Source organism: Marisediminicola senii, from assembly GCF_011057645.1.
GTDB classification, from domain to species: domain Bacteria; phylum Actinomycetota; class Actinomycetes; order Actinomycetales; family Microbacteriaceae; genus Marisediminicola; species Marisediminicola senii.
In genome coordinates, this window is the sequence record NZ_JAALGE010000003.1 from 1 (window position 1) to 115,343 (window position 115,343).

A 115,343-nucleotide genomic window follows, 5' to 3' on the forward strand; every position below is an offset into this window, starting at 1 on the left:
GGGCCCGGGGGGGCGGGTCGTGGGCGTCCCGCCAAGGCCCGGGGAGACGGAGTGCCCCGGGGGGCCGTGGTCGGGGCCGTCCGGCTCGGCGACGACGGTGGCCGACGCCGCCGCGCTGCCCCCCGCCACGCTGCCCGCGACGACGAGGCCCGCCAGCATCGCGGCGGCGACCGTGCGGGTCGCCCGCTCCCGCAGCGTGCGGTGACCGCCCGCGGCGGGTGCAGCTGAACGGGGCCAGTGGGTCGTCGTCGACATGATTCGTCCTTCGGGGGTGCCGGGCCAGCGGGGATGCGGAGGGTGCACGGTCGTTGTGCGGAAATCTCGTATCCGTTCCGGGTCACACCCTAGCGCGCCCCGTTGGTTCAGGGGCCGCCCCGCCAGTGGTCGATGCGGTGGTGGTCGGGGGCGAAGCCGTGGTCGAGGCCCCACAGCACCGCCTGGGTGCGGCTCGAGACCTCGATCTTGCGGTAGACGCTGCGGATGTACGACTTGACGGTGTTCGGGCTGAGGTAGGTGAGCGTGGCGACGTCGGCGTTGCTCTTGCCCTGCGTGATGAGCGCGAGGATCTCCGACTCCCGGTCGGTGATGCCCTCGTTGCGGCCCGGCCAGTCCAGCCCGCTGTTCGAGCTCGCCCGCTTGGGCGGCGTGCTCACCACCGTCTCCCCCGCGTGCACCGCCTCGAGGGCCGCGACGAGGTCGCGAGCCGCGAGCGTCTTCGACAGGTAGCCGGTCACGCCCTGCGCGAGCGCGTTCTCGATCAGTTCGGGCTGGAAGTTCCAGGTGTAGACAACGACCTTCTCGGCAAGCGGGTTCTCGACGAGCGCCTGGATCTCGTCGTGGTCGGATTCCGGCTGGGCGAACGAGTCGTACATGACGATGTCGATGTCGTCCTGCAGGTCGGCGTTGGCGTTGATCTCGGAGACCACGATGCGGTCGCGATAGCGATCGAACATGTGGGCGAGACCGATCAGCACCACGTCGTAGTCGTCGACGAGGGTAACGGTGATGGGCTTGCCGGGGATGGCCATGGGAGGGACCCTACACCCCCTGGGGCAACGGTAGATGCACCCAAGGAGGTGTCATCACACCCCCAGGGGTGTACTGCCCGTGCCGAGGGGGTGCTTGAGTAGTACTCGCCGCGAATCCGCGGATCCATCGCATGTCCTCACCATGCACCAAACGAAGGACACCCCCATGCTCGGTCTCATCATCAGCATCATCGTCGTCGGAATCATCGCCGGCGCCGTCGCTCGCCTGCTCGTTCCCGGACGCCAGAACCTCTCGATCGGCATGACGCTGCTGCTCGGCATCATCGGATCGTTCGTGGGTGGCTTCCTCGCGTTCCTCATCTTCGGTGCCGATGCCCAGGACGGCTTCTTCCAGCCCGCCGGCATCATCGGCTCCATCATCGGCGCGGTCATCGTGCTGCTGCTCTGGCTCCGCTTCGGCAGCAAGAACCGCAGCGCCAGCCGCCGCTGATCACGCGGGCAGTGGTCGCCTCGTGTGATCGCAGCCCACATGACGAAACGCCCGCTCCGCGGCATCCATCAGGTGGATGCTGCGGGCGGGCGTTTCTCGTGTCGTCGGGGCTAGCCCCAGCGCTTGAGCAGGTACTTCTCGAGCAGCCCGATGAGGGCGTCGGTGGTCTTGCCCAGCACGGCGAGCACGATGATGGCCACGAAGATGCGATCGATGCGCCCGTTGTTCTGCGACTCGACGAGCAGGAAGCCCAGGCCCATCGACGACGCGATGAGCTCCGCCGCGACCAGGAACAACCAGGCCTGCGCGAGCGCGAGGCGGAGCCCGGAGACGACGGTCGGGATGACTGCGGGCAGCTGCACCCTGGTGAGCAGTTCGACCCTCGTCATGCCGTAGGCGCGCCCCACCTCGACGAGGTGCGGGTCGACGTGCCGGAGGGCGCCCGCCACCGTCGTGTAGACGGGGAAGAGCGCGCCGATCGCGATGAGCGTGATCTTGGAGTCCTCGTTGATGCCGAGGTAGAGCACGAGGAGCGGAACCCACGCCAGCGACGGTACGGCCCGGAATCCGCCGATGGTGGGGGCGGCGAGACGCGACGCCCAGCGCGAGAGTCCGACCAGCGACCCGAGCACGAGGCCGACTACCGACCCGATGACGAACCCGATCAGCACCCGCTGGGTCGAGATGGCGATGTCCTGCCCGAGCCTGCCCTCCGCCGCGAGGGCGACACCGGTGTTCCAGACATCCGGCGGCGAAGGCAGCCGGTAGGCGGGCACGATGCCGGAAGCGGAGATGGCCCACCACGCGGCGAGGAGCGCGATCGGCAATATCGCGCCCGCGAGCACCGCAGACACTCCGCGGCCGCGTCCGCCTCGCGGGCGATCGCCCCGGCGCTCCTGCCCCAGCGCACTGCCCGCGGTGGAGTACCCGTAGCCCGACGAGTACTGGTTCAGGCTCGCCGAAGGCGCGGTGCTGCCACCGGCCGCGTCGGTACCGTCGTGCGCTCGCTCGGTCACCGTCATCCGATGGCGTCCGGATCTGCGTTCTCGGCGTACTCCGGCTCGAACAGCGAGTCGAGCGCGGTATCGATCAGTTCCTGGCTGGCGACGTCACCGGATTCGACGAAGATCGGCCCGACGACCTCGAGCACGTCGCGCTGCGCATCTCCCGGAACCGGGTCGAGGTCGAGCACGGTGCGGTCGACCAGCGTGGTGGTGGCGATCTCCACGTCGATACCGGCGACCTCGGCGAGGATCGCCGCAGTCTCGTCGGGGTTGTCAATGGCCCACTGGCGGGCCTTCTCGTAGGCGTCGACGACGAGCTGCGCGAGGTCGGGACTGGCGTCGAGGAAGCCCTCGGTGGCGTTGAGGAACCCGTAGCTGTTGAAGTCGATGTTGTCGTAGATGATCTCGGAGCCCGCGTCGGCGACACTCGTCGACAGCAGCGGGTCGAGGCCCGACCACGCGTCGACCGCGCCGGATTCGAGGGCGCTCTTGCCGTCGGCGTGCTGCAGGTTCTGGATGTCGACGTCATCGATGCTGAGGCCGGCCTCCTCGAGCGACTGCAGCAGGAAGAAGTACGGGTCGGTGCCGAGGGTAGCGGCGACGGACTTGCCGGCGAGCTGACTGACATCGGTGATGTCGGAGCCCGCAGGCACCAGCAGGGCCGACCAGTTGGGCTGCGAGTAGATGCCGATCGCCTTGATCGGCGAGCCGTTGGACCGCGCGAGCAGGGCAGCGGAGCCCGCGGTGGATCCGACATCGATGGCCCCGGCGCGCAGGGCTTCGTTGGCCTTGTTCGACCCGGCGGACTGCACCCAGTTGACCTCGACCTCGTCACCCAGTTCGGCTTCGAGCCAGCCCTGGTCCCTGACGATGAGGCTGAGCGGGTTGTAAGTGGCGAAGTCGAGGGTGAGTGTGTCTGCGGAGTAGCCCTCCACGGTCTCGGCGGCGGGCTGGTCGGTCGCGGAGCCCTCGCCGGCGACGCAGCCGGTGAGCACGAGGGCGGCGGCCGCCACGGTTGCTGCCGTGGTGGCGAAAGACGATCGGGATCTCATCGGGGGTCCTTTGTTGTGGATGCTGCGCCGTCGGGTGCGGCGACAGTGCGTGTTCGGGGGCTGGTGGAGTCGGAATCGCCGCTGCTCGTGGGGTCGCCGTTCGCGGCATCTCCGCCGTGCGGGCTGCTCGCGTGCGGGCTGCCGGAATGCGGGCTGCTGGCGTGCGGGGTGCTGGCGTGGTAGCTGTGCACGCCGAGGCCCTCGAGCAGGTCGGCGCGGAGGCCGGCGAGGGTGGCGTCACCGCGGTCGCGCGGCCGCGTGCCGGGAACGGTGAGGATGCGGCGGATGGTCGACCCCTCTGCACCGTCGACCTGGCCGAGCAGCACGATGCGGTCGGCGAGGTAGAGCGCCTCGTCGACGTCGTGGGTGACCAGCACGATGGTGGCGGGCTCCGCGGCGTGGATGTCGAGGAGGAGGTCCTGCATGCGCAGGCGGGTCAGGGCGTCGAGCGCGCCGAACGGTTCGTCGAGTACGAGCACGCCCGGGCCGCGGGCGAGCGCCCTGGCGAGGGAGGCCCGCTGCGCCATTCCGCCGGATACCTGTCGCGGGCGCAGCTGCTTGGAGCCCTCGAGGCCGACCAGGTCGATCAGTTCGGTGACGCGCTCGGCGCCCGCCGCGGAATCGGTTCCCCTCGGCAGCCCGACGGCGACGTTCCTCTCGATGGAGCGCCACGGCAGCAGCCGCGGCTCCTGGAAGGCGACCGCGCAGCGGAGGTCGATGCCGGTGACCGCGGTGTCGGCGATGGCGATGGATCCCTCGGTGGGGGCATCGAGTCCGCTGATCTGGCGCAGCAACGTGGACTTTCCGCAGCCGGATGGGCCGATCATGGCGATGATCTCGCCCGGCTCGATCTCGAGGTCGATACCGCGCAGCACCCTGCGGGCGGCCTGCCCGTTGCTGCCCGCGAAGGTGCGGCCGACGCCGCGCACCGACACGGGCAGCGCGGGCACCGCTGTGCGTTCGGAAACCGTGGTGATCGACATGGCCCCACGGTACCGAGGGGCCGGGTCGCTCCGACAATCGCGCGTAACGTGACGCAATCTTGCCGGGGCGCCGTGCCTGGCGACTGCCGTCCGGCCCGGCCGAATGGCGTCAGGCCCCGCCGAGTACCGACGGCGTCGGGCTCAGGCGACCGAGGTGGCGACGCTGGCGAGCAGCCCGTTGACGAACTTGCCGGAGTCCTCGGTGCTCAGCGACCGTGCCTGGTCGACGGCTTCCGAGATCGCGACGGCGGCGGGCACCGCGTCGTTGAACAGCAGCTCCCAGATGCCGATGCGCAGGATGGCGCGATCGACGGCGGGCATGCGGGCGATGGTCCAGCCCTGCGAGTAGGTCTCGATCAGTTCGTCGATCTCGTCGCCGTGCCCGACGACGCCGAGCACGATCTCGCGGGCGTAGTTCCACGAGGCCTCGCGCTGCTGCGGCTCGATGAGGGCGCGCGAAGTGGCGTCGCTCAGCGAGTCGTTGATGCTGATGCCGCGCACGTCGGCGACGTAGAGGATGTCGAGTGCGCGCTTGCGCGCCTTGGAGCGAGCGCTCACTAGTCGTTCACGCGACCCAGGTAGCTGCCGTCCCTGGTGTCGACCTTGACCCTGGTGCCCTGTTCGAGGAAGAGCGGAACCTGGATCTGGTGGCCGGTCTCGACGGTCGCGGGCTTGGTGCCGCCGGTGGAGCGGTCGCCCTGCAGGCCGGGCTCGGTGTAGGTGATCTCGAGCACGACGGACGCTGGCAGCTCGACGTAGAGCGGGTTGCCGTTGTGCAGCGCGACGGTCGCGTTCTGGTTCTCGAGCAGGTAGTTGGCCGCGTCGCCGACGACCGTGGTCGAGAGGGTGATCTGGTCGTAGTCGGAGACGTCCATGAAGACGAACCCGTCGCCGTCGCGGTACAGGTACTGGAAGTCGCGGCGGTCGACGGTCTCGGTCTCGATCTTCGCGCCGGCGTTGAACGTGCGGTCGACGGTCTTGCCCGTCATGACGTTCTTGACCTTCGTGCGCACGAAGGCGCCGCCCTTGCCCGGCTTGACGTGCTGGAACTCGATCACGGTCCACAGTTGGCCGTCCATGTTGAGAACGACGCCGTTCCGGATGTCAGCGGTTGAAGCCATGCGAGGGGTATTCCATTCGAGTGGGGTGCGGGAAGGCGCTCGTGAGCGCAGAAGCATGCAGTTTACCGCCTGTGGGCCGCCGCCGCGGCATCCATGCGCCCCGCCGGAGGCGAATCGGTCGCTACACGCCGACTTCCTGGTAGGCGGCGAAGAGCAGGCTCTGGTCGGGGCCGGTGAGCACGGTGGGCTTCGCGATGTCGTCGAGCACGATGAAGCGCAGCATGCTGCCGCGGGCCTTTTTGTCGCGCTGCATGGCGGCGAGCAGGGTGTTCCAGCGGCCGAGGGGGTAGTCGGTGGGCAGTTGCAGCGAGGTCAGGATGCTGCGGTGCCGGTCGACCACGGAGTCCTGCAGCCGGCCGGTGAGCCTGGCCAGCTCCGCAGCGTAGACCATGCCGATCGCGACCGCGGCGCCGTGCCGCCACTGGAAGCGCTCGGCGTATTCGACGGCGTGGCCGAGGGTGTGCCCGTAGTTGAGGAACTCGCGAACGCCGCGGTCGGTGAAGTCCTCGCTGACGACGCGGGCCTTGATGCCGATCGAGAGTTCGACGACCCGGCGGAATTCGGCGGAGGTCGAGTCGGTGGCGGTGTCGACGCCCGCCTCGATCACGTCGAGGATCTCGGGCTCGGCGATGAAGCCGCACTTCACGACCTCGCCGAAGCCCGCGAGGATCTCCATCTGGCTGAGCCCGTGCAGGGTGTCGAGGTCGGCGACCACGAGCGACGGGGCGTAGAACGAACCGACCAGGTTCTTGCCCTCCGCGGTGTTGATGCCGGTCTTGCCGCCGATGGAGGCGTCGACCATGCCGAGCAGCGTGGTGGGCACCTGGATGAGGGTGACCCCACGCAGCCAGGTGGCGGCGACGAACCCGGCGACGTCAGTGGTCGCGCCCCCGCCGAAGCCGATCACGACGTCGGAGCGGGTGAAGTCGGACTGCCCCATCACCTGCCAGCAGAAGGCGGCGACCTCGATGCGCTTGCCCGCTTCGGCGTCGGGAATCTCGGCGAGCACGACTTCGTAGCGGTCGAGCAGGCTCTCGCGGAGTGCCGCGGCGCGGGCACCGAGGGTCGATGGGTGCACGATGAGGATCTTGGCGACGCTGCGGTCGAGGCTCTCGCCGATCAGGTTCAGGATGTCGCGGCCGACGAGCACGTCGTATGGCGATGCTCCCCCGACGGGAATGGTCGTGGTGGGTGTCGTCATGGTGCGGTCTCTTTCGCGCAGTCGGCGGTGACCCAGTCGGCGATCTCCCGCGCGATGGTGTCGATGGGTCGGGTGGAGGTGTCCCAGCTTCTGGATGCGAGTCGCTCGTAGATGTCGCGGCGCGCGGCGACGAGTCCCTCCCACGCGGCGACTCCGCCGCGCTGCAGCAGGGGACGGCTCTGGCCGAGCCGCATGGCGACGGCCTCGGCGCTCACGGTCATGAGGGCGACGCGCTTGTCGGCGAGGTCGGCCTGTGTGGCTGGGTCGAGCACCGCTCCCCCGCCGAGCGAGACCACGGCCCGCTCGGTGAGTGCCTTGGCGACCTCGACGCGCTCGATGCGCCGAAAGTGGTCTTCTCCCCTGCCGCTGAAGATCTGGGCGATGGGTCCGTGGCGCATCACGATGCGCCGGTCGGTGTCGACGAACGGTACCCGCAGCATCTTGGCGACCTTCTTGCCGATGCGCGTCTTGCCGGCCCCCGGGGCGCCGATCACGACGAGGTAGGGGCGGGTGGAGTCGTCGGGCGCGGCAGTGCCAGCGTCGCCCGGGGTGTCGGGGGCGTCAGGCATCCACCCCGCCCGTCGGTGCGAGGCCGTTCACTGAATCGGACGCGGTGTCGGACGCGGGGTCCGCTGCAGGGTCACTGCTCGATGCGGTGATCAGGGCGTCGGGGATGGCGTCGAGGTAGGCGCGCAGGTTGCGGCGGGTCTCCCCCACCGAGTCGCCGCCGAACTTCTCGAGCACCGAGTTCGCGAGCACGAGGGCGACCATGGCCTCGGCGACGACCCCGGATGCCGGCACCGCGCACACGTCGGACCGCTGGTGGTGCGCTTCCGCTGCGGTGCCGGTCGCGACGTCGACGGTGCGCAGCGCGTGCGGGATCGTGGCGATCGGCTTCATGCCGGCGCTGACCCGCAGCACGGTTCCGGTGCTCATGCCGCCCTCGGTGCCGCCAGCGCGGTCGGTGAGGCGGGTGATGCCGTCGGCTCCCTGCACGAGTTCGTCGTGCGCGACCGAGCCACGGCGAGTGGTGGTGAGGAATCCGTCGCCGACCTCGACGCCCTTGATGGCCTGGATGCCCATGAGGGCTGCGGCGAGCTGCGAGTCGAGCCGGCGATCCCAGTGCGTGTACGACCCGAGGCCGGGCGGTACGCCGTAGGCGAGGACCTCGACGACTCCGCCGAGGGTGTCACCGTCGTCGTGCGCGCGGTCGACTTCGGCGACCATCAGGGTGGATGTCGCGGGGTCGAAGCAGCGCAGCGGATCGGCGTCGAGCGCGCCGACATCGGCGGGGGCGGGTAGCGGCGAACCGTCGGGCACCCGCACCGGGCCGATCGCGAGGGTGTGGCTGACCAGGGTGATGCCGAGCTCGGCGAGGAATGCCCTGGCCACGGCGCCGAGGGCGACGCGCGCGGCGGTCTCGCGGGCGCTGGCCCGCTCGAGCACGTTGCGGGCCTCGGCGAAGTCGTACTTCTGCATGCCGACCAGGTCGGCGTGGCCGGGGCGCGGGCGGGTGAGGGCGGCGCCCCGCCCTTTCGGCAGGGTCTCGGGGTCGACGGGCGACGCGCTCATCACGTCGACCCAGCGCGGCCACTCGGTGTTGCCGATGCGCAGCGCGACCGGGCTGCCCATGCTGAGGCCGAAGCGGATGCCGCCCGAGATGTCGAGCTGGTCCTCCTCGAACTTCATGCGGGCGCCTCGGCCGTAGCCGAGCTTGCGGCGGGCCAGGTCGGCGCGGATCCCCTCCGCCGAAACCGGCACTCCGGCGGGGAGCCCCTCGAGGATCGCCACCAGTTCGGGGCCGTGCGATTCTCCTGCGGTCAACCAACGAAGCATGGGTAAATCCTCCCACAGCCCTAGATGGGTGAACGTCGCCCGGGCCCGTCACACGACGCGGGCGGCCTCCGGGTCGAGGCCGATGCTCGCGCGCATGGCCCGCAGCACCGCCGGTTCGTCGGCGAGCGGCATCCACGGGTCGCCGAATGTGAACGCGCGCACCTGGCCGAGCGCCTGGTTCACAAGCATCTCGAGACCGCCGATCACGCGCCCGCCACCGGCGAGCCAGTAGGCGGCCACCGCAGTCGGCCACGGTGAATACGCGACGTCGAGCAGCGGGGTGCTCGCCGGGTTCGCGGTCGACGGGGCCGCAGGCATGTCGGCACCTCCTGGCAGGGTGCTCACCACGAGATCGGCGGCGAATCCGGCCTCCCCCGGTTCGCGGGGCGCCAGCACCGTGACGGTCATACCGAGTCGGCGTGCGAGCTCGACGACCGGCCGCGCCCTCCCGGCGTCGCGGGCGCGCAGCAGCAGCCCGGTGGCGCCGAGCGCGTGAACGGCGGCGAGCACGGATGCCGCGGTGGCGCCCGCCCCGAGGATCTCGACGCTCCGCAGGCCGTCGATGCCCGCCTCGCGCAGCGCGGCGGTGACGCCGTACACATCGGTGTTGAACCCGCGCAGCCGCCCGTCGTCGAGCAGCACGGTGTTCGCCCCGCCGGTCAGCCCGGTCGGTTCATCACGGGTATCGAGCATCGGCAGGATGTCGCGCTTGAGCGGCATGGTCAGCGAGAGCCCGCGCCACGCCGGGTCGACCGCGACCGACCTCACGAATGCGCCCAGATCGGGCTGCCGCACCTCGATGGCCTCGTAGGTCCACGGCAGGCCGAGCACGCCATAGGCGGCGGCATGCAGGGCGGGCGACTGGGAGTGCGCGATCGGCGACCCGAGAACGGCCAGCCGGGTGCCGCCCCCGTCGTCAGCTGGGGTCATCGAAGCCCGGGTGCTCCCGCAGCCACTGCTGCCACACCAGGACCTGTTCCTGGTGGTCGGCGAAGGTGTCGGTGAACGCGGTCTCGCCGGTCTCGCCGTTGATGAGCACGAAGTACATCCAGCTGCCCTCGGCGGGGTTCAGGGTCGCCTCGATGGCGTCCTCGCCCGGGTTCGAGATCGGTCCGACCGGGAGGCCGGGGTTGGCATAGGTGTTGTACGGGTTGCTCGCGTCTGCGCGTTCCTCGTCGGAGGTCGAGATGGTGGTTCCGCCGGAGCCGTAGCTCACCGTGGCGTCCGACTGCAGGGGCATCCCCTCGGCGATGCGGTTCTCCCAGACCCGGGCGATCTTGAAGAAGTCGTTCGAGTTGCCGCCCTCCTTCTGGGTGAGGGCGGCGAGGGTGAGCACGCGGTGGCGGTCTTCGGCCGGCACGCCGAGCGCGTCGAGTCTGGTGAACATCTCGGTGACCATCATCTGCAGCATGGCCTTGGCGTCGAGACCGGGGTCGAGGCTGTAGGTGGCGGGAAACAGGTACCCCTCGAGGCTCGGCGCCTCGGCGGGGAGCCCGAACCCGGCGAGGTCGGTCGATGCGGCATCGAGTTGCTCACGGGTGACCCCGGTGGAGTCGCTGACGCTGGCGAGTCGCTCGAGCACCCCGGGCAGGGTGGTGCCCTCGGGGATGGCGACGCGGGTGGATACCTTGTTCGCGGGGTCGGTGAGGGCGTCGAGGGCGGCCTGCGCGCTCATCTCGGAGCGCAACGCGAAGCTACCGGGCTGGAACGCCACCGCGGGGTTCTCGAGGAGCAGCCCGTAGAACGCCTCGTACGACTTGACGACTCCCGCGTCGACCAGGGTCGTCGCGACGTCGCTGCCGACCTGTCCGTTGGTGATCGTGACGACCACTTCTCCCGAGCCTTCGCCGTCGAAGTCGTTAGATTCCTCCCAGCCCATGACGCCGCGGATCTGGTCTTCGAACGAGAAGAACACGGCGGCGGCTCCGGCACCCAGCACGAGAACGGCGGTGACGAGGATGGCAAGTAGGCCCAGCAGGTGGCGCCGCACCGACATGCCCTTCTCCTCAGGGTCGCGCGAGCCGCGCTTGCGGCGCGTGCGCTCCGACGCCGGGCGGTGCTCGGCGGGGGCGGCCTGCTCGCGCGAGAAGCCGACGGGGCGGGACGCCGGTTCGCCGTGGGGCCCGGCAGAGACCCCGTCGGGTCCGACGGAGTCGGCTGCCGACTGCGGGTCTGAGGATGTGGGGCCCGAGGTGAATATCTCGTCCCAGCTCGGTTCTTTGGCCACGTTAGGTTCTTTCGTCCGGGACTACTGCGGTGCCCGGCGGATTCCCGCTCGAGCGCTCGACGTCGAGGGCATGTTGCAGAATTATAACGGCGGCCACCTGATCGACGACTCCGCGCGAGTTGCGCGCGGTGCGTCCTGAGGCGCGCAGCGCCTGCGTGGCCGACACCGTCGACAGGCGCTCGTCGACGAGCCGCACGGGCGTCGGGGCCACGCCGACGGCGATGCGCATGGCGAACTGGCGGGCATCCTCGGTCGACGCGGTGTCTGCCCCGCTCATGCCGATGGGCAGCCCGACCACGATCTCCGCCGCGTCGTACTCCGCCGCGTGCGCGAGGATCGCGGCGACGTCTCCGTCGCCCCGGCGCACGGTCTCGACGGGCAGCGCCATCATGCCGTGCAGGTCGCTGCGCGACACCCCGATGCGCGCCTTGCCGACATCGATGCCGAGGCGTACGCCCGTGCGCACGCTCTACCTCGCGAGCTCGCCGGTGACGGCGTCGAGCGCCGCCGGAATGGCGGCCACATCGGTTCCGCCGCCCTGGGCGAGGTCGTCCTTCCCGCCCCCGCCGCCGCCGAGGATGGATGCCGCGGCGCGCGCCAGCACGCCGGCCTTCGCCCCGCGCTGGCGGGCGGCGTCATTCGTCGCCACGATGATGGCGGGCTTGCCCTTCACCTCAGCGGCGATGGCGACCACCGCGGCGTCGCTGCCGAGCCGGGTGCGCACGCCCTGTGCGAGCGCGCGCAGGTCGTCGGCCGACGCCAGTTCACCGACGGACGCGCTGACCACCGAGAGTTCGCCGATACGCGTCGCGGTGTCGGCGAGGGCGGGCACGCGCTGCGAGAGCGCGGCCGACTCGAACTCGGCGATCTTCTTCTCGGCCGCCTTCAGGCTCGCCATCAGTTCGCCGATGCGGTCTGGCAGCTGCTCGCGGGGCGTCTTCAGGGTGGAGGTGAGCTGGCCGACGATGGCTCGCTCGGTGGCGAGGTCGCGGAACGCGTCGATGCCGACGAGCGACTCGATGCGCCGGTTGCTCGATCCGATCGACGCCTCGCTGACGAGGTTGATCAGGCCGACCTCGGAGCTGCGCCCCACGTGCGTGCCCGCGCACAGTTCGCGTGACCATGGGCCGCCGATATCGACGACGCGCACGGTCTCGCTGTACTTCTCTCCGAACAGCGCCATGGCGCCGAGCGCCTTCGCCTCGGCCAGCGGCATCACGCGAGTCTCGACCTCGAGATTCTGCCGGATGGCATTGTTCGAGATCTCCTCTATCTCGCTGCGGGTCGCGGGCGAGAGCGGCTGTGTCCAGTTGAAGTCGAGGCGCATGTACCCGGCACGATTGTACGAGCCGGCCTGGTGGGCCTCGTCGCCGAGGGTCTGCCGCAGGGCCGCGTGAATGAGGTGGGTCGCGGAATGCGCCTGGGTGGCCCCGCGGCGCCATTCCCGGTCGACGACGCTGGTGGCGGCATCCCCCACCCCCACCTCGCCGGAGCGCACCTGCACCTTGTGGCTGACCAGCCCCTTGACCGGGCGCTGCACGTCGAGCACCTCGAGGTCGAACCCGGTGCCGATGATGCTGCCGGCGTCGGCCTCCTGGCCACCCGACTCGGGGTAGAGCGAGGTCTCCGCGAGGATGACCTCCGCGATGTCGCCAGACGAGGCGCTCGTCACCGAGGCGCCGTCGACGATGAGGCCGAGGATGGTGGAGTCGGTGTCGAGGTAGTCGTAGCCGGTGAACACCGTCTCGCCCGCGGCGCGGAATGCGCTGTAGACCGACAGGTCGGCCAGCAGGGTCTTCTTCGACTTGGCGTCGGCCTTGGCCATGGTGCGCTGCTCGAGCATGAGCGCGTCGAACGCGCTGCGGTCGACGCTGAGGCCGGCCTCCTCCGCCATCTCGAGCGTCAGGTCGATGGGGAACCCGAAGGTGTCGTGCAGCAGAAAGGCGGTGTCGCCCGGCAGCTCGCCGGTGCCTGCACCCTTGGTCTTGGTGACGGCGAGGTCGAGGATGCTGGTGCCGCTCGCGAGGGTGCGAAGGAAGGTCTCCTCCTCGGCGTACGCGAGCCGACCGATGCGGTCGTACGACGTCTCGACCTCGGGGTAGGCGTCCTTCATGGCGTCGCGCGACGCCGGGAACAGCTCGCCGAAAGTCGCGGTGTCGACGCCCAGCAGGCGCATCGAGCGCACGCTGCGGCGCAGCAGGCGACGCAGGATGTAGCCGCGGCCCTCGTTCGACGGGGTGACGCCGTCGCTCATCAGCATGAGGGCGGAGCGCACGTGGTCGGCGACGACACGCATGCGCACGTCATCCTCCGGGTCGGCGCCGTAGCGGCGGCCGGAGAGCGCGGCTGCCATGTCGAGCACCGGGCGCACCTGGTCGATCTCGTAGATGTTCTCGACGCCCTGCTTGAGGAACGCCACCCGCTCGAGGCCCATGCCGGTGTCGATGTTCTTGCTCGGCAGCTCGCCGAGGATCTCGAAGTCGTGGGCGCCGATCGATGCGCCGCGCAGCCACTGCATGAAGACGAGGTTCCAGATCTCGATGTAGCGGTTGTCGTCGGCGGCGGGGCCGCCCTCCCTGCCGTACTCAGGCCCGCGGTCGAAGAACACCTCGGAGTCGGGGCCGGCGGGGCCGGGGGTACCCATCGACCAGTAGTTGTCTGCCTTGCCCATGCGCTGGATGCGGTGCTCGGGAAGACCCGCGATGGTGCGCCAGTGCCTCGCGGCGTCGTCGTCGTCCTCGTAGACGGTGACCCAGAGGTCCTTGGGGTCGAAGCCGAGGCCGCCGTCAGCCTCCGAGGTGGTGAGCAGCTCCCAGGCGTAGGCGATGGCCTGCTCCTTGAAGTAGTCGCCGAACGAGAAGTTGCCGTTCATCTGGAAGAACGTGCCGTGCCGGGTGGTCTTGCCGACCTCCTCGATGTCGAGGGTGCGGATGCACTTCTGCACGCTCGTCGCACGGTCGTAGGGTGCGGGAACGAGGCCGGTGAGGTATGGCACGAACGGCACCATGCCGGCGACGGTGAAGAGCAGCGTCGGGTCGTCGCTGACCAGTGATGCGGATGGCACGACGGTGTGTCCACGGTCGGAGAAGTAGGTGAGCCAGCGGCGGCGAATGTCAGCGGTCTGCATGATGTCCTGAGGTTGCGTGGACCGGCGGCCTTCGCCGGTCGGTGGGAATGGTGGAGAACGGGGGTGGGTGTCGGTCAGCCCTCGGGGGCTGCGGCGCGCAGTTCGGATTCGCGCTGCCGGTAGCCGGAGACGACGGCGCCGAGGAACCGGCGCACGTAGTCGTCGATGTCGTCGAGCAGTGCCCTGCCGCCGGGGGTCGCCCTGACCCGGCCTGCGGTGACGAAGCCAGCCAGCAGTCCGGCGCAGACCAGCGCGACGCTCTTCACGGATTCTCCAATGGATACGGGGGCGCGCAGACGGTCCGGGCGCACGGACTCCAGCTTACGTCGTGCCGTGTTGGCCCTTAAATGCCGAAAGCGGGACACCGCAGTGCCCCGCTTTCGTGCGATCCGAGCTATCGGGCCGCGTAGTACTCGACGACGAGCTGTACTTCACAGGTCACGGGCACTTCGGCGCGCTTCGGGCGACGCACGAGGCGTGCCTGTAGCTTGTCGATCTCCACCTCGAGGTAGGCGGGAACCTTGGGGAGCAGGTCGGCGTGTGCGCCGGCTGCTGCCACCTGGAACGGCTCGAGGCCTTCGCTCTTGGCGTGCACGTGGATCTGCTGTCCCGGCTTGACGCGGAACGACGGGCGGTCGACGCGCAGTCCGTCGACCAGGATGTGGCGGTGCACGATCAGCTGGCGGGCCTGCGCGGTGGTGCGGGCGATGCCGGCGCGAACGACGAGCGCGTCGAGACGCATCTCGAGCAGCTCGACCAGGTTCTCACCGGTCAGTCCGGCGGCGCGACGGGCCTCCTGGAACACGATCTTGAGCTGCGCCTCGCGGATGCCGTACTGGGCACGCAGGCGCTGCTTCTCGCGAAGGCGCACCGCATAGTCGGAGTCGGTCTTGCGCTTGGTACGTCCGTGCTCACCGGGAGCGTACGGGCGCTTTTCGAGGTACTTGGCCGCCTTCGGCGTCAGGGGGATCCCCAGCGCACGGGAGAGGCGGGTCTTGCTACGAGTACGTGACTTAGTAGACACGGTTTCCTTTCGGTACAAAGCATCGGTCTTCAACAGGGCTTCGATTCGCGGCCGCACGCGGCAACGATCGAACGATTAGAAGAGGGATGTGCCGCGGGAATCGTTCGGCTAAAGAACGAACCCTTTCAGGTGACACATGCAGCAGCCGTGCGCGTGTGCCCTCTGCAGGCATCGATAAGGCTAGCACGGGGCGGCCCCGCAGCACGGCGGTGAGGCGAGGCGATTTCAGTGGATGCCACGACTACTCGCCGCGCGTGATCCGCCGGAGTTTCGCGAGCCGCGCGGCCACGTCTCGCTCGTACCCGTGCTCGGTCGGGCGGTAGTACTCGGTACCCTTCAGCGCGTCGGGCAGGTACTGCTGCGCGACCACCCCGAGGTCGGAGTCGTGCGCGTAGCGGTAGCCCTTGCCGTGCCCGAGCCGCTTGGCTCCCGGGTAGTGCGCGTCGCGCATCGGCGCGGGCACCCGGCCGAAGTCGCCGGCCCGCACGTCGGCGATGGCCTGGTCGATGGCCAGGTACGAGCGGTTCGACTTCGGTGCGGTCGCGAGGTACGTGACGGCCTCGGCCAGCGGGATGCGCCCCTCCGGCATGCCGATGAACTGCACGGCGTCTGCCGCGGCCACCGCGATCACGAGGGCCTGCGGGTCGGCCATGCCGATGTCTTCCGCCGCGCTTACGATGATGCGCCGCGCGATGAACCGCGGGTCCTCCCCCGCCTCGATCATCCGCGCGAGGTAGTGGATGGCCGCGTCGACGTCCGACCCGCGCACCGACTTGATGAACGCACTGATCACGTCGTAGTGCTCGTCGCCGTTGCGGTCGTAGCGCAGCAGCGCCCGGTCGACGGCGGATGCCACGATCTGCGCGGTGACCACGGGAGGCTCGTCGTCCTCGATGTCCGCGGTCGACGCGGCACTCAACGCGGCGGCCTCGAGTGCGGTCAGCGCGCGTCGCGCGTCGCCGGACGCGAGCCTGATGAGGGTGCTCCTGGCCTCGTCATCCACTGTCACCGAACCGGCGAGGCCGCGGTCGTCGCTCACCGCCCGGTCGATGAGGATGCCCAGGTCGTCGTCGGAGAGCGGCTCGAGGGTGAGCAGCAGCGAGCGGGAGAGCAGGGGCGAGATCACCGAGAACGACGGGTTCTCGGTCGTCGCGGCCACCAGGATCACCCAGCCGTTCTCGACCCCGGGCAACAGGGCATCCTGCTGCGCCTTGGTGAACCGGTGGATCTCGTCGAGGAACAGCACGGTCGAGATGCCGTACAGGTCGCGCTTCGACATCGCGTCTACCATCACCTGCCGCACGTCCTTGACCCCGGCGTTCACGGCGGAGAGCTCGACGAAGTTGCGGCCGGAGCTGTGCGCGATCGCCTGGGCGAGGGTGGTCTTGCCGGTGCCCGGCGGCCCCCACAGGATGACGGAGACCGACCCGCGCTCCCCCGAGGTGTCGGTCGCGAGGCTCACGAGCGGCGATCCGGGGCCGAGCAGGTGGCGCTGGCCCGCGACGTCGTCGAGCGACGTCGGACGCATGCGCACCGCGAGGGGTGTCGCGCCCGAGCGCAGTCCCAGCGGGGCGTCGACCATGCAGCCATGGTATCCGCGCCGACGCCGCTACAGTGCTGTGGGGCACCCGCTCGATACCGGGGCCAGGGAACCGGAGGACGCACGTGGCACCGAGCAGGAACGCCGATCGCACCGCCCGCGAGGCGCGCGAGCGGCTGCGCAGGTTCCAGGCCAGGCAGGGCGTGCACGCGCACCAGGAGAAGCGCCGCCGCCGCGACAACCTCATCGCCGTGCTCGCGGTGCTCGTCGTGCTGGCCATCGCGACCGTCGGCCAGGTGGTCTACTTCACCAGCGGCCCCGGCACGCCGGAACCTACCCCGAGCGCATCTCCCTCGGCGGACGCAGACGATGAATCGGTGGATGACGCGGCCGTCGAGGAGAACGTCGGAGACGTGCCAGCGGCCGACATCGCGCAGAACCGCACCTGGTCCGGAGAACTCGTGCTCGACGACGTCGCGCTGGGGATCGAGATCGACGGCGCTGCGGCACCCCAGGCGGCATCCGTCTTCGTCTCCCTCGTGCAGGACGGCTTCTACGTCGACAACGCCTGCCACCGGCTCACCACCGCCGACACCTCGAGGGTGATCCAGTGCGGACAGCCGGACGGCGTCACCACCATCGACCCCGGTTTCTCCTACGGTCCGGTAGAGAACGCCCCGGCCGACGGTGTCTACCCGGCCGGAACCATCGCCGTGGCACGGGCCGAGAGCCAGTACAGCCAGAGCACCCAGTTCTTCATCACCTACGGCGACTCCCAGCTCGACACGAGCACGGGCGGCTACTCCGTCATCGGCACCGTGACGTCGGGACTCGACCGGTTCACCTCGGAGATCGCGGCCGCCGGGGTCCAGCCGGGCGACGACGGGCAGGAATCTACCGACGGTCAGCCGGCACGGCCCGCTACCATCACGGCGATAACGCTCCAGTAGGCCGGGCGCCCCGGCCCCCGGCACGTGTCCCTGGGCGGCTCAGGGGAGCCGCCGCACCGTCCGCGGCAGTCTCCGCGCGCCGCCCGGTGCAATAGGCTGGTCACCGGTCGTTTGGCACCCGGCGACCCGAGCAGCAAGGTGAGGCTTTTGGCGACTAACGATCAGGCACCCTGGGGCCGCGTCGACGAGACCGGCACCGTATTCGTACGGGAAGAGTCCGGCGAACGCGCGGTAGGGCAATACCCCGATGGAACGCCGGAGGAGGCCCTGGCCTACTTCGAGCGCAAGTACAGCGAACTCGCGGGTCAGGTGACGCTGCTCGAGCAGCGCATCAAGCGCGGCACCGCCGTAGCCGATGTCGCCAAGACCATCGCGTCTTTGCGCTCCACCATCAGCACCGCCAACGCCGTCGGCGACCTCGCGTCGCTGCTGCGCCGGCTGGACGCGCTGGGCGGCGCGGTCGACGAGATCGTCGAGAAGCAGAGCGCGGAGCAGAAGGCCGTCGTCGACGCCGCCATCGCCGAGCGCGCGGCGCTCGTCGCCGAGGCGGAGAAGCTCGCCGCGCAGGATCCGGCGAAGGTGCAGTGGAAGCAGACCAGCGCCGCGCTCGACGACATCTTCGCCCGCTGGCAGAAGCACCAGCAAGACGGCCCGCGCCTGCCGAAGACCGAGAGCAACGAGCTGTGGAAGCGCTTCCGCAGCGCCCGCACCACCATCGAGACGCATCGCAAGGCGTTCTTCGCCGAGCTCGACTCCGTGCACAAGGACGCCAGGGCGAAGAAGCAGGAGCTCGTCGAGGCCGCAGAGGCTCTCGTTCCGAAGGGTTCAGACGGCATTCCCGCGTACCGCGGGCTGCTCGACTCCTGGAAGCTCGCCGGGCGTGCCGGCAAGAAGTTCGACGACGCGCTGTGGGCCAAGTTCAAGGCCGCCGGCGACGTGCTCTACTCGGCCAAGGCCGAGGTCGAGGCGCTCGACGACGCCGAGTACCAGGGCAACTACGACGCGAAGCTGGCCCTCCTCGCCGAGGCGGAGCCGCTGCTGGTGGAGAAGGACCGCGTCAAGGCCAAGGAAACGCTCATGTCGATCCAGCGCCGCTGGGACGAGATCGGCAAGGTTCCCCGCGACAAGGTCAAGGTCGTCGAGGATCGTATCCGCAAGGTGGAGGCCGCCGTTCGCAAGCTCGACGAAGACCACTGGGAGCGCAACAACCCCGAGCGCAAGGCACGCTCAGAGGGCCTCGCGAGCCAGCTGCAGTCGGCGATCGACAAGCTGCAGTCCGAGCTGAAAGCGGCAGAGGCATCCGGCAACGCCAAGAAGGCCGCCGAAGCCCGCGAAGCACTCGACGCGCGCAAGGTCTGGCTCGACGCACTCGGAGGCTGAGCGCCTCGTCGGCCGAGTGAGGTCGGCCAGCCCTGCTCCACCCCCTGAGCGCCATCCCGTACACAGCCCGCCAGCCTCCCCACAGGAGAGCTGGCGGGCTGTGCCGCGTGACGGGCCGCCCGCAGGATGGGCGGCATGTCCCCCACGCTGCGTTCGGTACTCACCCCCACCGACCTGCCCCTTGCCGAGCTCAGCGCCGCGCGGCTCGACGGCGAGCTGTTCGCGGTCGACGAATGCTATGGCGTGGTCGGTGAGTTCGAGACCCGCAGCCTTCGCGCGATGGCGCTTTCGGCCGGACTGCCGCCGCGGCTGATCGCCGAGATGATGTCAGCCGCCTGGATCCTCGGCGCAACCGACGCCCCACCCGAGACGCACCAGCTGTGCGCCGAGAGCACCGCTCGATACCGCTGCCTCGGTGTTGCCCGCCTCTCGGTTCGCGAGGTCATGCTGGAACCGGGCGATACCGAGACCATCGGCGGCCTGCGCGTCACGACGGCCAGGCGCACGGTCATCGACCTGGCGCGCTGGAGCGACAGCTTCGGGCTCCGTGAGCGGGATGTCGTCCTGGCACTCGCGACCGTCGGCCGACTGTCCATCCCCGATGTGGCTGCGGAGCTCACGGGTAGACGCCACCTCCCGGGCAAGCTGCGCGCGCTGGACCGGCTGGCCGCGTGCTGACCGATCAGCCCGCGCTGACCCGGTACACGTCGTAGACGGCATCGATGCGCCGCACGGCGTTCAGCACCCGGTCGAGGTGCGTGGTGTCACCCATCTCGAACACGAAGCGGCTGATCGCGAGGCGGTCCGTCGAGGTCGACACGGTCGCCGACAGGATGTTGACGTGGTGCTCGGACAGCACCCTGGTGACGTCGGAGAGCAGTCCGGACCGGTCGAGGGCCTCGACCTGGATCTGCACCAGGAAGATGCTCTTCGACGACGGCGCCCATTCGACCTCGACGAGTCGCTCCGGCTCCATGCGCAGCGAGGCGACGTTATGGCACTGCGTCTGGTGTACCGACACTCCGGCGCCGCGGGTGACGAAGCCCATGATCGGATCGCCCGGCACCGGCGTGCAGCACTTGGCGAGCTTGACGAGGATGTCGGGGGCGCCGCGCACGAGCACGCCGGAGTCGCTGTTGCGCAACTGCTTCGACTTGCCGCGGCTCGGCAGCGTCATCTCGGCGTCTTCGGTCTCCGCCTCGGTGTTGATGCTCGAGAGCACCTTCTCGAGAACGGACTGCGTCGACACGTGCCCCTCGCCGACGGCCGCGTACAGCGACGACACGTCGTCGTACGCCATGTCGGCGGCGACCTCGGTCAGCGAGTCCTGGCTCATCAGCTTCTGCAGGGGCAGGTTCTGCTTGCGCATCGCGCGCGCGATGGCGTCCTTGCCCTGCTCGATGGCCTCGTCGCGGCGTTCCTTGGTGAACCACTGCTTGATCTTGTTGCGGGCTCGCGGACTGCGAACGAAGTTCAGCCAGTCCTTGCTGGGGCCCGAATCAGGGTTCTTCGAGGTGAAGACCTCGACGACGTCGCCGCTGCTGAGGGTGCTCTCGAGCGGCACCAGCCGGCCGTTAACCTTCGAGCCCATGGTGCGGTGGCCCACCTCGGTGTGCACGGCGTAGGCGAAGTCCACGGGGGTCGCCCCGGCGGGCAGGCCGATAACCTTGCCCTTGGGAGTGAAGACGTAGACCTCCTTCGCGCCGATCTCGAAGCGCAGGGAGTCGAGGAACTCGTTGGGGTCGACCGTCTCGGCCTGCCAGTCGCTGATGTGCGCCAGCCATGCCATGTCGCCGTCGTCGGTGATGCTGGGGCCGGAACCCTTGCCACCGTTCACGCGCTCCTTGTACATCCAGTGCGCTGCGACGCCGAACTCGGCCCGCTGGTGCATCTCCTCCGTGCGGATCTGGATCTCGACCGGGCGACCGCCTGGGCCGATCACGGTCGTGTGCAGGGACTGGTAGAGGTTGAACTTCGGGGTGGCGATGTAGTCCTTGAAGCGGCCGGGGATGGGCGTCCACCTCGCGTGGATCGCGCCGAGTACTGCGTAGCAGTCGCGCAGCGAGCTGACCAGCACGCGGATTCCGACCAGGTCGTAGATCTCATCGAACTCGCGACCGCGAACCACCATCTTCTGGTAGATCGAGTAGTACTGCTTCGGTCGGCCCGCGACCTTGCCGCGAATGCGGTTGACCTTGAGGTCGTCGCCGATGGCATCGATCACCTGCTCGAGGAACTCCTCGCGCTTGGGGGTGCGCTGGCGCACGAGGTTCTCGATCTCGACGTACAGCTTCGGGTACAGCACCGCGAACGAGAGGTCTTCGAGTTCCCACTTGGTGGTCTGGATGCCGAGGCGGTGCGCCAGGGGCGCGTAGATCTCGAGCGTCTCCTGCGCCTTGCGCCGGGCGGAGTCGGATTCGACGAAGCCCCAGGTGCGCGCGTTGTGCAGGCGGTCGGCGAGCTTGATGACGAGCACGCGGATGTCCTTCGACATCGCGACGACCATCTTGCGCACGGTCTCGGCCTGGGCGCTGTCGCCGTATTTGAGCTTGTCGAGCTTGGTGACCCCGTCGACCAGCATGGCGATCTCGTCGCCGAAGTCGTGGCGCAACTGGTCGAGGCTGTAGTCGGTGTCTTCGACGGTGTCGTGCAGGATCGCGGCGGCGAGTGTCTTCGGTCCGATACCGAGGTCGGCGAGGATCTGCGCGACCGCGACAGGGTGCGTGATGTACGGCTCGCCGCTCTTGCGCTTCTGGCCGCGGTGCGCGTATTCGGCCGCGGTGTACGCCCGCTCGATGATGCTGACGTCGGACTTCGGATGGTTCGCCCGTGCCGTGCGTACCAGGCGGTCGACGGCGCCAGCGGGCTGAGCCTTGGAGAACAGGCGGGGCAGGAGCGCACGCAGTGAGGCATTGCCCGGCACTGTGGTTTCGGTCATTCGCGGTCCTCCCCCAGCAAAGCTAGCACCGGCCGGAGGTGCCATTCGCCGCGTTCGCTGTGGGCGGGGACATCGCGACGGGCGGGTGGCTTCACGGACGTCGAGCGGTTCAGTCGACGGTGGGTTCCGCGGCTCCGACGGCGACGAGCTGCCCGCCCGCGGCCTTCCACGCGACCATCCCGCCGATGACGTTGGTCGCGTCGTATCCGGCATCGACCAGGGCAGACGACACCATCGCTGACCGGTGGCCGGAGTGGCAGACCACCAGCAACGGCCGGTCGTCCGGCACCTCGGCGATGCGTTCCTGCAGCTGCGACATGGGCACAGAGGTGGCAACCACAGAGTGCCCGCGGTCCCACTCGTCGGGTTCGCGCACGTCGAGGAGCACCGCGCGGTCGCCCGTCATCAACGCGATGGCCTCGGTGGCCGTGATCTCGTTCGCGGCCATGGCTACTCGACCGCCGCTTCGCGGGCCGCGATGGTGCGGCGATCCCTGGCACTGATGTCCTTCTCGTTCTCCCGCAGGTGCGCGTAGATCGGGGCGGCGATGAAGACCGTCGAGTACGTGCCGACGATGATGCCGACGAGGAGGGCGAGCGAGATGTCCCTGAGGGTATCTGCACCGAGCGCGAAGGCCCCGAGGAACAGGATGGCGGCCACTGGCAGCGCCGCAACCACACCCGTATTGATCGAGCGCACCAGCGTCTGGTTCACCGCGAGGTTGACGGCCTCGGCGAAGGTGCTGCGCGAGTCCGCCCCGAGTTCTGCGGTGTTCTCCCGGATCTTGTCGAACACCACGACGGTGTCGTAGAGCGAGAAGCCGAGGATGGTGAGGAAGCCGATGACCGCGGCGGGGGTGACCTCGAACCCGGCGAGGGCGTAGACCCCGGCGGTGAGGATGAGGTCGTGCGCCAGGGTGAGCATGGCCGCGAGGGCCATCTTCCAGGTGCGGAAGTACAGCGCCATCACGATGGCGGCGAGGGCGAGGAACACCACCAGGCCGCGGATGGCCTGGTCGGTGATGTCTGCGCCCCAGCTGGGCCCGACGAACGAGGTCGCGACGTCGTCTTCCGTCACGCCGTACGCCGCGGCGAGGGCGCTGGCGACCTCGCGTGTCTCGTCGTCGCTGAGCTGGTCGGTCTGCACTCGGACCCCGTTGTCACCGACCGTGGTGACGCGCACCACTTCACCCGCGACGACCTCGTCGACAGCTTCCTGGGCGAGGTCCTGCTCGATGGTCTGCGTGTTAGTGATCTGGAACTGCGACCCGCCGCGGAACTCGATGCCGAAGTTGAACCCCCCTCCGATCACCGGGATGGCGATCGAGATGATCATCGAGACGATCGCGATCGTGTACCAGAGCTTGCGCCTGCCGACGAAGTTGACCGACTTCTTGCCGGTGTAGAGGTCGTTTCCGAACTGGGTGAGGTTCGACATCAGGAGTCCTTGCCCTTGCTCGGTGCCGACGAGGTGACGGACTTCTCGGGTGGGGTGTCAGCCGGCGCGGTGATCGTGCCGGCCGCCTTGCGTTCCGCGATCGTCTGCCGACGCGCCGCCTCCCGGCTCGCGCCGGAGCCCTTGGCGGTGCGCACCGGCTCGCGGAACTGCGCGCGTCCCCGGTAGATGGCGCCGAGGGCCTGCGGGTCGAGCCCACTCAGCTTGTGGCCGTTGGCGAAGAAGCGCGTATTTGCCAGCAGCTGCAGCATCGGATGCGTGAACAGCATGACCACGATGATGTCGATGATCACCGTCACCCCGAGCGTGAGCGCGAAGCCGCGCACGTTGCCGATGGCGAGCACGAACAGCACCACCGCCGAGAGCAGGCTGATGCCCTTGGAGGCGAGGATCGTACGCAGGGCGCGCTTCCACCCGGCTTCGACGGCACCGGGAAGGCTGCGCCCGTCGCGCAGTTCGTCGCGGATGCGCTCGAAGTACACGATGAACGAGTCCGCGGTGAATCCGATGGCCACGATGAGTCCGGCCACCCCGGCGAGGGAGAGCCTGAAACCCTGTCGCCACGACATCAGGGCGAGCACCAGGTAGGTGAGGACACCGGCGACCACGAGCGATGCCATCGTCACGAGTCCGAGGAGGCGGTACTGAAACAGCGAGTAGACCAGCACCAATCCGAGGCCGACCAGGCCGGCGATAACGCCGCTGGCGAGCTGGTTCGAGCCGAGCGTGGCCGAGATGGTGTCACGGCTGAGCACCTCGAAGCCCACGGGCAGGGCACCGAACTTGAGTTGGTCGGCCAGCGCCTTCGAGCTGTCCTGGGTGAAGGAGCCGGAGATCTGAGGGCGTCCGTCAGTGATCACGGCGTTCGTGGTCGGGGCGCTGATGACGCGACCGTCGAGCACGATCGCGAACTGGTTCTGCGCGCCCTCGAGGGCGAACAGGCGTTCAGTGACGGCGGCGAACTGGTCGGTTCCGGTGCCGTCGAAGACGATGTTCACGCCCCAGGTGCCGGTGGAGATGCCCTGCGCGTTGGTGACGAGGCCGTTGGTCGCGTCGGAGATGTTCTCCCCGGCGACCTCGACCGGTCCGAGGATGAACTTGGCGGTCGACGTGTCGTCGCAGGTCACCAGCGGCTGGTCGACGGGGGCGACGTTGGCCCCGAGGGTGTCGGAGTCGGCGCAGTCGAAGTTCGTGAACTGGTCGAAGAGCGCGGGGGTAATCCAGTTGAGGTCGCTCGCGTCCGTCGGGCTCACGCTGGGCGTGGCTTCGAGGGGTGCCGCCGCGGGGTCACTCGCCTCGGGTGACGGCGATGCCGCGTCGCCCTCTTCTCCGACGGATGCGACGGAGGCGGCATCCGTATAGAGAACCGGACGGAACTCGAGCTTGGCCGACGACTCGATGCGGTCGAGCGTGGCCTGGTCGGGCACGCCTGGCAGCGACACGACCACGTTCTGGGCACCCTGGGTGCTGATCTCGGCCTCGGAGACACCGCTCGCGTCGATGCGCTGGCGGATGATGCTGACGGCCTGGTTGAGCTGCTCAGTGGAGATCGACTCCCCCTCGCCCAACTGCGCCTGCAGGATGATCTGCGTGCCGCCCTCGAGGTCGAGCGCGAGGCGCGGAGTCCACGAGGCCGTCGAGAAGAGCACTCCCCCCGCGGTGGTGGCCGTGAGCCCGGCGATGATCACCATCAGCCAGATCAGCGACCGCCACGCCTTCTTGACCGGGGTCGACCGGGCTTTCTTGCCCGTCGTCGTGAGTGCCACCTGGTAACTGCTTTCTCTGCGGATGCTCCGCCCCGGGGGCGTGCATAAGGACGGCAGGGAAGAATGCCCCCGCCAAGCTCACAACAGGCTAATGGCTACGTGCAGGCGAACTGCACGCGGCCTGCCGCGCTCAGACCGCGTCGGGGCGGTTCGGCTTCGCGTCGGGGTCGACGCGCTGGCCGTACTCCGGCTCGTCCGACATGATGATCGGCGATTCGTCTGCACGCTGCGCCGAGCGGTCGCGGTCGGCGGTGGACGCGTCGCGGTCGGCGGCGTCGGCGTCGGCGTCGAGTACGAGGTCATCGGCGTCTGCGGCGTCAGCGTCGGTGGAGTCATCCAATTCGGCGGGCACGTCGTTGTAGTCGGCGACCTTGAGGATCGTCTGGCGGTGGATCAGCAGCTGCGTGCCGGGGGTCGATTCGATGACCGCGATGTTCTTGTCGTCGTCGATCGACACGATGGTGCCGTACAGGCCGTAGTTGGTCATGATCTCGACGCCGGGAACGAACTTCGTCTGGCGGTCTTCGGTCTCCCGCTTGCGCTTGCGTCCCTGGAACGTCTGGAACACGATGAATGCTCCGAAGGCGACGACGAGCAGGATGATTGTGGGATCCATGTAGGAAACTACCCTTCCGGGGGCTTGCGATTGCGAACGGCTTCAGTGGAGCCGGATGAGCGGGCATTGCAGCCAGCATCGATTATAGGTCATCCCCGAATAGGCCATCCGAGGACTGGGTGAGCCCGAAGTGCTTCCACGCGAGCCTCGTAGCGACCCGGCCTCGCGGGGTGCGCGTGAGCAGGCCGATGCGCACGAGGAATGGTTCCACGACGGATTCAATGGTCTCCGCATCCTCTCCCACCGACACCGCGAGGGTGTTCAGGCCGACCGGCCCGCCGTCGAATCGGGTGAGGATGATGTCCATGACGGCGCGGTCGAGTCGGTCGAGGCCGAGCTCGTCGACGTCGTAGAGGGCAAGTGCCGACTGCACGGTGTCGAGTCCGGCTCCCCCGCCGTGCACGAGTGCGTAGTCGCGCACCCGGCGGAGCAGCCGGTTGGCGATTCGCGGGGTGCCACGGCAGCGACCCGCGATCTCGGCCAGGGCCGACCTGTCGATGGGGAGCCCAAGCAGGCTCGCGGCACGCACCAGCACCTGTTCCAGCTCGGACTCCGCATAGAACTCGAAGTTGGCGGTGAACCCGAACCGGTCGCGCAGCGGGTTGGGCAGCATGCCGGAACGGGTGGTCGCGCCAACGAGCGTGAAGGGCGACAGGTCGAGGGGGATGGACGTGGCCCCCGCTCCCTTGCCGACCATGATGTCGATTCGGAAGTCCTCCATCGCGAGGTACAGCATCTCTTCCGCGGAGCGGGCCATGCGGTGGATCTCGTCGATGAACAGCACCTCTCCCGGCACGAGCGAGGAGAGCACTGCGGCGAGGTCGCCCGCATGCTGGATGGCCGGGCCGCTCGACATGCGCAGGGGCCTGTCGATCTCCTGGGCGACGATCATGGCGAGCGTCGTCTTGCCCAGGCCGGGGGGACCGGCGAGCAGGATGTGGTCTGGGGTGCGGTTCTGCAGCACGGCCGCACGCAGCAGAAGCTGCAATTGCGCGCGCACCTTCGCCTGGCCCACGAATTCGTCGAGGGTCTTGGGGCGCAGGGCTCCCTCGAAGGCGAGCTCGGCGGCGGACTCCGGTGACGGGTTGACGAGGGCCACGCCCGCGTCGTCGAGGGCGCTCATGCGCCGCCCCCCGGGCGGAGTCCGGCGAGGGCCATTCTGAGTAGCGCGGGAACGCTGGCGGCGTCGGCCTCGGATGCCGCGGCGACCGCGTCGTCGACGGCCTGGGCCGCGGTGCGCTCCGACCAGCCCAGACCGACCAGCGCGACGAGCACGCTCTGCTCCGTCGATGTAGCCGGTGCAGCCGGGGCGGACGACGCCGAGTGCGCGAAGGCGAGCAGCTTGCCCGCGAGCGAGACGATGATCAGCTTCGCGGTCTTCGGGCCGATGCCGGAGACCTTGCGGAACGCGGCGTCGTTCTCTGTCGCGACGGCGGATGCGATGTCGGCCGGGGTCATGGCGTCGAGCACGCCGAGTGCCGACTTGGGTCCCACTCCGGTCACGCCGCGCAGCAGGTCGAACACGGCCAGTTCTTCTGCGCTGCGGAAGCCGAACAGGGCCAGGTCGTCTTCGCGCACGATGAGGGCGGTGCGCAGGCTCGCCTCGTGGCCGGTCCGCAGCGTCATGGCGTGCTGGGGCGTGATGGCGACGGATAGACCGATACCGCCCACCTCGACGACGGTGGAGTTGCCCGTCACCGCGATGACGGTGCCGCGCACGGAGGAGATCATCGGCCCAGCCTACGGTCGACGTCGGACTTCGCCGCGCGCTCCGCGGCGAGCCAGGCACGCTGCGCTGGGGTGGTCGCCGAGGTGACGGCACCGGCAGCGTCGGCCGTCGGCGAGCCGCGCCGCCAGGCGTGGCAGATGGCGATGGCGAGCGCGTCGGCGGCGTCGGCCGGCTTCGGCGCCTCGGCCAGCCCGAGGATCCTCGCCACCATGGTCGCCACCTGGGTCTTGTCCGCCGAACCGTAGCCGGAGACCGCGGCCTTCACCTCCGATGGCGTGTGCATCTCGACCGGGAGTCCGCGTTTGGCCGCAGCCTGGAGCGCGACCCCGCTGACCTGCGCTGTACCCATGACGGTGCTCACGTTCTGCTGCGCGAACACCCGCTCGATGGCGACCGCGTGCGGGTTCCAGGTGGCGAGCAGGTCGTCGAGTTCGGTGCCGATGGCGAGCAGTCGCTTCTCGAGGGCGGTCTGCGGGTGGGTGCGGATGACCGTGACGTGCACCAGGGTCGCACGCCGGTCGGCCCCGACGTCGACGATGCCGACACCGCAGCGGGTGAGACCGGGGTCGATTCCGAGAACCCGGATCGTCACGTCGCCCGGTTACTCGTCGTCGAGCTCGGCGAGCACGTCGGCTGGTACGTCGTAGTTTCCGTAGACGTTCTGCACGTCGTCGTTGTCTTCGAGGGCGTCGACCAGGCGGAACACCTTGCGAGCCGTCTCGACGTCGACCTCGACGTGCACGCCGGGCACGAACTCGATGTCGGCGGACTCGTAGTCGATGCCGGCCTCCTGCAGTGCGCTGCGCGCGGCGACGAGCTGCCCCGATTCGGTGATGATGTCGAAGCCCTCACCGCGGTCGGTGACCTCTTCGGCCCCAGCGTCGAGCACTGCAGCGAGGATGTCGTCCTCGGTGATGCCGTCGGTCTTGCGGACGGCGATCACGCCCTTGCGGGAAAAGTTGTAGGCGACGCTTCCGGGGTCGGCGAGGGTGCCGCCGTTGCGGGTCATGATCGCCCGCACGTCGGCCGCCGCGCGGTTGCGGTTGTCGGTGAGGCACTCGACGAGCAGGGCGACGCCGTTCGGGCCGTACGCCTCGTACATGATGGTCTGGTAATCGACCGATTCACCGAGCTGGCCGGAGCCGCGCTTCACCGCGCGGTTGATGTTGTCGATGGGAACCGAGGTCTTCTTGGCCTTCTGGATGGCGTCCACGAGGGTCGGGTTGCCCGAGAGGTCGGCCCCACCGATCTTGGCGGCGACCTCGATGTTCTTGATGAGCTTGGCGAACGACTTCGCACGACGCGAGTCGATGATCGCCTTCTTGTGCTTCGTGGTCGCCCACTTGGAGTGGCCTGACATAGTTTCCTCCGGGAGATCCGCCGAGATTGTGCCTGACCAGTGTACGCGGGGGCTCCGCTCCGCCGCGCGCCACGCCCACCGGGGGCACCCTCACCTCATGCGCACGCCGGCCTGCCGCGCGGTGATGGCGGCGAGGGCACCGATCACCCGCGGGTCACCGGCAGTCCAGGCCGGCACCGGTTCCGCGGCGACCGCGAGCACAGCCGAGCTATCGGCGCCGACGAGTGCGCGCAGCGCCAGCAGCTCCACCCCCGCCGGCGTAGTGCACAGCGCGGCGACCGTGCCGGCCTCTCGGGAGAACCTGATCCGGCGCACCACGAGGTAGCGCAGCACCAGCAGGATCGGGATGACGGCGACGAGCAGCCCGAGCGCGACGGCGACCTGCTGCACCATCGCCTGCTGGTCGATACCCGCGGCCTGCAGCACGGCCCCGGCGTCACTCGCGTCGTCGAACGGGGCCCGCACCCCGCCGCCGACGAATGGGATGTCATCGACGGCGTCCGCGGCATCCGCCATGGTCGCCCGGAATTCGCTGCCAGCACCCTCGAGCTGTGCACCGAGGTCGGCGAACACCCTGACGAACGAATACACCGCCCAGCCGGAGACTATGGATGCCACGACGATCGTCACCGCGACGATGTCAGCCGCGATCTGGGCGGTGCGCGCGGCCGGGTAATCCGAATAGAACCTCATGGGTCAACTATCGCCGCCGTGGTGACGCCGCGTGCGCCGTCACCGTGCCGGGATCCGGGCTGGAGCCGCTTCCTGTGGGCCGCCCGGGTACCGCTCGGCGCTCAGGCGGCGGCGACCATGCGCAGGAACAGCTCGTGGAACCGGTGCTCCCCCGTCATCTCCGGGTGGAACGACGTGCCGAGCAGGTTGCCCTGGCGCGCGGCGACGACGCGGCCGTCGTCGAGTGAGGCGAGGGTCGTCACGTCGGGCCCGGCCTGCTCGATCACGGGCGCGCGGATGAACGCGGCATGCACGGGCACGTCGCCGAGCTCCGGCACGTCGAGGTCGGTCTCGAACGAGTCGGTCTGCGATCCGAACGCGTTGCGGCGCACGGTGACGTCGAACCCGCCGAGGGTCTGCTGGTCGCGGCCACCGTCGATGATGCGATCGGCGATCATGATGAGGCCGGCACAGGTGCCGTAGACGGGCAACCCGGCGGTGATGGCATCGCGAAGCGGCTCGGCGAGGTCGAAGGCGCGCGTCAGCTTGTCCATCACGGTGGATTCGCCGCCGGGGATCACCAGGCCACGCACCGAGGCGAGTTGCTCCGGCGTGCGCACCGATCGCGCGTCGGCGCCCAGCCCACCGAGCACCGCGAGGTGCTCCCGAAAGTCGCCCTGCAGTGCGAGGACGCCGATCGGGAGGGCACCCGCGGAGGAGGACCCGGTGTGGAGTGGCCCGCTACCAGCCACGTTCGGCGAGGCGGTGCGGTGCGGGGAGGTCGGCGACGTTGATGCCGACGATCGCCTCCCCGAGTCCCCGCGAGACCTCGGCGATGACATCGGGATCCTCGTAGAACGTGGTCGCCTTGACGATGGCGGCGGCGCGAGCGACGGGGTTGCCCGATTTGAAGATGCCGGAGCCGACGAAGACGCCGTCTGCACCCAGCTGCATCATCATCGCGGCGTCCGCGGGGGTTGCGACTCCACCGGCGGTGAACAGCACGACGGGCAGCTGGCCGGTGCGGGCGATCTCGGCGACCAGTTCGTACGGTGCCTGCAGCTCCTTCGCAGCGACGTAGAGCTCATCGGAGCTCTTCGCGGTGAGTGCGGCGATCTCGCTTTTGATGGTGCGGATGTGCTTGGTCGCCTCGGAGACGTCTCCGGTTCCGGCTTCGCCCTTCGAGCGGATCATGGCCGCACCCTCGTTGATGCGGCGCAGCGCCTCACCGAGGTTGGTCGCGCCACAGACGAAGGGGATCTGGAACTTCCACTTGTCGATGTGGTTCACGTAGTCGGCGGGGCTCAGCACCTCGGACTCGTCGATGTAGTCGACCTTGAGCGACTGCAGTACCTGCGCCTCGACGAAATGGCCGATGCGCGCCTTCGCCATGACGGGGATGGAGACCTCGGCGATGATGCTGTCGATGAGGTCGGGGTCGCTCATGCGGGCGACGCCGCCCTGCGAGCGGATGTCGGCCGGAACGCGCTCGAGCGCCATGACGGCGACGGCACCGGCGTCTTCGGCGATCCTGGCCTGCTCTGCGGTGACGACGTCCATGATGACGCCGCCCTTGAGCATTTCGGCGAGTCCCCGCTTGACGCGGTCAGAGCCACGGATCTCGGAACTGCCCTGGTCGGAACCGCGCTGTACTGTACTGGAATTTTCGCTCATTGTGATGCCCATTCTACGCGCGGGCTAGCTGTCAGTTTGTCGGCCAGGCGTCGGCGATGGACTGCCGCACATCGCCGAGGAGCTGGGGCAGCGCCTTGGTCTTGGCGATGATCGGAAAGAAGTTGGAGTCGAGTCCCCAGCGCGGAACGATGTGCTGGTGAAGGTGGTCGGCGATGCCGGCTCCAGCCACGCGTCCCTGGTTCATCCCGATGTTGAATCCCTCGTTGCGGGAGACCGAACGGAGGACGCGCATGGCCGTCTGCGTGAGGCTCGCGATCTCCGCGGTCTCCTCCTCGGTGGCCTCGTCGTACAGGGGCACGTGCCGGTAGGGGCAGACGAGCAGGTGCCCGCTGTTATAGGGGAACAGGTTGAGCAGCACATAGGCGTGCGTTCCCCGCGCGACGATCAGCGCCTTCTCGTCGGACATCGTAGGGGCGACGCAGAACGGGCACTCGTCCTCCGGGGGCTGCTGCCCGTTCTGGATGTAGACCATGCGGTGCGGGGTCCACAGTCGCTGGAACTCGTCGGGCACGCCGGCGAGTTCCCATGACCCGTCGACGGTCACGCCGTCGACGTCGTTCGCATCGAGGGGGGCCATCGCTACACCTGCGCCCTGGTGTCGATGGCCTCGCGGATGCGGGCGATCGCGTCGTCGACCGGGATGCCGTTCTCCTGGCGGCCGTCGCGAAAGCGGAAGCTGACGGCGCCGGCGGCGCGGTCCTCTTCCCCGGCGATGAGCTGGAACGGCACCTTGGCCTTGGTGTGGGTGCGGATCTTCTTCGGCATGCGGTCGCTGGAGTGGTCGACCTCGGCCCGCACCCCTGCGGCCTTCAGCCTGCCGATGACCTCGTCGAGGTACGGTCCGTATTCCTCGGCGACGGGGATGCCGACGGCCTGCACCGGGGAGAGCCAGACCGGGAACGCGCCGGCGTAGTGCTCGGTGAGTACGCCGAAGAACCGCTCGATCGAGCCGAACAGGGCCCGGTGGATCATCACCGGTCGCTGGCGGGTGCCGTCGGCCGCGGTGTACTCGAGCTCGAAGCGCTCGGGGAGGTTGAAGTCGAGCTGCACGGTCGACATCTGCCAGGTGCGGCCGATGGCGTCACGGGCCTGCACGGAGATCTTCGGTCCGTAGAACGCGGCGCCCCCGGGGTCGGCGACCAGTTCGAGGCCGGATGCTGCGGCGACCTCTGACAGGGTGGCCGTCGCTTCCTCCCACAGTTCATCGCTGCCGACGCTCTTCTCGGGGTCGCGGGTGGAGAGCTCGAGGTAGAAGTCGGTGAGGCCGTAGTCCCCCAGCAGCGACAGCACGAAGTCGAGGGTCGACGTCAGCTCGCTCTTCATGTTCTCGCGGCTCGTGAAGATGTGCGCGTCGTCCATGGTGAGGCCCCGCACGCGGGTGAGCCCGTGGATGACCCCTGACTTCTCGTTACGGTACACGGTGCCGAACTCGAACAGGCGCAGCGGCAGGTCGCGGTACGAGCGTCCGCTGGAGCGGTACACGAGGATGTGGAACGGGCAGTTCATCGGCTTCAGGTAGTAGTCGGCGCCCTGGCGGGTGATCTCGCCCTCCTCGTTGCGTGCCTCGTCGAGGTGCATCGGGGGAAACATCCCCTCGGCGTACCAGCCGAGGTGACCTGAGGTCTCGAAGAGGTGCGCCTTGGTGATGTGGGGCGTGTAGACGAAGTCGTAGCCGGCCTCTTCGTGCTTGCGCCTCGAGTAGTCCTCCATCTCGCGCCGGATGATTCCGCCCTTGGGGTGGAATACCGCGAGGCCGGAACCGATCTCGTCGGGAAAGGAGAACAGGTCGAGTTCCTGGCCGAGCTTGCGGTGGTCGCGCTTGGCTGCCTCTTCCAGCCGCAGCTTGTACTCGCGCAGTTCGTCCTTGGTCGGCCACGCGGTGCCGTAGAGCCGCTGCAGCTGCGGGTTCTTCTCCGACCCGCGCCAGTAGGCGGCGGCGGTGCGCATCAGCGCGTAGCCGTTGCCGATCATGCGGGTGGTCGGCAGGTGCGGGCCGCGGCACAGGTCCTTCCAGACCGTCTCCCCCGTTCTCGGGTCAACATTGTCGTAGATGGTGAGCTCTGCGCCACCGATCTCCGCCGCCTCCTCGGCTGAGCCGTCCGACGCCTTGAGGCCGATCAGTTCGAGCTTGTACGGCTCGTCGGCGAGTTCTGCCCTCGCCTCGTCTTCGGTGACCACCCGGCGTACGAAGCGCTGGCCGGCCCGGATGATGCGCTCCATGGCCTTGTCGATGGCCTTGACGTCGTCGGGGGTGAACGGCACCGCGACGTCGAAGTCGTAGTAGAAGCCGTCGGTGATGGGCGGGCCGATGCCGAGCCTGGCCGCGGAGTTGATGGACTGCACGGCCTGGGCTGCGACGTGCGCCGCCGAGTGCCGGAGGATCGCCAGGCCGTCCGGCGACGAGATGGTGACGGGTTCGGCCGTCTGGCCAGGCTCGACTGTCGAGGCGAGGTCGACCAGCGCACCGTCGACGCGCATGGCGACGACGCTGCGGTCGGTGAAGAGGTCGAAGCCCGTCGCCGTGGAGGTCGCCGTCACCGGGTCGATTGCTGGCGGGGTGACGACGGGGGTTTCTGACACGGTGACCGGGCTCCAATGCGCTGTGGCGGTGAGTGCTCAATAGCACTTCCCACTTTATCCGCCCGGCACCATCGCCCCGCACCCGCCCCCGCCGCGCACGGTGGATCGGCAGGGGGCCCGGCGAAAGAAAAAACCCCCGGGTGACCGGGGGTTTTCTTGTGAGCGATACTGGGATCGAACCAGCGACCTCTTCCGTGTCAGGGAAGCGCGCTACCGCTGCGCCAATCGCTCATGCTTGTGAAATTGTACTCGAGGAGTGTCGGCCGAACCGGACATTGCCGGAATCGAACACTGCCGAGGTGGCGACGGGATTTGAACCCGTGTGGACGGCTTTGCAGGCCGCTGCCTCGCCTCTCGGCCACGCCACCATGGTGGCCTCCCCCATCATGGTTGCCCATGACAGGAGACTTCACTCGAGCGGATGACGAGATTCGAACTCGCGACCCTCACCTTGGCAAGGTGATGCGCTACCACTGCGCCACATCCGCATTTGCTCGCGTTTCTGCGTGCGTCAATGACTCTAGCCCACGACGGGAGCGAGAACCAATTCGCGTCGACCGTGCGTGTCGCGGCACCCGAAGGCGCTGCCATTCACGTCGTCGGCTCACTCCAGACTGTGGCAGGATTATCGGGTCAGGGCGATTGGCGCAGTTGGTAGCGCGCTTCGTTCACACCGAAGAGGTCATCGGTTCGAGTCCGGTATCGCCCACCCCATCCTGGCAACGCACGCGAGAGCAGCGTCCCGCTCTCTCGCCCGTATCGTTGTGGCATGGCCGATGTCGAGCGGGCGACCGCCCAGCACCCCGCTCGCGAATTCCTCGCCGGGGTCGCGTTCTTCGGCAGAGGCCTCCGGCTGTGGATCACGCACCCCAGGCTCATGCTCATCGGCGCCATTCCCGCCGTGATCGTCGCGGCCATCTATGTCGTGGTCATCGTCGTCGTCGCGGCGAACGTCGAGGGCGTTGCCGCGTGGGCCACCCCGTTCGCCGACGACTGGAGCGAGCCGTGGCGCACCGCCACGACTGCCGCCGCCACGCTCGCGCTCCTCGGCGTCACCATCCTGATCGCCGTGTACACGTTCGTCGCGGTGACACTGCTCGTCGGCGACCCGTTCTACGAGCGCATCTGGCGGTGGGTCGAAACGGCGGACGGCGGTCTGCCGCCCGAGGTGCCCGTTCCGCTCTGGGTATCGGTGCTGCGCAGCATCCGTGACGCCCTTCGCATACTCGTCCTCACCGGGTTCGTCGGCCTGACCCTGTTCGGCTTCGGCTTCGTGCCGGTCGTCGGGCAGACGCTGGTGCCGGTGACCGGGGTGCTGTTCGGCGGCTGGTTCCTGGCCCTCGAGCTGACCGGCTTCGCATTCGAGGCACGATCGCTGTCGCTCGCCGATCGACGCCGCGTGCTCGGGGCCCGCCGCGCCCGCACGGTCGGGTTCGGTGTCGCGTGCTACCTGATGTTCCTGGTGCCGTTCGGCGCCGTGATTGCCATGCCCGCGGCGGTCGCGGGGGCAACGCTGCTCAGCCGCGACACCGTGGGAGCGTGCAGCAACGCCCCCGCCGGTTCAGCCGCCGATGCGCCAGGGGCGTCCGAACCGCGTGATGACGCCGGGCGAGAACAGCACTGAGTCCGGCGGGCGGGTACCCACCGAGGTGATGCCGGCGGCAGGAAGAAGTTCGTCGCGGATGTCGTCGATGGATGCCTCGAACAGCGGCCACGGACGATGCTCGTTCGGCATCGCCACGGTGCGCCCCAGGTGGGTCTGGAAGAGCAACCACCGCGCGGTGAGGAAGTCGGCGAGCGGGTCGTCGAGCACTGCCGTGTCGGTCGTCCGGACGCGAACGAATGACGACGGTGCCGACCGGGTGCGGCGGTGCGAGCGGTATGCGAGCACCCCGTCGGGTTCGGTCACCATCGTCGCCTTCGCCCACATGTACGGCAGCCCGAACATGACTCTCGCGGCGAGTACCGCAGCCAGTCGCGACGCCTCGAGCGAGCGGAACACCACACCGCGGCGACCCTCGTGGTCCACGCCGTATAGCCTCACGTTGACCTCGGCGAAGGTACCGAAGTACGGAACGGCCGGGCCACCGAAGACCGCGGAATCGTGCATCCCGAACGGGATGAGCCCCACCCAGCTCGACCCGTCGTAGACGTCCGGCACGATTCCCGGCGGCAGCAGTGGGGCGATCTCCGCCGGGTCGACCCGCCAGTGCACGAAGGTGAGGTTGCGCCAGGCCTGCGTCAGGACCACCCGGCCAGGGAGGGGCGGGGCCGACGGCGTAATGGGCTGCAGGGAGGGCATCACGCCACTGTATGGCCGGGATCCCTGAGTCACGCTGGGAGCATCCGCCCGCGACGCCTGGCGCGCGTGTCGAGTGCCCGCGCGCCGAGCACGAGAGGCCAGCTGACGAGCGCACTCACGAGCACCACCCCGATGACGCTGGCCGTCTGCGCGATGAGAACCTCGGGCTGGCCCGTGAAGATCAGGCCGGACTGCGCGGCGAATGCCCCGAGAAGCACCACCCCGGTTCCTGCCCCCACCACCGTCACACTGGGCAGGAACCACGCCCGCCGCGCTGTCCGCGCGATCAGCCCGTAGGCCACCAGGGCGGCTGCGGTCGAGGCGATCGCCGCAGTGCCGACCGCCCCGAGCGGGTGCAGGTACCCCGCCCCCGGGGTGATCGCCACCAGGCCGCAAACCACGCCGCTGGCTATGCCACCCGCCGAGGTCGTGGCGGTCCGGATGCGCTGCACGACGATCCATGCGATGGCCGCGGCCGGTGGGGCGACCAGGGTGTTGAGCAGGATCCGCAGCGTGGCCTCACCGAGCACGAGCTCGATCGATACCAGCCACACCGCCCACAGCAGCCACACCACGGGGATGACCGTCCCGATCAGCGCCGCGCTCGGCGCCGGGAGGCGGGGGGCTCTGTCACGACGTCCCACCACGAGGGACACGGCGACCGCCGACCCGGCGGCGACCAGCACCGGCAGCACTCCCCCGAGGTCGAGGGTGCGCAGGCTGGTCGCGAGCACGCCGTGGTCGACGGAGAACAGGGCCACGGCGACCGGCGAGAAGACGAGCACGGTCCACGCGGCACCGAACGCGGCGGTGATGCCCGGTGCGTACCCGTTCGACCGCGGCACGGTGCAGACGACCACGCTGGCGATGCCGGCGAGGGCCCCGATGGGAACAATCAGCGTGGCATCCAGCGATGGGCCGGCGACGACGACCACGAGCAGCCACGACACCCAGCCGACCGCCGATTCGATCGCACCGGCGAGGAGTGCCAGGTGGATGCTGCGGCGACCCCAGACGGCATCGAACAGCACCCCGAGCGCAAGGCCCAGTGCCGCGATGGCGATCGTTCCCGCCGCGGTCAGCACCGATATGTCCGTCGACACCTGCACCACCCCAGCGTATGGTCACATTCCACGACGAAGGGACGCCGTCGATGACGGCGTCCCTTCGGTTCGGTGCCGGCCCATTCGGGCCGTGCGGTGATCAGCGGCTGGGCGTGAGCACGTAGCCCTCTTCACCGTGTACCACGGTGTCGATGCCGGCGATCTCGTCTTCGTTGTTGACCCGGAAGCCCATCGTCTTCTGGATGATCCAGCCGATGGCGTAGGAGAGCACGAACGAGTAGAGCATCACGGCGAATGCCGCGATGGCCTGGCGACCGAGTTGGCTGGCGTCGGCGCCGACGAAGAGTCCGACTCCCGTTCCGAAGAACCCGATGTACAGGGTTCCGATGAGGCCACCGACGAGGTGGATACCGACCACGTCGAGCGAGTCGTCGAAGCCGAGCTTGAACTTGAGGTCGATCGCGAGCGCGCAGACGACACCGGCGATGATCCCCAGCAGGATGGCCCACCCCGGGGTCAGCGACGCGCAGGCCGGGGTGATGGCGACGAGGCCGGCGACCGCACCGGAGGCGGCACCCACCGAGGTGGGCTTGCCATCCTTGATGCGCTCGACCACGAGCCAGCCGAGGATCGCCGCGGCGGGTGCCGCGATCGTGTTGAGGAAGGCGATGGCGGCGACGCCGTCTGCTGCGAGCTCGGAGCCGGCGTTGAACCCGAACCATCCGAACCAGAGGAGACCGGCGCCGAGCAGCACGAACGGCGGGTTGTGGGGCACGTGGGCACCCTTCGCGAAGCCGACGCGCTTGCCGAGCACCAGGGCGAGGGCGAGGGCTGCCGCACCCGCGTTGATGTGCACCGCTGTTCCACCGGCGAAGTCGATGGCGCCGACCGTGTAGGCGATCCACCCGCCGTCGACGACCGCGCCGTCGTCACCGAGGGTGAAGTTGAACACCCAGCTGGCGACGGGGAAGTACACGACGGTGGCCCAGATGCCCGCGAAGACCATCCACGAGCCGAACTTGGCGCGGTCCGCGATTGCTCCGGAGATCAGCGCGACGGTGATGATGGCGAAGGTCGCCTGGAATGCGGCGAAGGCGATGAGCGGGAAGTCGCCCTGCACGTCCATCGCCTCGCTGTAGACGCCCGCGAGGCCGAGCTCTGCGGTGTCGATTCCGATGATGCCGTCGATGCCGACGAAGTTGCCGACGCCCTCGTTCGAGAAGGCGATCGCGTACCCGTAGAGCACCCACAGGACTCCGATGAGTCCGAGGGCACCGAAGCTCATCATCATCATGCTGATGACGCTCTTGGCCTTGACGAGTCCCCCGTAGAAGAAAGCGAGGCCGGGCGTCATCAAAAGGACGAGCGCGGACGCAATCAGTAGGAAGGCGGTATTGCCTTGATCCATCGTGAACCTCTCTGTATGTGCTGGGCATGAGCCGGTGGCGGCGCGAGGTGCATCGGGTGCGCCGGCCCACGTCGGGTACGACGACAGCTTCCCGGAGCCACGTTTCGGCAGGGGCCTGCACATGTTTCCGCGGCGTTACACGCGGCGTGGCGATGTTAACTTCGTGTTTCGCGGCGCTGGGGATGCGCTCCGGACTCCCCACGGAACCACCGGGCTGCGTGACGGATCAGGCCAGACGGCGCAGGGCGGACGCGAGCGTTCAGGCCGACGCGAGGGCGATCAGCCGGGAGGTCGCCCTGAGGTACTTCTTGCGGTAGCCACCGGCCAGCATGTCCTCGGCGAACATCTGGTCGAGCGGGAGCCCCGACGCATAGACCCTGATCTGGGCGTCGTACAGGCGGTCGACGAACGCGACCATTCGCAGGGCGTCGGTCTGGCTGGTCAGCTCGTGCACGCCGCGGATTCCCACCGCGTCCAGCCCGTCGACCAGGTTCACGTAGCGCGACGGGTGCACCGACGCGAGATGGGCGAGCACATCGTCGAAGTCGTCGAGCGTGACGGTATCGCCCGCGGAGGCCACGGCGGCGTCGAGGTCATCGGGGGCGACGACGACGGCGTGGCCGGTGAATGAGCGGTGCCGGTAGTCGAGGCCGTCGATGCGCATGGTGGCGAACTGTGCCGCGAGCGCGTCGATCTCGCGCAGGAAGTCGCTCGCCGCGAAGCGGCCCTCCCCCAGCGCGTTGGGCGGGGTGTTCGACGTCGCCGCGATCTGGGTTCCCGTCGCGACGAGGTCGGACAGCAGCCGAGACACCAGTCGTGTGTCGCCGGGGTCGTCGAGCTCGAACTCGTCGATGCACAGCAGCGTGGAGCCGCGCAGCAGCTCGACGGTGGGCGCGTACCCGAGCGCGCCGACCAGGGCGGTGTACTCGATGAAGGTCCCGAAGTACTTGCGGCCGGGGGCACGGTGCCACAGTGCGGCCAGGAGATGGGTCTTGCCGACGCCGAACCCTCCGTCGAGGTACATGCCGGGCAGTGTCGTCGGTGCCTTGCGACGCTTGAAGAACCCGGTGACCGGTGCGGCGTTCCAGCGGTCGCCGAACGCGCGCACGGCGTCGACCGCCTCCGACTGGCTGGGGTAGTCGGCGTCGGGCCGGTACGAGTCGACGGTGGCGTCGGCGAATTGACGCGGGGGCACCAGGTGCTTGACGATCTGCTCGCCGCTGATGGTGGGCTTGCGATCCACGAGCCGGCCAACGGTGGCTGTTCGGTCACCGGTCACGATTCACGCCTCGCCTGTCTGTCTGGTTTCGGAAACGGAGCCCGGGGAGTGGAGACCTGAACGGCGCGTGTGTCGAACTCTTACGGCCCTCAGGAATGTCGCCTGCCGAATCCGTAGATTCGAAGCGGCGCTCGCCGAAAGCCTAACCTTGCAGGAGTTCGCGTCGCGCCGGTGACCCGGCGCCTACAGGAGGAATTCATGACCATCGAAGCGGATCCGTCCCCCACACTCGCGGGCTTCGCCCACCCAGAACGCCTGGTCACCACCGAGTGGCTCGCATCGAAGCTCGGCACCCCCGGCTTGGTGGTCGTCGAATCCGATGAAGACGTGTTGCTCTACGAGACCGGCCACATCCCAGGGGCGGTCAAGATCGACTGGCACACCGACCTCAACGACCCGGTCGAACGCGACTACATCGACGGAGCGGCATTCGCCGGGCTGCTCGGCTCCCGCGGCATCTCGCGCGATTCCACCGTGGTGATCTACGGAGACAAGAACAACTGGTGGGCTGCCTATGCGCTATGGGTGTTCACCCTGTTCGGGCACGCCGACGTTCGCCTGCTCGATGGCGGTCGAGCCAAGTGGGAAGCCGAGGGTCGCGAGTACACGACGGAGCGCACCGAGGCGGTACGGGTCGACTATCCTGTCGTCGAACGCGACGACAGCGGCATCCGTGCATTCAAGGACGACGTGCTGGCGCACCTCGGCAAGCCCCTCATCGACGTGCGGTCGCCTGAGGAGTTCTCGGGCGAACGCACCACCGCCCCCGCCTATCCGGAAGAGGGCGCCCTGCGCGCCGGCCACATCCCCACCGCGGCGAACGTGCCCTGGGGCAAGGCCGCCGCGGAGGACGGTACGTTCCGTCCGGTCGCCGAGCTGGACGCGCTCTATCGCGATGGGGCTGGACTCTCCCCCGACGACGAGGTCATCGCCTACTGCCGCATCGGCGAGCGGTCGTCGCACACCTGGTTCGTGCTCACCCACCTGCTGGGCTTCGAGAACGTGCGCAACTACGACGGATCGTGGACCGAGTGGGGCAGCGCCGTGCGCGTTCCGATCGCGACCGGCAGCGAGCCGGGCAAACTGCCAGCCCGGCGCTGACCGACGCTCGCCCGCCGCGTGGCTCAGGGGCGCCCGCCCGTCGCCAGGTGCTGCGCAGACGGATAATGGAGACCATGCCCTCCCTGCCTGACTCCCTCGCGCGCATTCGCGACGACTTCCTCGAACTCGAGCAGCAGGACCGCCTGCTCCTGCTGCTCGAGTTCGCCAACGACCTCCCCGAGCTGCCTGACCGGTTTCGTGACCACCCCGACCTGCTGGAGCGGGTCGAGGAATGCCAGGCCCCGGTCTTCATCTTCGTCGAGGTCGACGACGACGACACCGTGCAGATGTTCGCGACGGCGCCGCGCGAGGCACCGACCACCCGCGGGTTCGCGTCGATCCTCGTGCAGGGTCTCAGCGGTCTCAGCGCGAGCGAGGTGCTCGCCGTCCCCGACGACTTTCCGCAGACCATCGGGCTGAGCGCTGCGGTGAGCCCGCTGCGCCTGCGCGGCATGACCGGCCTGCTCGGGCGCGCCAAGCGGCAGGTCACGGCGAAGCAGGCGGCGTGAGGGTCCACCGGTTGTTCCCGGCGTCGACCGAGGTCATCGACGCCGACGACGACGGAGCACGCGATGCCCTCGCCCGACGGTACGAGACACCCGCCCCGGCGTGGCTGCGCCTCACGCTCATCGCCAGCGTGAGCGGCAGCGCAGCCGGCGCAGACGGTACGTCGGACACCCTGACCAACCCGGTCGACCGCATGATCCTCGGCGCCATCCGGTCTCGCGCCGACGTCGTGCTTGTCGGCGCGCAGACCGTGCGGCACGAGGGCTACGTGCTGCCGCGGGGCCGCGCCATGGCGGTCATCACGATGAGCGGCAACCTCGACGGGCACCGGTTCGGCGCGCCGCCGGAGCCCGGCCAGCTCATCGTCATCTGCCCACCCGCCGCTGCCGAGCGCGCCGCGGAGTCGCTCGGCGTGCCCGCGACCGTCGTCACCGTCGACGCGGTGGATGGCGGCATCCCGATGCACACCGCCATCGCCGAGCTGCACAGCCGCGGCCTGACCAGCATCGTGTGCGAGGGCGGACCGGCGCTCGCCGCCCAGCTGCTCGACGCCGGAGCGGTCGACGAGCTGTGCCTCGCGACGAGTCCCATGGTCACCGCCAGCAGGGTGGCCCTGTTCGGCGACCGGGCGATCGCCGACTCGCGGCTGCGGCTCGACCAGTTGTTGATGGATGACTCGAGCACCCTCTACGCGCGGTGGCGGGTCATCCGCCACGGCGACGACTGAGCCGGCCGGCGTACGCGAGGTGACGGGCCGTCAGCGCGGCGACAGCCCGCCGAGCCAGTCGCGCACCTCTGCCGTGAACCGGTCGGGATCGTAGTTCCACAGCTTGGCGTGCCGCGCACCGGTCCACCGGTGCATCGTCACGATGTCCGGCCGCAGTGCGGCAAGCTCCTTCGAGGCCGACGGCGGCACGTAGCCGTCGTCGTCGCTGTGCTGGATGAGGATCGGCACGGCGAGCTCGTCGGCGCGGCGCACGAAATCGAGGGCGGGAAAATCGAGTGGGGCGTCGAGGCCGGCGAGCCGGTGCATCCGCTCGCTCGACAGCAGGCGCAGGACGGCGCGCCGCACCGGCCCCCACACGCGCATCTCCCTGGCCTGGAAGTCGAGGGTGGGCGCCCAGTCGACGACCGGGGATTCCAGCGCCACACCGCGCACGAGGCCCGCCAGCGGCGAACGGGTGAGTGCCTGCAGGGCCACCGCTCCCCCCATCGACCAGCCCATCAACACGATGTCGGTGGCACCGCGCCCGGCGGCGAACGCCATCGCCGCGTCGACGTCCCGCCACTCGGTGTTGCCGAGCGCATATCGTCGGTCGGCGCTCCACGGAGCCTCGCCGTCGTTGCGCCAGGAGACCAGCAGGCAGGCGTAGCCGGCCTCGAGGAACACCGGAACGGCCCGCAGCGCCTCCTGCCTGCGCACTCCCCTGCCGTGCACGAGAACGACCCAGCGTTCGCTGCCGCCCTCCGGCTCGACGATCCAGGCCGGGGCAGGACCCAGCTCGGTGGGGATCATCACGCTCTCCGCGTCGAAGCCGTGGTCGGCCGGGGTCAGGTAGAACCAGCCGCTGAAGCGAGCCCTGGTCGCCGATGCGATGTCGCCGAAGTCGACCGCGAGCAGGCGACGGGTGACGGTCGCGGCATCGCGCGTCACGATGTCGCCCAGCTTCGCGTGGCCGGAGTCAAGGGAGAACCACAGCCCGTACCTGCCTGGCAGCACGGTATCCGGTGACGCATCGAGGGTGACGGTGCACTCGTCGAGGTCGACGCCCTTCACGACGACGACCTCGCGGAGCAGGCGGGGCGGCGTCACGACGACGCGGGCCACGAGGATCGTCATCGCCCCCGTGATCACCGCGGCAGCCGAGATCGCGGTGCCGACGAGTACCGCGAGGGCATTCCGGAGGCCGAACCGGACGGCGTGGCTCCGGAGTTCTCTCACGGGTGAACTTTAGTCTGTCCTCGTGTCCGAACCATCAGCACGTGCACCGATCCCCCTCGCCTTCGCGGCGGCCGTCGAATCCGTGCGGCGTGCCGCCACGCGTGCCGAACTGGTGGTGACCGAGATCCCCTCGCCCGGCAGCCTCGCGCCGTACTCGATAGCGCTCGGGGCCGACATCACGCCCGCGCGTCACGAGGTCGACTCCGACCAGGGGACCGGGCGGTTCATCCTGCTGTTCGACCCCGCGGCCCCCGAGGCGTGGGGCGGGCAATTTCGCGTGGTGTGCTTCGCGCAGGCGCCGCTCGAGACCGACATCGGGGTCGACCCGTTCCTCGCCGACGTCGCGTGGTCGTGGCTGGTCGATGCCCTCGCGACGAAGCGAGCCAACTATCACTCGATCTCGGGCACGGCGACCAAGATCCTCTCCACCGGCTTCGGCGAACTGGCCGACCAGGGCGACGGTGCCCAGATCGAACTCCGTGCCTCCTGGTCGCCCCGCGACACCGACATCGCGTCCCATGTGGAAAGCTGGGGCGAACTGTTGTGCATGTTGGCGGGCCTCCCGCCGAGCATCGAAGGAGTGACTGTGCTGTCCGCCCGACGAGTGGGACGTGAGTAACCCGTCCCCGGAGACGCCCCTTCCCCCGGTGACGGCGGAAGACGCGGCTCCCCACGCCCGCATGAGCGTCATCGACATCCGCGAGCAGTACCTCGCGGCCGTCGAGGCGATCGCTGCGGGCCACGGTCCCATCGCCATCGACGCCGAACGCGCATCCGGGTTCCGGTATTCGCAGCGCGCCTACCTCATCCAGATCTTCCGTCGCGGTTCCGGGATCTTCCTGTTCGATCCGCCGGCCATCGGTTCGTTCGCGGAGCTGAACGACGCCATCCGCGACGAGGAGTGGGTGCTGCACGCCGCGAGCCAGGATCTCGCCTGCCTTCGCGAGGTCGGCCTCGACCCCACCCGCATCTTCGACACCGAACTCGGCGCCCGCCTCGCCGGGCTCCCTCGCGTCGGACTCGGCACCGTCGTCGAGGACCTGCTCGGGGTGCACCTCGCGAAGGAGCACTCCGCAGCCGACTGGTCGACACGTCCGCTGCCACAGGCCTGGCTCGTCTACGCCGCGCTCGACGTCGAGCTGCTGGTCGACCTCCGCGACGCGATGGCCGAGCTCCTCGAACGCCAGCGCAAGGGCGGCATCGCCGCGCAGGAGTTCGCGACGGTGCTCGGCCGCGAGGCCAAGCCGCCGCGCGCGGACGCATGGCGACGCCTTTCTGGACTGCATGCCGTGCACAACGCCCGCAACCTCGCGGTGGCCAAGTCGTTGTGGGAGGCACGCGACGCCTACGCGCGCGAGATCGACACCGCGCCGGGGCGCATCGTGCCGGATTCGTCGCTCGTCGCCGCGGCGCGGGTGCTGCCGGAGTCGAAGCGCGACCTGGCGGCCCTGCGCGAATTCAATGGCCGGGCCAGCCGGTCGGAGATCGACCGGTGGTGGGGCGCCATCGACGCCGGCCGCTCGACCGACGACCTTCCCCCGCTTCGAGTGCCGTCTGAGTCGATTCCCGCGCCGCGGGTGTGGTCCGACCGCAACCCCCCGGCAGACGCCAGGCTCAAGAGCGCCAGGAGTGCGCTCGCGGAGGTGTCCGAGCTGCTCGACATCCCGCTCGAGAACCTGCTCACCCCCGAGACGTTGCGCCGCCTGGCATGGTCGCCGCCGAGCCCGCTCGACCTCGCCGGCGTGCGGGATGCACTGAAGCAACTCGACGCCCGTCCCTGGCAAATTGACGCAACCGCACAGGTAATCCTGCATGCCTTTGTAGATGCCAGCCAAAGCGCGGCAGAGCCGAACGATACGGCCTCGTAGGAAGAATCAAACGATGCCCGGCCCATTTTGCCGTCGGCCTAGGCTCGAATAATCCGTCCTGACGTTGGAGGCACCGTGGCCGAGAGAACTGAAGTCGTATTCGTCGATGGGGTCAGAACCCCATTCGGGCGAGCTGGTGAGAAGGGGATGTACTGGCAGACCCGGGCAGACGACCTGGTCGTCAAGGCCATCATCGGCATGCTCGAACGCAACCCGAACCTGCCCAAGGACCGCATCGACGACGTGGCGATCGCCGCAACCACGCAGACCGGTGACCAGGGGCTCACGCTCGGACGCACGGCCGCGCTGCTCGCCGGACTGCCGCGCACGGTTCCCGGATACGCCATCGACCGCATGTGCGCCGGGGCGATGACCTCGGTCACCACCATCGCGGGCGGCATCGCGTTCGGCGCCTACGACATCGGCATCGCCGGCGGTGTCGAGCACATGGGACACCACCCGATGGGCTTCGGTGTCGACCCCAACCCCAGGTTCCAGGCCGAGAAGCTGGTCAGCGCCGACGCACTGAACATGGGCAACACGGCCGAGCGCATCCACGACCGCTTTCCGCTGCTCACCAAGGAGCGCGCCGACCGGTTCGCCCTCGGCAGCCAGCGCAAGACCGCCGAGGCCTACCGCAACGGAAAGCTACAGCCCGACCTCATTCCCGTGGCGACCCGGAGCGAGTCGGGCTGGGGCCTCGCGACCGTCGACGAGGCTCCCCGCCCGGAGACGACCCTCGAGGGACTCGCGGGCCTGCGCACGCCGTTCCGGCCGCACGGCCGGGTCACCGCGGGTAATTCCTCAGGGCTGAACGACGGGGCGACGGCGAGCATCCTCGCCAGCGCCGACGCCGCCAGGGAGCTGGGCCTCACCACCAAGATGCGCATGGTGAGCTTCGCCTACGCGGGCGTCGAGCCGGAGATCATGGGCATCGGCCCGGTTCCGAGCACCGAGAAGGCCCTGCGCAAGGCGGGCCTCACGATTGACGACATCGGACTCTTCGAACTGAACGAGGCGTTCGCCATCCAGGTGCTCTCGCTGCTCGACCACTTCGGCATCGACGATGAAGACCCCAGGGTGAACATGTGGGGCGGATCGATCGCCGTCGGGCACCCCCTCGCGTCATCGGGTGTTCGGCTCATGGTGCAGCTGGCCGCGCAGTTCGAAGAACACCCCGAGGTGCAGTACGGGCTCACCGCCATGTGCATCGGTCTCGGCCAGGGTGGCTCCGTCATCTGGGAGAACCCGCACTACACCGGCAAGAAGAAGAAGGCCTCCGGAAAGGGAGCGAAGTGATGACGTCAGAGTTCGACGCGCTGCGCGCGATGTCCGATGACGAGGTCATCACCCACTCGTTCGTGCGGGACATCACGATGGGCAGCGGCAACGTGATCGCCCTCATCACCCTCGACAACGGACGCGACCACACCCGACCCAACACCCTGGGGCCGCTGACGCTGCTCGAGCTCTCCGACGTGCTCGACGCGCAACGTGCGCGCGCCGCCGCCGGCGAGATCCACGGTGTCGCGATCACCGGCAAGCCGTTCATCCTCGCGGCCGGCGCGGACCTCAGCAAGGTCAGCGCCATTCCGAGCCGGGCCATCGCCAAGCAGCTCGCCCAGCTCGGCCACGCCACCCTCGGCAAGCTGCACGACCTCGGCGTGCCGTCGTTCGTGTTCATCAACGGACTCGCGCTCGGCGGCGGCCTCGAGATCGGGCTCAACGCCGACTACCGGACCATCGATCGCGGTACGCCGGCGGTGGCGTTGCCGGAGGTCTTCCTCGGCATCATCCCCGGATGGGGCGGCGCCTGGCTGCTGCCGAACCTCATCGGCATCGAGAACGCCCTGACGGTCATCATCGAGAACCCGCTCAAGAACAACCGCACCCTGAAGGGCGAGCAGGCATTCGAACTGGGCATCGCCGACGCGATCTTCGACTCCGCGAACTTTCTCGAGGATTCGCTCAGCTGGGCCGACGGCGTCATCTCGAAGCGCATCACCGTCAGGCGGCCGAATGAGCCGGGCAAGATCGAACGCGCGGTCAAGTGGGACGCCGGTGTCGCCATCGCGCGCCGCATGCTCGAGGGCCGGATCGGCACGGTCGCCAAATCGCCGTACGTCGCCCTCGACCTCATCAAGGCCGCGAAGAACACCGACCGGGCGACCGGGTTCGCCGCCGAAGACGACGCACTGGCCGACCTCATCTCCGGCGACCAGTTCCAGGCCAGCATCTACAGCTTCAACCTCGTGCAGAAGCGTGCGAAGAAGCCTGCCGGCGCCCCGGACAAGAAGATCGCCAAGCCCGTCACCAAGGTCGGCGTCATCGGTGCCGGGCTCATGGCCAGCCAGTTCGCCCTGCTGTTCGTACGGCGCCTCAAGGTCCCGGTGGTCATCACCGACCTCGACCAGGCCCGCGTCGACAAGGGCGTCGCCTATATCCACGACGAGATCGGCGCGCTGCAGCAGAAGGGGCGCATCTCCCCCGACGAGTCGAACCGACTGCGTGCGCTGGTGACCGGCACCACGGACAAGGCCGACTTCGCCGACGCCGACTGGGTCATCGAGGCCGTCTTCGAGGAGCTCGGGGTCAAGCAGGAGGTGTTCGCCGAGATCGAGAAATACGTCTCCGACACCGCCGTGCTCGCGACCAACACGTCGTCGCTCTCCGTCGAACGCATCGGTGAGCGCCTGGCACACCCCGAGCGCCTCGTGGGCTTCCACTTCTTCAACCCGGTGGCGGTGATGCCGCTCATCGAGGTGGTGAAGGCCCCGTCGACGGATGACGCGACGCTGAGCACCGCGATGGTGACCGCGGCTGCGCTCTACAAGAACGCGGTGATCACCAGTGACACCCCGGGGTTCGTCGTCAACCGCATCCTCGCGAAGCTCCTCGGCGAGGCGATGCACGCGGTCGACACCGGCACTCCGTTCGAGGTCGTGAACCAGGCGATCGATCCGTTCGGCCTCCCGATGTCACCGTTCGAGCTGCTCGAGCTGGTGGGGCTCAAGGTCGGCGCGCACGTTCTCGACACCCACCACGGGGCGTTTCCCGAGCGGTTCTTCGAGAGCCGGAACCTCCACGCGCTGGCCGAGCACGGCCAGCTGTTCGAGCGGGACAGCAAGGGCAAGATCAAGGGCTTCGACAAGAAGGCGGTCGCGATCGTGCGTCGCGGCCAGGTCGACAACGGCACTCCGCTCACCGGCGAGCAGATCCTGCGCCGGGTCGAGGACGGCCTGGCCGACGAGATCCACCGCATGCTGGAGTCCGGCGTCGTGTCGTCTCCCGAGGACATCGACCTGTGCCTGATCCTCGGCGCCGGCTGGCCGTTCCAGATGGGCGGGGCGACCCCCTACCTCGACCGGGTCGGGGCGTCGGAGCGCGTCTTCGGCGGCACGTTCCACGACCCGCGCATCCGCGGTATCGAGTGACGCCATCGGGCTGGCCGCCCGCGGAGTGTGGCCAGCCCGTAGCGGCTGGCCCGTAGCAGACATCCCGTGGCAGACAGAAGGCGCCGGACCCGAGGGTCCGGCGCCTTCTGTCTGTGCCTGGCGTCAGTCGCCGTGCTTGTGCGCGCCGGTGTTGTGCGCGCCACTATTGTGGGCGCCGGTGTTCTGGGCATCGTGGGTCCCGGCGTCGTCGTGCACGCCGTGCTGCGGCCCACCGTCGTCAGGCAGCGGCCGGGCGACCGGGATCTTGCTGCCGAGCACCTGGTCGACCACGTCGCGGGCGATGCGCTGCGGGGTGAGTCCGACCTGCTCGAGGATCTCGGCGCGGGACCCGTGCTCGAGGAACTCGTCTGGCAGCCCCAGCTCGGTCACCGCGGTGTCGACCCCGGCGGCCCGGAGCTCCTGGCGAATGCGGGTACCGACTCCGCCGACCCGGATTCCGTCTTCGATCGAGATCACGAGGCGGTGGTCTGCGGCCAGTCCGATGAGGCTCTTCGGAACTGGAACAACCCATCGCGGGTCGACCACGGTGGATCCGATGCCCTGCGCGGCGAGGCGCTCTGCGACCTCGAGGCCCATCTCGGCCATCTGCCCGACCGTGACGATGAGCACGTCTCGGCGTTCGGATTCGAACAACACGTCGACGCCGTCGTCGAGGCGACGCACGGCGTCGATCTCGGTGCCGACGCTGCCCTTGGAATAGCGCACGACGGTGGGCGCGTCATCCACCGCGACTGCCTCGCCGAGCTCCTCCTTGAGGCGCGTCGCATCGCGCGGGGCACTCAGGCGGATATGCGGGATTACCTGCAGGATCGCGAGGTCCCACATGCCGTGGTGGCTCGGTCCGTCCGGGCCGGTCACGCCGGCGCGGTCGAGCACGAAGGTCACGCCCGCCTTGTGCAGCGCGACGTCCATCAGTACCTGGTCGAACGCGCGGTTGATGAACGTGGCGTACAGGGCGACCACCGGGTGCAGCCCACCGAACGCCATTCCGGCGGCCGAGGTGACGGCGTGCTGCTCGGCGATGCCGACGTCGAGCACGCGGTCGGGGTACTTCTCCTGGAACTTGTGCAGTCCGGTCGGGCGCAACATGGCCGCGGTGATGCCCACGATACGGTCGTTCTTGTCGGCGAGGGCGACGATCTCGTCGCTGAACACCGAGGTCCATGACGGCTTGTCGGGAGCGCCGATGGGCTCGCCCGTCTCCGGGTCGATCTGGCCCACGGCGTGGAACTGGTCGGCGAGGTCGGAGAGGGCCGGCTCGTACCCGCGGCCCTTCTGGGTGATGGCGTGCACGATGACGGGGGCGCCGTAGTTCTTGGCCTGCTCCATCGCCTCGGTGAGCGCGTCGATGTCGTGGCCGTGCACCGGTCCGATGTACTTGATGTCGAGGTTGGAGTACAGCGCCTCGTTGTTCGAGACCCGAGACAGGAAGCCGTGCAGGCCACCGCGGACGCCGCGGTAGATGGCCTGGCCCGGCTTGCCGAAGTTGTCGAACAACTGCTTGCTCGAGAGGTACAGGTCGCGGTACGAGCGCCGGGTGCGCACGGTGTTGAGGAAGCGCGCCATGCCGCCGATGGTGGGCGCGTAGGAACGCCCATTGTCGTTCACCACGATGATCAGCTTGCGACTGTTGTCGTCGCTGATGTTGTTCAGCGCTTCCCACGTCATGCCGCCGGTGAGGGCACCGTCTCCCACCACGGCGATGACGTGCCGGTCGTTCTGTCCGGTCATCGCGAACGAGCGCGAGATGCCGTCCGCCCACGACAGCGAGCTCGAGGCGTGCGAACTCTCGACGACGTCGTGCTCGGACTCGGAGCGCTGCGGATAACCGGCGAGACCACCGCGTTCCCGTAGCAGCTCGAAATCCTGGCGACCCGTCAGCAGCTTGTGCACGTAGGACTGGTGACCGGTGTCGAACACGATCGGGTCTTTCGGGGAGTCGAAGACCCGGTGGATGGCCATGGTCAGTTCGACCACACCCAGGTTGGGACCCAGGTGTCCACCGGTCTTCGACACCTCCGTGATCAGGAAGCGCCTGATCTCGGATGCCAGCTGTACGAGTTGCTCCGATGAGAGGGCGTCGAGGTCGCGCGGACCGCGGATGTTCTCAAGCAACGTCATACTCGCGAGTCTACTTCTGGTCGGTGCGAGTTCCGGGAGCGACGAGCGACCGCAGCACATACTGCAGGATGCCGCCGTTGCGGTAGTAGTCCGCTTCGCCCGGCGTATCGATACGCACGACGGCGTCGAACTCGACGACCGGCTTGCCCTCGGCGGAGTGCTCGCTGGGCGCTGCGACAACGCGCACGGTGCGCGGCGTCGTGCCGGAGTTGAGCTCCTCGATTCCCGTGACGCTGATGACCTCGGTACCGTCGAGGCCCAGGGTGTCCCAGGTCTCGCCATCGGGGAACTGCAGCGGGATGACGCCCATGCCGATCAGGTTCGAGCGGTGGATGCGCTCGAAGCTCTCGGTGATGACCGCCTTGACGCCGAGCAGGCTCGTTCCCTTCGCCGCCCAGTCGCGGGACGATCCGGAGCCGTACTCCTTGCCGCCGAGGATCACGAGTGGCGTGCCGTTGGCCTGGTAGTTCGAGGATGCGTCGTAGATGGTCGACTGCGGGGCATCCATCTTCGAGAAGTCCACCGTGAACCCGCCCTCGACGCCCTCGAGCAGCTGGTTCTTCAGGCGGATATTCGCGAAGGTTCCGCGGATCATCACCTCGTGGTTTCCGCGGCGCGACCCGTAGGAGTTGTAGTCCTTGCGGTCGACGCCGTGCTCGTCGAGGTAACGGCCGGCCGGGCTGTCGGCCTTGATGTTCCCTGCCGGGCTGATGTGGTCGGTGGTGACCGAGTCGCCCAGCTTGGCCAGCACCCGGGCGCCGACGATATCGGTGACCGGGGTGGTCTCGATGGTCATGCCGTCGAAGTACGGGGGCTTGCGCACGTAGGTCGACTCGGAGTCCCACTCGAAGGTCGGCCCAGTCGGGGTGGGGAGTGAACGCCAGCGCTCGTCGCCGTCGAAGACACCCGCGTACTCGTGGGTGAACATCTCGGTGTCGATCGACGAGTCGATGGTGGCCTGGACCTCGGCGGCGTCGGGCCAGATGTCCTTGAGGAACACCTCGGACCCGTCGGTCGCCGTGCCGAGCGCGTCGTTCTCGAAGTCGAAGTTCATCGACCCGGCGAGGGCGTAGGCGATCACGAGGGGCGGGCTCGCGAGGTAGTTCATCTTGACATCGGGGTTGATGCGGCCCTCGAAGTTGCGGTTACCGGAGAGCACGGCGGTGACGGCGAGGTCGTTGTCGTTCACGGCCGCCGAGATCTCGTCTTCGAGCGGACCGGAGTTTCCGATACAGGTGGTGCAGCCATAGCCGACCGTATAGAAGCCGAGGTCCTCGAGGTAGCTCGTGAGGCCGGCCTTCTCGTAGTAGTCGGTGACGACCTTCGACCCGGGGGCGAGGGTTGTCTTGACCCACGGCTTGGCCTTGAGGCCCAGCTTGCTCGCGTTGCGCGCCAGGAGGCCCGCGGCGAGCATGACCGACGGGTTCGACGTGTTGGTGCACGACGTGATGGCGGCGATGGCGACGGAGCCGTGGTCGATGGTGAAGTTGGCACCGCCGTCGAGGGTGACCTTGGTCGGCTTGGACGAGGTGGATGGCGCGTGGCTCGAGTAGGTCGGCGTGACGGGTGCCGTGTCGTCGTCCTCCGCGGTGAACCCGATCGGGTCGGACGCGGGGAAGGTGCCCTCGATGGCGTCATCGACGACGGTGTGGTCGACCGACGCGTAGGCGTTGAGGTCGAGCTCGAACTGCTCCTTGGCGCGGCTCAGCTCGACGCGGTCCTGCGGGCGCTTCGGTCCGGCGATCGAGGGCACGACGGTGCCGAGGTCGAGCTCGATGTACTCGCTGTACGACGCCTCGGTCTCGGGGTCGTGCCACAGCGTCTGCAGCTTGGAGTACTGCTCGACGAGGGCGACCTGCTCCTCGCTGCGCCCGGTGAGGCGCAGGTAGTCGAGGGTCACGTCGTCGATCGGGAACATCGCGGCGGTCGAGCCGAACTCGGGGCTCATGTTGCCGATGGTGGCGCGGTTGGCGAGCGGCACCGAGGCGACGCCCGGTCCATAGAACTCGACGAACTTGCCGACGACGCCGTGCTGGCGCAGCATCTGCGTAATGGTGAGCACGACGTCGGTCGCGGTCACGCCGGTGGGGATGGTGCCGGAGAGCTTGAAGCCGACGACCTTGGGGATGAGCATCGACACGGGCTGCCCGAGCATCGCGGCCTCGGCCTCGATGCCGCCGACGCCCCAGCCGAGCACGCCGAGGCCGTTGACCATCGTGGTGTGCGAGTCGGTTCCGACGCAGGTGTCCGGGTAGGCCTGCAGCACGGTGGATCCCGCACCCCCGTCGGTCGCGGCGACCTCGCGGGTGTACGTGACACGGGCAAGGTACTCGATGTTGACCTGGTGCACGATTCCGGTGCCGGGCGGAACGACCTTGAAGTCGTCGAATGCGGTCTGCCCCCAGCGAAGGAACTGGTAGCGCTCACCGTTGCGCTGGTACTCGATCTCGACGTTGCGCTCGAGGGCGTCGGCGGTTCCGAAGAGGTCGGCGATGACCGAGTGGTCGATCACGAGCTCCGCGGGAGCGAGGGGGTTGATCTTGGTGGGGTCGCCACCGAGCTCGGCGACGGCCTCGCGCATGGTGGCGAGGTCCACGATGCACGGCACGCCGGTGAAGTCCTGCATCACCACCCGCGCGGGGGTGAACTGGATCTCGGTGTCGGGGTCGGCGCTCGGCGACCAGGCGCCGAGCGCCTCGATCTGCGACCGGGTGACGTTGGCCCCGTCTTCGGTGCGGAGCAGGTTCTCCAGCAGGATCTTGAGGCTGAACGGGAGCTTCTCTGCTCCGGCAACCTTGTCGAGCCGGAAGACCTCGTAGTCCGCGGAACCGACGGTGAGCGTATCTCTTGAATCGAAGCTATTGACTGCAGACATGACGTGAGTCTCCCTTTGACGTGTGCCAATCCTTGCCGCCGGATTCGGGGCGTGCCACCAAGGCAAGCCTAAGTCTGGCAAGACTGGAGCTGGTCGGCCGAACAGCCGAAACTATCTTGATGTCAAGATAGTTTCGCACATCACGTGGTGTCGCGCGACCGCGGCGCGCGGGCAGCCGGGGCCTCGCTCCGCCGGGGTGTCGGCTCTAGGCGGGAGCAGTGCCTTCGGCGGTATCGCGCCGGTACACGGACTGCACGAGCATCCAGGTGACCCAGACCAGCACGGCATAGAGCGGCACGCCGAGGATGAGCTTGGTCGCCGCGAGCAGCTCGACCTCCTGCGCCAGATAGAGAGGTACGGCTACGGCCAGGCGGAGCGCGAATAGCCCCGCCCACATCACGGTCGCGACCGTGAGCACGCGGCGTTTCGCGCGATCGCGGCGCCAGTCGAGTCCCTCGTTGCTCAGCACTCCGACGATCAGCCCGATGATCGGGTACCGCACGAGGAGGCTGACCAGCACCACCGTGAGCGAGATGACGTTCGTGATGATGCCCGGCAGGAAGTTGTCTTCTGCGTTGCCCGTCATCAGCGCGAGCACGGCAGAGACACCGACGCCCGCCACACCGGCGAACGCCTGCGTCACCGGGGTGCGCGATACGAGGCGGATGACCACGAACACCACCGCGACCGCCACCGGGAACAGCACGGACGGCACCAGTTCGCCGGTGATCGTGTAGATGACGAGGAAGCCGAGCGCGGGCAGGATGGCCTCGACGAGGCCGCGGACTCCCCCGACTGCGGCCAGCAGCGACTTCGCGGTCGGCATCTCTCCTGGTGCGACCTGCCCCAGGCCCGAACCGCGCATCGCACCGGCGAAGGCGTCGCGCATGCTCGGCGCCGCGGCATCCACCTGGTCGTCTGACCGGTCAGGGTGCTGCGGGGCCCCCGGGGCGTCGGTCACGGTGCGTCGGGGAGGGCCGCGGCCTTGACGGCCTTGGGCATCTGCAGGGGAATCAGGTCGCGGGGCGGCATCGGGGTCGATCCGCGCACGACAACCACGCTGCGGAACAGGTCGTCGATCTTCGCGGCGGCGTCGGCGTCGACCACGGCCTTGCCGGCGATCACCCCGCGAAGGAACCAGCGAGGGCCGTCGACGCCGATGAAGCGCGCGAGGCGGGTTGAGCTGTCACCGGACGGCGCGACCGTCGGGATCTCGGCGCGTAGTTCCGGCCCGAAGGTACCGTCGGCGGCCGTCGTGGTTCCGCCCTGCTTGCGGATCTGGTCGGCGATCTGCTGGCGGATCTCGTTCCATAACCCCGTCGAGCGGGGGGCGGCGAACGGCTGGAGCTGGAGGGTCGACTCGGCGTAGTCGAGGGCGATGGCGACGACGCGCTTGCTGCCCTCCTCCACCTCGAGGCGCAGGTGCAGTCCCTCGCGCGGCAGCACCTTGACACCGCCGAGGTCGATGTAGGGGCGAACCGCGTTCGCCTCGGTCTCGTCGAGCGGCCCCTCGATGTCGCGGTCGACGGGGGCGGACTTGGCGGTGTCGATGGCGTCGGCGCGATCCTGCTCGGATCCGTCGCGATCCACGGCAGAGATGTCGGTCACGGGTTGTCTCCTCGTTCTTCATGTCGGTATCCGGTCGAACCGAACCCCGACTCGCCACGCGGGCTGTCTGGGAGCGCCTTCGCCTCGACGAAGTGCACCGTCGTGACGGGCATCACCACGAGCTGGGCTATGCGGTCTCCGACTGCGACAGAATACGGCACCGAGCTATCGGTGTTGAGCAGTGTCACCCGAAGCTCGCCCCGGTAGCCGGCATCCACCGTCCCGGGGCTGTTCACGATCGTGATGCCATGCCGGGATGCGAGCCCGCTACGCGGCACCACGAAGCCGACGTACCCGTTTGGCAGCGCGATCGACACCCCGGTGCCGATGGTGACCCGCTCACCTGGCGCGAGCACGACCGCCTCCGCAGACGACAGGTCGGCGCCGGCGTCTCCCGGGTGGGAATAGGAGGGCATCGCCTGGGTGCCTGGGGCGCCGAGCGAGATCAGAACATCCACGTTTTCTGGCACGTGACGAGGGTAGTGCAGGGAATCTGATCGAATAGGCACATGCAACAACCCGCGCCAGAGCCCCTTTACCGCGAACGCCTCTGGCCATCACTGGCCGTCGTGCTCCCCACCGTGCTGGTCATTCCGGCCAGCCTGCTGGTGTTCCTTCCCATCAACATCGCGGTCGGCTGGATCACCGCCGTCGTGTTCTTCGTCGGCATCAACACCCTGCTGATCGCGACCGCGCCCGTCATTATGGTCGACCGCACGCATCTCACGGCGGGCAGGGCGCGCCTTCCCCTCGAGCTCGCGGGTACTCCCACCGGATTCACGGGAGTGGATGCCACGGCGCAGCGTGGCCCGCAGCTCGATGCGCGCGCGTGGCTGGTGATCCGCGGCTGGATCGGTCCGGTCGTGAAGGTGCCGGTCACCGACGAGAGCGACCCCGCGCCGTACTGGCTCATCTCCACCCGGCGTCCGGCCGCCGTCGCCGACGCCATCGCGACAGCAAAAACCGCCGGCTCCCGATAGGGAACCGGCGGCGTCGTACCGGCGTGCTGGCGCTCTACGCGGCGCACTCCATGCAGATTGCCCCGAGCTTCTCGGTGTGGTCGATCTGCGAACGGTGCTTCACCAGGAAGCAGCTCACGCAGGTGAATTCGTCGGCCTGCGGGGGAAGCACGACGACATCGAGGTCGAGGTCGGAGAGGTCGGCGCCGGGGAGTTCGAATCCACCGGGGTTGTCGGAGTCATCGACGTCGACAACACCCGACATCTTGTCCGGAACGCGCTCCTTCAGTGCCTCGATCGACTCGGAATCATCGTCGGTCTTGCGGGGGGCGTCATAGTCGGTTGCCATGCCTGTCCAGTCCTGTTCAGCGGGTTGTTATTCAAAAGGCGGCCACAGTTTGCATGAATTGATGGGGAATAGCAAACCGTCGCGCGGTGCCCTCGTGGGCGCCTCGCAGTCAACTTGCGGCGCGCCCGCTCTATTCCCCACGGACCCCTCCAGGACGTGACAATCTAGGGGCACTCGATATACCCCGAAAGGTCATTTCGCATGCAAGACCTCAGAGTCATCGGAGTAGAGAACGGCATCCTCATCGTCGCGTCAGAAGACGGAACCCGCTTCCGCCTGGCAGTCGACGAAGTGCTGAAGTCTCGCCTCCGCCAGAGCCCAGCCGAACCCCCGGGTAGCCGCAAGCTCACCCCGCGCGAGATCCAGGGGCACATCCGCTCCGGTATGTCTGCCGAGGAGGTCGCCGACTCCACCGGTGTCTCGATCGACTACGTGCGCAAGTTCGAGGGCCCGGTGCTCGCGGAACGCGAGCACGTCATCGAGACCGCCCTCGGCGTCGCCGTGCACACCGCGCTCGAATCCGACACCGGCGCCGGCTCGACCTTCGGTTCGGTCATCCGAGCCCGCCTGCTCGACATCGGGGCGACCGGCGAACGCTGGGCGAGCTGGAAGGAATCGGGCGAGGGTTGGATCGTCAAGCTGGCCTTCACCGCCGACAACATCGACCACGACGCGCGCTGGCACTACGAGCCCAAGCGCTCTGCCCTCGCCCCCCTCAACAGCGAGGCGAAGACCCTCTCCCAGCAGGGCGAGATGCCCGGTGGCCTGATCCCGCGCCTGCGTGCGGTCGGCGGCGACGAGCGAGTGGCCGACGCCTCTCGCTTCGACAGCGGGGCGTTCGACGTCGGTTCCGCCCGTAGCGGCGACACCGCGGGTCGCGAGTTCAGTGCGCGCGAGTTCACCGCGCGCGAGGGCGGCAGGGAAGGTACCGGCCGCGACGGTGCAGGTCGAGACGGCGCCGGTCGTGACACCGCGTCGCACCTCGAGGCCGTGCCCTACGGTCGGGCCCCCGAGTCCTCCCCGGAGGTAGCGGCCGCCGCGATCAACCGGGCGCCGGCAGACGACACCGCGTCGAGCCAGACCGCCGACCTGCTCGAGGCGCTGCGCCGCCGCCGTGGGGAGCGCGAGAGCGCCGCCGCCTGGAACGACGACGAAGCCCACGCCGCGCACCCGTCGTCTGCCGGGGGAACCCGCGCGGCCGACGTGCCCCTCGACGTGTTCGACGACAACGGAACCGCGACGACTGCACCGCAGCCCGTGGCGCAGTCGCAGCCCCCGGCCTATGCACCGCCCGCGAGCAAGGCACCGGCCCGCAAGGGACGCGCGGCGATGCCGAGCTGGGACGAGATCGTCTTCGGCGCAAAGTCGGACGACGACCTGGCCTAGCGGTCCGGCTCGGTCGATGGTCTGGGCAGGTCGATAGTCTGGCCCGATCGACGGGCTGGCGGGCTGGCGGGCTGGGCGCGGCTGGCGACCTGCCCTCGAGTGGCGTGACCCGGTGCTCTGGCCCGGCTCGCCTACGCCGCGAACGCTCCGAACCGCAGCAGCGGGATCGACGTCTCGGCCGACGACAGCGACCCGTGCTGCCCGATCATGCCGCGACCGCCCTGGTCGGGTGACCGCGAGTCGTAGTAGGCGATGTTCTTGCGTGCGGCGACGATGATGTCGCCGATGCGCGGCAGCACCTCGGGGTCGACGGCGCCGCCGAACCACCCGGCTGCCACGGCCTCGTCGCGCGTGCCGACCCACGCCCGGTCGCCCTCGTCGACGCGCCACCGCTCCACGACGCGGGACCTCAGGGCCATGGATGCGTCTGGCTCGAAGTACAGCTGAAGGCAGCGCGGTTCACCCGCAACGAACCGAATGCCATCGACGAGCGCCGCCGTCTCGTCGAAGAGCACGTGTGCGTGCTGGGGGATGTCGACGATGCCATGGTCGGCGGTGAGCAGCATGCCCTCCCCCGCACGCAGGGTCGCCGCGAAGTCGCGCACCGCGCCGTCGAGCGTCTCGAGGCGGCGGGTCCAGCGGTCGGATGCCAGGCCCTCGGCGTGCGCCGTCATGTCGAGTTCCGGTGCGTAGACGTACACGATGCCCGTGGTGATCGAGTCGAGGATGCTGCGCGCCGTGCCCAGCCGTGACTCGATGTCCGCGGCTCCGCGGTACTCGGCCCCGCGCAGGACGGCGGAGGTGAACCCCGTGCTGCGGTAGCGCTCGGATGCCACGACGAAGCTCGGCACCGAGGCATCCATCGCCCTCTCGAACACCGTGCGGGAACGCTGCCAGGTGAACGGGTCGAGGCGGGCGTCCCATCCAGACAGCTGGTTCACCACGCGGTCGTGTGCGGTGTCGAGCACCGAGTAGCCGACCAGGCCGTGCGTGCCGGGCTGCTCTCCCGTGGTCAGGGTCGCGAGCGACGATGCCGTGGTGGTGGGAAAGCCCGCCCTCATCGTGGTGGACCTGGTGATCATGGGCGCGAGGGTGCGCGCGTGGCCCGACCTCGCCGCGACGGCCTCGGTGCCGAGACCGTCGACGAGCAGCACGACGGCCTTCTGCGTCCGGGTGAGGCCGAGCGTGTTCTGCTCCCCCAGGATCGCGGAGAGGCAACTGGGCAGAACGTCGGCGAGGCTGAACCGGTGTGATTTCGCGGCCGGTAGCATGATTGCAATCCTATGACTACAGTGACTTCTCCTGCCGGCGGCAGCACGGGCGACTCCCACGAACGTATCGACGACATCGACGTCTCCACCGAGATGCAGGGGTCATTCCTCGAATATGCGTACTCCGTCATCTACTCGCGGGCCCTGCCAGACGCTCGCGACGGGCTCAAGCCGGTGCAGCGCCGCATCCTCTACCAGATGACCGAGATGGGGCTGCGTCCGGAACGCGGTCATGTGAAGTCGGCACGCGTGGTCGGCGATGTCATGGGCAAGCTGCATCCCCACGGCGACGCCTCGATCTACGACGCGATGGTGCGCCTCACGCAGGACTTCATCATGCGGGTGCCGCTCATCGACGGCCACGGCAACTTCGGGTCGCTCGACGACGGGCCGGCTGCCGCACGCTACACCGAGGCGAGGCTCGAGGCCGCCGCCCTCGCGATGACCGACGGGCTCGACGAAGACGTCGTCGACTTCATCCCCAACTACGACAACCAGCTCGTGCAGCCCGCCGTGCTGCCCGCCGCGATCCCGAACCTGCTGGTCAACGGCGCGAGCGGTATCGCGGTCGGCATGGCCACCAACATGGCACCGCACAACCTGATCGAGGTGGTCGGCGCCGCCAGGCACCTGCTGTACCACCCCGAGGCGACGCTCGACGACCTCATGGCGTTCGTCCCAGGGCCCGACCTGCCCACCGGTGGCACGATCAGCGGGCTCGATGGCATCAAGGATGCCTATGCCACTGGCCGCGGTGCCTTCAAGACCCGCGCCAAGGTGAGCGTCGAGGCCATCTCGCCGCGAAAGTCCGGCCTCGTCGTGACCGAGCTGCCGTACCTGGTCGGCGCCGAGCGCGTGATCGACAAGATCAAGGACGGCGTCAACTCGAAGAAGCTGACGGGCATCTCCGACGTCACTGACCTCACCGACCGCACCCGCGGACTGCGCCTGGTGATCGGCATCAAGACCGGATTCAGCCCCGATGCGGTGCTCGAGCAGCTGTACCGCTACACGCCGCTGGAAGACAGCTTCAACATCAACAACGTGGCCCTCGTCGACTGCGGTCCCCGCACCATGGGGCTGCGCGACCTGCTGCGGGTGTACCTCGACCACCGACTGTCGGTCATCACGCGGCGCAGCGAGTTCCGCCTCGCCCGCAAGCGGGAACGCCTGCACCTTGTCGACGGCCTGCTGGTCGCCATCCTCGACATCGACGAGGTCATCCAGGTCATCCGCACGAGCGACGACAGCGAGCAGGCCAGGGCACGCCTGATGGACGTCTTCGACCTCAGCACCCTGCAGGCCGAGTACATCCTCGAGTTGCGACTGCGGCGCCTCACGAGATTCAGCAGGGTGGAGCTCGAGGCCGAGCGCGACCGGCTGCGCGCCGAGATCGCCGAGCTGGAGGCCATCCTCGGCGACCCCGACCGTATCCGCGAGGTCGTGGCCGTCGAGCTCGACGCGGTGGCGGAGAAGTTCGGCACCCCGAGGCGCACCCTGCTCACCGAGGCGCGCCCCTCGATCGCCTCCGCCTCGTCGCGGCGTGCGGCGCCCGTGCTGGAGATCGCCGACACCCCCTGCCTCGTCTACCTGTCGACCACCGGACGCGCCATCCGCGTCGACCTGCCGGAGGAGACGGCGGATGCCGCGATCGGCCTCGCCCGCCGTCGCAGCAAGCACGACGCGATCCGCTCGGTGATCGAGACGACCAGTCGCACCGAGATCGGGGCCGTCACGAACCTCGGCCGCCTGATCCGGTTCTCCCCCGTCGACCTGCCGAGTATCCCGGCGAACTCGATCCAGCTCGGGGCCGGCGTCAAGATCGCCGACTACATCGCGCTCGCGGGCAAGGGCGAGCACGTCGTCGGGCTGGTCTCGCTCGACTCCGCCGACCCGATCGCGGTCGGCACCAGGCTCGGGGTCGTCAAGCGCATCGCCGCACCGTTCCCGGTCAAGCCCGAGCTCGAGATCATCGCCCTCAAGCCCCGCGACGAGGTGGTCGGCGTCGGCCAGGCCCCGGACACCGGCGAGCTGGTATTCGTCACGTCGGCCGCGCAGCTGCTGAGGTTCTCCGCCGGCGCCGTGCGCCCGCAGGGAACCGGTGCGGGCGGCATGGCTGGCATCACGCTCGGCGCGGGGGCGGAGGTGGTCTTCTTCGACGCCATCGACCAGACGGCGGACGTCGACGTCGTCACGGTGTCGCGTTCCGCCGAGACCATACCCGGGGTCGACCCGGGGCGCGCGAAGGTCTCCGCGATTGCCGAGTTCCCCGCGAAGGGCCGGGCGACCGGCGGCGTGCGCGCGCACTCCTTCCTCAAGGGTGAAAACCTGCTGACGATGGCATGGGTCGGTACCGCCCCCGCGGTGGCGACGGCTGCGGACGGTGCGATCAGGCAACTTCCCACGACGAGATCGCGGCGCGACGCATCCGGCGTCCCGCTCGATGGTTTCATCGGCTCGATCGGACGCTCGATCCTGCCGTCCTGACGTTCGCGGCCGACCCGTCGTGCGCGGCGGGCCCGTCGGCTACGGAGCGGTGGCGAGCGGCGGCAGCACGGGGAGCGCGCTGGCCTCGTCGCCCTGCTGGAGGTACGGCTCGACGAACACGCGGTCGTCTCCCTCCCCGGGGCGCCACCACCGTGCGGCGATGACCGAGTCGTGCACGAGCGGCACCGTGGCCGTCGCCTGCGGGCTCGCGACCCAGTCGAGGGCCACCGACACCGGGATCTCATATCCGATGGATGCCAGGTGCGAGCGCAACTGCGCGGCAGCCGCGGTCAGGGCACCCTCGACATCGTCCACGCGCCTGCGCAGGTCCCGTCGCACCAGCTGTGCCGGAAGGATGACGCAGAGCGCGAGCAGCACTCCGACGCCGGCGATCCCCATCGCCACCAGCAGGGCGATGCCCTCCTCGGCGGGGAACCAGTCCGGCCCGACGAGCGAGAGCGTCGCAACGAGGGCGACGCTGGCGACCGCGAACGCCACCAGTCCGATGGCAACGATGGGCGCGCGCGAGGCGGATGCGTCGAGACGACGACGGTAGTCGGTGACCTCGACGGCGGCAGGCGGCAGGGCGGGAGACGAGGCGTCAGACATCGATGCGGTCCCGGTTGAGGCCGTCGCCGGCGATGATGAACTCCTTGCGCGGGGCGACGTCGTTGCCCATGAGCAGCTCGAAGACCTCCGCGGCCTTCTCGGCATCGGAGACGCGCACGCGGCGCAGGGTGCGGTGCCGGCGGTCCATGGTGGTGAGCGCGAGCTGGTCGGCGTCCATCTCACCCAGTCCCTTGTAGCGCTGGATAGGATCCTGGTACTTCTTGTTCTGCTTCTTCAGTGCCGCGAGCACGCCCGTCAGCTCCTTCTCCGAGTAGGTGTAGATGGTGTCGTTCGGCTTCGAGCCGGGGTTCATGACGACGACGCGGTGCAGCGGCGGCACTGCGGCGAACACCCGCCCGTCTTCGATCATCGGCCTCATGTACCTGAAGAACAGGGTGAGCAGCAGCGTGCGAATGTGGGCGCCGTCCACGTCGGCGTCGCTCATCACGATCACCTTGCCGTAGCGGGCCTGGCTGAGGTCGAAGGTGCGGCCGGAGCCCGCCCCGATCACCTGGATGATCGACGCGCACTCGGCGTTCGAGAGCATGTCGGAGACCGACGCCTTCTGCACGTTGAGGATCTTGCCGCGAATGGGCAGCAGCGCCTGGTACTCGCTGTCGCGCGCGAGCTTCGCCGTGCCGAGGGCGGAGTCGCCCTCGACGATCATGAGCTCGCTGTTCGCCACGTCGTTCGACCGGCAGTCAACCAGCTTGGTGGGCAGCGACGAGTTCTCCAGGGCGTTCTTGCGACGCTGGGTTTCCTTATGCGCCCTGGCCGAGATGCGGGTCTTCATTTCGGCGACGATCTTGTCGAGCACGAGGGCGGACTGGGCCTTATCCTCCCGCTTCGTCGAGGTGAACCGCTCGGCGAGGGTCGACCCGACGACGGTGGACACGATGTTGCGCACCGCCGGAGTTCCGAGGATCTCCTTGGTCTGGCCCTCGAACTGCGGTTCGGGCAGTCGCACCGTGAGCACGGCGGTGAGCCCGGCGAGGATGTCGTCCTTCTCGAGCTTGTCGGTGCCGACCTTGAGCCGCCTGGCGTTGGCCTCGACCTGTGCGCGCAGGAACTTCATCAGCCCGGCCTCGAAACCCGCCTGGTGAGTGCCGCCCTTCGGCGTCGCGATGATATTGACGAAGCTCTTGAACTCGGTGTCGTAGCCGGTGCCCCAGCGCAGCGCGATGTCGACCTCGCACTCTCGGGTGAGTTCGGTGGCCACCATCGCCCCGTTCGCGCCGAGCACGGGTACCGTCTCGCTGAAGCTGCCGCGTCCCTGAAGCCGCCAGGTGTCGGTGATCGGGGTGTCTGTCGACAGGTAGTCGACGAACTCCGAGATGCCGCCGTCGAACCGGAACGACTCGCTGAGGCGCTCCTCGCCGCGGAGGTCCTCGATGTCGATGGAGAGCCCGGGAATGAGAAAGGCGGTCTGGCGAGCGCGGGCGAGCAGCTCGTCGGTCTGGAAGGCCGATCCCCTGGTGAAGATCTGGCGGTCGGCCCAGTAGCGAACCCGGGTGCCGGTGACGCCCTTGGCGACCTTGCCGATGACCCGCAGCTCGCTGCCGGAGACGAACGGGGTGAAAGCCGCATCCGGGGTCTTCTCCCCGGTGTCGGCGAAGGTGCCGGGTTCTCCGCGATGGAACGACATGGCCCAGGTCTTGCCGCCGCGGTCGACCTCGACGTCGAGGCGTTCGGAGAGGGCATTGACGACGGATGCGCCGACGCCGTGCAATCCGCCGGAGGCCGCGTACGACCCGCCGCCGAACTTGCCGCCGGCGTGGAGCTTGGTGAAGACCACCTCGACGCCGCTCAGCCCGGTCTTCGGTTCGATGTCGACGGGGATGCCGCGCGCCGTGTCGCGCACCTCGACACTGTCGTCGGGGTGCAGCACGATCTGGATCGAGTCGCCGTGACCGCCGAGCGCCTCGTCGACGGAGTTGTCGATGATCTCCCACAGGCAGTGCATGAGGCCGCGCGAGTCGGTGGATCCGATGTACATGCCGGGGCGTTTGCGCACGGCTTCGAGGCCCTCGAGCACCGATAGGTGCCTCGCGGAATAGTCCGAACCCGCCACGTGTCTCCCTGGTCTGTCTCACCAGGGCCGCAGAACGCGGCCTTGGCCATCGTCAAGCCTAACGACTGCATCCGGTCGTCCCTCCCCGACCCACCGCGCCGCTGCGGGTGTGCAGGAGGCTACGCGGTCAGCGAAATACCAGCCGTTTGGCTCATCCCCGACATGTGGGCGTGCTTTCATAGACCACAGCCGTTTCGAGTTTGGAGGAACCCGAATGTCACCCACCGCCCCCCGTTCCACTGCCGAACTCGAGCCACGCCACCTGCTTACCGCAGAGGACCGTTGCGACAGTTGCGGCGCACAGGCCTACATCCGCGTCACGATGGCGACCGGTGAGCTGCTGTTCTGCGCTCACCACGGATCCCGTTTCAAGGAGAAGCTGTCGGCAACCGCCCTCGAATGGCACGACGAGTCGTCGCGCCTCACCGAGGGTGACCGCTAGCCGGTACTCCAGAACCACCGAAGGCGTCGCGACCATGGGTCGCGACGCCTTCGTCGTTCCGGGCAGCCCCGCAGGCCGGATCGTGGCTCAGCCCACGTAGCGGCGGGGCACCGACGGAGCGATCCGGGTGACGATCTCGTCACCCAGGGTGCCGATCAGGTCGCCCCACTGCCGAACCGTCTGCTCACCGTCATCCCCCGTGCCGAACAGCGTGGCGCGATCGCCGACCCGCACCGGGGCGTCTGCACGGAGGACCATCGAGTCGACGGCCACCGAGACGACCGGGTACTGCCGGCCGCCGACGGCGACGTGCACCAGCCCTGCCGCGGCGGGAGGGATACCGTCGGCGTAGCCGAGCGGCAGTTCGACCTCTACCGCGCCGTCGGCGGTGTGCCGCACGGCATCCACCTCGGTCACGAGTGTCATGACCGGGCGCAGGCCCATCTGCAGGGGGGTGACCCCGTCGAATGACGGGATGCCCCAGCAGTGGCCGCCCATGCGCACCATGTCGAAGCGCGCGTCCTCCCGCCGGAAACCCGCGGAGCTCGCGGCGAGGTGTCGAACCGCGAAGTGCACGCCGAGTTGGTCGGCCACGGCGATCGCATCGCGAAACCGCATGATCGAGAGGCTGTCCTCGTCGTCGGATGCCTCGGCGATGTGTGTCCAGATGCCGTGCGCGCGAACGGAACCCTCCGCCTGGAGCCGACGCGCCTCGGCGACGAGGACCGGCCACTCCGCGGTGGTCGCCCCGTTGCGCTGCAGCCCGGTGTCGATCTTCAGGTGCAGGCGCGCCGGCACTCCGTCTGCCACCGCGGCCATGGCGCGGAGCTCGTCGACCCGCGAGACCCCGAGGTCGATCCGCGCAGCGACGGCGGCGCGGAAATCCTGGTTCGGCGGGTACTGCCAAGCGAAGATCGTGACGTCGGGTCCGACGCCGGCCGCCCTGATCGCCAGCGCGGTCGGAATGTCGAGGGTGCCGAGCCTGGTCGCACCTGACCTGGCCGCCCGCAGCGCCGTCTCGAGGGCACCGTGCCCGTATGCGTCTGCCTTCACCACCACCATGAGCTCGGCGGGGGCGACTGTCGCAGCGAGGTGCCGCACGTTCGCGTCGAATGCGGCGAGGTCGATCACGGCTTCGGTCACGGTCATCGGTATTTCCTCACCACGCGCGCGGTCATCCTCGATGCCACGACGGCGCTCGACGTTCCGAGCGCGTCTGCCCACTCCTCCGCGGAGGGGTCACCCGCCGCGGGGTCGCCGAACAATACGGCCCAGTCCCCCACCGCGACGACCCGGTCGCCGATGTCGACGACGCAGCTGTCCATCGCCACCCTGCCCGCGATGCGCCCGGTGACTCCGCCGACCCTGATGGGCGCGACGTTGCCGGCCGCGCGGTCGATCCCGTCGCCGTACCCGATCGACAGCAGGGCGAGCCGGGTGTCGTCGGTCGTGTAGTAGATGTAGCCGTACGAGACGCCGGTGCCGCGAAGCGCGGACTTGATGGCCAGCACCGGGGCCCGCACGGTCATGGCAGGGCGAAGGCCCACATCGGTCGCGCGGTGTCCCCGGGTCTCGTCCAGTCCGAGAACCTCTGCCCCGACCCGCAGCATCGTCACGTCGTCGTCGGTCGGTCCGGTGGATGCCGCGACGGCGTGCACCGCGTCGAGCTCGACACCGAGCTCCCTGGCGGTTGCGCACGCCGACGCCGCGCCGCCGTCCCCCAGCATCAGCCCGACGGGGCCGAGCCGACCCGCGGACTGCAGTGACGCGACCGACCGGCAGGCGTCGACGAACGCGTCCGGCCCGAACGCCGCAAACCCCGCCGCGTCCACGCCGAGCTGCAGCGACGCCACGCCCGCATCGATCGCGGCGGACAGCTGTTCTGATGAGCGCACGACGACGGTGATGGATGCCGCGGCGGCCGCGACGAAGTCGGTGTCGCGCGTGTGCTGCCAGGCGACGATCGGCACGGCGTGAACGGTCGAGCGCAGCGCGATCGCGTCGCCCACTCGCGACGTGCCGAGTGCGGCGGCCCCGGCGGCCAGTGCGGCTTCGGCGACCTGCGCCGCGCCGTGGCCGTGGGCGTCACCCGACATGTCGACCAGCAGCGCACGAGACCCCGCTGCCGCGGCCAGCGACCGCACGTTGTCCCGCACCGCGGCGAGGTCGATCACGGCCTCGGCGACGCGGGGGGAACCCGACAGCCCCGGCGTCATCCGTCCTGGGGTGCCGGGCCCAGCAGGCGCCGGGCCTCGGCCGCGAGGGCGTCGATCGTGTCGTGCTCTGCGGTCGTCGCGTACGACAGCCCCGCTCGCTTGGTGGCGATGGAGATCAGGTGGTCGGCGAGCACCGGGTTCATCGCGAGCACCGGGCCCTGAACGTGGGTGCCGATGGCGTTGTTCACCCAGACACCCTCCGAACGGGAGTCGTTGCCGGTTCCCGTCGACACTGTCCCGAACGGGGCCGTGCCGTCGGTGAGGGTGGTGCGCGAACCGTGGTTCTCGATACCGACGAGCCGGCCGAGGATGGTGTCGACGACGAAGCAGTTCGTGACGACCCGCGGCTGGGTGGCGTCGGTGTGGATGCCGAAGACCCCCGCACCCGTCACGCCCGCGCCACCCGGCAGGGTGATCGCGGAGCCGAGCAACTGCATGCCGCCGGTCACGGCGAGCAGCGGCATCCCGTCATCGACCCAGGATCGCAGCGTCGGCGCGATTCGGGCGATGTCGTCGGCGAGTACCTGCAGGGCGGATGCCGGGCCGGTGCCGATGGTGACGATGTCCGGCTTCTCCGGGAGTGCGTCGCCCGGGTTGTGGGCGAGGCGCCGCGAGGCGATGCCGGCGAGCTCGAGGCGCTTCTCGAGCACCAGCACGTTGCCCATGTCGCCGTTGACCGCGAGATGCTCGGGGTACAGCTCGAGGATGCTGATCATGATGCTCCCGATTCGAGGTCCTTGTGGCCGAGTGCCTTGCGCCCGAGGATCATCTGGTCGTAGTCGAGGATCAGCGTCCTGGTGCCGCTGGCCGGGACCGGCGAGGCGAGCATCAGCTGCATGGCCTTCTCGATGTCGGGTTCGATCACGCCGAACGGGATGCCGGCGTAGGCGAGGCGGAGTGCCATGAACGCGGCCTTCGGCCCCGAGACGATGTCGACGTAGGTGACCTTCGACACGTCGGCGGCGTAGAGCCAGGAGAGGTCTTTGCTGCCCTCGTCGATGGCGATCATCAGCGAATCCGGCGGGCCGTCGAGGTAGTCGACGTTCATCTGAAAGCTGGCGAGGTTCTTGAGCAGCAGGATCTCGAGGTTCTGCCCGTCGTGGCGCACGATCTCGCCGCGGCCGTAGACGGGGGCGGCGGCGCCGAGTGCGGCGACCGCGGTCTCGGCCGAGAATGCGGTGCCGAGCACCTTCGAGGCGAGGCTGATAGCCCCAGCCGCGTCGATGGCGTAGTGCAGGCCGCGTGCGGCGAGGCGCACCTGGTGCGCTACGCCGTGCACGGCGATGGTGGCGACGTTGCCCTCGACGGCGAGTACTTCGGCGACGACCTCGCGCAGGTCGGGGCCGGTGGGCTGTCCAGCCTCGTTGGCGTAGTCGCGGGCGATCACCTGGCCGTGCGGTGCCGAGGCGTTGACCTCGTCGGAGAGGCCGAAGTAGCTGACCTGGACGCGTCCCTCCGCTTCGAGACCGCGGCCGAGGGTTGTGAGGAAGTTGTCGTCGCGGTTGAGCACGACGGGACCGTCGACCAGTGCCGCGATATCGCGGAACATTCCGGCGACCCGCTCTGGCTCGTGGAAGCGGTAGATCTGGTCGATCTGGAGGTTGAGGATAACGGCCGCGGTGGGCTTCAGTGATTGCGCGATGACGGCACCGAACGCTTCATCCACCTCGATGACTCCGATGTCGGCTTCGATCTTGCCGGTGACCGAAAGCTTGCCCAGCAGCGACGACGCGATCCCCTGCGGGAGGTTTCCTCCCGAAGGATTCGTGAAGACGCGCAGGCCGTGTGCCCGCATGATCTCGGTGAGCATGTGCGTCGTGGTCGACTTGCCGTTCGATCCGAGAACGAACAGGTTGCCGTACCGGAACTGCCTGGTGACGTCGTGGAGGAAGTCCGGCGCGAGCTTGATCGTGACCAGCCCGGGAAAGGCGGATCCCCCACCACGCACCCGTGCGGCAACCCTGACGGCCTTGCCGGCGAGGATGGGCAGTACGTAGCGGAGGCCTGCGGATCTACTCAAGGTAGTCGCGGAGCGACTGCGACCGTGACGGGTGGCGCAGCTTCGCCATCGTCTTCGATTCGATCTGGCGAATGCGCTCGCGCGTGACGCCGAACGTGTCGCCGATCTGGTCGAGGGTCTTCGGCATGCCGTCGCCGAGGCCGAAGCGCATGCGTATGACGCCTGCCTCACGCTCCGAGAGGGAGTCGAGCAGCGATTCCAGCTGCTTCTGCAGCATGGTGAATCCCACGGCGTCGGCGGGAACGACGGCCTCGGTGTCCTCGATGAGGTCGCCGAACTCGCTGTCGCCGTCTTCACCCAGCGGGGTGTGCAGCGAGATCGGCTCGCGGCCGTACTTCTGCACCTCAATGACCTTCTCGGGGGTCATGTCCAGCTCGCGGCTGAGTTCTTCCGGGGTGGGCTCCCGCCCGAGGTCCTGCAGCATCTGGCGCTGCACGCGGGCGAGCTTGTTGATGACCTCGACCATGTGCACGGGAATGCGGATGGTGCGTGCCTGGTCGGCCATGGCGCGGGTGATGGCCTGGCGGATCCACCACGTGGCATAGGTCGAGAACTTGAAGCCCTTGGTGTAGTCGAACTTCTCGACGGCGCGGATAAGCCCCAGGTTGCCTTCCTGGATGAGGTCGAGGAACTGCATGCCCCGGCCGGTGTAGCGCTTGGCGAGGGAGACCACAAGTCGGAGGTTTGCTCCGAGCAGGTGGCTCTTGGCGCGCTGGCCGTCGCGGGCGACCCACGACAGCTCGCGGCCCGCTGCGGTGCGGATCTCGGCGTCGGTCATGTTCGACAGCTTGTCTTCGGCGAACAGGCCGGCCTCGATGCGCATGGCCAGCTCGACCTCCTCGGCCGCGTTGAGCAGGGCGACCTTGCCGATCTGCTTCAGGTAGTCCTTGACCGGGTCTGCGGTCGCGCCGGTGATGGCCGACGAGTAGACGGGAACTTCGTCGTCGTCGTCCGCGGCCGACAGCACGAGCGCCCCGCTCGGCAGGACCTCGGGGGCGGTTCCCGTCGCGGTGTCGTCATCCGCGTCGTCTTTGGTGTCGGTCTTCGGGTCGGCGTCGTCCTTGACGTCGCCGTCCTTGATGTCGTCGTCTTTCACGTCGACTAGCACCTCGAGGTCGGGCTCGACATCGTCGGACTCGTCGGGGGCGTCTCCGGCGGCCTTAGCCTTGGCGGCGGCGGCCTTCGCGGCGGCCGTCTTCGGAGCGGCGGTCGTCTTGGCGGCGGCCTTGGTGGTCTTGGGTGCAGCCTTCTTGGCCGGCGCCTTCGCGGCGGCAGCCGTGGTCTTCGCCTTGGCCGTAGTCGCCTTCGCAGGCGCCTGGGCGCCCTCGTCGACGGTGGTCTCATCCACGGTCGTGGTGGATTCCGCTGTCTTGGTTCTGGCAGCCATTCGGATACCTCTCAATTCACATTCATTGCCAACGTCATCGGGCTGATCACGGCGGTTCGGTAACCTCCGCGAGCTGGAGCCAGCCGAATTCGGGCAGTACTAAGACCCATGTCAAGTTCTGCAGGGCACAACCACAATGGCCGCGCCTCGCCCCATGAACTGGACCGGGTCTTATGGATAATTATTGCACGCTTCTCCGCAAGTACTTGACAAATCGCCATCGTGTTCAATTCGATCGTCGACGCCACGCCCTCACCAGTGCAACCCATAACGGTGCAACGGCTATTCGCTCGTCCTGGTGCAGTTGCCGCCTCGTGCGCCGCCGGGTCCTGATGACGAAGATCACGCCGGTCCCCATCACGATGTACTGCACCAGGAACGCGATCCGGAACGAGTCCCAGCCGAAAATATCGGATGCTGCCCCGGCGTCGATGCGCATTCTGTCGAGTCCGTCGAGGATGACGCCGACCAGGAACATCATGATGAAGCTGGCGGAGAACCCGCCGACGTTGACGAACCCGTTCGCCGAGCCCAGGCTGCGGAGGGGATTGAATGTACGGGCGAAGTCGAATCCGATGAGCGAGCCGGGGCCGCCGATGCCCAGGGTGACGATGAGAACGATGACGAGCCACAGCGGCGGTGCGCCCGGCCACGCGAGTACAGCGGTCCACGATGCGGCCATCATCGCGACGATACCCAGCACCAGGCTCGACCGCCGGGTCGGAAACCGCGCGGTGAGGATGCCGATGATGGGACCCGCGACCATGCCGCAGAGCACGACGCCGCTCAGCATCGCCGAAGCCTCACCTCGGATGTAGCCGAGGGCGACGGTGAGCACGGGAAACCCCCACAGCAGCGTGAACATGGTGCCGGAGGACTGCGTCACGAAGTGCGACCAGAAGCCGAGCTGGGTTCCGGTGCGGCGGAGGCTCTGGCCGAGCATGGCGACCGAGTCGCGGAGCGTCGTCACCCGGTCGACGGGCACGTCGCGCGCCGGCCCGTCGCGCACGAGCACGAGCACGAGCACCGCAGCGAGTACCGACAGCGACGCAGCCGAGATGAACGCGGCCGACCATCCCAGGTCGTGCAGTACGAAGGAGAACGGAACGGCGGAGAGCACCTGCCCCAGCTGGCCGAGGTTGCCCGTCCACTGCGACACCTGGGGCAGGATGCGGCCCGAGAACCAGCTGGTGAGCAAGCGGATCACCGAGATGAAGGTGAACGCGTCGCCCGCCCCGACGAGGATCCGGCCGACGACGGCCTCCCCGATACCGGGGGCGATGGCGAGGGTGAGCTGGCCGGACGCCATGAGGGCGGCGCCGACGCAGATCATCACGCGCGGCCCTAGTCGGTCGAGGATCACCCCGACGGGGATCTGCAGCAGGGCGTAGACGATGAGCTGCACGACGGCGAGGCTCGACAGTACCGACGCTGACACCGAGTACCGCTCGGCGGCGTCGACACCCGAGACACCGAGGGTGGTTCGCTGCAGTACCGAGACGACGTAGGCGATGAGGGCGATGCCCCAGACGAGCCACGAACGCCGGGAATTCACTGCCTCACTGTACCCCGGGGGCCGCGCCGCCCAGGTCCGTGGGCGGCGGTGCGCCTCGGCTACAGAGCCGGCCCGTCGGCCTCGCCGCTGCGGCGGATGGCCAGGAAGTTCTCGAGCTCCTCGGCGATCTCGTCGGCCGATGGCAGCTCGCCGTCTTCGTCGGTGAGCGGCGACCGCAGGGGGTTGCCCTCCATGTACGTGTCGTGCCGCTCCTCGAGGGTGCCGACCAGGCGCGCCAGCTCCTGGTTGGTCTCGACCTGCGCGTCGATCTTGGCCACGAACTCCCGGCCCTCCTGGCGCAGGCGCTCAGTGGGGAAGATCATGCCGGTGGCCGCACTGATGCTCTCGAGCGCCTTGACCGCCGCATCTGGGTGCTCCGTGTCGGCGAGGTAGTGCGGAACGAGCAGCACGAAACCCGCGGTGGCGTGCTCGAGCTGCTGCAACCGGTACTCGACCAAATGCAGGGCGTTGGACGGCACCTGGGTGTGCGGGCGCCAGACCGACATCGCGTCGATGAGCTCGACGCGGTTGCCGCTCACGGTGACGCCGATGGGGCGGGTGTGTGGCACCGGCATCGGGATGGCGTGTACCCAGGTAGTCGTGGTCACGCCGAAGCGGGCGATCAGCTGCAGCACGGCCGCCGCGAACCGCTCCCACTGGAAGTCGGGTTCGAAGCCGGTGAGGAGCAGGAACTGCTGCCCGATCTCGTCGGTCGCGAGGTACAGGGCGAGGGTCGCCGGCTGGTAGTCGGTCAGGTGATCCTGGTCGAAGTAGATGGTGGGGCGGCGAGCCCGGTAGTCGAGGAGCGCATCGGCGTCGAACGAGGCGATGACCTCGGTGTCGAGGGTGTCGAGGAGGTAGTCACTGAACTGGGTAACGGCGGAACCCGCGTCGGCGAAGCCGGTGAGCCCAGCGACGAGCGGAAGCCCCGTCGGCACGGATGTCGCGTCGGGGGTCAATTCATAGAGGCCAGCTGGATCATGCATCCCCCAATTCTACGGTCCGGGTGATCCGCGACCCCCGGGCCGGGGTGGTGCCCAGAGCGAACAGCGTGCAGACCCGCCCTGCGGCGACCAGCCAGACGGGTGCCGTCATGGATACCCACCGTGAGTGCACGGCGGAGCATGCCGCGAGCAATCCTCCGGGACGCGCCGCATACGATTGGCGCATGACCGTGCCCCGTCTCAGCCTCAGCCCGCAGCCCGCCACCGACCTCACCGCCGACGTGCTCGTCGTCGGGGTCACCTCGAGCACGCACGGACCGGTCGTCGTCGGCCTGGACGGCGTCGATGCAGTCGCGGGGCTCGGCGACCAGCTCGCCGCGATCGGATTCACCGGCGGCCGTGACGACGTGCGCCGCATCCCATCATCGATTCCCTCCGTCGGGTCGATCACCGTCGTCGGACTCGGAGCGGATGCCGCTGGCCCCGAGTCGCTGCGCTACGCCGCCGGCACCGCATCCCGCAGCATCCGAGGCGTCGACGCCGTCGTGGTCGCCCTGCCCACCGCGACCGCCGACGACGTGCAGGCCGTCATCGAGGGCCTCGCCATCGCGGCCTATTCCTACGACGACTACCGCTCCGCGGTGAAGGCAGAGAAGCGCGTACCGACGGAGTTCGTCGTCGCCACGGCGGTCCCGGTCGATGACGCCATCGTTGAACGCGCCGTCGCCATCGCCGACGCGACCCACGTCGTCCGCGACCTGGTCAACATGCCGCCGGCCGACCTCTACCCGGAGTCGTTCGCGAATCGCGCGGTCGAGCTCGCCGACGGACTGCCGCTCACCGTGACCGTGCTCGACGAGCAGGGACTCGCAGACGGCGGGTTCGGCGGCATCCTCGGCGTCGGCCAGGGCTCGAGCCGCGGCCCCCGCCTCGTGAAGGTCGAGTACTCCCCCGCCGACGCCCCTGCGCACATCGCCATCGTCGGCAAGGGCATCACCTTCGACACCGGCGGACTCTCCCTCAAGCCGCCGGCATCGATGGTCGGAATGAAGTACGACATGACGGGTGCGGCGACAGCGCTCGGCGTGGTCGTCGCTGCCGCCCGCACCGCGCTCCCCGTGCGGATGACCGCCTGGCTCTGCCTGGCCGAGAACATGCCGTCCGGCACCGCGATCCGACCGAACGACGTACTGACCATTCGCGGCGGGACCACCGTCGAGGTCCTGAACACGGATGCCGAGGGCAGGCTCGTTCTCGCGGACGGCATCGTCGCCGCCAGTGAAGAGCACCCCGACGCGATCATCGACGTGGCGACCCTGACCGGTGCCGCCGTCGTCGCGATGGGAAACCGGTACACCGCCGTGATGGGCGACGCGCAGCTCGTCTCGCGTGTCGTCGCTGCCGGCGACCGCACCGGCGAGCCCATGTGGGCCATGCCGCTTCCGCGCGAGCTGCGCGCCCTGCTCGACTCCGACGTCGCCGACATCGCCAATGTGAAGATCGGCAACACCGCCGGCGGCATGCTCATCGCGGGTGTCTTCCTCAGCCAGTTCGTCGGCCGCTCCGGCGACGACGAGTCGCCGCGCATCCCCTGGGCGCACCTCGACATCGCGGGTCCCGCCAACAACGCGGCCGGGGGCTACGGCTTCACCGGCAAGGGCCCGACAGGGGTTGCTGTACGCGCGCTGTTCGAGTTGGCCGACGAATTTTCGCGGGGGTAGTAGGGTTTTTATCGGCCAGGGGATCCCGGCCCATACGATCTGCCCGACGTTCTGTCGGCCGGTCTTCGCGTGAATGTCAGCACCAAGGAGTTGCGCATGCCCGAACAGAAATTCGACCTCGTCGTACTCGGCGCTGGCAGCGGCGGCTACGCGGCGGCCCTGCGCGCATCCCAGCTCGGCATGTCCGTCGGCCTCATCGAGAAGGGCAAGCTCGGCGGTACCTGCCTGCACGTCGGCTGCATCCCCACCAAGGCACTGCTGCACTCCGCCGAGGTCGCCGATGTGACGAAGGAATCCGCGAAGTACGGCGTGAAGGCCGAATTCGGCGGTATCGACATCGCGGCGGTCACCAAGTACCGCCAGGACATCGTCACGAGCAAGTTCAAGGGCCTCACCGGCCTGATCAAGCAGCGTGGCATCACCGTGATCGAGGGCGAGGGCAAGCTCACCTCCCCGACCACCGTGCAGGTCGGCGACCAGACCATCACCGGCAAGAACATCGTCCTCGCCTCCGGTTCGTACTCCCGCTCGCTGCCCGGCCTCGAGATCGGCGGCAAGGTCATCACCTCCGAGCAGGCACTCGAACTCGACTTCATTCCGAAGCGCGTTGCGATCCTGGGCGGCGGCGTCATCGGTGTCGAGTTCGCCAGCGTCTGGCGTTCCTTCGATGCCGAGGTCACCATCATCGAAGCGCTCCCCCACCTCGTTCCGAACGAAGACGAATCGGTCAGCAAGCAGTTCGAGCGTGCGTACCGCAAGCGCGGCATCAACTTCAGCCTCGGCGTGCGCTTCAAGAGCGTCACCCAGAACGACGATGGGGTCGTCGTGACCCTCGAAGACGGCAAGACCTTCGAAGCAGACATCCTGCTCGTCGCGGTGGGCCGCGGGCCCTCCACCCAGGGCCTCGGCTACGAGGAGGTCGGCGTGACCGTCGACCGCGGCTTCGTCATCACCAACGAGCGCCTCGCCACCAGCGTTCCCGGCGTCTACGCCGTCGGCGACATTGTTCCCGGCCTGCAGCTCGCCCACCGAGGTTTCCAGCACGGGATCTTCGTCGCCGAAGAGATCGCGGGACTCAACCCCCAGGTCATTGATGACGTCAACATCCCCAAGGTCACGTACTCGCACCCCGAGGTCGCGTCCATCGGGCTCGGCGAGGCCCGTGCCCGCGAGCAGTACGGCGACGACAAGGTGAGCGTCTACGACTACAACCTCGCCGGCAACGGCAAGAGCCACATCATCGGCACCGCGGGATCGGTCAAGGTCGTCCGCGTCAACGACGGTCCCATCGTCGGCGTGCACATGATCGGCGACCGGGTCGGCGAACTGATCGGCGAGGCACAGCTCGCCGTCAACTGGGAGGCGTACCCGGAGGACGTCGCGCCCCTCGTGCACGCCCACCCCACCCAGGACGAAGCCCTCGGCGAGGCATTCCTCGCCATCGCGGGCAAGCCCCTCCACGCCATCTGACAGCCGCATCGCGGCGTCGAACTAAGCTAAATGCACGTCAGAGTCTAAGGAGACCTACCCATGAGCGAATCCGTCAACCTCCCGGCACTCGGAGAGAGTGTCACCGAGGGCACGGTCACCCGCTGGCTGAAGAATGTCGGCGACTCGGTGGAGGTGGACGAACCGCTGCTCGAAGTATCGACCGACAAGGTCGACACCGAGATCCCATCGCCGGTCGCGGGCGTGATCGAAGAGATCCTCGTGGCCGAAGACGAGACCGTCGAGGTCGGCACCCCGCTGGTGCGCATCGGCGACGGATCGGGATCGTCGGATGCCCCGGCTGACGAGCCAGCAGCAGAAGAGCCCGCGGCCGAAGAGCCGGCTGCCGAAGAGCCCGCTGAAGAGCCCGTCGCCGAAGAAGAGGTACCGTCGCCCGAGGCGCCAGCCCCGGGCGAAGACGACGACTCCACCCCACCGGAGCCGGAGCCGGCCGACCCCGCCCCGGCGCAGGAGACCGCTCCCGCCCCGGCGGCCGAGTCGCCCGCACCGTCGGCACCCGCCCGTATCCCCGCACCGGCTGCGGCACCGGCACGCACACCCGCGCCCGCTGCAGCTCCGGCACCCGCCGCGGCGGCACCGGCTGCTCCCGCACCTGCGGCCGCTGCCCCGGCCAACGCGAACTACGTCACGCCGCTCGTGCGCAAGCTCGCCGCGGAGTTGGGCGTCGACCTGTCGACGGTCACCGGCACCGGCGTCGGTGGACGCATCCGCAAGGAAGACGTGCAGAACGCCCAGAAGCCCGCCGCATCGACCGACTCGTCGTCGGCCGTCGCCGAGGTCGTCGAGGTATCGCCGCTGCGCGGCACCACGGTCAAGATGACCCGCCTGCGCAAGGTCATCGCCGAGCGCGCCGTCGCGTCGATGCAGGAGTCGGCCCAGCTCACCACGGTCGTGGAGGTCGACGTCACGAAGGTGGCTCGCTACCGCGACTCCGTCAAGGCGGGCTTCGCCGAAAAGGCGGGCGTCAAGCTATCGTTCCTGCCGTTCTTCGCCCTGGCCGCCGCCGAGGCGCTCAAGGCGTACCCGGTCGTCAACGCGACCATCGACGGCGACAGCATCGTCTACCCGGCGCATGAGAACCTCAGCATCGCGGTCGACACCGAGCGCGGCCTGCTGACCCCCGTGATCCGTGACGCGGCAGACCTGTCGCTGGCGGAGCTCGCGCAGCAGATCGCAGACCTCGCCGCTCGCACGCGCGACAACAAGCTGAAGCCCGACGAGCTGGCCGGCGGAACGTTCACGCTGACCAACACGGGGTCGCGCGGTGCGCTCTTCGACACCCCCGTGGTGTTCATGCCGCAGTCCGCGATCCTCGGAACCGGCATCGTGGTGAAGAAGCCGGTCGTGGTCACCCAGGACGGCCTCGATGCCATCGCGATCCGCTCCGTCGTGTACCTCGCACTGTCGTACGATCACCGCATCGTCGACGGGGCAGATGCGGCCCGCTTCCTCGTCGCGGTGAAGAACCGCCTCGAGGCAGGCAACTTCGCCGCGAATCTCGGGGTCTAGTCACCCCAGGATCAGATCCCTCATTCGCCGGTGACAGGTGCCGACCTCGTCACTCCAGGATCAGATCCCTGATGCGCCACCCGGCCTCGCCCTCCACCAGGAGGAGCGAGGCCGGTGTCGTTTGCGCCTCCTCAGCTGCTGCCGCGCCGGGGGTCACTGTCACGATGGCTGACCCGCCGATCCGTTCGGCACCGACGATGACGGTGTCCACCCAGTAGGCAGGCAGCAGCCGGGGGTCGATCGTGGCGTCCTGGCCGTCGGAGATGCGCTGCAGGATGCTGCGGTCCACCTGCTCCGCTGCCGAGCCCGGGTGGTCGACGGCCTGGAGGCAGGGTGCCGATCGTTGTTCAAGGCACGCACTGCGCGCCGAGAGCAGTGCCAGCGCCGCGGCCGCGGGATCGTCACCACCGATCGCTCCCGGATCGATCGCCTGCGGATCGATCGCCTCCGCATTGATCGCCCCCGTCTCCGCAGCCGGATCGGGCGCGGGCGTCTCTGCCTCGCCGCCCGGTTCGCCCGCCGAGTCGGTCGTGCCCGTCTCCGCCACCGCATCCGGGCCCGGGACCCCACCCGCCGCCGGCTCGACGGTCGTTCCCCCGGAGTCGCCAGGCGCGCCGCTGCTGCGGTCGGGGGGAGGCAGAATCGCGAGAGCGATGGCCACCAGCGCCGCGGCGAGCACTGCTGCCAGTACCAGCGGCCTTCGTGACGGAATGCGCCTGCCGCGGTCCCCGTCACGGCCAGCACCAGAGGCCTCGCGCCGCAGCACCTCCGGCCCTGTCGCCCTGTCCGATGCTGTCACCGCCGCTCCCGCCGTCGTGGTTGTCGTCCCCGTCGGTATTCGTTTCCCTGCCGACACCGGCGTCGCTCCCGACCGGGCCCGCCCGAATGCGGAGTCGACGATGGGGTCGAGCCAGTCCGGCAGGTGGAGTGCCGAGCGCCATGCCGGGCGGGAGGCCGTGGCATCCATCACCCGTCGTCTGCCCCGCCGCCCGCGACCGCCCTCACTCCCGATTCGCGATGCCGTGCGCCCCCGCACGAGGGTTGTGGGCGGCGACTCGCTGCCGAACCCGGCAGCGACGTCGCCGAATCGGATCGGTGTCGCCGGTGCGAGCTCGAACACCGCATCGCACAGCGCGGCGCAGAAGCCGCCACCCTTCAGGGGTCGGGTATCGAGCCGTTCGTCACCCGCCTGCCGTCGCCAGTCGGCGAGCCACCCCTCGAGCTGGTCGACCGCGGGTATCGGACGGGTGTGCGCGAGCACCAGCCGCGACACCACGGTGAGGTCGTCGTAGTCGCGCTGTACCTGCGCCGATGCCGCGAGTTGCGCGGGCGTCAGGCTGGGCGTGCCATCGCCGTCAGGCAGTGACCCGACCACGGCAGCGCCGCCGAGCGACGCGAGCACCGGCGCTCCCCTGCCGTCGAAGAGCACGGCTGTCGACGAGAGCGCACCGTGCGCTATTCCCACCTCGTGCAGGTGCGCGAGAGCCTGGGCAATCGGAACCAGGATGGTCACCGCCTCCCCCACGTCGATCTCGCCGCGCTCGGCCAGCAGTGCCGCCAGGGTCTGCGCGCCCAGCCTCTGCAGGATGAGCACCGGACGGCCATCGGGGGCGGTGGCGAGGTCTTCGAGCTGGAGCACATGCGGCGACGACGACCGTGCTAGCGCCTCGATCTCAGCATCGATGGAGGCGATGTCCGTCGTCGAACGGAACACCTTGACCGCCGCGCTGCGCCCTCCCGAATTCACGGTGACCGGCGCCCGCCCGAGGTAGACGTCCGAGCGTCGGCCGATGCCGATCCGCCGCACCAGCCGAAACCCACCGATCGAATCCATGCCGACATCGTCACGTCCTTGCCGACCTCGTGGGGGCCCGGTGCACGGAATGCCGGCAGGCATCGCCGCCCGCTCACTGGGGAGGGGTCATTCCCACTGAACCTGACCTAGACTCGCCCCGTGGTCGACATCGTCGTCACGGGGCTAAGCGCCAACTCCGTGCCGTATATCGACGCCCTGAACGACCAGCGGAGAATTCACGCCGATGTCGTTGCGGGGCGTGCGCAGGAGACGCTCCTCCTTCTCGAGCACCCGTCCGTGTACACCGCCGGACGCCGCACCCTCGACTCCGACCGGCCGACCGACGGCACCCCCGTCATCGACGTCGACCGTGGCGGGAGCATCACCTGGCACGGCCCAGGCCAGCTCGTCGGCTACCCGATCCTGCGACTCCCGCAGCCACTCGACGTGGTCGGCTTCGTTCGCCGGCTCGAGGGCATGCTCATCGCGGTACTGGCCGACCTCGGCATCGACGGCGACCGCGTGGACGGGCGCTCCGGCGTGTGGCTGCGCGGGACCGACAAGATCGCGGCGATCGGCATCCGGGTCGCCCAGGGAGTCACCATGCACGGATTCGCCCTCAACTGCTCCAACTCCTTCGACGCGTACGACCGCATCGTCGCCTGCGGGCTGGTGGATGCCGGCATCACGAGCATCTCGAGGGAGCTCGGCCGCGCGGTGACCCCCGAAGACCTCGTGCCCTCCGTCTCTGCCCGGTTCCACCAATCCCTCGAGGTCGCCCGATGACTCACCCACCCGCAGGACGCAAGATGTTGCGGCTCGAAGCCCGCAACGCCGCGACCCCGATCGAACGCAAGCCGGAGTGGATCAAGACCACCGCGCGCATGGGGCCCGAATACCGGCAGCTCCAGGAGCGCGTGAAGGGCGAAGGCCTGCACACCGTCTGCCAGGAGGCCGCGTGCCCCAACATCTTCGAGTGCTGGGAGGACCGCGAAGCGACGTTCCTCATCGGCGGCGCACAGTGCACGAGGCGCTGCGACTTCTGCCAGATCGACACCGGCAAGCCCGCCGACTACGACATCGACGAGCCGAGGCGGGTCGCGGAATCCATCGTGGCGATGGACCTGCGCTACGCCACCGTGACCGGCGTCGCCCGCGACGACCTCCCGGACGAGGGCGCATGGCTGCACGCCGAGACCGTGCGCCAGATACACGCCCTGAACCCGGGAACCGGCGTCGAGTTGCTCGCGACCGATTTCTCCGGCAACCCCGAGCTGCTGCAGACCGTGTTCGACTCGCGCCCCGAGGTCTTCGCGCACAACGTGGAGACGGTGCCGCGCATCTTCAAGCGGATCCGCCCGGCGTTCCGCTACGAGCGGTCACTCGACGTCATCACCCGCGCACGCGACGCATTCCTCATCACCAAGTCCAACCTGATCCTGGGCATGGGAGAGGACAGGGCGGAGATCAGCCAGGCCCTGCAGGACCTGCATGATGCCGGTACCGACATCATCACCATCACCCAGTACCTGCGGCCGACTCCCCGCCACCTTCCCGTCGACCGCTGGGTGCACCCCGACGAGTTCGTCGCGATCAAGGAGGAGGCGGAGGAGATCGGGTTCCTCGGCGTGCTCGCCGGGCCGCTCGTGCGCTCCAGCTACCGGGCGGGTCGACTGTGGGCCAGATCGATGCGCAGCAAGGGCCTCGAGATCCCCGAGAACCTCTCCCGACTGGCAGATGCCGACTCGGGGTTCGCCAGAGCCGTATCCTAGAGAGCATGGCACGCACCAAAGAACCGAAGGCCCCCAAGCCGCCCAAAGAACCCGGTCGTCTGAAGCAGATGTACCAGGTCTTCCAGATGACCCGTCGCTACGACAAGCGGGCAATCTGGTTCATGCTGGCGGCGTTCATCATTCCGATCCTCGCCGGTATCGGCTTCGCCCTCCTGCTGTCGCCGGGCAACGCCGTCGGCACGATCCTCTACGTGGTGGCGGGAATCATGGGTGGCCTGCTCGCCTTCCTCATCGTTCTCGGGCGTCGTGCGGAGCGTGCGGCATACGGGCAGATCAAGGGCCAGCCCGGGGCCGTCGGTGCAGTGCTCAAGAGTTCGCTCCGTCGCGGCTGGGTCGCCAGCGAGATGCCGGTCACCGTCAGCCCGAAGACCCAGGACGCGGTCTACCGCGCGGTCGGTCGTGGCGGTGTCGTGCTCATCGGCGAAGGCCCGAAATCCCGCACGCTCCGGATGCTGGAAGACGAGCGCCGCAAGGTCGCCCGTGTCATTCCGAACGTGCCGATCAACTTCCTGCACGTGGGCCCGGACCAGGACTCCGTCGAGCTGCACAAGCTGCCATCGCGACTGAACAAGTTCAAGAAGGCCCTCAACAAGGCCGAGATCTTCGCGGTCAACAACCGCATTACCTCGCTCGGCAAGAATGGCCTGCCGATTCCCAAGGGAATGGACCCGATGCGCGTGCGTTCGGGCGGTCGCCCGCGCTGACCGTCGGCCGGCGCGACTGCTCCGTCAGACCCTGACGAGCACCGTGCCGGCCAGCTTGTCGTGGAGGCCACGCTGGTCAGCGTCCCAGACGGCGGCCGGGATCACGATGGTGAGCAGGAATGCCCGGAGGAATGGCCGCCACACCCCCACCCAGGTGCCGTTGAGCGTCACGACCCTCATGCCGAGCAGGAGATGGCCGATGCCGCCCGCGACCGCGAACACCAACAGGCCCTGCATCACCAGGAAGATCGCGCTGGTCGCGAGGCCGTCTGCATCGAAAAAGATGGCGGATGCGCCGTACGCGATGGCCCAGTCGATGCACAGGGCGGCGATGCGCCGGCCCGGTCGCGCGACCGACCGCGGCCCCGTCTCGGGCAGGCCTAGCCTCTGGCCAGGCCACGTGCGGGAACCGGCCCCGGCATTGCTGGATGTCGTCGGGGTTGCGGGCACCCGCTCATCGTACGCTGGCGTCTCTGCGTAACATCCCCGAAACAAACAGGACACCCGAGGGAAACTACCCGGCCGTAGCCTCGGGTTGGCTGTGTTCCGCAGTCCCCCACCGGCCCATTGGAGTTCTTCCCATGTTCAAGGATTCTTCCGAAGTTCTCGCGTTCATCAAGGACACGGACGTCAAGTTCCTCGACATCCGCTTCACCGATCTCCCGGGTGTGCAGCAGCACTTCAACATCCCGGCGTCGACCGTCGACGAGGAGTTCTTCTCCGTCGGCCAGCTGTTCGACGGTTCGTCGATCCGCGGTTTCGCCTCGATCCACGAGTCCGACATGCAGCTCATCCCCGACGTGACGACGGCGTATGTCGACCCCTTCCGCAACGAGCGCACGCTCATCATGGTCTTCGACATCTACAACCCGCGTAATGGCGAGATCTACCACCGTGACCCCCGCCAGGTCGCCAAGAAGGCCGAGAAGTATCTGGAGTCCACCGGTATCGCCGACACCGCGTTCTTCGCTCCCGAGGCCGAGTTCTATATCTTCGACGACGTTCGCTACGACGTGAAGCAGAACTCGAGCTTCTACTCGGTCGACTCCGAAGAGGGCGCCTGGAACTCCGGCCGCGCCGAAGAGGGCGGCAACCTCGGCAACAAGACCCCGTACAAGGGTGGCTACTTCCCCGTCAGCCCCGTCGACAAGCAGGCCGACCTCCGCGACGACATCAGCCTCAAGTTGATCGACGCCGGCCTCATCCTCGAGCGCGCCCACCACGAGGTGGGTTCGGGCGGACAGGCCGAGATCAACTACCGCTTCGACACGATGGTGCACGCGGCAGACGACATCCTCAAGTTCAAGTACATCGTCAAGAACACGGCAGAGCAGTGGGGCAAGACGGCCACGTTCATGCCGAAGCCGCTCTTCGGTGACAACGGGTCGGGAATGCACACCCACCAGTCGCTGTGGAGCGACGGTGAGCCGCTGTTCTACGACGAGAGCGGCTACGGCGGACTGAGCGACATCGCCCGCTGGTACATCGGGGGCCTGCTCAAGCACGCACCCGCCGTGCTCGCGTTCACCAACCCGACGCTGAACTCGTACCGCCGGCTCATCCCCGGCTTCGAGGCTCCCGTCAACCTGGTGTACTCGGCCGGTAACCGCTCTGCGTCGATCCGCATCCCGATCACGGGAACCAACCCCAAGGCGAAGCGCATCGAATTCCGCGCTCCGGATGCCTCTGGCAACCCGTACCTCGCATTCGCTGCCCAGCTCATGGCCGGCATCGACGGCATCAAGAACCGCATCGAGCCGCACGAGCCGGTCGACAAGGACCTCTACGAGCTGCCCCCGGAGGAAGCCAAGAGCATCCCCCAGGTTCCCGCGTCGCTGAGCGAAGCGCTTGACGCTCTCGAGGCGGACCACGACTTCCTCGTGGCCGGCAACGTGTTCACGCCCGACCTGATCGAGAACTGGATCGCGTACAAGCGCGAGAAGGAGATCATCCCGGCCGCGCAGCGCCCGCACCCGTTCGAGTTCGAGCTGTACTACGGGGTCTGATTCCCGCGTAGCCCGGCAACGGCGAAGGCCGCACCTCCTCGGAGGTGCGGCCTTCGGTCGTTGGTGGGGGCGGTCCCGAGCGGTCTGTCCGCAAGGCACCGCCGCCCGCGGTCAGCGCACGGCGAGCAGCAGGTCGGCGGCCGAGGCCTCGTAGCTCGCGCCCGATGCGAAGACCGTCGGGGCGGGTGTCGTGCCGAGGCCGGACACCGACCATCCGGCGTCGCGCCAGGCCGCGGCATCCACGCAATTGCGGGCGTCGATGAGTACCGGTCGACGCGTGAGGGCTCGCAGTGCGACCGGGTCCGAGTCCTGGAACTCGGTCCACTCGGTCAGGAGCAGCACCGCGTCGGACCCGGTCATCGCCTCATCGACCGAGTCCGCGTAGGTGAGGGTCGGGAACATGCGCTGGGCGGTTCCCGATGCCTCTGGGTCGTAGACCACGACCTGTGCGCCTCGCAGGTGCAGCGCCGCGGCCACGTTGAGGGCCGGCGAGTCGCGCACGTCGTCGGTGAGGGGCTTGAACGCCGCCCCCAGCACACCGATCCTGCGATTGAGCACCGATCCCCCGCATGCGCCGATGGCCATGTCGATCACGCGCTGCCGCTGCGCCATGTTGATCTCGTCGACCTGCTGCAGGAGGGACGCGGCGCGCACCGCTCCGAGTTCGCTCGCGCGGTGCATGAGCGCGCGGATGTCCTTCGGCAGGCATCCCCCGCCGAACCCGAGGCCGGCGTTGAGGAACTGCCGACCGATGCGCACGTCGTGCCCGAGTGCGTCGGCGAGCACGGTGACGTCGGCCCCGGCCAACTCGCACACCTCGGCGATCGCGTTGATGAACGAGATCTTCGTCGCGAGGAACGCGTTGGCGCTGACCTTGACCAGTTCAGCGGTGGGGAGGTCGCACACCACGACGGGCGTGCCGGAGGCAATGGGCCGCGCGTAAAGCTCGCGCATGGTCGCCTCCGATCGCGGGGTGACTCCGCCGAGCACGATGCGGTCGGGCGTGAGGGTGTCAGCAACGGCCTTGCCCTCGCGCAGGAACTCTGGATTCCAGATCAGCTCGGCGGTGAGGTGGGCGGGCGAGGCGGCTTCGACGATGGCGCGCAGGCGTGCGCCGGTACCGACCGGCACCGTCGACTTACCGACGATGAGGCCGTCGTGCGTCAGGCTCGCCGCGATCTGGCGGGTAGCCGCTTGGACGTAGTCGAGGTTGGCCGCGTTGCTGCCGCGCTGCTGGGGTGTGCCGACGCAGATGAAGTGCACGTCGGCGAACGCGGTCGCCTCCGCGAGGTCGGTGGTGAAGCGCAGCCGGCCGCTCGCGACGTGCTCGGCGATCAGTCCGGGCAGCCCGGGCTCGAAGAACGGCACGTGCCCCTCCGACAGTGCCTGTACCTTGGCCGGGTCGGTGTCGACCCCGACGACATCGAAGCCCATCTCGGCCATCGCGGCGGCGTGCGTCGCCCCCAGGTACCCGGTGCCCACCACGCTGATGCGGGGCTGCCGGGTGGCATCGCCCGTCGGTGCGGTATTCGTGGCGGTGTTCGTGTCGGTGTTCGTGTCGGTGTCCGTGTCGCTGTCCGTGGTCATGGTGTTCCCCCGTGGTCCGTTGTCGTACATCTCAGGTGTGCCTGGCCGCGCCCGGCGCGGGTCATTCGATGGGTTCCAGGTCGAACCGGCTGCCCTCCACCGCGAGACCGTCGCGGAATGCCGCGAGGGAGTCTGCGCGGGAGTCGATGCGCCAGTCATTGGTACCCAACTCCCCGCCCACGTAGGTGCTGACGGCGAGGTTGAACCAGGAGAGGCCGATGATGTCGGCGTTCTGCGGTGCCGCGAGGTTCTCGAACAGGCTCTCGACCCAGGCCGGCTTGTATCCCCCGGTCTCGCTCGCACCAATCTCGGCGAGGAAGATGGGCTTGTCGCTGACGCGTCGCAGCTCGGCGATGGTCGCCCCGAAGGTGCTGTCGAAATCGTAGGCATCTTCGTCGTAGGGCGGCCGCAGGTATCCCGACATGCCGACCCAGTCGACGTACTCGTTTCCCGGGTACAGCCCGTCGAGGTACTCGCTCGTGCGGTGCGAGGCGGGCAGCCGGTCGACGCGGTTCGGCGACCAGATCCAGAACACCAGGTCGTTCGCGCCCTCGGCCTCGAAGATATCGTGCACGTGCTGCCAGGTCTTGACGTAGTCGCCCGACCGGTTACCGTTGATGGGTTCGCCCCTGCCGGTCGTCTCGGCCCAGGGATACCAGGTGCCGTTCATCTCGTGGTTCAACCGGATACCCATGGGCAGCCCGGTCGCGACGATGTCGCGGGCGTACTGGCGGAGGTAGTCGTCGAACTCGCCGGGCACTCCCGCGGCGGGATCCCCGATGATGCGCGGCAGCGAGTACTCAGGCTCGACGGTCACGCTGTTGGGCGAGCTGATCGGCCGGGACTCCCAAGTGAGGACCGGCAGCGTTCCCTGTTCCCACGCGCGGGTGACGGCGTTGGCGCGGAACGGTTCGTCCCACCCGCCGAAGTAGCCGACGACATTCGGCGTCACGCCGATGTCCGTCGAGATCATGTCGTAGGTCGCCCAGTTGAATGGAGCCTGCTCCGTATAGATGCCGAGGTACGGCGAATCCGGATTCACCACCTGGGCCTTGGTCAGGGTCGTCAGCGGTGCGGCCGGGGCCGGAGCAGCGGGTGCGGGTGCCGGGCTCGGCGATGCCACCGGCGCAGCGGGCGTTCCGGTATTCGCGGGGCGGGTCGACGGTGCCGGGGTGCTGGCCGGCGCCGGTGCCGTCTTCGGTGACGGGAACACCGATGGCCTCGGAGCCACCCGCGGCGCCGCGACGGTCTTGCCCGTGCCCTTGTAGCGCTCCATGGCCTCGATGAGCCCCTCGGCCGACCACAGCTTCTGCTGGATCTCTGCGGACTCGTCGGTTGCGGCGTCGAGTCCCTGCTCACGCCGGGCGAGTTGCGCCTCAAGGTCGGCGATCTCGGCCACCAGTTCCGCGCGGTCCGCCGCGGCGCGGTCGTCCTCGCTCACGCCGGTGATACTGGCTTCGAATGTCTCCGCGACCGAGTTCGACGGGGAGTTCCAAACCACGACGCTCGTGGTGACGAGGCCGCCGATCAGGATGACGGCGCCAGCGCTGGTGAGCCTGGCCCGAGTTCCGGTGGGTGCCCACCAGTGCGATGGCTTCTCAGAAGTTGACAATGACGATCGCCTCCAGAGCGAAGATGGTGAATCCGATCAGGTACGGCCAGGCCGCCTTCGGGTTGAGCGTGCGGCGGGCCGGGCGCTGGGGCGCGGCGATGCGGGTCTGGGCGGCGCGGCGCGGCGAGGCCACGAGGAGCGTGCCGCCGTGGGTGGTCGACCGGTGGTCGTCGAACCCGATATCCCTGAGGAGTGCCTCGTCTGCGGCATCCACCCCATCGACGAGGGGTTCACCCGCGTGTTCGGAGACCGCAGTGTCGTGGGAGGCCCCTCCGCCGTAGGCACCCGCCCTGGTGCCCCAGCCGCTGGCGTGGCCCATACGGAAGAACCCGATGAGCCGAATGGGCATCAGGAACGCGGTGGACACGATGATGAAGACAGGCAGGCGGAAGAAGTCGGACGGCTTCTCTGAGAGGTGGCGCAGCTGGCGGATGGCCATGCTGAGCACCGAGGACACGACCATGAGTCCGACGACGAGGGCGACGCCACTGCCCGCTCCGTACTCGGTGAGGATGCCGCTGTAGAAGTTGTAGCCCTGGCCGGTGACGGCGCGGTAGACCCAGCCGGCGATCACTCCCGCGAGCAGGAACGGCAGCACGATGTCCATGATGAAGAACACCGCGAGCAGCGGGGCGTGCCCGAGCATCCACGGGAGCATGCGCAGCGTGTTGTACTGGCTGCCCCTCGCCCACCGCAGCTGTTGCTTGTAGAGCTTCTTGACCTGCAGCGGGGCGTCGGTGAACACCAGCGAGGTGTGCTGGTAGACGGTGCGGAAGCCCTCCTTGAGGGTCAGGTTGGTGAGTGTGCGATCATCGCTGACCTCGAGGAACACGCCCATGAACCTCTCGGTCATGAAGCGGTCCATGACCCGGATCATGATCGAGCGGCGGAAGGCGATGGTACGGCCGGGGAGGCAGCCGACCTGCCCGACGACGCTCTGCGCTGGCATCGAGTACAGGGCGCGGGAGTTCTCGAGCCAGTCGGCCCAGCGGGTGATCCAGCTGCGTTCCGGCTCGAGGATGCGCTGGCGAGTGGTGGCCCCGCCGACGCTCGGGTCGGCGAACGGGCGCACGAGTTCACTGAGGGTGTTGTCTGTCCACACCGTGTCGGAGTCGACGAGCACCGTGATCTCGCCGGTCGACAGCTCGGTGCCGATCATCACGGCGTTGCGCTTTCCGGGGATGGGCGTGTGCACCCACCGCACGAGCGGTGCGAACTCGTCGCAGACCTCCTGCAGCGCGACGTTGACCGCGCCGTTGATGACGACGATGATCTCGCCGGGGCGCTGCTCGACCATGCGGCCGATGACGTCGCGGAACAGGTCGAGGGGTTCGTCGACGACCGGCACGATGACGCTCGTGGTGCCGGAGAACTCTCCGGTGAACGGCCGGTAGCGGCTCGACAGGATGAGCTTGAGCAACCACATGCCCCAGATGAACGCCGAGTAGATGGCGAACATGTAGATCTCGGGATGCCCCTCGATCATGTGGCGGACCTGAAGAATGAAAATGAACATACGTTCCCCTAAACGTTTGCCGTGATGAGCATTCCGCGGCGCTGGGGGTGATGCTGGTGGTGCTAGTCGAGTGATTATGGGCACGCCGCGAGGCGGGGCGCAAACCGGCGGGGGCGCCATTCGCGTGTGCCCAGCACGGGGGACGTGTCGGCGGCGCCGGGGAACGTATCGGGCGGGGTCCCCCCTTCGGGGGACGCACGCCGTGTCCGTCGTGTGGGGGACACGGCGCCATCACCGCAGCAGGCGGGAATGACCGACCGACGATGGCACAGGGACAACGGAAGCGCTGATGAGCCCCATCACCACGGCGCGATCGGACGCGTCCTGCTGCGCCTGCTCCCCCGCCACCCGCGAACCCGGTGGTTCGCCGAGGTCAGCGCAGACGCCATCAGGTGGGGTACACGATTCGGAGGCGGCCGTCACGCGCGAACGACAGCGCAGGAACAGGAAAACTCGCCGACAATTCACCCACGCGAAACACGGCGCACGCGCCGCGGGCTACCCGGTGGACTGGCTGGCGCCCGGCACGATGCCGTAGAAGCGCCGTTCGAATACCTGCCGGGCGAGCCGGGTCTTGCGCAGGTAGTCGTCTTCGAGCTCGCTCGCAGAACCGGGCGGGTACTCCATGAGCCGGGCGATGCCCTCGAGCTGGGGTCGGTCGACGGGGAGCACGTCGGTGGTCCGCACCATCCACAGGTTCATGCACGAGCGCACCCTCGACGCGAACACCCACGCGTCACGGAGGCGGGCGGCATCCGCCCCACTCACGAACCCCTCGTCGGTCGCCACCGCCAGGGCGTCGAGCGTGGATGTCGTGCGCAGTCCGGGGATGCGCGCCCCGTGCTGCAACTGGATGAGCTGGACGAACCACTCGACGTCGCTCAGGGAGCCGCGCCCGAGCTTGACGTGCCTGGCCGGGTCGGCGGCCTGTGGGAGCCGCTCCGACTCCACCCTGGCCTTGATGCGCTTCACCTCGCGCACCTGCTGGTCGCTGATCGCCTCCGGGTAGCGCACCCGATCGGCGAGGGCGTCGAACGCCCGCTGCAGCGACTCGTCGCCGACCGCGCCCCTGGCCCGCAGCAGGGCCTGCGCCTCCCAGGTCAACGACCACCTGGCGTAGTACGCCTCGTAGCTCGCGAGCGATCGCACCAATGGCCCGTTCCTGCCCTCCGGCCGCAACCCGATATCGAGGTCGAGGGGCAACCGCAGGTCCTCTGCATACCGCTTGATGCGGGCCACGGTCGCTTCTGCCCTGACCTGCGCCTCGGCGGGGGTGGCCGTCGTCGCACGGTAGACGTACATCACGTCGGCGTCGGAGCCGAACCCGAGCTCGCGGCCGCCGTACCGGCCCATGGCGATGATCGCGAACTCGATGCCGTCGTCCGCGCCGCGCGCGAGTTCGAGCAGTCCGGTGAGGATCACGGTGGTGATGTCGGAGAGCGCACGGCCGAGTTGCTGCACGTCGACGGCCCCGAGGATGGCCGCGATCGCCATGCGCAATACCTCGCGGCGGCGTGCGGTGCGGAGTGCGGATGCCGCGGCATCCGGATCCCGATGGCGCGCGATGGTCGCCCGTGCCTCCTCGAGCAGCACCTCGCGACGGCGCGGGGCGAGTTCGCGCTCGTTCTCGAACCACGCGGCCGCCTCGGGGAGCCGCTCGAGCAGCACCCCGACGTAGCGGGCAGACGACAGGGCGCTGGTGAGGCGCTGCGCGGCGCCGGAGGAGTCTCGCAGCATGCGCAGGAACCAGTACGACTCCCCGAGGTCCTCGCTGAGCCGCCGGAAGGCGAGCAGGCCGTAGTCGGGGTCGGCACCGTCGGCGAACCACTGCAGCATGACGGGGAGCAGGTGCCGCTGGATCGCGGCGCGCCTCGACACCCCCGCGGTGAGCGACTGGATGTGAGCGAGGGCACCCTTCGGGTCACGGAACCCGATCGCCAGCAACCGGGCGGCGGCCTGCTCGCTGGTGAGCAGGATCTCATCGTCGCGCAGCGCGGCGACCGCATTGAGCAGCGGCCGGTAGAAGAGCCGCTCGTGCAGGCTGCGCACGGCGAGCTTGGTTCGCCGCCAGGCATCCCCCAGTTCGACCGCGTTCGCGAAGATGCCGGTGCTGCGCGCGAGAACGCGCATGCGGTCGGGATCGTTCGGCATCAGGTGGGTGCGCCTCAGCCGGGAGAGCTGCAGGCGGTGCTCGAGGAGCCGGAGGAACCGGTAGTCGCGCGCGAATTCCGCCGCCTCGGCGCGCCCGACGTATCCGCCGGCGGCGAGGGCATCGAGCGCGGGAAGGGTGCCCGGCTGCCGGATGCTCTCGTCGCCCTGGCCGTGCACGAGCTGGAGGAGCTGGATGGTGAACTCGATGTCGCGCAGCCCGCCCGGCCCGAGTTTGAGCTGGTAGTCGATCTCTGCCGCCGGGATGTTGGCGGTGACCCGCTCCCGCATCTTCTGCACCGACTCGACGAAGTTGTCGCGCGCGGCGCTGGTCCAGACCTTGGGTGCCATCGCGGCAACGTAGCGCTCCGCGAGGTCGCGGTCGCCGGCGAGGGGGCTGGCCTTCAGCTGGGCCTGGAATTCCCACGTCTTCGCCCACCGGTCGTAGTAGGCGATGTGGGACTCGAGGGTGCGCACGAGGGCGCCGTCCTTGCCCTCCGGCCGGAGGTTCGCGTCGACCTCCCAGAGCTCCGGTTCGGTCGAGTAGTCGTGCACCGCGCGCATGGTCGCCATGGCGAGGCGGGTGGCGATCTCCACCGCGCGGGCGTTGCTGACACCGTCGCTGCCCTCCGCAACGAAGATGACGTCGACGTCGCTGACGTAGTTGAGTTCCCGAGCACCGGCCTTGCCCATGCCGATGATCGCGAACCGGGTGCCCGCGACTTCGGCCGCGTCGAAGGAGACGCTCGCGCGGGCGACCGCGACGGCAGCCTCGAGCGCCGCGCCCGCGAGGTCGGCAAGGGCACGTGCGACCACATCGAGGGCGAACAGCGGGTCGGGCTGCGAGAGGTCCCACGCGGCGACGCGAAGCAGCTGCGTGCGGTATCGCACCCTGAGCGCCCGCCATCCCACCTCGTCAGAGGCGGTGGCGACCCCGTCGATGGATGCCCCGACCGACGACAGCAGGTCGTCGACGTAGTACTCCCGCGACGGGGGCGTGCGGAACGTGTCGTCGAGGGCCGCGAGCTGGTCGGGGTGCCGGCAGAGGAATTCGCCGAGCCCGGTCGACGCCCCGAGTACGCGCAGCAGCCGGCCCGCGGCATCCGGCTTCGTCAACACCGCAGAAGCCGCTGCCGGGGCGGACTCCATGAGCGCGCGAAGCTGCCGGAGGGCCAGGTCGGGGTCGGCCGCCACCGCGAAGAGCGGCAGCAACGACGCGTCGTGGCCCGCCGGCTGCACCTCGGCGAGCAGCTCCGCCGAGGCGCTCAGGTCGGAGAACCCCACCTTGGCGAGGTCGGTCAACGCATTCAGGTGCCGCTGCATCGTGGCGCTCCAGACGGGTACTGCGGGTCAGCCGGCCGCGGGGGCAGCCGGCCACGGGGTGTGGCGCTACAGGGTCGCCAGGTTGCTTTTCAGCTCGTAGGGCGTCACCTGGGCGCGATATTCCTTCCACTCCTGCCGCTTGTTGAGCAGCACGTAGTTGAACACCTGCTCCCCGAGGGTCTCGGCGACAAGCTCGGATTCCTCCATGAGCCCGACAGCGCGGTCGAGGCTGGCCGGCAGCTGCTGGTAGCCCAGCGCGCTGCGCTCGGCGTCGGAGAGGCTCCACACGTTGTCCTCGGCCTCGGACGGCAGTTCGTACTCCTCCTCGATGCCCTTGAGGCCGGCGGCGAGCAGCAGCGAGAACGCGAGGTACGGGTTGGCGGCGGAGTCGATCGCGCGGTATTCGACGCGTGCGCTCTGGCCCTTGTTGGGCTTGTACAGCGGAACGCGCACCAGCGCGGAGCGGTTGTTGTGGCCCCAGGTGATGAAGCTCGGCGCCTCGCCCAGCTTGTTCTGCGCCGACCCGCCCCACAACCGCTTGTACGAGTTGACGAACTGGTTCGTCACCGCGGTGATCTCCGGAGCGTGCCGAAGCAGGCCGGCGATGAACTGGCGACCGATCGTGGAGAGCTGGTACTGCCCTCCCGCTTCGTAGAACGCGTTCGAGTCACCCTCGAACAGCGACATGTGGGTGTGCATGCCCGATCCGGGTTCACCGGACAGCGGCTTCGGCATGAACGTCGCGTAGACGCCCTGTTCGATCGCCACCTCCTTGATGACCGTGCGGAAGGTCATGATGTTGTCGGCCGTCGTGAGCGCGTCCGCGTAGCGCAGGTCGATCTCGTTCTGGCCGGGTCCGGCCTCGTGGTGGCTGAACTCGACCGAGATGCCGAGGTCTTCGAGCATGCGCACCGACTGCCGGCGAAAATCGTGGGCGGTGCCACCAGGCACGTTGTCGAAGTACCCGGCCCGGTCGACCGGCTGCGGGCCGTCGACGCCGAATTCGGCGCTCTTCAGCAGGTAGAACTCGACCTCGGGGTGCGTGTAGAAGGTGAAGCCCCGCTCCGCCGCCTTCGCGAGGGTGCGCTTGAGCACGTTGCGCGGGTCGGCGACGGCGGGCTGCCCGTCTGGCGTGGTGATGTCGCAGAACATGCGCGCGGTCGGGTCGACCTGACCCCGCCACGGGAGTATCTGGAATGTGGTCGGGTCGGGGTGCGCCAGCACGTCGGCCTCGTACGACCTGGTCAGGCCCTCGATGGCCGAACCGTCGAACCCGAGGCCCTCGGCGAATGCACCCTCGACCTCGGCCGGCGCGATGGCGACCGACTTGAGGGTGCCGATCACATCGGTGAACCAGAGGCGGACGAACTTGATCCCTCGCTCCTCGATAGTTCGAAGAACGAAGTCACGCTGCTTGTCCATAGGCTCCTCTTTGCTCACCGGGGGGCCTCGCCCACCGCTATTAGGCTACTGGCTATGCCTACCCTCCGCTTGGCACTCGGCCAGACCAACCCGGTCGTCGGAGACCTGCGCGGCAACGCCGACCAGATCGTCGCGGCGGCACACGAGGCGGCCGCATCCGGGGCCGACATCCTCGCCGTCGGCGAGATGGCCATGACCGGGTACCCGATCGAGGACCTCGCCTCCCGCCCCAGCTTCCTCGTCGCATCGGCGGCCGCCGTCCAGCGCCTCGCCGCCCGCCTCGCCGCCGAGGGGCTCGGCGAACTTGCCGTGATCGTCGGGCACCCCGATGGGCCGTTCACGCCAAGGGCGGCGGGCTCCAGCAACGCGCCGACCGCGATCGCCCAGAACTGCGCGAGCGTCATGCATCGCGGCCGGGTGGTCGCGCGGTATGCCAAGCACCACCTGCCCAACTATTCGGTGTTCGACGAGTACCGGGTGTTCATTCCCGGTGACGAGCTGCTCGTGGTGCGCATTCGCGGGGTGGATGTCGCCATCATCGTGTGCGAGGACCTCTGGCGTGACGGCGGGCCGCTCAGCCGCGTCCTCGAGGCCGATGCCGGACTGCTCGTCGTCATCAACGCGTCGCCGTTCGAGCTCGACAAGAACGAGGTGCGGCTGCCGCTCGTCACCCGCCGGGCCATCGAGACCGACACGATCGTCGCGTACGTGAACATCGTGGGAGGGCAGGACGACCTGGTGTTCGACGGCGACAGCGTGGTCGTCGACGGTGCGGGCGCGATCCTCGCCCGTGCCCCCCAGTTCGTCGAGCACCTGCTCGTCGTCGACGTGGAACCGGATGCCGCCACCGACGCGCTGCCGCTGGGCGGCGTCACCCGGGTCGACATCGACGCTCCCGCGGCCCGGCGCCCGGCCCTGGCCCCCTCCGTCGCGCAGCTGCCAGACGACCGGGAACAGCTGTGGAACGCCCTCGTGCTCGGCCTGCGCGACTACGTGCGCAAGAACGGCTTCCGCAGTGTCGTGCTCGGGCTGTCCGGCGGTATCGACTCCGCGGTGTGCGCTGTGCTCGCCGCCGACGCGCTCGGCGCCGGCAACGTGCACTGCGTCTCGATGCCCAGCAGGTACTCCTCCGGCCACTCGCGATCCGACGCGGAGGACCTCGCCGACCGGGTGGGCGTGCACTACACGGTGCAGCCGATCGCCGACCTCGTACGCCCGTTCGAGGACCAGCTGTCGATCGACGGCCTCGCGGAGGAGAACCTCCAGGCACGCGTTCGTGGCGTCATCCTGATGAGCCTCTCCAACCAGCACGGCCACCTCACCCTCACGACGGGCAACAAGACCGAACTCGCGGTCGGCTACTCGACCATCTACGGGGACTCGGTCGGCGGCTTCGCGCCGATCAAGGACGTGCCCAAGACGCTAGTCTGGCAGCTCGCGACATGGCGCAACGCCTGCGCCCGCTCGCGGGGAGAAGTCGAACCCATCCCCGAGAACTCCATCGTCAAGCCGCCGTCGGCCGAGCTCCGGCCAGGCCAGAACGACCAGGACACGCTCCCGGCCTACGACGTGCTCGACGGCATCCTCGACGCGTACATCACCAGGTCGCTCGGCCACGACGACGTGATCGCCCTCGGCTACGACAGGGAGACGGTCGACGAGATCACCCGGCTGGTCGACGGCGCGGAGTGGAAGCGTCGACAGGGGGCCATCGGCCCGAAGATCTCGGGCATGGCGTTCGGCCGGGACCGGAGGCTCCCGATCACCTACCGACCGACGGATTAGGCTGGCCGCATGACGGACGACAGCGCAGCGGCTACCCAGGCAAACCTCAAGCGCGTGCGCACCCGGCACTTTCAGAAGGCCAAGGACGACGGCATCCGCATCACCGGCCTGACGAGCTACGACCAGCTCTCCGCGGGCATCTTCGACCGGGCGGGCATCGACTTTCTGCTGGTGGGCGACTCCGCGGGCAACAACGTTCTAGGGTACGACACCACCCTCCCGGTGACCGTCGACGAGCTGATCCCCCTGGCCCGTGCCGTCGCCGGCGCGGTCTCCCGCGCGTTCGTGATCGCCGACATGCCGTTCGGGTCGTACGAGGCGGGGCCTGACGAGGCACTCCGCACCGCCTTCCGCTTCATGAAGGAGACCGGCGCCCACGCCGTCAAGCTCGAAGGCGGGGTGCGCAGCGCCGAGCAGATCGGCCGGGTGGTCTCCGCGGGCATCCCCGTGATGGGGCACATCGGCTTCACCCCGCAGAGCGAGCACGGGCTGGGCGGCCACATCATCCAGGGTCGCGGCGCCGCGGCCGACGCGTTGCTCGCCGATGCACTGGCGGTGCAGGAGGCCGGGGCCTTCGCGGTGGTGCTCGAAATGGTGCCGTCCACCGTCGCCGCCAGGGTCACCAGGGAGTTGAGGATTCCCACCATCGGCATCGGTGCGGGTCCGCACGTCGACGGGCAGATCCTGGTCTGGACCGACTTCGCCGGCCTCTCCAGCGGACGCATCCCACGGTTCGTCAAGCGGTACGCCGACCTCGATGGCGTTCTGACCGGAGCGGCCTCCGCCTACATCGCGGACGTGGCATCCGGCTCATACCCGGCACCCGAACACGAGTACGAGGAGTAGGGGGCGACGCGACCGGGGGTAGCCCTAGCGGTCGTCCTTCTCCTCTTCCTCGGCCCACGCCCTCGCGCGCGCGGCCAGGATCTCGGGCGCGCGCGCAGCGTCTTCCCTGCTGTCGAACGGCCCGTCGCGGTCGCTGCCGAGGGACTGCTGCCCCTCTTCGACCTCGCGGGTCTTGCGGTTGTACCACCACTGGGTCATCGCGGCCTCCGTCGCTCGTCGTGCGCTCGTACCACCGGGAGCGTCGCCCCGTGGCATCTCACCATAGGATTGAGACTATGCCTCGGGACTCGAACGGACATCTCGTGCCCGGACGGATCTCTCCGCAGCGCACCGTTCCCGCCGGTATCCGGCGACCAGAATACGTCGGGAAGCAGGAGCCGTCGACCTTCGAGGGTTCCGACGTCTACGCCCCGAATGAGGTCGACCTGATCCGCCAGAGTGGGCGCATCGCCGCCGACGCGATCTCCCTCATCGGGCAGCACATCGTTGCGGGCGTGACCACAGACACCCTCGACCGCATCGCCCACGACTACCTCGTCGAGAACGGGGCCTATCCATCGACGCTGGGCTACCGGGGCTTTCCGAAGTCGATCTGCAGCTCCGTGAACGAGGTCATCTGCCACGGCATCCCCGATGACACCGTTCTGGTCGACGGTGACATCGTGAACATTGACATCACGGCATACAAGAACGGCATGCACGGCGACACGAACCGCACCTTCATCGTCGGCGACGCCACCACCGAGGTGACCGACCTCGTCGACCGCACCGCGGAGGCACTGCGGCGCGGCATGAAGGCGGTCGCGCCCGGCCGACGCGTCAACGTGATCGGGCGTGCCATCGAGTCGTATGCGCGTCGGTTCGGCTACGGCGTCGTGCGTGATTTCACCGGCCACGGGGTGGGAGCGGCGTTCCACTCCGGGCTGATCATCCCCCACTACGACGCCGACGCGTTCGACACCGAGATCGAGGCGGGAATGGTCTTCACCATCGAGCCCATGCTTACGCTCGGTGCCCAGGAGTGGGAGCTGTGGCCAGATGGCTGGACGGTCACCACCCTGGACAAGAGCGTCAGCGCCCAGTTCGAGCACACCCTCGTCGTCACCGACCGCGGTACCGAGGTGCTCACCGCGGCGTGATCCACACGACAGCACCACCGCATGACGGCGACAGCGCACGACCGCGACACCGCACCGGGCATCACCCCGGTGCACGCACTCGAGGAAGAGAATGGACACATGACGACAGCAGTGGGAATCGACATCGGCGGCACCGGGATCAAGGGCGCGATCGTCGACGCCAAGACCGGTGAACTCCGCACGTCACGCATCAAGATCCCGACGCCCGCCGGCGGTGAGCCTGATGCCATCGTGGCCACGGTGCTCGACCTCGTCTCGCAGCTCGGCGGCGTCGACAAGAAGACCCCCATCGGCGTCTGCTTTCCCGCCGCGATCGTCAACGGCACCACCATGTCGGCCGCCAACGTGTCTAAGGCGTGGATCGGGCTCGACGCCGAGAAGCTGTTCGAGAAGAGCCTCAAGCGGGACATCAAGTTCATCAACGACGCCGACGCGGCGGGAGTCGCCGAAGTGCGATACGGCGCGGCGAAGGGCACCAAGGGACTCGCGATCCTCACCACCCTGGGCACCGGCATCGGGACCGCTCTCATCCACCGCGGCAACCTGATCCCGAACGCCGAGCTCGGCCACCTCGAGATCGACGGCATCGACTGGGAGACGAGGGCCGCATTCTCCGCGAAGGAGCGCGAAGAGCTCTCCTGGGCCGACTGGAGCGAACGCCTCCAGAAGTACTACGAGCGACTCGAGGCCTACCTCTACCCCGAGCTGTTCATCGTCGGCGGTGGCGTATCGAAGCACGCGGAGAAGTTCCTGCCCCTGCTTCGCCTCCGCACCCCCATCGTGCCAGCGGTGCTGCGCAACAACGCCGGCATCCTGGGTGCTGCGGCGCTCGCGTCCGACCACTGATCCGGCAGGCACCCGACCGCCTCGCGGTACCGCGGGTGCCCGCCGATCGGGTGCCGTAAGGATCCGCCCATCCCCTGTTAGGGATGCGTAAGGATCCTCCAGCGCCTCCTCCCCCGGGTGTTCACTCCTGAGTGACCGGATTGTCGCCGCGCCCTTCGTTGCGCGGCTCCGGGTCACCCTGGAGGAATGCGATGCTCGACCTGGTCTACCTCGCCGGCACGGCTGGCCTGTTCGGCCTGCTCGCCCTGATCGCCTGGGCGGTGGAGAAGCTGTGATTGCCGCACTCGCCACCGCCCTCGCGATCGCCGCGATCGCGTACTTCCTGTTCGCCCTCGTCAAGCCGGAGCGGTTCTGATGGAGTGGCTGCTGTTCGCCGCTCAGCTCGGAACGCTCGCTCTGCTGCTCGCCCTGGTCTACCGTCCCCTCGGCGACTACATGGCCACCGTCTACACCTCGCCCCGCGATTCCCGTGCGGAGAAGGTGCTCTATCGCGTCGTCGGCGTCGACCCGGCGAACCAGCAGAGCTGGTCGTCGTACCTGCGCGCCGTACTCGCGTTCTCCGCCATCGGAGTGCTCACCGTCTATGCGTTGCAGCGCCTGCAGCTCCTGCTGCCATTCGCACTCGACCTGCCAGCCCCGAGCGAGCACCTCTCGTTCAACACCGCGATCTCGTTCGTCACGAACACCAACTGGCAGTCGTACTCACCCGAGGTGACGCTCGGCTACACCGTACAGATGGTGGGCCTCGCGGTGCAGAACTTCGTCTCCGCCGCGGTGGGAATCGCCGTCGCGATCGCCCTGGTGCGCGGCCTCGCCTCGCGGTCGGCCGGCAGCATCGGCAATTTCTGGGTAGACCTCTTCCGCGGCGTCATCCGCATCCTGCTCCCGCTGTCTATCATCACCGCCGTCGTGCTGGTCGCGGGTGGCGTGGTGCAGAACTTCGCCGGCTTTACCGACGTGACCACCCTTACCGGTGGAACACAGTCGATTCCCGGCGGCCCCGTCGCCTCGCAGGAGGCGATCAAGGAGCTCGGTACCAATGGCGGCGGCTTCTACAACGTCAACGCCGCGCACCCCTTCGAGGGCCCTGGCGCCTGGGTGACCATCTTCCAGGTGTTCTTGATGCTGGTGATCCCGTTCGCACTGCCGCGCACGTTCGGGCGCATCGTCGGTGACAATCGCCAGGGCTATGCGGTGCTGGCAGCGATGGCATCCATCTACCTGCTGTCGGTCACTGCGATGACGGCGGCCGAGCTCGCGGGGGGCGGCGCAGCCACCCAGGCCGCGGGGGCCGCGATGGAGGGCAAGGAGACCCGGTTCGGCATCGTGCTCTCGACCCTCTTCGGCACGACGAGCACCATCACCTCGACCGGAGCCGTCAACGCGATGCACGACAGCTTCACGCCCCTCGGCGGTGGAATGGCCATGGTCAACATGATGCTCGGCGAGGTCGCCCCCGGCGGCGTCGGTGCCGGCCTCTACGGCATCCTGGTGATCGCGATCGTCGCGGTGTTCATCGCCGGCCTGATGGTTGGACGCACCCCGGAATTCCTGGGCAAGAAGATCGGCACCCGCGAGATCAAGCTGGCGAGCCTGTACATCCTGACCACGCCCACCCTCGTGCTGGCCGGCACCGCGCTCAGCTTCGGCATTCCCACGGTGCGGGGCGACATCGAGGGCACCTCGATCTGGAACCCCGGCGTCCACGGCTTCTCCGAAGTGCTCTACGCCTTCACCTCCGCCGCCAACAACAACGGCTCGGCCTTCGCCGGGCTCACCGCGAACACCCCGTGGCTGAATACCGCTCTGGGCGTGACCATGCTGCTCGGCAGGTTCCTGCCCATCGTGTTCGTGCTCGCCCTCGCCGGCTCGTTCGCCGCACAGGGCACCGTGCCCGCGACCGCGGGAACGCTGCCCACCCACAAGCCGCAATTCGTCGGCCTGCTCCTCGGCACGGTCGTCATCGTGTCGGCCCTCTCCTACTTCCCCACTCTCGCGCTGGGTCCCCTGGCAGAAGGACTGCTCTAGACATGTCGACAACAACCAGAGAATTGGATGCCGCGAGCCCGGCCCGCGCGCAGCATGCCGGGCAGCCCACCGGGGCGTTCTCGCCCCGCCAGTTGCTCGCCGGACTCCCCGGCGCCGTACGTAAGCTCGATCCCCGAACCATGTGGCGCAACCCGGTCATGTTCGTCGTCGAGATCGGCGCGGCACTCACCACGATCATCGCGATCAGCGAACTGGTCAGCGGACCGGCCGAGTCGGCGGGAGAACCCCTCCCGGCATCGTTCAGCTGGGCCATCGCCGCCTGGCTGTGGATCACCGTCATCTTCGCCAACCTTGCTGAATCCGTCGCAGAGGGGCGCGGCAAGGCGCAGGCGCAGAGCCTCAGGCAGACCCGCACCTCGACCATGGCGAGCGTGGTCGACGGGTACGACCCCGCCGCCGACCCGTCGGCGGAGCGCACCGCCGTGCGCAGCGTGGCCTCGTCGGAGCTCACCCTCGGCGACATTGTCACGGTCAGCGCCGGGGAGCTCATCCCCGGCGACGGCGACATCGTCTGGGGCATCGCCTCGGTCGACGAATCGGCGATCACGGGCGAATCCGCGCCCGTGGTGCGGGAATCCGGAGGCGACCGCAGCGCGGTGACCGGGGGCACCCGGGTGCTCTCCGACCGCATCGTCATGGCCATCACCAGCAAGCCGGGCGAGACCTTCGTCGACCGGATGATCCGCCTCGTCGAGGGCGCGGCCCGCCAGAAGACGCCGAACGAACTGGCACTGAACATCCTGCTGGCCAGCCTGTCGATCATCTTCCTGGTGGTCGTGCTCACCCTGAACCCGATGGCGGGCTACGCCGGCGACACGGTCAGCATCCCGGTACTCGTCGCCCTGCTGGTGTGCCTCATCCCGACCACGATCGGCGCCCTCCTGTCGGCGATCGGCATCGCGGGCATGGACCGCCTCGTACAGCGCAACGTTCTCGCCATGTCCGGCCGGGCCGTCGAAGCCGCGGGCGATGTGACGACGCTGCTGCTCGACAAGACCGGAACCATCACTTACGGCAACCGGCGGGCCACCGAGTTCGTCACCGTCGGAACCGTGCCGCAGCACGAGCTCGTCGCCGCAGCACGCCTCGCCTCGCTCAGCGACCCGACCCCGGAGGGGAAGTCGATCGTCGACCTCGCCGAGGACCAGGGCCACCGCGAGGGCATCGACGGCACCGCGGTCGTCGTGCCGTTCACCGCCCAGACCAGGATGAGCGGCATCGACGGCGCCGCGGGCGTGCAGATCCGCAAGGGTGCTGCGTCGGCGGTGCTCGCCTGGGTCGCCGCGGCCGGCGGAATCAGCCCCGCCGCGGCCGCCCAGACCGAATCGGTCGCGAACGGCATCGCCAAGGACGGCGGAACCCCGCTGGTCGTCGCGAGGCGTGAGCGTGACGGCTCTGCCCGCGTGCTCGGCGTGGTGCACCTCAAGGACATCGTGAAGGAGGGCCTTGCCGAGAGGTTCGCCGACCTGCGCGCGATGGGCATCCGCACCGTGATGATCACCGGTGACAACCCGTACACCGCGGCGGCGATCGCGAGGGAAGCCGGGGTCGACGACTACCTCGCGGAGGCGACCCCCGAAGACAAGCTCGAGCTGATCCGCACCGAGCAGCAGGGCGGCAACCTGGTCGCGATGACCGGTGACGGCACGAACGACGCCCCCGCACTCGCGCAGGCCGACGTCGGCGTTGCGATGAACACGGGCACCTCGGCGGCGAAGGAGGCGGGCAACATGGTCGACCTCGACTCCGACCCCACCAAGCTCATCGACATCGTGAGGATCGGCAAGCAGCTGCTCATCACCCGCGGATCGCTGACGACCTTCTCCATCGCGAACGACGTGGCCAAGTACTTCGCGATCATCCCGGCGATGTTCGCGGGCGTGTTCCCCGGCCTGGCGGCGCTCAACATCATGGGGCTGCACTCCCCGGCGTCGGCGATCCTCTCCGCCATCGTCTTCAACGCGGTCATCATCGTGTTCCTGATCCCGCTGGCGCTGCGCGGAGTGGCCTACCGTGCCGCGAACGCCAGCTCCATCCTGAGCCGCAACCTGCTCGTCTACGGGCTCGGCGGCATCCTCGTTCCCTTCGCCGGGATCAAGCTCATCGACCTCGTCGTGACGCTGATCCCCGGATTCTAGAAAGCCGACACCCATGACCATCACCCGTGGCACCTCCCGCCAATACCTCGTCGCCCTGCGCGCCATGATCGTGCTCACCGTGATCACCGGCCTGGCCTACCCGCTCCTCATCACCGGCGTCGGGCAGGTCGCCCTTCCCGCGCAGGCCAACGGGTCGCTCGTGACCGTCGATCGGCGGGTGGCCGGGTCGTCGCTGATCGGCCAGTCATTCACCGACGCCGACGGCACCGCGCTGCCGGAATGGTTCCAGTCACGCCCGTCCGCCGCCGGCGACGGCTACGACGCCGGGGCGTCGAGTGGCTCGAACCTCGGCCCGACGAACGAGGCCCTGCTCGACACCGTCGACGAGCGCCGCGCGGAGATCGCCGCGCGGGAGGACGTCGCGCCAGCCGACGTGCCGGCTGACGCGGTCACCGCGTCCGGATCCGGCCTCGACCCGCACATCAGCCCGGAATACGCCCTGTTGCAGGTCCCGCGCGTCGCCGCCGAACGCGGCCTCGACAACGCGGAGGTGCGCGGGCTGGTCGAGTCTATGATTCATGGGCGTGACCTCGGCTACCTGGGCGAGCCGACCGTCACCGTGCTTAGCCTCAACATCGCCCTGGCCGAACTTGATGCGGATAGCGCGAATTGATAGGGAGCCACGCTCATGGGTAGGGGCCGCCTCAGGGTGCTGCTCGGCGCCGCCCCCGGCGTCGGCAAGACCTACACGATGCTCGAGGAGGGCAGGCGGTTGCGCGCCGCGGGCAAGGATGTCGTGGTCGCCCTCGTCGAGACGCACGACAGGGCTGCGACCGCCGCCCTCGTCGACGGACTCGATGTGCTGCCGCGAACTCGCGTGAACCACCGCGGCATCGACCTCGGCGAACTCGACGTCGACGCGGTCATCGCCCGCCGCCCCACCCTCGCGCTGGTCGACGAGCTCGCGCACTCGAATGCACCGGGATCCCGGCACGACAAGCGCTGGCGCGACGTCGACGACATCCTCGCGGCCGGCATCAACGTGATCTCGACCGTCAACATCCAGCACATCGAGTCGCTCAACGACGTGGTGCGGCAGATCACCGGCATGCAGCAGCGCGAGACCATCCCCGACGACGTGCTGCGCCGCGCCGACCAGATCGAGGTCGTCGACCTGGCACCCCAGGCGCTCCGTGACCGGCTGGCAGAAGGTCTCGTCTATCCGGCAGACCGAGTGGATGCCGCTCTCTCGAACTACTTTCGCCTGGGCAACCTCACCGCACTGCGCGAGCTGGCACTGCTGTGGCTCGCCGACGAGGTCGACGTCGCCCTGCAGACCTACCGCTCCGAGCAGGGCATCGAAGACAAGTGGGAGGCGCGGGAGCGTGTCGTGGTCGCCCTCTCGGGCGGCGCGGAGGGTGATGTCCTCATCCGGCGCGGCGCGCGGATCGCCGCGCGGTCGAGCGGCGGTGAGCTCCTCGCCGTGCACATAACGAGTGCCGACGGACTCGCGGAACCCAACCCCGGCGCCCTCGCGGCGCAGCGCACCCTCGTCGAGAGCCTGAGTGGCAGCTACCACCAGGTCGTCGGCGACGACACGGCCACCGCCCTCGTCGACTTCGCGCGCGGTGTGAACGCCACCCAGCTCGTGATCGGTGCCAGCAGGCGCAGCAGGCTCACCACATTCCTCACGGGCCAGGGCAACGGCGAGGCCGTCATCCGCCAGTCCGGTGACATCGACGTGCACATCGTCACCCACCAGGCGGCGGGGCGCATCATCCTGCCGGTCACCCGGGGAGCGCTCAGCATGCGCCGTCGACTCGCCGGCGCCGCGGTCGCACTCCTGGGCGTGCCCGCGCTCACCGCCATCCTCAGCCGCTACCGCTCCGACGAATCCATGTCGAGCGACGTGCTCTGGTTCCAGCTGCTCGTGGTGATCGTCGCCCTCGTCGGCGGCATCTGGCCCGCTGTCGCCTCGGCGCTACTCTCCGGCTTCGCACTCAATTTCTTCTTCGTGGCGCCGCTCTACACCGCCACGATCGACGACCCCCGCCAGGCGGTCACCCTGTTCATCTTCGTCGCGGTCGCGATGCTCGTCAGCGTCGTCGTCGACCAGGCGGCCAGGCGCACCCGCATGGCTCGGCGGTCTGCGGTCGAGGCAGAGACCCTCGCGACCGTCGCGGGGAGCGTCATCCGCGGCGAGAGTGCCATCGAGGCGCTGGTCGGGAGCATGCGGGAGGCGTTCGGCATGGATCGCGTGGCGCTCGACTACCGGGGCGTCGAGGTGTTCGCGTCGACGTCCGGCGCGCCCGGCACCGGTAAGGCCACCGACCAGCGCACCGGCACCGGCATCGACCCGGGCACCGACACCGAGCAACCGCCGACGCCCGGACCCACCGATGTCGCGGTCGGCCCCGAGAGCATGCTGCACCTCACCGGCCGCCCCCTGCTCGCGTCTGACCGGCGCATCCTGGCGGCTTTCATTGCGCAGCTGGAGGCGGCCCTCGAACAACGCGAGCTGCGCGACGCGGCCAGGAGCGTCAAGCCACTCGAGGAGAGCGACCGGTTGCGCACGGCCCTGCTCGCCGCGGTGGGCCACGACCTGCGCACGCCGCTGTCGTCGGCCACCGCCGCCGTGTCGAGCCTGCGCAGCACCGACGTCGACTGGAGCGATTCCGACCGCGACGAGCTGCTCGCCACGGCCGAGGAGTCGCTGCACCGGCTGGCCGACTTGGTCGGCAACCTCCTCGACTCCAGCCGGCTGCAGGCGGGGGTGCTCGCGGTCGCCCTGGCCGACGCGGGCGTCGACGAGGTGGTGGCGGTCGCGCTCGACGAGATCGGCGGTGCGGCCGACGGCGTACGCGTCGACGTGCCAGCCGACCTGCCGGCGGTGCACACCGACCCGGTGCTGCTGCAACGGGTGCTGGTGAACCTGGTCGGCAACGCGCTGCGCTACTCCCCCGCGGGAACCCCGCCGTCGATCATGGCCAGCGCATTTGGCGGCCGCGTCGAGGTGCGCGTCACCGACCGCGGACCCGGCATCCCCGCCGACCGGCTCCCCGCCGCCTTCCAGCCCTTCCAGCGCCTCGGCGACACCGACAACTCCACCGGCGTCGGGCTCGGCCTCGCGCTCTCCACGGGCTTCCTCGAGGCGGTGGGCGGCACCCTCACCGCCGAGGAGACCCCCGGCGGCGGCCTGACCATGGTCATTTCCCTGCCCGCCGCACGCGACACTGGCGGCCTGCCCACCGACATGCGCGACGAGCCGAACGAGCTGCCACTGCCGGGCACGCCAATCCGTGATGCGGTGGAGGACCGCCGGTGATGCGCGTGCTCATCGTCGACGATGACGACCAGATCCTCAAGGCCCTCCGCATCAACCTCGCCGCACGCGGTTACTCGGTGTCCCTGGCGACGACCGGTCCCGAGGCGCTCGACATCGCGGCACGAAGTCGACCGGACCTGGTCATCCTCGACCTCGGACTGCCCGGCTTCAGCGGCATCCAGGTCATCGAGGGCCTGCGGGGCTGGACACAGGTGCCCATCCTGGTGGTGAGCGGGCGCAGCGACTCCGCCGACAAGGTCGATGCCTTGGATGCCGGGGCCGACGACTACGTCACGAAGCCGTTCGCGATCGATGAACTGCTGGCGCGGGTGCGCGCGTTGACCCGCCGCCAGCCACAGGAACCTCAGGAGCCCGTGGTTCGCTTCGGGCCGGTCGAGGTCGACCTCGCTGCCCGCCTGGTCACCAAGCGCGAGGTCGCAGGCGACCGGGTCGCGGTGGGCCTCACCCCCACCGAGTGGCGCCTGCTCGAGGTGCTCGTGCGCAACCCCGACCGCCTCGTGACCAAGTCGCTGCTGCTGTCGACGGTGTGGGGTCAGGGCTATGACAAGGAGGGTGGATACCTTCGGCTCTACGTCGCGCAGCTGCGCAAGAAACTGGAGCCGGAACCCTCCCGGCCCCGCTACCTGCTCACCGAACCCGGCATGGGATACCGCTTCTCGCCGGGGGCGCCGCCGGTCGGATAGCCCGCATCGGGCCCGCCCCAGCGGTACCCAGCCGATCGGGACCTAGGGCCCGACGACCGCACACACGCGAGTGCTTGACTTGCACCATGACCACCGTTCCGCAGCCCACCGTGCCCGATCCGTCCCAGCACGCCGACGAGCCGCACAGCCCGGGTATCGCCGGCAAGCTGAACTGGCTGCGGGCAGGTGTGCTCGGCGCGAACGACGGCATCGTGTCGGTCGCCGCGATTGTCGTCGGCGTGGCCGGTGCGACGACCGCCAGTGCGCCGATCCTCACCGCCGGCCTCGCCGGGCTGGTGGGCGGGGCGATCTCGATGGCGCTCGGCGAGTACGTCTCGGTGAGCAGCCAGAGCGACAGCCAGCGCGCCCTCATCGAGAAGGAGCGCCGCGAACTGCTCGAACAGCCGGAGGAGGAACTCGCCGAGCTCGCCGACATGTACGAGGGCAAGGGATTGAGCCCCGCGACGGCCAAGCAGGTCGCGCTCGAGCTCACCGAGCGTGACGCCCTGGCCGCCCACCTCGAGGTCGAGTTGCACATCACCGAGACCGAGGTGGCCAGCCCGTGGCACGCGGCGATAGCGTCGGCGATCGCATTCGTGATCGGCGCGGTCCTGCCGCTCGCCGCCATCCTGCTGCCGCCGGAGAACGCGCGCATTCCGGTCACCTTCGTCGTCGTGCTGCTCGCACTCGCCGGCACCGGCCTCACCAGCGCGCGGATCGGTGGCAACCCCGCCGTGCGACCCACCCTGCGCATCGTCATCGGCGGCGCGCTCGCGCTGGCCGCCACCTTCGCGATCGGAACCGCGCTGGGCGTGAGCGGAGTGATGTGACGCGCGCCGTGACGTCGGCTACGGCATGCGGGTGAACGGGGCGTGGCGGATGAACTCGTCGAGCGGACGGTCGTCGCGCAACGCGATCAGGAATTCGGTGCGCGAGTAGCTGGCCCCGGTGCCGGGGCCGCCGTCCCACGACTGGTATCGCGCGCGCGGCCAGACCTCCGTCGACAGCTTCGCCCAGGCATCCTCGTAGCGGCGGTGCTCCGGGCGTCGCGCCTTCGCGGTGCGCGCCACGCCGACGCACGCGACGGAGCCCAGCACGAGCAGCACGGCCACCAGGATGAGTACCCAGGTTGCGAACTCCCCCGGACCGGTCTGCGGGGCGAGCAGAAAGCCGATGCACGCGATCCCGGCGGCGGTCCCCATCGCGGCGAGGCCGAGTCCGATGGACCCCGGCAGGATCTCGAGCCGGGCGTCGGTGGTCACCGCCATCGATTCGTCGACATCGAGTGGGTCGACGCCGGTGCGGTCGCGCACCCGCCCGGCCGCCTCGAGCACGCGCTCGCGAAACAGGTACGCGTCCATGCCGGTCAGGCTACCCGCGCCGGGTGGGAGCTTCGCCCCGGCAATGGTGCACACCGAAAGGTTTAGGCGGCGAACCGCCGCCGCGGCAGCGGGGTGCGAATGGGCCGACTGCTACGCCGGGTTCTGTCCCAGTGCTCGCGCACTCTGGACGGCCATCTATCTACGACGTACGTTGCCGCACGCCTCGAGCGGTCTACCCGGGAACTCGGCGGGCAGCCTTGGCGTTCCCTGTCTGACCTTGCTCCGGGCGAGGTTTACCTAGCCGACCGGTCACCCGAATCGCTGGTGGTCTCTTACACCACCGTTTCACCCTTACCCGGGGCGTGAACCCCGGGCGGTCTGCTCTCTGTTGCACTGTCTCGCGGATTGCTCCGGGTGGGTGTTACCCACCGCCCTGCCCTGTGGAGCCCGGACGTTCCTCGGCACCCCCGGTTCCGTGAGGCCTCGGGGATGACGCGACCGTCTTGTCGACCCATTCGCGGGCCCCATCCTAGCCGGGTGCGGCTACTCGACCTTCGCCCCTTGGGGACGGTCGAGTCCCGACTCGCTCGTGCGCACGAGGATGGCCTGGCTGTCCGGGCAGATCAGCACGTCGTCGGGCGCCGCCGACCGCACGATCGCCAGCTCGTTCTCGAGCAACCGCACGCCGCTCGCGCTCGACACGCCGCCGCGCAGCAGCGACGCACCGGTTCCGTAGCGCTGTCTCTGGCGCTCGTACAGGGCGAGCAGGTCGTCGCCGAGGCCCGCGGCGATCGCCTGGCGGTTGGCCACGGCGTGCTCGCGCTCTTCCATGACGGCCGCGAGCGATTCGCTACGCTGGCGCTCAACGTCGGCCTTGCGGGCGACGAGGTCGTCGTACTCCTCCGCCGAGATCCGCGCCCCGGCGTTCAGTGTCTCGAGTTTCTCCATCACGGCGAGCTCGGCGTTCTCGAGTTCGTCGAGGCGGCGGCGCAGCCCCGCTATCTCGCTCTCGAGGCCCGCGACATCCTTCACCGACGATGACGACTGCTGGCGACCCACGTCCCGCGCTATCCGCGCCTCCACCACGGCGACATCGGATTCGATGCGCGAGAGCTCGGTCGTGACGTCATCGATGTCCCCGGTCTCCGAGCGTCGCTGCAGTCGCAGGCGCTCGACCTCGGCCGCGATGGTGGCCAGCGCCTTGTCTTCCGGCAGGTTCTTGGCGCGGTGGTCGAGCTGCTGGATCCTGGTGTCTATCGCCTGCAGTTCAAGCAGTCTCGCCTGAGCTTCTGGGGTGGCCTTGAGCGCCATGGTGCCTCATTCATTGTCGGTTCCGGTCGGGAAGAAGCATGGGTGGGGTGCGGTGATGGATGCCGGGCGCGGCGTCACTGCACGACGACGAAGTCCCACGGGTCGGTGCGCAGCTCACTGACGGTCACGGTCAGCCCGGGCATGGCCGCGCGCAGCTCGTCGGCCGCGACCGAGAGCCACAGCCACTCGCTCGCCCAGTGCGAGACGTCGATGAGGGCGGGCCCGCCGGCGACGCGCGCGTTCTCGCGTGCCTCCGATGCCGGGTGGTGGCGCAGGTCCGACGTGATGTACACGTCGGCGGCGAGCACGCCGGGGTCGGAGAGCAGCGAATCGCCCGCACCACCGCACAGCGCGATGCTGCGGATCGGTCGGTCGTATTCGCCGGACACCCGAACACCCGTCGCTGTCGGGGGAAGCAGGTCGGCGAGCACCCTGGCGAGCCTGCCCAGGGTGGTCGGTTCCGGCAGGGCACCGATCCGCCCGAGCCCCGTGGCGCCGTCGGCTGCCGGCGAGATCGGCCGGAGATCGGTCATGCCGATCGCCCTGGCGAACACCGCCGAGGTGCCGGTCTCGACCACATCGGCGTTGGTGTGGGCCGCGATGAGCGCGACCCCACCGCGAATGAGCCGCGCGACCATGGCGCCCTTGTAGCGGTCCTCGGCCACCGAGGTCACGCCGCGCAGCAGCAGCGGGTGGTGCACGAGGAGCAGGTCCGCCCCGAGCTGCACGGACTCGTCGACGGATTCGCTGACCGCGTCGACGGCGAGGTGCACGTGGCCGACGGTCGCGGCAGGATCGCCGACGAGAAGACCGGGGGCGTCCCACGATTCGGTGCCGGTGGGCGGCCAGAGCCGTTCGACGACGGCGTTGACTTCGGCGAGGGTACTGGGCACGCGGCCAGTCTACCGAGGCACCCGCCGCGCGCCGGGGCCAGGCGGCAGGGCGGTCACCAGCACGCCGCACAGCACGAGCGCGAGGGCCGCCCACCCGACCGGCGGCAACCGCTCGCCCACGATCGCGACGGCCAGCACGGCAGCGACCACGGGCTCCAGCAGGGTGATCGTCGTCGCGACGCTGCTGCGTACGATGCGGATGGCGAACCCGAAGAACAGGTAGGCGACGAACATCGGGCCGACGATGAGGTACGCGGTGACCATCACCGTGAGGCCCGACTGCACCAACGACGGCGCGCCGACCACGAACACGGGCAGCAGAAGCAGCGCGCCGCACCCGAACATCGATCCCATGACGGCCCGGTTCGAGGAGCCCGCGCTCATCGCCCGCGACGCGGCGTACGAGTACGTCGCGTAAGCGGCACCGGCAAGCAGTCCCAGCCCGACTCCGAGGGGCGGGTTGGATGCCGCCGCCCCCAGGTGCGCGGTCGACGCGAGCACGGCGATGCCCACGATCGCGGCCGCGGTCGCCGCGGCCCACCGCCGCGTCGGGCGCCGCCGCTCCAGCGCCCACTCGAGCAGCGCGGCGAACAGCGGGCCGGAGCCCAGCGCGACGACGTTGCCGACCGCGACGCCGGCGAGCTGCATCGCCGAGTAGAACGCGAGCGGGTAAACGAAGACGCCGAGTGCCCCCAGGAGCACCCAGGGTCGAATGGATGCGTCGCGCACGAGCATCGCGGATCCCCGCGGTGCCAGCGCGGCGAGGAGCAGCCCACCCACGCCCATGGTGGCGGCACCGGTCGTGAGCGGGCTGATGTTCGTGGGCAGGAGGCTCGCCGCGGTGCCGGTGGTCCCCCACAGCACCGACGCGACGACCAGCGCTCCCGCGGCACCCCTCCCGCGGGTGCCGCGATCACCCGGGTGTGCGCGGCGCGCCGCGGGGCGCACCCGGTTACCGCTCGCGGCGCCCCGCGAGCGCCGAGACGCCGGCAATGAGCGCGAGACCGGCGGCGAGGAGCGACGCCGCGGTGATCGACGCCGCGGGTTCACCCTTGATGCTCGATGGCAGCCGACGACGCACGTCATCGCGCACGTCCTTGGCCCTGGCCGGCACGTCGAGGTCGTATTTGACCCGTTCCACGGTGGCGACCAGTCGCGCGCGCGACTCGTCGACGGAAGCGCGGATCTGCTCCGGCGTGCGGGTGTCCTTGAGCTTCTCCGGCTTCGGCTCCGGGGCCACCGCGGGGGCACCGTTCCTCGTCGCGCGACGGGCCTCGAGCTTCTCGCGGCGCTTCTTCATCGAGCGCTGCTGGCTCCTCTGCTTGAGAATGGTCGAGAGGACCCCACCCACCGACAGCCGGTCGTTTTTCTTCTTGGCCATTCGGCACCATCCTTGGGTTGTGCGTCGAAAAACGACGTCATTCAGGTGAATCAGAGAAAAATAAAGTTCGCAAGCGGCTGCCCGGTACCGCTGGGAGGGGCCACACTAGAGCATAAGAGTTCAGCACGGTCGCCCAGACTCTCCGGGCGGCCAGTACTCGATGAGAGCCGGGAAGCAGACGTGGTAGAGATGACACGCACGCAACTGGACCCGACCGCGCCGCCAAGCCGCTTTCGCGACTATGTCGACAGCCGCCCGAAGACCGGCGCCCTCATCGTGCTCCTCGCCCTCATCCCCGCTGGCGCCCTCTTCGGCGCGATCTTCGGAGCCGGCGTCTCGGTGCTCAGGTATGCCAGCGCCGTGGGCTTCACTGGAGCAGCAGGCATGGGCTACTACGGCTTCTTCGTCGGTATCGCCTTCGGTGCGGCCTTCGGGTTCGCCGGCACCGCGGGCGGGGTCATCGGTGGAGCGATCCCCCGCATTCCCGCCTACATCACGGTGGCAGTCGGCAGCACCGTCGGGGTTGCGGGCGCGTGGACCTGGTTCCTCCTGAGCGCGTCGAAGGAGACCATCGTGCAACCCGACCTCATCTCGATCTCAACCGCGGTGGCCAGCTCCCTGGGAGCCGGCATTATCGCGTTCTACGCACTCCGCGGTTCCGTCGACGACATCTGGTGATCGACAGCCGGAACTAGCCGCGCACCGGACTCGTCGTGACGATCTTGGTCCACGGCCCTTCCGGCACTTCAGCCTCCTCGACGAACCGCCAGTCGACGGTGTCCGCCATGCCGTTGAGGTCGGAGAACCCGAGGCAGCCGTTGAGGGCGGGCGAGACATCCATCCCCGCTCCCCCGAACTCGGTGTTGAGCGGGCGGGCATCGTCGGTTCCGAATACGTACTCGGCGTCGTCGTACTGGCCGGGCCCGGCATCCTGGATCTGCCCGTAGCAGACGTTGCCGTCCTTCACGAGCTGCACCCACCGGTTCTTCATGTAGCTGTAGTTACGGTCGCCGACGTTGTCGACGTACGGCTTCTCGCCGGCCCACGGGATTACGCTGTCGCGGCGCGAGAACGCCGCGGCATCGTTGATGTCGTCGAACGGCAGGTCGAGGTAGAACGGGTTCTCCAGAGGCGTCATGCGCAGCGGAAAGTAGTCGTTCTCCGCGGTGCGCTCCTCGGTGACGCATTCCCCTCCGTAGACCATGCCGTCGCACCCGCCGTAGCTCTCCATCCACCCGCCGTCGTAGGTGGAGAGCACCTGGCTGCCGTCCGACGCCGTCGCGTCGAACACCTCGCCCACCCAGAACGTGGTCGACACGATCTGGGTGTGCCAGGGGTAGGCATTGTCGGCGAGCAATGGATCGGGCGACGTCGAAGCCGAGGGCGAGGGGGATGCCGTAGCGGAGGGTGACCCGCTCGGCTGGTCGGCCCGCGCCGACGACGACGACGCACCCGAGCACCCGGCGACCATGGGAAGGATCACCGCAACACCGATCAGCGCGAGGGTTCGCCGCATCACGGGGTCGCCGCCGGATCCGTCACGAGTACCTCCACTGGGCCCTGCACCGCGGGGGGCGAGGCGGGCGCCGGAACCGCGCTCCTCGCCGCGACGCTGCCGCCGATGCTGTAGTCATCGGTCACCAGTTCGCCGTTGCTGAAGATGCTAAGGCCGAAACTGATCGCCGTGAAGCCCGCCGGAATGGCCGGGGTGGTCCAGTTCGCCTGGGTGTAGGTCGACGACGCACCGAACCACGGGCTCGATGTCCAGTACTGCCAGACGCCCGCCGACGTGCGCAGGTACACCGCGTACTGCGTCGCGGTGGTCGAGGTGTACCAGGCGCCGAGCTGGTAGGTCTGGCCCGGCGTCACGTTCGGGGCGCACGCCGCGTTGTCGAAGGCGGGCAGCAGCTTGGCGTCGCCCGACGTGTAGCCGGTCATGGTGATCTTGCTGGCCACGGTGCCGGTGCGACCGGTGACGAGGCTGTATGCCGGGGTGTTGGTACCGAACCCGGCGCGCGACCAGCAGCTGGGCACCCCGCCCACTCCCGCGGTCTCGAGGCTCGGGTTGACGACACCGGTGATGACCGGGGTCGGCACGTTGAACTTGTCGTAGATGCTGTAGTCGTCGGTGGTGAGCACCCCGTTGCCAAAGATGTTCAGGCCGAAGCTGATGCCGTCGAAGCCCGCGGGAATCGCCGGGGTCGTCCACAGCGCCTGCGTGTAGCTCGACGCAGCCCCGAACCACGGGCTCGACGTCCAGTACTGCCACGTACCGGAGGTCGACCTCAGGTAGACCGAGAACTGGGTCACCGTGGTCGATGTGTACCAGGAACCCAATTCGTATGGATGCCCCGCGACCACCGTCGGCGAACAGGTGCCGCTGTCGAGTGCCGGAATGAGCTTGGAGTCGCCGGACGAGTACCCGGTCATCGTGATCCGGCTGGCCTTCGCCCCGGTGCGCCCCGGCGAGACCAACTGGTGGCTCGGCGTGTTGGTGCCGAAGCCCGCGGTCACGTAGCAGGTGGGCAGGTTGCCGGTGAAGCTCTCGAGGCTCGGGTTGACCGCACCGTTGGTGCCGGGGGCGACCGGGGGGTTCGACGGTCCGTTGACCACGGGCCCCGCTGCACCGCCGACCACGTCGCCGACGGTCTTGACGATGGTGTTCTGTGCCGCTGCACGCGGTGCGAGCCAGTTCACGAAGCTGGTGAACAGGGCAGGCGTCATCGTCGGGTTCGCGCACCCGGAGGCGCAGAAGGTGTGGAAGGTGTACTGCACCCAGCCGCCGCCGTTCTTCTCCGCGTTGAGCACGCCGTTCTTCAGGTCGGCGAGGGTCCAGGTGCTCTCCACCTGGTCGAGCGCCCGGGTATAGAAGGGATCGGCGGGAGGGATGGTCTCCGAGTAACTGCAGCCGGAGCATCCGAATCTCGATCGCACGTCACCGAGCATGCGGGCACTGTTGTATCCGCAGGACTCGGCTGCCTGTTCCGCCGTCGCGTTGGTGCTCGCGAACGGGTAGGCGAAGCTGCGCACGGTGAAACCCCAGCTGGTGAGGGTGGCGCGGTCGTTACAGATCTGCCTGCTGACCTCCTGCGCGGGGATCGTCGCGAGGTCGGGGTGGTTCACGGTGTGCCCGCCGATCTCGTGCCCCGCGGCCTTGAGGCTGTCGAGGTTCGCCCTGGTGAGGTAGCCGCTCGCCCCGATGAACCCGGAGTTGACGTAGAAGGTGCCGTCCATGTTCTTCGCGTTCATGGCGCTCGCCGCCTGCATCTGGCCGGCGCTGCCGTCGTCGAACGTGAAGCTGACGACGGTCTGCGGCAGCACTGCCGCGGCCGCACCCCGGGTGTCGGTCAGGGTCGGGGCGACCAGGCCGACGATGGTCACCACGACGGCGAGCACGATCGCCGAGGCTCGGGCCCGCCAGCTCCGTGCCAGGAAGAGTCCCCCCGACCGGGTCGGTGTCGGCGCGATGGCGCGGTGTCGCTGCTGGCTCATGGTGCTACCTCGTTCGGTGCGGTTCCTGGTGTGGTTATGGAGCCGGTGAGTACCGGTCTCTCGGGGGACGCGGACGCATCCGCATCGTCGAGCGGCGGCGCACCGACGCTGTCGTACAGTTCGTAGTCGTCGGTGGTGATCTGGCCATCGGCGAAGATGTTGAGCCCGTAGCTGATGCCGGAGAAGCCCCTGGGCACCTCGGGTGTCGTCCACTCGGCCTGCTCGAAGGTCTCGGTCGCGCCGAACCACGGGCTCGACGTCCAGTACTCCCAGACCCCGGCGTCGGAGCGCAGGTACACGGCGAACTGCGTGACGGCAGTCGACGAATACCAGGCGCGCAGCGAGTAGGTGTGGCCGACCGCGACGGTCGGCGCGCACGATCCGCCGTCGAACACCTGGAGGATCTTGGCGTCGCCGGAGACATGGCCGGCCACGCTCACGGTGGCGCCGCCGCCGCCGGTGCGCGGCGATGTGCCGAAGCTGTAGGTGGGGGTGTTCGCCCCGTAGCCGCCGGGGGCGAAGCAGCTGGGGAACCCGTTGTCACC

At 68.9% G+C, this 115,343-nt stretch carries 102 protein-coding genes, 4 tRNA genes, 1 other RNA gene and 1 pseudogene (1 of these 108 running past the window's edge); 36 read left to right on the forward strand and 72 right to left on the reverse strand.

The features are described from left to right. Together G5S38_RS02660 and G5S38_RS02665 are read right to left on the reverse strand one after the other, a co-directional pair. Window positions 1-255 (reverse strand): hypothetical protein (locus G5S38_RS02660; RefSeq protein WP_201276558.1); only part of this gene is annotated, 255 nt, incomplete at its 3' end. Window positions 256-362: 107 nt separating this feature from the next. Then, on the reverse strand, window positions 363-1,028 hold the full coding sequence (locus tag G5S38_RS02665) for a response regulator transcription factor (protein ID WP_165063951.1): 666 nt from the start codon (window positions 1,026-1,028) through the stop codon (window positions 363-365). 166 nt (window positions 1,029-1,194) lie between these two features. Here G5S38_RS02665 and G5S38_RS02670 point away from each other — a divergent pair, with 166 nt between their 5' ends. Then, window positions 1,195-1,479, forward strand: coding sequence for a GlsB/YeaQ/YmgE family stress response membrane protein (locus G5S38_RS02670; RefSeq protein ID WP_165063953.1), 285 nt, complete (start codon window positions 1,195-1,197; stop codon window positions 1,477-1,479). A 110-nt stretch (window positions 1,480-1,589) separates the two neighbouring features. Here the strand turns inward: G5S38_RS02670 and G5S38_RS02675 are convergent, their stop codons facing one another. The 15 genes and pseudogenes from G5S38_RS02675 to G5S38_RS02745 all read right to left on the reverse strand — a co-directional run bounded on the left by G5S38_RS02675 (window position 1,590) and on the right by G5S38_RS02745 (window position 16,636). Next, window positions 1,590-2,384, reverse strand: a complete 795-nt coding sequence (locus G5S38_RS02675) for an ABC transporter permease (protein WP_235928873.1) — start codon at window positions 2,382-2,384, stop codon at window positions 1,590-1,592. Between the two features lie 113 nt (window positions 2,385-2,497). Further along, entirely contained in the window at window positions 2,498-3,535 is a 1,038-nt protein-coding gene (locus G5S38_RS02680; RefSeq protein ID WP_165063957.1) for an aliphatic sulfonate ABC transporter substrate-binding protein, read from the reverse strand. Between the two features lie 170 nt (window positions 3,536-3,705). Next, window positions 3,706-4,518, reverse strand: a pseudogene (locus G5S38_RS02685) (ABC transporter ATP-binding protein); the annotation flags it as partial. Window positions 4,519-4,659: 141 nt separating this feature from the next. Next, on the reverse strand, window positions 4,660-5,076 hold the full coding sequence (nusB, locus tag G5S38_RS02690; protein ID WP_165063961.1) for a transcription antitermination factor NusB: 417 nt from the start codon (window positions 5,074-5,076) through the stop codon (window positions 4,660-4,662). Beyond that, the gene (gene efp, locus G5S38_RS02695; protein WP_165063963.1) at window positions 5,076-5,639 is read right to left on the reverse strand and encodes an elongation factor P; all 564 of its coding nucleotides are present in this window, start codon (window positions 5,637-5,639) and stop codon (window positions 5,076-5,078) included. Before efp ends, nusB begins: the two co-directional genes overlap by 1 nt. Window positions 5,640-5,760: 121 nt before the next feature. Beyond that, window positions 5,761-6,840, reverse strand: a complete 1,080-nt coding sequence (gene aroB, locus G5S38_RS02700; protein WP_165063965.1) for a 3-dehydroquinate synthase — start codon at window positions 6,838-6,840, stop codon at window positions 5,761-5,763. Beyond that, on the reverse strand, window positions 6,837-7,409 hold the full coding sequence (locus tag G5S38_RS02705) for a shikimate kinase (RefSeq protein WP_165063967.1): 573 nt from the start codon (window positions 7,407-7,409) through the stop codon (window positions 6,837-6,839). Before G5S38_RS02705 ends, aroB begins: the two co-directional genes overlap by 4 nt. Continuing rightward, window positions 7,402-8,676 carry a chorismate synthase gene (aroC, locus tag G5S38_RS02710; RefSeq protein ID WP_165063969.1) on the reverse strand — a complete coding sequence of 425 codons (1,275 nt, stop codon included), beginning with the start codon at window positions 8,674-8,676 and terminating at the stop codon, window positions 7,402-7,404. Before aroC ends, G5S38_RS02705 begins: the two co-directional genes overlap by 8 nt. Before the next feature lie 48 nt (window positions 8,677-8,724). Beyond that, window positions 8,725-9,606 (reverse strand): shikimate dehydrogenase family protein, encoded by an 882-nt coding sequence (locus G5S38_RS02715; protein WP_165063971.1) that lies wholly within the window; start codon window positions 9,604-9,606, stop codon window positions 8,725-8,727. After that, window positions 9,593-10,903, reverse strand: coding sequence for an endolytic transglycosylase MltG (gene mltG / locus G5S38_RS02720; protein WP_235928866.1), 1,311 nt, complete (start codon window positions 10,901-10,903; stop codon window positions 9,593-9,595). The genes G5S38_RS02715 and mltG overlap by 14 nt, the downstream gene beginning before the upstream one ends. Window position 10,904: 1 nt before the next feature. After that, window positions 10,905-11,369: a Holliday junction resolvase RuvX gene (gene ruvX, locus G5S38_RS02725; protein WP_165063974.1), complete on the reverse strand. Its 465-nt coding sequence runs from the start codon at window positions 11,367-11,369 to the stop codon at window positions 10,905-10,907. Window positions 11,370-11,372: 3 nt separating this feature from the next. Then, window positions 11,373-14,030, reverse strand: coding sequence for an alanine--tRNA ligase (alaS, locus tag G5S38_RS02730; protein ID WP_165063976.1), 2,658 nt, complete (start codon window positions 14,028-14,030; stop codon window positions 11,373-11,375). A 74-nt stretch (window positions 14,031-14,104) separates the two neighbouring features. Then, window positions 14,105-14,341 carry a hypothetical protein gene (locus tag G5S38_RS02735; RefSeq protein WP_235928867.1) on the reverse strand — a complete coding sequence of 79 codons (237 nt, stop codon included), beginning with the start codon at window positions 14,339-14,341 and terminating at the stop codon, window positions 14,105-14,107. Between the two features lie 83 nt (window positions 14,342-14,424). Beyond that, entirely contained in the window at window positions 14,425-15,054 is a 630-nt protein-coding gene (gene rpsD, locus G5S38_RS02740; protein ID WP_165063978.1) for a 30S ribosomal protein S4, read from the reverse strand. Window positions 15,055-15,295: 241 nt separating this feature from the next. Continuing rightward, window positions 15,296-16,636: a replication-associated recombination protein A gene (locus G5S38_RS02745; protein WP_165063981.1), complete on the reverse strand. Its 1,341-nt coding sequence runs from the start codon at window positions 16,634-16,636 to the stop codon at window positions 15,296-15,298. 83 nt (window positions 16,637-16,719) lie between these two features. Here G5S38_RS02745 and G5S38_RS02750 point away from each other — a divergent pair, with 83 nt between their 5' ends. From G5S38_RS02750 to G5S38_RS02760, 3 genes are all read left to right on the forward strand, one after another. After that, entirely contained in the window at window positions 16,720-17,544 is an 825-nt protein-coding gene (locus G5S38_RS02750) for a peptidylprolyl isomerase (RefSeq protein ID WP_165063983.1), read from the forward strand. Between the two features lie 147 nt (window positions 17,545-17,691). Further along, window positions 17,692-18,924, forward strand: a complete 1,233-nt coding sequence (locus G5S38_RS02755) for a DUF349 domain-containing protein (protein WP_165063985.1) — start codon at window positions 17,692-17,694, stop codon at window positions 18,922-18,924. Between the two features lie 135 nt (window positions 18,925-19,059). Continuing rightward, the gene (locus G5S38_RS02760) at window positions 19,060-19,602 is read left to right on the forward strand and encodes a type IV toxin-antitoxin system AbiEi family antitoxin (RefSeq protein ID WP_165063987.1); all 543 of its coding nucleotides are present in this window, start codon (window positions 19,060-19,062) and stop codon (window positions 19,600-19,602) included. A gap of 4 nt (window positions 19,603-19,606) precedes the next feature. Here G5S38_RS02760 and G5S38_RS02765 read toward each other — a convergent pair whose 3' ends face one another. The 17 genes from G5S38_RS02765 to G5S38_RS02845 form a co-directional block, all read right to left on the reverse strand. Then, the gene (locus G5S38_RS02765) at window positions 19,607-21,862 is read right to left on the reverse strand and encodes a RelA/SpoT family protein (protein ID WP_165063989.1); all 2,256 of its coding nucleotides are present in this window, start codon (window positions 21,860-21,862) and stop codon (window positions 19,607-19,609) included. Window positions 21,863-21,971: 109 nt separating this feature from the next. Further along, window positions 21,972-22,310, reverse strand: a complete 339-nt coding sequence (locus tag G5S38_RS02770) for a rhodanese-like domain-containing protein (protein WP_165063992.1) — start codon at window positions 22,308-22,310, stop codon at window positions 21,972-21,974. A gap of 2 nt (window positions 22,311-22,312) precedes the next feature. Continuing rightward, complete coding sequence (gene secF / locus G5S38_RS02775) at window positions 22,313-23,299, reverse strand: protein translocase subunit SecF (protein WP_165063994.1); 987 nt, start codon at window positions 23,297-23,299, stop codon at window positions 22,313-22,315. After that, entirely contained in the window at window positions 23,299-25,008 is a 1,710-nt protein-coding gene (gene secD / locus G5S38_RS02780; RefSeq protein WP_165064240.1) for a protein translocase subunit SecD, read from the reverse strand. The genes secF and secD overlap by 1 nt, the downstream gene beginning before the upstream one ends. Before the next feature lie 205 nt (window positions 25,009-25,213). Then, on the reverse strand, window positions 25,214-25,699 hold the full coding sequence (locus G5S38_RS02785) for a preprotein translocase subunit YajC (RefSeq protein WP_165063996.1): 486 nt from the start codon (window positions 25,697-25,699) through the stop codon (window positions 25,214-25,216). A gap of 82 nt (window positions 25,700-25,781) precedes the next feature. Next, complete coding sequence (ruvB, locus tag G5S38_RS02790; RefSeq protein WP_165063998.1) at window positions 25,782-26,822, reverse strand: Holliday junction branch migration DNA helicase RuvB; 1,041 nt, start codon at window positions 26,820-26,822, stop codon at window positions 25,782-25,784. Continuing rightward, window positions 26,819-27,430 carry a Holliday junction branch migration protein RuvA gene (gene ruvA / locus G5S38_RS02795; RefSeq protein WP_165064001.1) on the reverse strand — a complete coding sequence of 204 codons (612 nt, stop codon included), beginning with the start codon at window positions 27,428-27,430 and terminating at the stop codon, window positions 26,819-26,821. The genes ruvB and ruvA overlap by 4 nt, the downstream gene beginning before the upstream one ends. Beyond that, window positions 27,427-28,014 carry a crossover junction endodeoxyribonuclease RuvC gene (gene ruvC / locus G5S38_RS02800; protein WP_201276563.1) on the reverse strand — a complete coding sequence of 196 codons (588 nt, stop codon included), beginning with the start codon at window positions 28,012-28,014 and terminating at the stop codon, window positions 27,427-27,429. Before ruvC ends, ruvA begins: the two co-directional genes overlap by 4 nt. 15 nt (window positions 28,015-28,029) lie before the next feature. Further along, on the reverse strand, window positions 28,030-28,788 hold the full coding sequence (locus G5S38_RS02805; RefSeq protein WP_165064006.1) for a YebC/PmpR family DNA-binding transcriptional regulator: 759 nt from the start codon (window positions 28,786-28,788) through the stop codon (window positions 28,030-28,032). Window positions 28,789-28,878: 90 nt separating this feature from the next. Further along, complete coding sequence (locus G5S38_RS02810) at window positions 28,879-29,481, reverse strand: hypothetical protein (RefSeq protein ID WP_165064008.1); 603 nt, start codon at window positions 29,479-29,481, stop codon at window positions 28,879-28,881. A 101-nt stretch (window positions 29,482-29,582) separates the two neighbouring features. Continuing rightward, on the reverse strand, window positions 29,583-30,212 hold the full coding sequence (pdxT, locus tag G5S38_RS02815; protein ID WP_235928868.1) for a pyridoxal 5'-phosphate synthase glutaminase subunit PdxT: 630 nt from the start codon (window positions 30,210-30,212) through the stop codon (window positions 29,583-29,585). Further along, the gene (pdxS, locus tag G5S38_RS02820) at window positions 30,202-31,134 is read right to left on the reverse strand and encodes a pyridoxal 5'-phosphate synthase lyase subunit PdxS (protein ID WP_165064012.1); all 933 of its coding nucleotides are present in this window, start codon (window positions 31,132-31,134) and stop codon (window positions 30,202-30,204) included. Before pdxS ends, pdxT begins: the two co-directional genes overlap by 11 nt. Before the next feature lie 31 nt (window positions 31,135-31,165). Then, on the reverse strand, window positions 31,166-31,732 hold the full coding sequence (locus tag G5S38_RS02825; protein WP_165064014.1) for an HIT family protein: 567 nt from the start codon (window positions 31,730-31,732) through the stop codon (window positions 31,166-31,168). Between the two features lie 2 nt (window positions 31,733-31,734). Further along, complete coding sequence (thrS, locus tag G5S38_RS02830; protein ID WP_235928874.1) at window positions 31,735-33,633, reverse strand: threonine--tRNA ligase; 1,899 nt, start codon at window positions 33,631-33,633, stop codon at window positions 31,735-31,737. A 261-nt stretch (window positions 33,634-33,894) separates the two neighbouring features. Beyond that, window positions 33,895-33,966 (reverse strand) — tRNA-Val (locus G5S38_RS02835). Between the two features lie 66 nt (window positions 33,967-34,032). Beyond that, a tRNA-Cys gene (locus tag G5S38_RS02840) sits at window positions 34,033-34,103 on the reverse strand. 48 nt (window positions 34,104-34,151) lie between these two features. Further along, a tRNA-Gly gene (locus G5S38_RS02845) sits at window positions 34,152-34,223 on the reverse strand. Window positions 34,224-34,371: 148 nt separating this feature from the next. Between G5S38_RS02845 and G5S38_RS02850 the strand changes: the two genes are divergently transcribed. Both G5S38_RS02850 and G5S38_RS02855 read left to right on the forward strand, forming a co-directional pair. Then, window positions 34,372-34,444 (forward strand) — tRNA-Val (locus G5S38_RS02850). 60 nt (window positions 34,445-34,504) lie between these two features. After that, entirely contained in the window at window positions 34,505-35,359 is an 855-nt protein-coding gene (locus G5S38_RS02855; protein WP_165064016.1) for an EI24 domain-containing protein, read from the forward strand. On the opposite strand, the gene G5S38_RS02860 is transcribed toward G5S38_RS02855, so the two are convergent. From G5S38_RS02860 to zapE, 4 genes are all read right to left on the reverse strand, one after another. Next, on the reverse strand, window positions 35,297-36,037 hold the full coding sequence (locus G5S38_RS02860) for a YqjF family protein (protein ID WP_165064019.1): 741 nt from the start codon (window positions 36,035-36,037) through the stop codon (window positions 35,297-35,299). The two genes, G5S38_RS02855 and G5S38_RS02860, sit on opposite strands and share 63 nt — an antisense overlap. A gap of 29 nt (window positions 36,038-36,066) precedes the next feature. Next, window positions 36,067-37,140 (reverse strand): ammonium transporter, encoded by a 1,074-nt coding sequence (locus tag G5S38_RS02865; protein WP_165064021.1) that lies wholly within the window; start codon window positions 37,138-37,140, stop codon window positions 36,067-36,069. A gap of 100 nt (window positions 37,141-37,240) precedes the next feature. After that, a complete protein-coding gene (locus G5S38_RS02870) occupies window positions 37,241-38,509 on the reverse strand; it encodes an ammonium transporter (protein WP_165064023.1) in 1,269 nt (422 codons plus the stop codon). Window positions 38,510-38,768: 259 nt separating this feature from the next. Beyond that, window positions 38,769-39,788, reverse strand: coding sequence for a cell division protein ZapE (gene zapE, locus G5S38_RS02875; RefSeq protein WP_165064025.1), 1,020 nt, complete (start codon window positions 39,786-39,788; stop codon window positions 38,769-38,771). 198 nt (window positions 39,789-39,986) lie between these two features. On the opposite strand from zapE, the gene G5S38_RS02880 reads away from it, so the two are divergent. From G5S38_RS02880 to G5S38_RS02890, 3 genes are all read left to right on the forward strand, one after another. Further along, a complete protein-coding gene (locus tag G5S38_RS02880) occupies window positions 39,987-40,889 on the forward strand; it encodes a sulfurtransferase (RefSeq protein WP_165064027.1) in 903 nt (300 codons plus the stop codon). A 65-nt stretch (window positions 40,890-40,954) separates the two neighbouring features. Continuing rightward, the gene (locus tag G5S38_RS02885; protein ID WP_165064029.1) at window positions 40,955-41,398 is read left to right on the forward strand and encodes a SufE family protein; all 444 of its coding nucleotides are present in this window, start codon (window positions 40,955-40,957) and stop codon (window positions 41,396-41,398) included. Then, window positions 41,395-42,123 (forward strand): dihydrofolate reductase family protein, encoded by a 729-nt coding sequence (locus G5S38_RS02890; RefSeq protein WP_165064031.1) that lies wholly within the window; start codon window positions 41,395-41,397, stop codon window positions 42,121-42,123. The genes G5S38_RS02885 and G5S38_RS02890 overlap by 4 nt, the downstream gene beginning before the upstream one ends. A gap of 30 nt (window positions 42,124-42,153) precedes the next feature. Here G5S38_RS02890 and G5S38_RS02895 read toward each other — a convergent pair whose 3' ends face one another. Next, entirely contained in the window at window positions 42,154-43,338 is a 1,185-nt protein-coding gene (locus G5S38_RS02895) for an alpha/beta hydrolase family protein (protein ID WP_165064033.1), read from the reverse strand. Window positions 43,339-43,360: 22 nt separating this feature from the next. On the opposite strand from G5S38_RS02895, the gene G5S38_RS02900 reads away from it, so the two are divergent. The 4 genes from G5S38_RS02900 to G5S38_RS02915 all read left to right on the forward strand — a co-directional run bounded on the left by G5S38_RS02900 (window position 43,361) and on the right by G5S38_RS02915 (window position 48,640). Next, the gene (locus tag G5S38_RS02900; protein WP_165064035.1) at window positions 43,361-43,957 is read left to right on the forward strand and encodes a DUF3000 domain-containing protein; all 597 of its coding nucleotides are present in this window, start codon (window positions 43,361-43,363) and stop codon (window positions 43,955-43,957) included. Between the two features lie 61 nt (window positions 43,958-44,018). Next, on the forward strand, window positions 44,019-45,206 hold the full coding sequence (locus tag G5S38_RS02905) for an HRDC domain-containing protein (protein WP_165064246.1): 1,188 nt from the start codon (window positions 44,019-44,021) through the stop codon (window positions 45,204-45,206). 75 nt (window positions 45,207-45,281) lie between these two features. Then, window positions 45,282-46,505, forward strand: a complete 1,224-nt coding sequence (locus G5S38_RS02910) for a thiolase family protein (protein WP_165064037.1) — start codon at window positions 45,282-45,284, stop codon at window positions 46,503-46,505. After that, window positions 46,505-48,640 (forward strand): 3-hydroxyacyl-CoA dehydrogenase NAD-binding domain-containing protein, encoded by a 2,136-nt coding sequence (locus G5S38_RS02915; RefSeq protein ID WP_165064039.1) that lies wholly within the window; start codon window positions 46,505-46,507, stop codon window positions 48,638-48,640. Before G5S38_RS02910 ends, G5S38_RS02915 begins: the two co-directional genes overlap by 1 nt. Before the next feature lie 123 nt (window positions 48,641-48,763). Here G5S38_RS02915 and dxs read toward each other — a convergent pair whose 3' ends face one another. From dxs to dut, 5 genes are all read right to left on the reverse strand, one after another. After that, window positions 48,764-50,782 (reverse strand): 1-deoxy-D-xylulose-5-phosphate synthase, encoded by a 2,019-nt coding sequence (gene dxs / locus G5S38_RS02920; protein WP_165064041.1) that lies wholly within the window; start codon window positions 50,780-50,782, stop codon window positions 48,764-48,766. Window positions 50,783-50,792: 10 nt separating this feature from the next. Further along, a complete protein-coding gene (gene acnA, locus G5S38_RS02925; RefSeq protein ID WP_165064043.1) occupies window positions 50,793-53,657 on the reverse strand; it encodes an aconitate hydratase AcnA in 2,865 nt (954 codons plus the stop codon). 205 nt (window positions 53,658-53,862) lie between these two features. Further along, window positions 53,863-54,618, reverse strand: a complete 756-nt coding sequence (locus tag G5S38_RS02930) for a DUF3159 domain-containing protein (RefSeq protein ID WP_235928869.1) — start codon at window positions 54,616-54,618, stop codon at window positions 53,863-53,865. Beyond that, window positions 54,615-55,256 carry a DUF3710 domain-containing protein gene (locus G5S38_RS02935; RefSeq protein ID WP_235928875.1) on the reverse strand — a complete coding sequence of 214 codons (642 nt, stop codon included), beginning with the start codon at window positions 55,254-55,256 and terminating at the stop codon, window positions 54,615-54,617. Before G5S38_RS02935 ends, G5S38_RS02930 begins: the two co-directional genes overlap by 4 nt. Before the next feature lie 5 nt (window positions 55,257-55,261). Beyond that, window positions 55,262-55,735 (reverse strand): dUTP diphosphatase, encoded by a 474-nt coding sequence (dut, locus tag G5S38_RS02940; protein WP_407943820.1) that lies wholly within the window; start codon window positions 55,733-55,735, stop codon window positions 55,262-55,264. A 39-nt stretch (window positions 55,736-55,774) separates the two neighbouring features. Here dut and G5S38_RS02945 point away from each other — a divergent pair, with 39 nt between their 5' ends. Beyond that, window positions 55,775-56,245 carry a DUF3093 domain-containing protein gene (locus tag G5S38_RS02945; protein ID WP_165064047.1) on the forward strand — a complete coding sequence of 157 codons (471 nt, stop codon included), beginning with the start codon at window positions 55,775-55,777 and terminating at the stop codon, window positions 56,243-56,245. 34 nt (window positions 56,246-56,279) lie between these two features. Here G5S38_RS02945 and G5S38_RS02950 read toward each other — a convergent pair whose 3' ends face one another. Beyond that, entirely contained in the window at window positions 56,280-56,573 is a 294-nt protein-coding gene (locus G5S38_RS02950) for a DUF4193 domain-containing protein (RefSeq protein ID WP_165064049.1), read from the reverse strand. A gap of 201 nt (window positions 56,574-56,774) precedes the next feature. Between G5S38_RS02950 and sepH the strand changes: the two genes are divergently transcribed. Next, entirely contained in the window at window positions 56,775-57,959 is a 1,185-nt protein-coding gene (sepH, locus tag G5S38_RS02955) for a septation protein SepH (protein WP_165064052.1), read from the forward strand. A 131-nt stretch (window positions 57,960-58,090) separates the two neighbouring features. Here sepH and G5S38_RS02960 read toward each other — a convergent pair whose 3' ends face one another. Beyond that, window positions 58,091-59,230, reverse strand: a complete 1,140-nt coding sequence (locus tag G5S38_RS02960) for an alkaline phosphatase family protein (RefSeq protein ID WP_165064054.1) — start codon at window positions 59,228-59,230, stop codon at window positions 58,091-58,093. A gap of 12 nt (window positions 59,231-59,242) precedes the next feature. Here G5S38_RS02960 and G5S38_RS02965 point away from each other — a divergent pair, with 12 nt between their 5' ends. Next, complete coding sequence (locus tag G5S38_RS02965) at window positions 59,243-61,717, forward strand: DNA gyrase/topoisomerase IV subunit A (RefSeq protein WP_165064056.1); 2,475 nt, start codon at window positions 59,243-59,245, stop codon at window positions 61,715-61,717. A 39-nt stretch (window positions 61,718-61,756) separates the two neighbouring features. Here the strand turns inward: G5S38_RS02965 and G5S38_RS02970 are convergent, their stop codons facing one another. Continuing rightward, window positions 61,757-62,326: a hypothetical protein gene (locus G5S38_RS02970; protein WP_165064058.1), complete on the reverse strand. Its 570-nt coding sequence runs from the start codon at window positions 62,324-62,326 to the stop codon at window positions 61,757-61,759. Then, complete coding sequence (locus G5S38_RS02975; RefSeq protein WP_165064060.1) at window positions 62,319-64,397, reverse strand: DNA gyrase/topoisomerase IV subunit B; 2,079 nt, start codon at window positions 64,395-64,397, stop codon at window positions 62,319-62,321. Before G5S38_RS02975 ends, G5S38_RS02970 begins: the two co-directional genes overlap by 8 nt. A 214-nt stretch (window positions 64,398-64,611) precedes the next feature. Here G5S38_RS02975 and G5S38_RS02980 point away from each other — a divergent pair, with 214 nt between their 5' ends. After that, the gene (locus G5S38_RS02980; RefSeq protein WP_165064062.1) at window positions 64,612-64,839 is read left to right on the forward strand and encodes a DUF7455 domain-containing protein; all 228 of its coding nucleotides are present in this window, start codon (window positions 64,612-64,614) and stop codon (window positions 64,837-64,839) included. Window positions 64,840-64,926: 87 nt separating this feature from the next. Here the strand turns inward: G5S38_RS02980 and G5S38_RS02985 are convergent, their stop codons facing one another. From G5S38_RS02985 to G5S38_RS03015, 7 genes are all read right to left on the reverse strand, one after another. Next, window positions 64,927-65,988: an alanine racemase gene (locus G5S38_RS02985; RefSeq protein ID WP_165064064.1), complete on the reverse strand. Its 1,062-nt coding sequence runs from the start codon at window positions 65,986-65,988 to the stop codon at window positions 64,927-64,929. After that, a complete protein-coding gene (locus G5S38_RS02990; protein ID WP_165064066.1) occupies window positions 65,985-67,055 on the reverse strand; it encodes an alanine racemase in 1,071 nt (356 codons plus the stop codon). Before G5S38_RS02990 ends, G5S38_RS02985 begins: the two co-directional genes overlap by 4 nt. Continuing rightward, window positions 67,052-67,771 (reverse strand): type 1 glutamine amidotransferase, encoded by a 720-nt coding sequence (locus tag G5S38_RS02995; protein WP_165064068.1) that lies wholly within the window; start codon window positions 67,769-67,771, stop codon window positions 67,052-67,054. The genes G5S38_RS02990 and G5S38_RS02995 overlap by 4 nt, the downstream gene beginning before the upstream one ends. Then, window positions 67,768-69,075: a MurT ligase domain-containing protein gene (locus G5S38_RS03000; protein ID WP_165064070.1), complete on the reverse strand. Its 1,308-nt coding sequence runs from the start codon at window positions 69,073-69,075 to the stop codon at window positions 67,768-67,770. The genes G5S38_RS02995 and G5S38_RS03000 overlap by 4 nt, the downstream gene beginning before the upstream one ends. Beyond that, window positions 69,068-70,462, reverse strand: coding sequence for an RNA polymerase sigma factor (locus G5S38_RS03005; protein ID WP_165064072.1), 1,395 nt, complete (start codon window positions 70,460-70,462; stop codon window positions 69,068-69,070). Before G5S38_RS03005 ends, G5S38_RS03000 begins: the two co-directional genes overlap by 8 nt. Window positions 70,463-70,688: 226 nt before the next feature. Further along, complete coding sequence (locus G5S38_RS03010) at window positions 70,689-72,017, reverse strand: MFS transporter (RefSeq protein WP_165064075.1); 1,329 nt, start codon at window positions 72,015-72,017, stop codon at window positions 70,689-70,691. A 59-nt stretch (window positions 72,018-72,076) separates the two neighbouring features. Further along, window positions 72,077-73,003: a proteasome assembly chaperone family protein gene (locus G5S38_RS03015; protein WP_165064077.1), complete on the reverse strand. Its 927-nt coding sequence runs from the start codon at window positions 73,001-73,003 to the stop codon at window positions 72,077-72,079. Between the two features lie 182 nt (window positions 73,004-73,185). Here G5S38_RS03015 and G5S38_RS03020 point away from each other — a divergent pair, with 182 nt between their 5' ends. The 3 genes from G5S38_RS03020 to sucB all read left to right on the forward strand — a co-directional run bounded on the left by G5S38_RS03020 (window position 73,186) and on the right by sucB (window position 77,700). Continuing rightward, window positions 73,186-74,682 (forward strand): leucyl aminopeptidase, encoded by a 1,497-nt coding sequence (locus tag G5S38_RS03020; protein WP_165064079.1) that lies wholly within the window; start codon window positions 73,186-73,188, stop codon window positions 74,680-74,682. A gap of 96 nt (window positions 74,683-74,778) precedes the next feature. After that, a complete protein-coding gene (gene lpdA, locus G5S38_RS03025) occupies window positions 74,779-76,152 on the forward strand; it encodes a dihydrolipoyl dehydrogenase (protein ID WP_165064081.1) in 1,374 nt (457 codons plus the stop codon). Window positions 76,153-76,212: 60 nt separating this feature from the next. Then, window positions 76,213-77,700, forward strand: coding sequence for a 2-oxoglutarate dehydrogenase, E2 component, dihydrolipoamide succinyltransferase (gene sucB / locus G5S38_RS03030; RefSeq protein WP_165064083.1), 1,488 nt, complete (start codon window positions 76,213-76,215; stop codon window positions 77,698-77,700). Between the two features lie 49 nt (window positions 77,701-77,749). Here sucB and G5S38_RS03035 read toward each other — a convergent pair whose 3' ends face one another. After that, the gene (locus tag G5S38_RS03035; RefSeq protein WP_165064086.1) at window positions 77,750-79,534 is read right to left on the reverse strand and encodes a protein kinase domain-containing protein; all 1,785 of its coding nucleotides are present in this window, start codon (window positions 79,532-79,534) and stop codon (window positions 77,750-77,752) included. A gap of 120 nt (window positions 79,535-79,654) precedes the next feature. Between G5S38_RS03035 and lipB the strand changes: the two genes are divergently transcribed. From lipB to G5S38_RS03050, 3 genes are read left to right on the forward strand one after another with little or no spacing between them, the layout of a single operon-like run. After that, window positions 79,655-80,281 carry a lipoyl(octanoyl) transferase LipB gene (lipB, locus tag G5S38_RS03040; RefSeq protein WP_165064088.1) on the forward strand — a complete coding sequence of 209 codons (627 nt, stop codon included), beginning with the start codon at window positions 79,655-79,657 and terminating at the stop codon, window positions 80,279-80,281. Next, a complete protein-coding gene (gene lipA, locus G5S38_RS03045) occupies window positions 80,278-81,267 on the forward strand; it encodes a lipoyl synthase (RefSeq protein WP_201276561.1) in 990 nt (329 codons plus the stop codon). The genes lipB and lipA overlap by 4 nt, the downstream gene beginning before the upstream one ends. Before the next feature lie 5 nt (window positions 81,268-81,272). Then, a complete protein-coding gene (locus G5S38_RS03050; protein ID WP_165064092.1) occupies window positions 81,273-81,992 on the forward strand; it encodes a DUF4191 domain-containing protein in 720 nt (239 codons plus the stop codon). A 24-nt stretch (window positions 81,993-82,016) separates the two neighbouring features. Here the strand turns inward: G5S38_RS03050 and G5S38_RS03055 are convergent, their stop codons facing one another. Then, window positions 82,017-82,442 carry an RDD family protein gene (locus G5S38_RS03055; protein ID WP_165064094.1) on the reverse strand — a complete coding sequence of 142 codons (426 nt, stop codon included), beginning with the start codon at window positions 82,440-82,442 and terminating at the stop codon, window positions 82,017-82,019. 131 nt (window positions 82,443-82,573) lie between these two features. On the opposite strand from G5S38_RS03055, the gene glnA reads away from it, so the two are divergent. Continuing rightward, on the forward strand, window positions 82,574-83,998 hold the full coding sequence (glnA, locus tag G5S38_RS03060) for a type I glutamate--ammonia ligase (RefSeq protein ID WP_165064096.1): 1,425 nt from the start codon (window positions 82,574-82,576) through the stop codon (window positions 83,996-83,998). A 111-nt stretch (window positions 83,999-84,109) separates the two neighbouring features. Here glnA and G5S38_RS03065 read toward each other — a convergent pair whose 3' ends face one another. The 5 genes from G5S38_RS03065 to G5S38_RS03085 all read right to left on the reverse strand — a co-directional run bounded on the left by G5S38_RS03065 (window position 84,110) and on the right by G5S38_RS03085 (window position 93,606). Next, on the reverse strand, window positions 84,110-85,441 hold the full coding sequence (locus G5S38_RS03065) for a UDP-glucose dehydrogenase family protein (RefSeq protein ID WP_235928876.1): 1,332 nt from the start codon (window positions 85,439-85,441) through the stop codon (window positions 84,110-84,112). A gap of 205 nt (window positions 85,442-85,646) precedes the next feature. Then, window positions 85,647-87,197 (reverse strand): glycosyl hydrolase, encoded by a 1,551-nt coding sequence (locus G5S38_RS15820; RefSeq protein WP_165064100.1) that lies wholly within the window; start codon window positions 87,195-87,197, stop codon window positions 85,647-85,649. Continuing rightward, window positions 87,184-88,713 carry a glycosyltransferase gene (locus G5S38_RS03075; RefSeq protein WP_165064102.1) on the reverse strand — a complete coding sequence of 510 codons (1,530 nt, stop codon included), beginning with the start codon at window positions 88,711-88,713 and terminating at the stop codon, window positions 87,184-87,186. The genes G5S38_RS15820 and G5S38_RS03075 overlap by 14 nt, the downstream gene beginning before the upstream one ends. Window positions 88,714-89,211: 498 nt before the next feature. After that, window positions 89,212-92,184, reverse strand: a complete 2,973-nt coding sequence (locus tag G5S38_RS03080) for a bifunctional [glutamine synthetase] adenylyltransferase/[glutamine synthetase]-adenylyl-L-tyrosine phosphorylase (protein ID WP_165064104.1) — start codon at window positions 92,182-92,184, stop codon at window positions 89,212-89,214. A 66-nt stretch (window positions 92,185-92,250) separates the two neighbouring features. After that, complete coding sequence (locus tag G5S38_RS03085; protein ID WP_165064106.1) at window positions 92,251-93,606, reverse strand: glutamine synthetase family protein; 1,356 nt, start codon at window positions 93,604-93,606, stop codon at window positions 92,251-92,253. Between the two features lie 54 nt (window positions 93,607-93,660). Here G5S38_RS03085 and G5S38_RS03090 point away from each other — a divergent pair, with 54 nt between their 5' ends. Then, entirely contained in the window at window positions 93,661-95,391 is a 1,731-nt protein-coding gene (locus tag G5S38_RS03090) for an NAD+ synthase (protein WP_165064108.1), read from the forward strand. A gap of 9 nt (window positions 95,392-95,400) precedes the next feature. Next, on the forward strand, window positions 95,401-96,237 hold the full coding sequence (gene panB, locus G5S38_RS03095) for a 3-methyl-2-oxobutanoate hydroxymethyltransferase (RefSeq protein WP_165064110.1): 837 nt from the start codon (window positions 95,401-95,403) through the stop codon (window positions 96,235-96,237). A 24-nt stretch (window positions 96,238-96,261) separates the two neighbouring features. Here panB and G5S38_RS03100 read toward each other — a convergent pair whose 3' ends face one another. After that, window positions 96,262-96,435, reverse strand: coding sequence for a methionine aminopeptidase (locus G5S38_RS03100; protein WP_165064112.1), 174 nt, complete (start codon window positions 96,433-96,435; stop codon window positions 96,262-96,264). A gap of 77 nt (window positions 96,436-96,512) precedes the next feature. Between G5S38_RS03100 and map the strand changes: the two genes are divergently transcribed. The 9 genes from map to G5S38_RS03140 all read left to right on the forward strand — a co-directional run bounded on the left by map (window position 96,513) and on the right by G5S38_RS03140 (window position 107,229). After that, a complete protein-coding gene (gene map, locus G5S38_RS03105) occupies window positions 96,513-97,376 on the forward strand; it encodes a type I methionyl aminopeptidase (protein ID WP_165064114.1) in 864 nt (287 codons plus the stop codon). A gap of 99 nt (window positions 97,377-97,475) precedes the next feature. Continuing rightward, window positions 97,476-98,222 (forward strand): polyphosphate--glucose phosphotransferase, encoded by a 747-nt coding sequence (ppgK, locus tag G5S38_RS03110; protein ID WP_165064255.1) that lies wholly within the window; start codon window positions 97,476-97,478, stop codon window positions 98,220-98,222. A 140-nt stretch (window positions 98,223-98,362) separates the two neighbouring features. Next, a complete protein-coding gene (locus G5S38_RS15825) occupies window positions 98,363-98,497 on the forward strand; it encodes a hypothetical protein (protein WP_268921035.1) in 135 nt (44 codons plus the stop codon). Window positions 98,498-98,576: 79 nt separating this feature from the next. After that, window positions 98,577-100,250 (forward strand): potassium-transporting ATPase subunit KdpA, encoded by a 1,674-nt coding sequence (gene kdpA, locus G5S38_RS03115; RefSeq protein WP_165064116.1) that lies wholly within the window; start codon window positions 98,577-98,579, stop codon window positions 100,248-100,250. A 2-nt stretch (window positions 100,251-100,252) separates the two neighbouring features. Continuing rightward, the gene (gene kdpB, locus G5S38_RS03120; RefSeq protein ID WP_165064118.1) at window positions 100,253-102,409 is read left to right on the forward strand and encodes a potassium-transporting ATPase subunit KdpB; all 2,157 of its coding nucleotides are present in this window, start codon (window positions 100,253-100,255) and stop codon (window positions 102,407-102,409) included. Window positions 102,410-102,422: 13 nt separating this feature from the next. Continuing rightward, window positions 102,423-103,043 carry a potassium-transporting ATPase subunit KdpC gene (gene kdpC / locus G5S38_RS03125; protein WP_165064120.1) on the forward strand — a complete coding sequence of 207 codons (621 nt, stop codon included), beginning with the start codon at window positions 102,423-102,425 and terminating at the stop codon, window positions 103,041-103,043. A gap of 15 nt (window positions 103,044-103,058) precedes the next feature. Next, window positions 103,059-105,695, forward strand: a complete 2,637-nt coding sequence (locus G5S38_RS03130) for a DUF4118 domain-containing protein (RefSeq protein ID WP_165064122.1) — start codon at window positions 103,059-103,061, stop codon at window positions 105,693-105,695. Beyond that, window positions 105,695-106,399, forward strand: coding sequence for a response regulator (locus G5S38_RS03135; protein WP_165064124.1), 705 nt, complete (start codon window positions 105,695-105,697; stop codon window positions 106,397-106,399). Before G5S38_RS03130 ends, G5S38_RS03135 begins: the two co-directional genes overlap by 1 nt. A gap of 86 nt (window positions 106,400-106,485) precedes the next feature. Next, a complete protein-coding gene (locus G5S38_RS03140) occupies window positions 106,486-107,229 on the forward strand; it encodes a VIT1/CCC1 transporter family protein (RefSeq protein ID WP_165064126.1) in 744 nt (247 codons plus the stop codon). An 18-nt stretch (window positions 107,230-107,247) separates the two neighbouring features. On the opposite strand, the gene G5S38_RS03145 is transcribed toward G5S38_RS03140, so the two are convergent. From G5S38_RS03145 to G5S38_RS15630, 6 genes are all read right to left on the reverse strand, one after another. Then, a complete protein-coding gene (locus G5S38_RS03145) occupies window positions 107,248-107,760 on the reverse strand; it encodes a hypothetical protein (protein ID WP_165064128.1) in 513 nt (170 codons plus the stop codon). A 96-nt stretch (window positions 107,761-107,856) separates the two neighbouring features. Then, window positions 107,857-108,235, reverse strand: an RNA gene (rnpB, locus tag G5S38_RS03150) — RNase P RNA component class A. A 29-nt stretch (window positions 108,236-108,264) separates the two neighbouring features. Next, on the reverse strand, window positions 108,265-109,032 hold the full coding sequence (locus tag G5S38_RS03155; protein WP_165064130.1) for a zinc ribbon domain-containing protein: 768 nt from the start codon (window positions 109,030-109,032) through the stop codon (window positions 108,265-108,267). 74 nt (window positions 109,033-109,106) lie between these two features. Then, a complete protein-coding gene (locus G5S38_RS03160) occupies window positions 109,107-109,925 on the reverse strand; it encodes a Nif3-like dinuclear metal center hexameric protein (RefSeq protein WP_165064132.1) in 819 nt (272 codons plus the stop codon). 9 nt (window positions 109,926-109,934) lie between these two features. Further along, complete coding sequence (locus G5S38_RS03165) at window positions 109,935-110,873, reverse strand: DMT family transporter (protein WP_235928870.1); 939 nt, start codon at window positions 110,871-110,873, stop codon at window positions 109,935-109,937. Between the two features lie 4 nt (window positions 110,874-110,877). After that, window positions 110,878-111,306, reverse strand: a complete 429-nt coding sequence (locus G5S38_RS15630; protein WP_165064137.1) for a DUF3618 domain-containing protein — start codon at window positions 111,304-111,306, stop codon at window positions 110,878-110,880. Between the two features lie 189 nt (window positions 111,307-111,495). Between G5S38_RS15630 and G5S38_RS03175 the strand changes: the two genes are divergently transcribed. Next, on the forward strand, window positions 111,496-111,984 hold the full coding sequence (locus tag G5S38_RS03175) for a hypothetical protein (RefSeq protein WP_165064139.1): 489 nt from the start codon (window positions 111,496-111,498) through the stop codon (window positions 111,982-111,984). A 13-nt stretch (window positions 111,985-111,997) separates the two neighbouring features. Here G5S38_RS03175 and G5S38_RS03180 read toward each other — a convergent pair whose 3' ends face one another. The 3 genes in view from G5S38_RS03180 to G5S38_RS03190 are tightly spaced (each overlapping or abutting the next) and all read right to left on the reverse strand, a layout consistent with a single transcriptional unit that may run on beyond the window. Next, window positions 111,998-112,822, reverse strand: a complete 825-nt coding sequence (locus G5S38_RS03180) for a hypothetical protein (protein ID WP_235928878.1) — start codon at window positions 112,820-112,822, stop codon at window positions 111,998-112,000. Then, window positions 112,822-114,798, reverse strand: coding sequence for a polysaccharide deacetylase family protein (locus tag G5S38_RS03185; RefSeq protein WP_165064143.1), 1,977 nt, complete (start codon window positions 114,796-114,798; stop codon window positions 112,822-112,824). The genes G5S38_RS03180 and G5S38_RS03185 overlap by 1 nt, the downstream gene beginning before the upstream one ends. Further along, a protein-coding gene (locus tag G5S38_RS03190) for a polysaccharide deacetylase family protein (RefSeq protein WP_165064145.1) crosses the window boundary here: on the reverse strand, window positions 114,795-115,343 show its final stretch. Its footprint extends 882 nt past the window's final position; the window shows 549 of its 1,431 coding nt (coding positions 883-1,431); its start codon lies beyond the right edge, outside the window; it ends in the stop codon at window positions 114,795-114,797. The genes G5S38_RS03185 and G5S38_RS03190 overlap by 4 nt, the downstream gene beginning before the upstream one ends.

Coding starts and splice junctions, on each gene's coding strand:
- alaS (WP_165063976.1), bottom strand. CDS start 14,030: ATGCAGACCGCTGACATTCGCCGCCGCTGGCTCACCTACTTCTCCGAC.
- G5S38_RS02880 (WP_165064027.1), top strand. CDS start 39,987: ATGACCATCGAAGCGGATCCGTCCCCCACACTCGCGGGCTTCGCCCAC.
- G5S38_RS03075 (WP_165064102.1), bottom strand. CDS start 88,713: ATGTTCATTTTCATTCTTCAGGTCCGCCACATGATCGAGGGGCATCCC.
- secD (WP_165064240.1), bottom strand. CDS start 25,008: ATGGTGATCATCGCCGGGCTCACGGCCACCACCGCGGGGGGAGTGCTC.
- G5S38_RS03050 (WP_165064092.1), top strand. CDS start 81,273: ATGGCACGCACCAAAGAACCGAAGGCCCCCAAGCCGCCCAAAGAACCC.
- ppgK (WP_165064255.1), top strand. CDS start 97,476: ATGACGACAGCAGTGGGAATCGACATCGGCGGCACCGGGATCAAGGGC.
- ruvB (WP_165063998.1), bottom strand. CDS start 26,822: ATGAGCGCCCTCGACGACGCGGGCGTGGCCCTCGTCAACCCGTCACCG.
- lipA (WP_201276561.1), top strand. CDS start 80,278: ATGACTCACCCACCCGCAGGACGCAAGATGTTGCGGCTCGAAGCCCGC.
- kdpB (WP_165064118.1), top strand. CDS start 100,253: ATGTCGACAACAACCAGAGAATTGGATGCCGCGAGCCCGGCCCGCGCG.
- G5S38_RS02860 (WP_165064019.1), bottom strand. CDS start 36,037: ATGCCCTCCCTGCAGCCCATTACGCCGTCGGCCCCGCCCCTCCCTGGC.
- dxs (WP_165064041.1), bottom strand. CDS start 50,782: ATGACGTTGCTTGAGAACATCCGCGGTCCGCGCGACCTCGACGCCCTC.
- G5S38_RS03090 (WP_165064108.1), top strand. CDS start 93,661: ATGCCTACCCTCCGCTTGGCACTCGGCCAGACCAACCCGGTCGTCGGA.
- secF (WP_165063994.1), bottom strand. CDS start 23,299: ATGTCGAACCTCACCCAGTTCGGAAACGACCTCTACACCGGCAAGAAG.
- G5S38_RS03065 (WP_235928876.1), bottom strand. CDS start 85,441: ATGGCCGAGATGGGCTTCGATGTCGTCGGGGTCGACACCGACCCGGCC.
- G5S38_RS02945 (WP_165064047.1), top strand. CDS start 55,775: ATGCAACAACCCGCGCCAGAGCCCCTTTACCGCGAACGCCTCTGGCCA.
- G5S38_RS02915 (WP_165064039.1), top strand. CDS start 46,505: ATGACGTCAGAGTTCGACGCGCTGCGCGCGATGTCCGATGACGAGGTC.
- G5S38_RS02760 (WP_165063987.1), top strand. CDS start 19,060: ATGTCCCCCACGCTGCGTTCGGTACTCACCCCCACCGACCTGCCCCTT.
- G5S38_RS03080 (WP_165064104.1), bottom strand. CDS start 92,184: ATGCAGCGGCACCTGAATGCGTTGACCGACCTCGCCAAGGTGGGGTTC.
- efp (WP_165063963.1), bottom strand. CDS start 5,639: ATGGCTTCAACCGCTGACATCCGGAACGGCGTCGTTCTCAACATGGAC.
- G5S38_RS02665 (WP_165063951.1), bottom strand. CDS start 1,028: ATGGCCATCCCCGGCAAGCCCATCACCGTTACCCTCGTCGACGACTAC.
- G5S38_RS02785 (WP_165063996.1), bottom strand. CDS start 25,699: ATGGATCCCACAATCATCCTGCTCGTCGTCGCCTTCGGAGCATTCATC.
- G5S38_RS02810 (WP_165064008.1), bottom strand. CDS start 29,481: ATGAGGTTCTATTCGGATTACCCGGCCGCGCGCACCGCCCAGATCGCG.
- G5S38_RS02705 (WP_165063967.1), bottom strand. CDS start 7,409: ATGCCTGACGCCCCCGACACCCCGGGCGACGCTGGCACTGCCGCGCCC.
- sepH (WP_165064052.1), top strand. CDS start 56,775: ATGCAAGACCTCAGAGTCATCGGAGTAGAGAACGGCATCCTCATCGTC.
- G5S38_RS02825 (WP_165064014.1), bottom strand. CDS start 31,732: ATGGCCCCCCTCGATGCGAACGACGTCGACGGCGTGACCGTCGACGGG.
- G5S38_RS03020 (WP_165064079.1), top strand. CDS start 73,186: ATGACCGTGCCCCGTCTCAGCCTCAGCCCGCAGCCCGCCACCGACCTC.
- G5S38_RS02965 (WP_165064056.1), top strand. CDS start 59,243: ATGACTACAGTGACTTCTCCTGCCGGCGGCAGCACGGGCGACTCCCAC.
- lpdA (WP_165064081.1), top strand. CDS start 74,779: ATGCCCGAACAGAAATTCGACCTCGTCGTACTCGGCGCTGGCAGCGGC.
- G5S38_RS02960 (WP_165064054.1), bottom strand. CDS start 59,230: ATGCTACCGGCCGCGAAATCACACCGGTTCAGCCTCGCCGACGTTCTG.
- G5S38_RS03185 (WP_165064143.1), bottom strand. CDS start 114,798: ATGAGCCAGCAGCGACACCGCGCCATCGCGCCGACACCGACCCGGTCG.
- G5S38_RS02765 (WP_165063989.1), bottom strand. CDS start 21,862: ATGACCGAAACCACAGTGCCGGGCAATGCCTCACTGCGTGCGCTCCTG.
- G5S38_RS02990 (WP_165064066.1), bottom strand. CDS start 67,055: ATGACGCCGGGGCTGTCGGGTTCCCCCCGCGTCGCCGAGGCCGTGATC.
- G5S38_RS03015 (WP_165064077.1), bottom strand. CDS start 73,003: ATGCATGATCCAGCTGGCCTCTATGAATTGACCCCCGACGCGACATCC.
- pdxS (WP_165064012.1), bottom strand. CDS start 31,134: ATGAGCGAAAATTCCAGTACAGTACAGCGCGGTTCCGACCAGGGCAGT.
- glnA (WP_165064096.1), top strand. CDS start 82,574: ATGTTCAAGGATTCTTCCGAAGTTCTCGCGTTCATCAAGGACACGGAC.
- G5S38_RS03145 (WP_165064128.1), bottom strand. CDS start 107,760: ATGGACGCGTACCTGTTTCGCGAGCGCGTGCTCGAGGCGGCCGGGCGG.
- G5S38_RS02950 (WP_165064049.1), bottom strand. CDS start 56,573: ATGGCAACCGACTATGACGCCCCCCGCAAGACCGACGATGATTCCGAG.
- G5S38_RS03100 (WP_165064112.1), bottom strand. CDS start 96,435: ATGACCCAGTGGTGGTACAACCGCAAGACCCGCGAGGTCGAAGAGGGG.
- G5S38_RS02970 (WP_165064058.1), bottom strand. CDS start 62,326: ATGTCTGACGCCTCGTCTCCCGCCCTGCCGCCTGCCGCCGTCGAGGTC.
- G5S38_RS02855 (WP_165064016.1), top strand. CDS start 34,505: ATGGCCGATGTCGAGCGGGCGACCGCCCAGCACCCCGCTCGCGAATTC.
- G5S38_RS03155 (WP_165064130.1), bottom strand. CDS start 109,032: ATGGCGCTCAAGGCCACCCCAGAAGCTCAGGCGAGACTGCTTGAACTG.
- G5S38_RS03035 (WP_165064086.1), bottom strand. CDS start 79,534: ATGGATTCGATCGGTGGGTTTCGGCTGGTGCGGCGGATCGGCATCGGC.
- G5S38_RS03085 (WP_165064106.1), bottom strand. CDS start 93,606: ATGGACAAGCAGCGTGACTTCGTTCTTCGAACTATCGAGGAGCGAGGG.
- G5S38_RS02980 (WP_165064062.1), top strand. CDS start 64,612: ATGTCACCCACCGCCCCCCGTTCCACTGCCGAACTCGAGCCACGCCAC.
- G5S38_RS03135 (WP_165064124.1), top strand. CDS start 105,695: ATGCGCGTGCTCATCGTCGACGATGACGACCAGATCCTCAAGGCCCTC.
- G5S38_RS02805 (WP_165064006.1), bottom strand. CDS start 28,788: ATGTCAGGCCACTCCAAGTGGGCGACCACGAAGCACAAGAAGGCGATC.
- G5S38_RS02995 (WP_165064068.1), bottom strand. CDS start 67,771: ATGATCAGCATCCTCGAGCTGTACCCCGAGCATCTCGCGGTCAACGGC.
- sucB (WP_165064083.1), top strand. CDS start 76,213: ATGAGCGAATCCGTCAACCTCCCGGCACTCGGAGAGAGTGTCACCGAG.
- G5S38_RS02745 (WP_165063981.1), bottom strand. CDS start 16,636: ATGGTCGACGCCCCGCTGGGACTGCGCTCGGGCGCGACACCCCTCGCG.
- G5S38_RS02680 (WP_165063957.1), bottom strand. CDS start 3,535: ATGAGATCCCGATCGTCTTTCGCCACCACGGCAGCAACCGTGGCGGCC.
- G5S38_RS03130 (WP_165064122.1), top strand. CDS start 103,059: ATGGGTAGGGGCCGCCTCAGGGTGCTGCTCGGCGCCGCCCCCGGCGTC.
- thrS (WP_235928874.1), bottom strand. CDS start 33,633: ATGCGCGTCGACGGTGCGCTGGTCGACCTCGCCTCGACAGTCGAGCCT.
- map (WP_165064114.1), top strand. CDS start 96,513: ATGCCTCGGGACTCGAACGGACATCTCGTGCCCGGACGGATCTCTCCG.
- acnA (WP_165064043.1), bottom strand. CDS start 53,657: ATGTCTGCAGTCAATAGCTTCGATTCAAGAGATACGCTCACCGTCGGT.
- aroB (WP_165063965.1), bottom strand. CDS start 6,840: ATGACGACACCCACCACGACCATTCCCGTCGGGGGAGCATCGCCATAC.
- G5S38_RS02870 (WP_165064023.1), bottom strand. CDS start 38,509: ATGGATCAAGGCAATACCGCCTTCCTACTGATTGCGTCCGCGCTCGTC.
- G5S38_RS15630 (WP_165064137.1), bottom strand. CDS start 111,306: ATGGCCAAGAAGAAAAACGACCGGCTGTCGGTGGGTGGGGTCCTCTCG.
- G5S38_RS03180 (WP_235928878.1), bottom strand. CDS start 112,822: ATGCGGCGAACCCTCGCGCTGATCGGTGTTGCGGTGATCCTTCCCATG.
- G5S38_RS02770 (WP_165063992.1), bottom strand. CDS start 22,310: ATGGCCGCGAACGAGATCACGGCCACCGAGGCCATCGCGTTGATGACG.
- panB (WP_165064110.1), top strand. CDS start 95,401: ATGACGGACGACAGCGCAGCGGCTACCCAGGCAAACCTCAAGCGCGTG.
- G5S38_RS02885 (WP_165064029.1), top strand. CDS start 40,955: ATGGAGACCATGCCCTCCCTGCCTGACTCCCTCGCGCGCATTCGCGAC.
- G5S38_RS02715 (WP_165063971.1), bottom strand. CDS start 9,606: ATGACCCCAGCTGACGACGGGGGCGGCACCCGGCTGGCCGTTCTCGGG.
- ruvA (WP_165064001.1), bottom strand. CDS start 27,430: ATGATCTCCTCCGTGCGCGGCACCGTCATCGCGGTGACGGGCAACTCC.
- aroC (WP_165063969.1), bottom strand. CDS start 8,676: ATGCTTCGTTGGTTGACCGCAGGAGAATCGCACGGCCCCGAACTGGTG.
- G5S38_RS02985 (WP_165064064.1), bottom strand. CDS start 65,988: ATGACCGTGACCGAAGCCGTGATCGACCTCGCCGCATTCGACGCGAAC.
- G5S38_RS02905 (WP_165064246.1), top strand. CDS start 44,019: ATGAGCGTCATCGACATCCGCGAGCAGTACCTCGCGGCCGTCGAGGCG.
- G5S38_RS03005 (WP_165064072.1), bottom strand. CDS start 70,462: ATGGCTGCCAGAACCAAGACAGCGGAATCCACCACGACCGTGGATGAG.
- kdpA (WP_165064116.1), top strand. CDS start 98,577: ATGGAGTGGCTGCTGTTCGCCGCTCAGCTCGGAACGCTCGCTCTGCTG.
- G5S38_RS03140 (WP_165064126.1), top strand. CDS start 106,486: ATGACCACCGTTCCGCAGCCCACCGTGCCCGATCCGTCCCAGCACGCC.
- G5S38_RS03175 (WP_165064139.1), top strand. CDS start 111,496: ATGACACGCACGCAACTGGACCCGACCGCGCCGCCAAGCCGCTTTCGC.
- G5S38_RS02670 (WP_165063953.1), top strand. CDS start 1,195: ATGCTCGGTCTCATCATCAGCATCATCGTCGTCGGAATCATCGCCGGC.
- kdpC (WP_165064120.1), top strand. CDS start 102,423: ATGACCATCACCCGTGGCACCTCCCGCCAATACCTCGTCGCCCTGCGC.